We start from the raw sequence: 111,434 nt of genomic DNA on the forward strand, positions 1-111,434 counted from the left end.
AGGTCTACGCCGCCTACAAAGCAGCCACCGAATTCAAGGGCAAACCCACCGTCATCCTCGCCCACACCGTCAAGGGCTACGGCCTCGGCCCCCACTTCGAAGGCCGCAACGCCACCCACCAGATGAAAAAGCTGACCACCGGGGATCTCAAGGAGTTCAGGGACTACCTGCGCATTCCCATTTCGGATGAACAGCTCGATGCCGATCCCTACCGGCCTCCCTACTACCACCCGGGATTCGATGCGCCCGAGATTGCCTATCTCCTTGAACGGCGGAAGGCACTGGGCGGATCGGTTCCCGAGCGCCGCGGCGGACATCAGGCCGTGGATCTTCCGGATGCGAAGTCCTATGAGGTCGCCAAGCGCGGCTCGGGTAAGCAGATGGCCGCCACCACGATGTCATTTGTGCGCCTGCTCAAGGATTTGCTCCGGGATAAAAAGTTCGGGAACCGGATTGTGCCCATCGTGCCGGATGAGTCCCGCACCTTCGGTATGGACGCGTTTTTCCCGACTGCCAAGATCTATAGCCCGGCCGGCCAGAACTACTTGTCGGTGGACCGTGACCTGGTCCTGGCGTACAAGGAATCCCCCGCGGGCCAGCTGATCCACCCCGGGATCAACGAAGCCGGCGCCGTGGCAGCGTTCACCGCCGCCGGGACCTCCTACGCCACCCACGGCATCCCCCTGGTCCCGGTCTACGTGTTCTACTCCATGTTCGGCTTCCAGCGCACCGGCGACGCCTTCTGGGCCGCCGCGGACCAAATGACCCGCGGCTTCATCATCGGCGCCACCGCAGGACGGACCACCCTCACCGGCGAAGGCCTCCAGCACGCCGACGGCCACTCCCCCCTGCTGGCCTCCACCAACCCCGCCGTCCTCACCTACGACCCCGCCTACGGCTACGAAATCGGACACATCGTCCGCGCCGGCCTGGAACGGATGTACGGGGAGAACTCGACGGACAAGAACGTCATGTACTACCTCACCGTGTACAACGAACCCATCATCCAGCCCGCAGAACCGGAAAACCTCGACGTCGAAGGCGTCATCAAGGGCATCTACCTGCTCGCCCCGGCAAAGATCGACGGTCCCCGCACCCAGATCCTCGCCTCCGGCGTCTCCGTACCCTGGGCCCTCGAAGCCCAGCGCGTGCTGGCCGATGACTGGAACGTCTCCGCCGACGTCTGGTCCGTGACCTCCTGGAACGAGCTGCGCCGCGACGGCCTCGCCGCCGAAGAGGAAGCCTTCCTCAACCCCGGCCAACCCACCCGCGTCCCCTTCGTCACCCAGCAACTCGAAGGAGCCACCGGCCCCATCGTCGCCGTGTCCGACTACATGAAGGCCGTCCCGGACCAGATCCGGCAATTCGTCCCCAACGAATACGCCACCCTCGGCGCCGACGGCTTCGGCTTCTCCGACACCCGCGCAGCAGCCCGCCGCTACTTCAAAAACGACACCCACTCCATCGTCGTGAAAGTACTGCAGATGCTCGCGGCGAGGGGCGAAGTTGAGGAGGGTGCGCCGTCGTACGCCATGGACCGCTACAAGATCCTAGACGTCAACGCCGGCACCACCGGCGGGGCGGGCGGCGACGCCTGACAACCACAGCCGGCAGCAGTCGGGGCAGTTTCCGGGGGGAGGCTGCCCCGACTGCTTTGGCATTGGCTAGGGTGCAGCTATGAAGAACACGGACGCGCCCGGGCCCGCAGGCCCGACTGGCCACGGGGTGATTGGCGTCGTCCTTGCGGCCGGAGCGGGCACCCGCCTGGGACTGGGACCGAAGGCGCTGCTGCCCTACCGGGGCCGGCCGCTGGTGGAGTCGGTCGCCAACACACTGCTCGACGGCGGCTGCCGGGAAGTGGTGGTGGTCCTGGGGGCAGGAGCATCTGAAGTTCAGTCGGTTGCCGGCCTCGACCGCTTCCGGGTAGTGAAGAACCCGGAGTGGCAGACGGGCATGGGCAGCTCGTTCCTCCTTGGAAACCGAGCCGCGGATCCCGGAAGCCACGTTTTGATCGCCCTCGTGGACCAACCCGGCCTGACCCGTGAAACCGTGGCACGGTTGCTGGCCCGGCATCGTACGGGCCGGATCACCGCCGCCGCGTACCGCCGCGCATTCGCTGAGGGCGCGCTGACGGACCATAGCGGCCGCAAAGACAACAGCGCCGGCCACGGAGACAACCGGCAAGCGGGACAACTCCGCCGCGGGCACCCCCTGCTCATCGACGCCTCCCTGCGGGAGGCCGTGTGCGCAACGGTGACGGGCGACGCCGGGGCGCGCGGCTTTCTGCGCTCCCACCCGGACTTGGTGGATGAGGTGGACTGCAGCGACCAGTCCACCGGTGAAGACGTCGATACGCCGGACCAGCTGGGTCTTCTACGCTAGCGCCCTCCCACCCTCAGCACCCGGGGCTCCAGTAGCAGGCGACCTCCACAAGCACTCGAGCACGGTCAGGGCAACATGACCCGGGCCGCGTCAGGCGGTTGGGGCGTGCAGGATCCGCTCCAGCCAATGTTCTGCAGGGGATATGCCGAGGCGCACGAGATCCGAAAGCACGCCAGGCGCTCCCTCCCCCGGTACCTTGTTCCGGTTGCGAAGGGCTGGCCATTTCGTTGGTTCCCAGTCCTGGTGTTCGCTCGGGTACTGCCTGCCGGTGGGTGAGGTCCAGCCGGGTGGTTCGTTTTTGGTGGCCGGGGTGGGTTTCCACCCGGTGGTGTGGCGGAGTTTGTGGTGTTTCGGGCAGGGCTGTCCCAGGTTGCTGATCCCGGTGGTGCCGCCGTTGGCCCAGGCGAGGATGTGGTCGGCGTCATTATCCAGGGAATTATTGCTGCAGCCCGGGAACGGGCACTTACCGTCCCGCATCCGCAACCAAGCCCGCATCGCGTGGGTCACCCGGTAACTCGTCCGCCCGATCTCCAGCGGCGCCCCGTCCCGGGGATCCACCAACACCCGGTAAAACGATGTTGCCCCATTCGCCACCAGGTCCCGCGCCATCGACGGCGGGATCGTCCCGTACCCGTCCAGCACGGCCGGCTCATCCGTCAACCCCATCAACGAGTACACCGGGACCGTGACCAGGACCTGCGCATGGATCGGCGAAGACCAGGGCTGCTGCCCGGCACCGTAACGTCCACCGGCATCTGGACCGTCGACGGCACCAGCGCCGCCCCGGTGGACGGCCTCGACGTCACTGCCTGCGTCGGATAAGGGCGTGGCACAGGGACCACCGGCGTGGACGATACTGCCGCTGCCAAGGACCGCACTGGCGAACTTGTCGGCCCGCAGCTGCGGCATGCTGCGGGACTCATCCGGCCCCTGCATGCCACGCGAGATCGCGGTGAGCCGGTTCCACCGGCCAACGCCTCAGCCGCCGGCAGGCACGCGGACAGCCACGCCATCCCATCCTGGTCCGGCCGGAACTCCACCCGCCGATCCGCCAGCCCCTTGGCATGGCGTTTCTCGATGCTCTCCGCGTGGTGACGTTCCCGCCACGTCCTGGCCTTGACCCGAAACCGGTGCGCCGGCATCTCCCCCACCGGGCACCCCCGAGCAGGGTCCTGGGCGTCAGGGTCAAGGAAATGGGCTTCCAACGCCGTCGCCCCCGCAGCATCAAGGCCGGCCGTCTCATCCGCCATCACCACCGCGTGCTGCCACGACAGAGTCCCGGTCTGCAGCCCCGCCAACGTCCGCGGCAACGAGGAAACAACGGCGTGCGAAGTCGCCAGGAACGATGACGCAGCCCGCGGCCCCAAAGCCAGCACACACCCGACCTCCGCCGCGAACGCCATCTCCTGCGCCTGCACCGGCACATCAGGCCCGGCAACAACAGAGGCGCTCCCCGCGTACGTCACCGCAGCCTTCGCCTTCAAACCAGCGAACCCGGCCTCCACCTCACGGGCACCGGCCAAAACGTCCAGGCACCCATCAGCCAGCCCCGCCAACGGATCAGCCACCGAGAACGGCTCAGAACCGCACCCATCCACCTCCGCATGCAACACAGCAAGGGCAGCCCGGATGTCCGCATAAGCCCTGGTTACCGCTGCCTTCCCCATAAACCAATCATGACAAGGGGGTACGACATTCTGGCCGTGAAGACGTCAGCTCAGGCCTGCATCCCACTTTCCAATAGCTGTTCCAGCCCCTGTTTGAAGCCGGACCGCCCGCCATGGGCCGGGTGCCGGATTTTTGGCGCGGACAGACCACTGCGCTGCAGGCTGTGCTGGGCCACGTTTCCCACCGCCACGATGGAGGTGACTCCGAACAGCTCCGCCAGTTCCTGCCAGAAAGACGTGCCGAGGTTGGTTTCGGACGGCCTGGGCGTGCGGTTGGACAACGGCTGCCCCGGCTTGTGGGTGTGCCAGGGAAAAGCACTCCACAGCAGCGGCAGGAACCCCACTTCTTCCAGGACTTGCCAGAGCACGGTGGCGGTGGGCTCGGCAGCTACCCCTGCAGCTTCGGGAGGCAGAACGTAGCCCTTGCCGGGGCCGAAGAGCCCGAAGCTGTTGGCGGGCCCTCCGAGAATGACCCTGTTGGTGAAGGGCACCCCGGTAATCCGCATGCCCCTGAAGCCCGGCGCCTCCCCCACCAGCAGCACCTTGGGCCGCCGGTCCAGCATCTCCTGCAGGTAGAGCTCAAGGTTGTGCCGGCGCAGCGCGTTCGCCGGAACTTCATGATTGAAGAAGTTGGTGCACCCAGGCCCCAGCTCCACGGCCGCGAGCCGCTCTACAACGTCATGGACTGGGTCAGTCACCGGCGAGCTTCCAGGCGGCGACCGGGTTACCAGCGCGGGTGGATGGACTCGCGGAAGTAGTGGTCATAGATCCAGCGGACGCCGTCGTCGAACTCCTTGCCCACGCTGACAGTGGCCGCGCCAGCATTGGCGCGGGCCTGCTCCACATTGCGGGCGCCCGGGATAACGGTGGTGACGCCGTCCTGCGCGGCGATCCACGCGATGGCTGCCTGGGCGGTGGTGGCACCGGAAGGCACCAACTGCTCGAATTCCTTCACTGCCTTGAGGCCCTGCTCGTAGTCCACGCCGGAGAAGGTCTCCCCGACGTCGAAGGCCTCGCCCTGGCGGTTGTAGTTGCGGTGGTCGTTCTCCGCGAACGTGGTGTCCTTGGTGTACTTGCCGGACAGCAGGCCGGATGCCAGCGGCACGCGGGCGATGATGCCAACCCCTGCGGCCTTGGCGGCGGGCAGTACCTCGTCCAGCGGCTTGAGGCGGAAGGCGTTGAGGATGATCTGGACCGAGGCCGTTCCCTCGTGCCGGATGGCTTCGAGTGCCTCGTCCGTGCGTTCCACACTCACGCCGTAGTTGCGGATGGCACCTTCGGCCACGAGTGTATCCAGGGCGTCATAAACTTCGTTGTTGCTGTACACCGGGGTGGGCGGGCAGTGCAGCTGGACCAGGTCCAGGGTGTCCATGCCCAGGTTCTTCCGTGAGCGGTCAACCCACTGGCGGAAGTTGGCCAGGGTGTAGTTTTCCGGCCGCTGTTCCATCCGCCGGCCCATCTTGGTGGCCACCGTGATGCCGAGGCCCGGGTTGTCCGCCAGGAACTTCCCGATTGCCTGCTCGCTCTTGCCGTCGCCGTATACGTCGGCGGTGTCGAAGAGGGTGACGCCGGCCTCCACCGAGGCTGCGAGGATGGCCTGCGCCTGCGCCGGATCCACGTTGCCCCAGTCCGCGCCGAGCTGCCAGGTGCCGAGCCCCACGATGGAGACGTTCCGTCCGGTCTTGCCTAAAATCCGCTGTTCCATCCCCCGACTATATGCAACGATGCAACCCGGGGTCAGTTCCGACCCCGGGTTGCGCCCGCGCAAGCGGAACTATGACCACCTGCCAGCCTAGGAAGTCACGCGCTCCAGCTTGGGCACCAGGCCCGCTTCCTTGAGCCCCATGTAGATCCGGTCCCGGGCGATGGGCAAAGACGCGAACCGCACTCCGGTGGCGTTCCGGATGGCATTGGCAAGCGCCGGCGCCACGGGATTGAACGGGCTTTCGCTCATCGATTTCGCCCCCAGCGGCCCCAGTTTGTCGTTGGTGTCCGCAAAGTACACCTCGCTGCGCGGCACGTCCGCGAAAGTAGGAATGTGGTACTGCCGCAGGATGTCCGTGGTGACCTTGCCGGCGTCGTCCACTACCACCTCCTCGTACAGCGTGGCACCCAGGGCCTGCGCGATCCCGCCCTCGATCTGGCCGCGGCACTGGCGCGGGTTGACCACCACGCCGGCGTCCGCCGCCTGCACGCTTTGCAGGATCTTCAGCTCACCGGTGCCGCGGTTCACCGCCACCCGGAAGCCGTGCACGTTGAAGGCTACGGAGCGTGGGGTGCCACCCCAGCGCCCCTCGGCAGCAAGTTCGACGCCGGCATCCGCAGCAGCCTGCGCCAGGTCAGCCAGTGCCACGGGAGTTCCATCGATCACAACGCTGCCTCCGTCAAGAACGCACGCGGAAGCCTGCGTCTGCCGGATGCCTGCCGCGAAGGCCCGGATCCGGACGGCCAACTCTTCCGCCGCGGCCAGCGTGGCCTTGCCGGCCACCACCGTACCGGCAGAGCCGAACGCACCGGTATCGTGCTCCACCAGGTCCGTGTCTGACTGCCGCACCACCACCCTGGCCGCCTCCGTGGACAAGGCTGTGGCCGCCAACTGTGCGTGCACCGTGGTGGTGCCGTTGCCGAACTCGGCGGTACCGACGTCGGCCTGGTACGTTCCGTCCGGCAGGAGCCGGACGTGGGAGTGGGCGAAGTGCCCGCGCGGCGGCACGGTGTCGATCATCGACAGTGCAGCGCCCTCGCCCACCATCCAGTCGGGCCCCAGGTCATCCAGACCCGCATCCTGGTAGCGGGCCTTGCCGCGGTCCAAGGCATCGCGGACCAGGTCCAGGCACTGGTCCAGGCCGTAGCTGCCGTAGTGGACGTCCTCCTCCGGATCCGGCTGGGTGGACAGCATGTGGTCCCCCTCCCGGACCATGTTCCGGCGGCGGAACTCCAGCGGATCCATGCCGATCCCGGCCGCCAGTTCGTCCATGGCAGACTCGATGGCGAAGATCATCTGGCTGAGTCCGTAGCCGCGGAAAGCACCGGCCGGAACAGTGTTCGTGTACACCGAGTGCGCGTCCACCTTCTTGTTTGCGCAGTTGTACACGGCCAGCGATTCACCGCAGCCGTGGAACATCACGCCCGGCCCGTGGTTGCCGTAGGCGCCGGTGTTGGTCACGACGTCCAGCTCCAGGGCCGTCAGCCTGCCGGCCCTGCTGGCGCCCGCCTTCAGCTTGATGGTGAACGGGTGCCGGGTGGTGGTGGCGGTGAACTGCTCCGTGCGGGTGAGTTCCAGCTGGACCGGCCGCTGCAGCTTCAGGGCCGCGAGCGCCACGAGGTCCTCGGTGAGGACTTCCTGCTTGCCGCCGAAGCCACCGCCCACACGCCCGGCCACCACGTGCACCTTGTCTTCTTCCAGGCCGAACACCCGGCACAGCGTCCGCCGGACCAGGAACGGGACCTGGCTGGAGGTGCGGACCTGCAGCCGGCCTTCGGCGTCCACCGAGGCGATGGCCGCGTGCGTTTCCAGCGCAACGTGCTGCACCCTCTGGGTCTGGTAGGTCTGTTCGTGGATGAAGTCGGCGGCGGCGAAACCATCGGCCACGTTTCCCAGCTCCGAGTGCAGTTCCGCCACCACGTTGCGGTCCGGACCGGCGATGCGGGAGGCAAAGGCGTCCTTGTCCCCGTGGACCAAAGGAGCGCCGGGCAGCAGGGCATCCTGGGGCGAGAAGACGGCGGGAAGCTCGTCATACTCCACGTGCAGCGCACGGACCCCGGCTTCCGCGGCGCCCACGGATTCCGCGACGACGGCGGCCACCCGCTGCCCGCGGAACCGCACCAATTCATCGAGCACGCGCGTATCGTCGGGGTCGTCGGTGAAGAGCTCGTGCTGGGCCGTGGAGAACAACTGCTCCGGCGCGTCCTCATGGGTAAAGACGGCCACGACGCCAGGGACCTGCAGCGCCCCCTCCTTGTCGATGGACACCACCCGTGCGTGGGCGTGCGGCGAGCGCAGGATCTTCAGGTGCAGCAGTGCCTGCTGCTGGTCCATCGGGAGGTCCAGGGTGTAGCGGGCGGCGCCGGTGACGACGGCCCGGCTTGCGGGCGCGGGAACGTCGTCGCCCAGGCGGCCCGGCTCCGGATCCGGCTGGCCCTCCCCGGCGATGCCGGACCCCTGCCCGGCCGGATTCGGATGGCCGGCATCCCCGCAGACCGCATCGGCAATGGCGCGGTACCCGGTGCACCGGCAAAGGTTGCCCTTGAGGTTCCTGGGCAGGTTCTCTTTCTGCTTCTCATCGAACGTTGCCGCCGTCATCACCATGCCCGCGGTGCAGAAGCCGCACTGGAAACCCTGCCGCTCCATGAACTGCTGCTGCACGGGGTGCAATTCCCCGTCACCGCCAGGGCCAGCAGCAGCCAACCCCTCAATAGTGGTGATCGCATGCCCCTCCGCCCGGACGGCCGGGTAGATGCAGCTGTGGACCGGTGTTCCGTCCACGTGCACGGTGCAGGCGCCGCAATCGCCCCCATCGCACCCCTTCTTCACGCCGGTGTTGCCCTGCTCCCGCAGGAAAGTGCGCAGGCACTGGCCGGGGCGGGGTGCGGTGCCTGCGGGGGTGCCATTGATCTCGATGGCCATGCTCAGGCCCCTTTCGAAAGTGCTGTTGATCCGGGCGGGGTGGCGCTCCGGGGCGGCCAGAAGTCCCCGGAGACCGCCAGTCCCGGCGTTCCCTCGGGGACTGCCAACTCCGCGCGGATTTCCTCGGCCAGCCGGTAGGTCATATCGCGGCGCCAGGCAGGCAGGCCATGGATGTCATCGTGATAGAGCTCTGCCGGAATGGCATCATCCAATGCAGCGGCCAGCCGGTCTGCATCCGGCACTCCGTCGAAGCGCAGCTGAACGGGCCGCTTGGTGGCGGCGGTGACGGTCAGCACCAGGGAGGCGCCGCCGTCGAGCCTTCCAATGAGCAGCGCCCCGGACCGGCCCAGGTTGCTTAGCGACAGCCGGCGGTACGCCACCCGCGAGGCAAGGGCCGACGCCGGCAGGTGGACGCTGCGGAGCAGCTCGCCAGGTGCCAGGCAGTTTGTCGCATCCCCGGTGATGAAGTCCGCCACCGGAACCCGCCGGCTGGTGCCGCCCGGCCCGAGGATGGTGGCCGTGCCGTCCAGCCCGGCGCACAGCGAGATGATGGGCCCTGCGGGCAGGGAGGTGCAGAGGTTGCCGCCCACGGTGGACATGTTCCAGATCTTGAAAGACGCCACGAACGAATCGCAGCACGCGCGGACCAGGTCCAGCCCGGGCCAGGAGCGGCCTGCCGCGGCCGGGGATGCCGGAAGGTTGTACAGCTCGGCGATCGTGCAGGTCGCGGCCAGCTCGATACCGTCGTCGGTGACGGTGACGGGCGTCCAACCGGCCTCGCCAAGATCCAGCAGGCGGGTGAGCGGCCGGGGGCCAAAGGCGTAGCTGCCGTACGAGAACAGGACGGTGCCACCGGCAAGCCAGGCATCGCCGTCGCGCCACTGTGCGGGGTCGGTGGTGCGGACCACCGCCTCGATAGTGTTCATGTCCATGCGATCTCCTGAGTATCAAGGTCTGCGGCTGCAGGAGCAGCCGGGTGGTGGATGGCGCCGGAGGTGTCCCGCAGCGGCCCGCAGGTGGCGGCGCTGTTCCGTGCGGCAATCAGTTCCGCGGTCACGGACACCGCCACTTCGGCAGGAGTCACGGCGCCGAGGTCAAGGCCGATGGGTGAATGCAGCTGGGCAATCCGTTCCGGCGGGACGCCTGCGTTGAGGAGCTCGTCCACCCGCTGGAGGTGGCTGCGGCGGGATCCCATGGCGCCCACGTAGGCGAGGTCCAGTGCCAGTGCGGTTTCCAGCAGGGGGATATCGAACTTGGGGTCATGGGTGAGGACGGCGGCCACGGTGCGGCTGTCCGTCCGGCCTGCCGCCGCTTCCGCAGCCAGGTAGCGGTGCGGCCAGTCCGTGACCACCTGGTCTGCGGCGGCGAACCGTGGCTGCGACGCGAAGGCTGGGCGGGCATCCACGAGGGTCACGTGGTAGCCCAGCAGTTTGGCGGCGGGTACCAGTGCCGCGCCGAAGTCGTTGGCGCCGAACACCAGCATCCGTGGCGGGGCCAGCCGGGACTCCACCAGGACAGCCGGCCCCGCCGGCTGGCTGTCGCTCCGGTCCGCAGCGCACTCCCCCGGTTGTGGGAGGTGGACCAGGCCGGCTCCGCCGCCGCGCACAAGCGCCTCAACCTGAAGCGCAGGCTCCCCGTCGAGCAGCACTGCCAGCTGGGGAGACGCGGCCAGACGGAAAGCGGCCGGATCGGGAAGGACGACGGCGGCACCTCCCGCGTTCCCCAGCAGCCGTACCAGCGCGACGGGTTGGTCCGGGCCGAGGCCGGCGAGTCGCGCAAGGGCGGCGCGGAGCGGGTGCGCAGCGCCCGTCCCCGCGGGCACAGGCTCAATGTGGATGGCCAGTTCTCCCCCGCAGGTTAGCCCGGCTGCGAAGGCGTCGGCGGAACTGAAACCGAAGGTCTCGTGGCGGGGAACGCCGTCGTCCATTGCCTCCTGCGCGAGCGCCACCACGGCGCCTTCCACGCAGCCACCGGAGAGGCTGCCCAGGACGTCACCGGATGCGGCGACCAGCATGGAGGTCCCCACCGGCCGTGGCACCGAGCCGGACGCGCCCACGATGGTGGCCACGGCGAACTCCTCGCCCGCAAGCCGCGGCACCCACGGGCCAAGTGAAGGGATCAGGTCAATCATGGCGGCGCTCCTTCTTCCGCAGCGGTGGTGTCCATTGTCGGTCCCGCCGGGGGCCGGGCCAAGGGTTGGCCCGGCCCCCGGAAGGAAAGGGCACTACTTAGCCGCCCAGCAGGGCGTTGATGGGCCCGCGGGCGAAGTACACCAGGAACCCGGCGCTGACCACCCACATGAGCGGATGGATCTTCTTCGCCTTGCCGGAAGCGGCCCCGATGACGGCCCAGCTCACGAAGCCCACCCCGATGCCGTTGGCAATCGAGTAGCTCAGCGGCATCGTCACGATGGTGAGGAACGCCGGCAGGGCCACCGTGAACTTGGTGAACTTGATCTCGCGGATCTGCGCCATCATCATGGCGCCCACCACCACCAGGGCGGCTGCGGCGACCTCGAGCGGCACCACGCTGGTGAGCGGAGTGAGGAACATCGAGCCAAGGAACAGCAGGCCGGTGACCACCGAGGCCAAGCCGGTGCGGGCGCCTTCGCCGATGCCGGCCGCCGAGTCGATGTAGACCGTGTTGGAGGAACCGGAGGTGGCCCCGCCCGCCACGGCGCCGAAGCCTTCCACGATGAAGGCTGACTTCAGCCGCGGGAACGTGCCGTCCTTGTGCGCGACGCCGGCGCTCTTGGCCAGGCCGGTCATGGTGCCCATGGCGTCGAAGAAGTTGGTGAACACGAGGGTGAAGACCAGCATGGTGGCTGCGAGTCCGCCGATCCTGGCGAATGAGCCGAACAGGTCGAACTGGCCCACCAGGCCCAGGTCCGGGGCCGACACCAGCTGGCCGGACAGAACGGGAGTGTTCAGGTGCCAGCCGCCGGGGTTGGTGGAGCTGGCGGGGCCGATTTTCATGATGGCTTCCACGACCGCGGCCAGCACGGTGGTGCCGACGATACCGATGAGCAGGCCGCCCTGGACCTTGCGTGCCACCAGGATGCCCATGGCCAGGAGTCCGACGACGAACACGAGCGTGGGCACGGAGGTGATGGAGCCGCCGTCGCCCAGCTGGACGGGCGGACCGCCCGCGGTGGGCCGGACGAAGCCGGAGTCCACGAAGCCGATGAAAGCGATGAAGAGGCCGATGCCGACCGTGATGGCGGCCTTCAGCTCTTTGGGAACGGCCCGGAAGATGGCGGTCCGCGCGCCGGTGACGCCGAAGAGCACGATCAGGATGCCGTTGATCACCACCAGGCCCATGGCCTCCGGCCAGGTAACTTCGTGGATCACCGAAACGGCCAGGAAGGAGTTGATGCCCAGTCCCGCGGCGAGCCCGAACGGCAGGTTGGCGATGAGGCCGAAGAGGATGGTCATGACGCCGGCGGTCAGGCCGGTGACGGCGCCCACCTGGGCTGCGGAGAGCCAGCCGCCGGCGACGTCGGTGGGGGCGTTGTCGGCGCTGAAACCGCCCAGGATGAGGGGGTTCAGGATGACGATGTACGCCATGGTGAAGAAGGTGACCAGGCCGCCCCGGAATTCGCGGGCAAGGGTTGAGCCGCGCCGGGTGATCTGGAAGAAACGGTCCAGGAAGGATTCCGGCGCCGGCGGCCGCGGTGTTCCGGTTGCCTGCGTGGAAGTGCGCGGCGCCCGCCGGGTGGTGCTGGTGGTTGGAGCCGAATGCTCCTCGTGGGAATGGTCCAGGATGGTCATCGGAGCCGCCGGGCCTAGTAGTCGATCCTGGATTCGAGCGTGTTCCAGGTGTTGAAGGGCTCCAGCGGGGCCGGGGCCTGGGGATCGCCCAGTTCCAGCTTGGAGACCGGCATCAGGGAATCCCTGTCCTGGTTTTCAAAGTACTCGTAGAACACGGCGTCGTCGAAGCCGACGGAGGCGGCGTCGTGGCGGTCTGCGGCGTAGACAACGCGGCTTACCCGTGCCCAGAGTGCGGAGGCCAGGCACATGGGGCACGGCTCGCAGCTGGTGTAGAGGGTGGCGCCGCTGAGGTCGAAGGTGCCCAGTTCGCGGCAGGCGGTGCGGATGGCGGTAACTTCGGCGTGGGCGGTGGGATCATTGTCCGCGGTGACGCGGTTGACGCCGTCGAACGTCTGCCCGCCCGCCGTGACGATCATGGCGCCGAACGGGCCTCCGCTGTTGAGGACATTGGCTGTTGCCAGCCGGATGGAGCGGGCCAAAAACTGTTCGGCCGTGACGGTGGTACTCATGATGCGACTTCCTTTTGCCGGGAAGCCTGTCGCCGCGCAGGACCAGTAAAACCAGGTGCGAACGGTTACCAGGCTTCAGCATGTGCTGTGAAGGTTAAGTTGCGCCTGGTAGATAGCTTCCCGGGTTCGGGTGCCCGCCTTTGGCAGAATCGAGATTAGCACCGGTTTGTGGGCTACGCCATAGTTTTCTGGAAATTTAATTTCGCTATGTGAAATGCATGTTTCGGGCTCTTCACCTCCCTTCCGCCGCCACAGTCATAAATGCCGGCGTTGACGCAGGCGGGATCGTTTCCCTACGCTGGCAGCACCCGTCCTGCCCGCAGGAACGGCTACCTGGATCAGCAGACAGGGCATCACTGAGCTGGACGCACCGCACCGCCTTCCGCTCAGACAAGGACCGCCATGACGCTCCCCACCCCTGCATCCGCCTCCCGTTTATGGATCCGCAATCCGCTGGCCGCCTTCACCGCCAATACCCTTGACGCCTCGGGCGGGGTGGTGGTTGCTGACGGCGTTATCACCGAGGTCCTGGCCGCGGGGCAGCAGCCGTCTGCGCCCTGCACGGAGACCTTCGACGCCGGCAGCCATGCGCTGCTGCCGGGCCTGATCAACACGCACCACCACTTTTACCAAACCCTCACGCGCGCCTGGGGTCCGGTGGCCAACGCCCCGCTGTTCCCCTGGCTGCAGAACCTGTATCCGGTATGGGCCCGGCTCACGCCGAAGGACCTGGAACTGGCTGCCACGGTGGCACTGGCCGAGCTGCTGCTCTCCGGCTGCACCACCGCCGCCGACCACCACTACCTTTTCCCTGCGGGGCTTGAGGATGCCGTGGACATCGAGGTTGAGGCGGTCCGGCGGCTGGGCATGCGGGCCACACTCACCCGGGGGTCCATGACGCTGGGAACGGACGACGGCGGCCTGCCGCCACAGTCCACCGTGCAGGACCCGGAGGTGGTGCTGGCGGACAGCGAGCGCCTGGTGGGCCGGTACCACGAGCGCGGGGACGATGCGGTGGTCCAGATCGCCCTGGCACCCTGTTCGCCGTTTTCGGTAACGAAGGAGATCATGGCCGAAAGCGCTGCCCTGGCCGAGCGGCTGGACGTCCGCCTGCATACGCACCTGGCCGAAACCCTCGACGAGGAGGACTTCTGCCGGGAGATTTTCGGCCTGCGGACAGTTGACTACCTGGACAGCGTGGGCTGGCTGACGGACCGCACCTGGCTGGGGCACGGAATCCACTTCAGCGACGCCGAGATCACCCGCCTCGGTGCGGCGGGGACCGGCGTCGCGCATTGCCCCACCTCCAACATGCGGCTTGCCTCCGGAACTGCCCGCGTCCTGGAACTGGAGGCCGCCGGAGTCCCGGTGGGGCTGGGAGTGGACGGCTCGGCATCGAACGATGCCTCCAACATGATCCTGGAAGCCCGGCAGGCCCTCTACCTCCAAAGGCTGCGGTACGGCGCCGATGTGCCGGTGGAGCGGGCTTTGGGCTGGGCAACCCGCGGATCCGCCGCCGTACTGGGACGGACCGGCCTGGGCCAATTGGCACCCGGCATGCAGGCCGACCTGGCGCTGTTCCGGCTCGACGACCTCCGCTTCTCCGGCAGCCACGACCCCATCGCCGCCCTCCTCCTGTGCGCCGCCGACCGGGCGGACCGGGTGATGGTGGGCGGGCAGTGGCGGGTGGTGGACGGGCAGGTCCCGGGGCTGGACGTGGCCGGCCTCATTGCGGACCACTCGGCGGCGGCAAAGAGGCTGGTCAACGGCTGACATGCGCCCGGCCCGCTGCTAGCGTGGCGCCATGACACCGTCAAAGACGCCACCCGAGGTTCTGGAGATCGATGGGATCGAAGTGCGGATCTCCAGCCCGGACAAGGTGGTGTTCCCCGGGCCGCGGCTGACCAAGCTGGACCTGGTCAAGTACTACCTGGCGGTGGCAGACGGCGCGCTGAGGGGCGCGGGCGGCAGGCCCATGGTGCTCAAGCGGTTCCCCAAGGGCATCGACGCGGAGCCCTTCTTCCAGAAGCGCGTGCCGGAAAACCACCCTCCCTTCATCGACACCACCACGCTGCATTACGCGTCCGGGACCTCGGCGGAGGAAGCCGTGATCCGGGATGCTGCCGGACTGGCTTGGGTTATCAACCTCGGCTGCCTGGACCTGAATCCGCATCCGGTGCGCGCGGAGGACCTTGAGCGCCCGGACGAGCTGCGGGTGGACCTTGACCCCATGCCGGGAGTGGGCTGGTCGCAGATTGTGGACGTGGCGTACGTGGCGCAGGAGGTGCTGGAGGACGCAGGCCTGGTGGGATGGCCGAAGACGAGCGGTTCGCGCGGGCTGCACATCCTGGTCCGCATTGCCCCCGAGTGGTCCTACAAGGACGTCCGTCTCGCTGCCGAAACCCTGGCGCGGGAGGTGGAGAACCGGGCTCCCGGCCTGGCTACCGCACGGTGGTGGAAGGAGGAGCGCGGCGAGAGCGTCTTCGTGGACTTCAACCAGAACGCCAAGGACCGCACCGTGGCCTCCGCCTACTCCGTCCGGCCGCTGCCCGATGCCCGCGTTTCCACACCGGTCACGTGGGAGGAGATGCGCACTGCCCGGCCTGAAGAGTTCACGGTGCGCACGGTTTTGGAGCGGTACGCCCGGATCGGTGATCCGCACACCGGCATCGATGATTCAGTGGGCAGGCTGGACGGGCTCCTGGCCCTCGCAAAAGAGCTGGGCCCCGCCGAGAAGGCCCCCCGGTCAGGCAACGGGTCCGGCCGCCGGCAGTCCTCCATGCCGTTGATCGAGGTGGCCCGCACCAAGACCAAGCCGGAAGCCCTCGCAGCGCTCGATGAATGGAAAAGCCGGCACGCCGCCGTCGTCAAATCCCTGCAGCCCGCTGATGTCCTGGTTGACGGGATGCGCGGGTCCAGCTCGCTTTGGTACCGCGTGCGGGTGAACCTGCAGCACGTTCCCGACACCGATCGCCCGGTTCAGGAGGAACTCGTTGCGGACTACGACCCCTGGGCCGGCAAGCAGTGGCCGGGGCGGCCCGGCTCCTGACGCCGGGCGCCGGTCACTTCCAGGCCCGCACCCAGTCCACCTTGAATGCTCCGGCCGGTCCCAAGGTCTTCTTGTCCGCCCAAATGCCGACGTTCAGGATCAGGTAGTGCGGAGCGTTCCCGTCGTTCGTGGCGTAGGAGAACTCAAGCTTGCCGTCGAAGTAGATGTCATTTACGCCAACCTTCCGGTGCACGCCATAGGTGTGGTAACCGCCGGCGTAGCAGCCTACGAACCATTTGGCGGGGTCGCTGTCAGTGGAGTGATAGACCGTGGTCATGGTGCCCTCAAGCGGCTCGGCGATATCGATCTCGCCGGTCGAGGGAAACTTTTGGCCGGTGGTCCACCACGCAGGCCAGTTGTGGATGCCGCCCGAGCAGGTTCCCGGGAAGTAGATCCGGGCCTCGACGTATCCGGTGGTGTACTGAAAGCCCACATGGCCCGGAACGCCGTCTTTGGGATTAGTGGAGAGCAACGCTCCGGATTGGGAGTCGGACAACTGGAGGACCGCGTTTCCGTTTTCCACTTTGACGTTGCCCGAACAGGTCTTGACGCCGTTCTTCGTCGATCCGGGGTGGCAGTCACGGAACCAGTAGGGAGTCCAAAGGCTGGTATTAAGAGTGTCGAACTCCTCGTCCAACACCAGCTGCCACGGCCCTGGAGGGCCGAGTGGTCCCGCTTCCTTACTGGCCACTACAGGCGTGCCTTTGGCGGAGGCGTCATCGCCGGCCGCCCCGACAGGGGAATCGTCGGCTTTGCCAGTCCCTTCAGCTTCAGGTGGCTGCGCAGCGGACGCAGCAGTCCCGCCCGGCTCCGCCGCCTGCTGCGGTGCGCCGTCTTTGGGATCCGAAGGCGCCTTCCCCGCCAGCGGGTCAGCAGCCGGCACGGACGGGTCCTGGCCGGGCGAAGACGCATCAACCGGGTCCTGCAGCCGGATGGCACTTCCCGACAGCCCCGCCAGGACCAACAGGCAGCACAGGACCTGCACCAAGCGGGCTGTGGCCTGTGGCATCGCTGTCCTTCCGTGCACATAACGGAGGCTGGCCAAGTCCTGGGCTGAACACCAGGGCCATGGACTGCCGTCTATTGTGCAAGGCTAGGTGAAGCGCCGCCGGCAGTCGCGAGTAGCAACTACTCGCCTTTCATATCACCGACACGCGGTATGACTGCGGGGTACTCGCAGGCGACGAAATTGCGCGTGCACTGTGCCGGCTTCTACCGGCGTGCGGCCCCGCCACCAAAAACAGGCAAAGACTGGATCCACCGGGAGAAGCGGCCGGTGGGGTGAAGGCGGTCCTCCGGCACGTACAGATCCGGATCAATTCCACCTCCGAGCGGGAGGTAGAACTCCTCTGCGCCGGCTCCTGTGGACGGCGTTGCCGACACGGAATGGTTGTCCTGCTGGTACATCTGAACCTCCTAATTTTCATATTACGGAAAGCTATTTTTGCTATGTGAAAAGAGTAGGGCCCGATTACTGGCGCGGTCAATAGCCGCTCCGGCGTCCCACCCGGGCCCCGCCCGCCCGGACCGGTCACAAAGTGATTTTTGAATCTGTGATGTACACCACCGGATTGTGGGGGTACGCTGGTATGCAACTCGTGGCGCACGTCACGTAACCTGGGAGCAGCAGGCAGGGTCGTAATGAGCTGGCATCAACGGATGCCGGCTCTTTTTTGTTGGGTCGGCTCCATCGGAAACGCGCATGAAACGCGCGCTTAATTTCAGTGATGGAACCTAGGTTCCACTTACCGGAAGTTGGGAAAAGACCATGAGCAGCAAGATCATCCTCGGCGAGAACCAGTACGGCAAGGCAGAAGTGCGCGTCGTCAAGATCACCCGCGACAGCAACCGCCACGAGATTGAGGACCTGAACGTCACCTCGCAGCTGCGGGGCGACTTCGCCGCGGCCCACCTTGAGGGCGACAACGCCCACGTGGTGGCCACGGATACCCAGAAGAACACCATCTACGCCTTTGCCCGCGACGGCATCGGCTCCCCGGAAGAGTTCCTGCTGCGCCTCGGCGAGCACTTCACTTCCAGCTTCGACTGGGTCAACGGCGGTCGCTGGGAAGCTGAGTCCTACGCCTGGAACCGGATCCAGGCCCACGGCAGCGAACACGACCACTCGTTCGTCCGCAACGGCCAGGAAGTCCGGACCGCCGTCCTGGTCCGGGACGGGGCCACCAGCCACCTGATCTCCGGACTCAAGGATCTGACCGTCCTGAAGTCCACGCAGTCCGGCTTTGTCGGCTACCCCCGGGACCGCTACACCACATTGCCCGAAACCACCGACCGCATCCTGGCCACGGACGTTTCCGCCCGCTGGCGCTTCAAGACCGGCACGGACTTCAGCACCCTGGACTTCAACAAGAGCTACGACGACGTCAAGGGCCTCCTGCTCGAAGGCTTCACCGAGAAGTACTCCCATGCGCTGCAGCAGACCCTGTTTGACATGGGCACCAAGGTCCTTGAAGCGCACAGCGAAATCGACGAGATCAAGTTCTCCATGCCCAACAAGCACCACTTCCTGGTGGACCTCTCGCCGTTCGGCCTCGACAACCCCAACGAGGTCTTCTTCGCCGCCGACCGCCCGTACGGCCTGATCGAGGCCACCGTGCAGCGCGACGACGCAGCGGCAGCCCCTGCTGCCTGGTCGGGCATCGCCGGCTTCTGCTAAAGCGCTGCTACAAAGCGGCGGGCCCGGACTTCGATGGCCGGGCCCGCCATCAGCATCCCCAAACCCATAGCTTCACCTGTTAGCCAGACACCAGTTAGCCAGACGATGACGTCTGCCATGAACCAAGAAAGTCTGCCATGAACACCAAGAAGAAACTGGCCCCCGCAGCCGCCGGCAAAGGCGCACGGCCGGCCCGCCCGGAGGACCAGCGGCTCCCCATCGGAAGCATGTTTGCCTACGGCTTCCAGCACGTCCTCACCATGTACGGCGGAATCATCGCCCCGCCCCTGATCATCGGCGCGGCCGCCGGGATGAACTCGCAGGACATCGGCCTGCTCATCGCCGCCTGCCTGTTCGTCGGCGGCCTGGCCACCATCCTGCAAACCGTCGGCATTCCCTTCTTCGGCTCCCAGTTGCCGCTGGTCCAGGGCGTCTCCTTCGCCGGCGTCTCCACCATGGTGGCCATCGTCCACGGCGGCGGCGGCATCCAGGCAGTCTTCGGTTCCGTCATCGCGGCCTCGCTGATCGGTCTGCTAATCACTCCACTGTTCTCGAAGATCATCCGCTTCTTCCCGCCTGTCGTCACCGGCACGGTGATCACCACCATCGGCCTGACACTTATGCCGGTGGCCGCCAACTGGGCCATGGGGGGCAACAACAAGGCGCCCAACTACGGCAGCGTGGCGAACATCGGACTGGCAGCAGCCACCATGGGCATCGTCCTGCTCCTGAGCAAGGTGGGCAGCGCCGCCATCTCCCGCCTGTCCATCCTGCTGGCCATGGTCCTGGGCACGCTGATCGCCGTCGTTTTCGGTATGGCCGATTTCTCCAAGGTGGGCCAGGGCGAGATCGTCGCCTTCCCCACCCCGTTCGCCTTCGGACCGCCCACCTTTGAGGTCGCCGCCATCATCTCCATGCTGATCGTCATCCTGGTGACCCTCACCGAAACCTCCGCGGACATCATCGCGGTGGGCGAGATCGTGGGCACCAAGGTTGACTCCAAGCGGATCGGCAACGGCCTGCGCGCGGACATGCTGTCCAGCGCCGTGTCCCCGCTCTTCAACTCCTTCACCCAGAGCGCGTTCGCGCAGAACGTGGGCCTGGTGGCCATCACGGGTGTCAAGAGCAGGTTCGTGGTCAGCGCCGGCGGCGTGATCCTGGTGGTCCTGGGCCTGCTGCCCGTCCTGGGCCGCGTGGTGGCCGCAGTACCCACCCCCGTCCTGGGCGGCGCCGGCATCGTACTCTTCGGCACCGTCGCGGCCAGCGGCATCCGGACGCTGTCCAAGGTGGACTACAAGAACAACATGAACCTGATCGTGGTGGCCGCCTCCATCGGCTTCGGGATGATCCCGATCGCAGCCCCCACCTTCTACGACCAGTTCCCGTCCTGGTTCGGCACCATCTTCCACTCGGGCATCAGCTCGGCCGCGGTCATGGCCATCCTGCTGAACCTGCTGTTCAACCACCTCCGGGCCGGCAACTCGGACAACCAGTCCGTGTTCGTCGCCGGTACCGAGCGCCTGGTACGCGCCGAGGACCTCCGCTGCCTGGCCGAGGGCGACCGGTTCGAGAACGGCAAGCTCATCGACTGCGACGGCAAGGAAGTTCCCGTCCAGTCAGCCGAGAAGGCGTCAGAGCACTGACTGTTCGGGAAACGCAAAACGGCGGCCCGCACCTTTCGCGAAAGGTGCGGGCCGCCGTCGTACCCCACCCGCACCCTAACCTCGCAAGCTCGGCCAGGGAACCCTGCGGGCGTGGGCCCCTCAAAAGGTCAGGTGCGGTTGAGCTCGCGGGAGATCGCCGCGGCGGCTTCGCGGAGGATGGGCACGGCCTTATCCGCGAAGTCCTCATCCACGCGGGATACCGGCCCGGACACCGAGATTGCAGCGGGCGTGGGGGCGTTGGGCACTGCCATGGCGAAGCAGCGGACGCCGAGCTCCTGCTCCTCCTCGTCAATGGAGTAGCCACGCTCGCGGATGAGCTTAAGATCGGCCAGGAGTTCCTCCACATCGCCGATGCTCTTGGGCGTGGGGGTGGGCATCCCGGCGCGGGCCACGATGCCGCGGACAGTGTCGTCGTCCAGCTGGGCCAGGATGGCCTTGCCCACGCCGGTGGCATGGGTGTGGGCCCGGCGGCCCACCTCGGTGAACATGCGCATGGAGTGCAGCGACGGCACCTGCGACACGTAAATGACCATGTCCGAATCCAGCACGGCCATGTTGGCGGTCTCCCCCAGCCGGTCCACCAGGATCTTCAGCTGGGGCTGGGCCAAGGCGCCCAGCTGCTTGTTGGCACCTTCGCCCAGTCGGATGAGGCGGGGGCCCAGTGCGTAGCGCCGGTTGGGGAGCTGCCGGATGTAGCCCAGCGACACCAGGGTGCGGAGCAGGCGGTGGATGGTGGGCAGCGGGAGGTCCGTGGAAGACGACAGCTCGCTGAGGGTGACGTCTCCGCCGGCATCGGTGATGAGCTCCAGCAGTTCGAAGACGCGCTCCACCGACTGCACCCCGCCAGAGGCTTTTTCTGCCATTCCGTTGTCTCCTATGGCTCGGAATCCGACAACTCTTATCCGCATCGTGAAAAGAGTTGCTTAGAACACCCAACATACAGCACACAGTTGCCCACCGCGATGCGATGGGACAGTCGCATTCGGAGGGGTTGTGTTTCCATAAAGTAGATAATAATATCCATAATACGAAAACATTCGGATTAGAGCAGAAGCCGGACCAGGCCCAAACAGGAGGACATTCAATGGCGAACCCCAGCCCCGGAAATTCGATCACCCTGCGCGTGGAAGCGCCTTCAAGCTTCAGCGCCACCAGCGAACTTGCCGCAGCCGTCGGAGCAGCCGGCGCGGCCATCACCGCCCTCGACGTCACCGAGTCCCACCACGAGACCCTCGTTGTCGACGTCACCTGCAACACCACCGACGACGACCACGCCGCACGCGTCAAGGACGCCCTCAACGCCCTCGACGGCGTCACAGTCCAGCACGTCTCGGACCGCACCTTCCTGATGCACCTCGGCGGCAAGCTCGAAGTCGTCCCCAAGGTCCCGCTGCGCAACCGCGACGATCTTTCCCGCGCCTACACGCCCGGCGTCGCCCGCGTTTGCCTTGCCATCGCCGAGGATCCTGCCGCAGCCCGCAACCTGACGGTCAAGCGCAACACCGTCGCCGTGGTTACCGACGGTTCCGCCGTGCTGGGCCTGGGCAACATCGGCCCCGCCGCGGCCCTGCCGGTCATGGAGGGCAAGGCCGCCCTCTTCAAGCAGTTCGCCAACGTGGACGCCTGGCCCGTCTGCCTGGACACCCAGGACACCGAGGAAATCATCCGGACGGTCAAGCTCCTGGCACCCGTCTTCGGCGGCGTGAACCTGGAGGACATCGCTGCTCCCCGCTGCTTCGAGATCGAGGCGCGCCTGCGTGAGGAACTGGACATCCCGGTCTTCCACGACGACCAGCATGGCACCGCCATCGTTACCCTGGCCGCCCTGGTCAACGCCCTGCGCGTGGTGGACAAGAAGATCGCGGACGTCAGGATCGTGGTATCCGGCGTCGGTGCCGCCGGCTCCGCCATCATCCAGCTGCTCAAAGCCCAGGGCGCACGGCACATCGTGGCCGCAGGCCGCTCCGGTGCCATCCACAAGGGCGAGACCTACAACGATTCCCACCGCACCTGGATCGCAGACAACACCAATGAGGAGGGCTTCGCGGGCAGCCTGCACGAGGCCCTGGTGGGCGCCGATGTCTTCATCGGCGTCTCCGCCCCGAACATTTTGGGCGAAGAGCACATTGCCTCCATGGCGAAGGACGCCATCGTGTTCGCCATGGCCAACCCCACCCCCGAGGTGGACCCGGCCGTAGCGTCCCGGCACGCCGCCGTGGTGGCCACCGGCCGCAGCGACTTCCCCAACCAGATCAACAACGTCCTGGCCTTCCCCGGCCTCTTCCGCGGGCTCCTGGATGTCGGCGCGAGCGACATCACCCCGGAAATGCTGGTGGCTGCCGCCGAGGCAATCGCAAACCGCGTGAATGATAATGAGCTCAATGCGAGCTACATCATCCCGAGCATTTTCGACCCCCACGTGACCGCCGACGTCGCGGTCGCCGTCGCGGCCGCAGCCCACGCCTCAAACGTTGCAACGGATGCCGAACCGGCCGACCCTGCCAAGGAACCAGCGCCGGCACTCGCCTCCGCCTGACCCGCACGACTTCCCAGCCATAGGAAAGGACCAGAAATGGCCATCACCGTCACAGATCCCCGGCCGATCGACCGCGCTGAGGAGATCCTCACGCCCAAGGCACTGGCCTTCGTGGAGGAGCTCCACAACCGGTTCGCCGGCACCCGCAACGAGCTCCTGGCGGCCCGCGCCGTCAAGCGGCGGCGGGTAGCCGAGACCGGCAAGCTGGACTTCCTGCCGGAGACCAAGGAGGTGCGCGACGGCGACTGGAAGGTGGCGCCGGCACCGGCGGCTTTGCAGGACCGCCGTGTGGAGATGACCGGGCCCGCGTCGCCGGCGAAGATGGCCATCAACGCCCTGAACTCCGGCGCCAAGGTGTGGCTGGCGGACCTCGAGGACGCCAGCACGCCCACCTGGGCCAATGTCATCGACGCCATCCTGAATCTCCGCGACGCGGCCCAGGGCACGTTGAGCTTCACCTCCGAGGAAGGCAAGGAGTACCGCCTGCGCACCGACGCGCCGCTCGCCGTCGTGGTGGCCCGCCCCCGCGGGTGGCACATGCAGGAAAAGCACCTGCTGGTCAACGGCGAACCGGCCGTCGGCGCGCTGGTGGATTTCGGGCTGCACTTCTTCCACATCGCCAAGCAGCTGGTGCTCAACGGACAGGGCCCGTACTACTACCTGCCCAAGATGGAGAGCCACCTCGAGGCACGCCTGTGGAACGACGTGTTCGTGTTCGCTCAGGACTACCTTGGCCTGAACCAGGGCACCATCCGCGCCACCGTGCTGATCGAAACCATCCCGGCCGCCTTCGAGATGGACGAGATCCTGTACGAACTGCGGGACCACGCTTCCGGCCTGAACGCCGGCCGCTGGGACTACCTGTTCAGCATCATCAAGTACTTCCGCGACGCCGGCGAGGAGTTCGTCCTGCCGGACCGCGCCTCCGTGGTGATGACCGCCCCGTTCATGCGTGCCTACACCGAACTCCTGGTGAAGACCTGCCACAAGCGCGGGGCATTCGCCATGGGCGGCATGGCAGCGGTCATCCCCAACCGGCGCCACCCGGAAGTCACCGCGGCCGCCTTCGAAAAGGTCCGCGCTGACAAGACCCGCGAGGCAAACGACGGCTTCGACGGTTCCTGGGTAGCCCACCCGGACCTGGTCCCTACTTGCCGCGAGGTCTTCGACTCCGTCCTCGGCGACAAGCCCAACCAGGTGGACAAGCAGCGTCCGGAGGTTTCCGTGACGGCGGACCAGCTCTTGGACGTCCAGTCCGCGGACGGCCAGGTCACGGAGGCCGGCCTGCGCCTGAACCTCTACGTGGCCGTCGCCTACACCGCGGTGTGGCTGTCCGGAAGCGGCGCCGTTGCCATCCACAACCTCATGGAGGATGCCGCCACCGCGGAGATCTCCCGTTCCCAGGTGTGGCAGCAGATCCGCAACAAGTCCATCCTGGCGGACACCGGCAACACGGTGACCAAGGAACTGGTGGAGCGGGTCCTGGGCGAGGAGACCGAGCGGCTCCGCACCGAGTTTGGCGATGAGGCGTTCCGCCGTTACTACCAGCCGGCCAGCGAGCTGATCGCGGACATCTGCCTCTCCGACGATTACACGGACTTCCTGACCACGCCCGCGTACGAACTGGTGGGCTGAGATGGCAACACCCAAACCCTCACTCTCTGCAGGGGACCTGGCCGCTATTGACGGGCAGCTTGCCGCCACGGACCGGCTGCTCGAACAGAACTACCCGGGTGACGACGGCTCCCGGCAGCCCGTGCACACGGTGTACGTGCCCGCGGACCGGTTCACGCCGTCGTTCGCGGCTGACTGGGGCGCCCAGGCGGCGGCGACGGCGGAAGCCCACGGCGGGTTCGAAAAGCTGGGCCGGCTCCTGGGCCAGGAAGCGGCCCTCGCCGAGGCAGTGGCCGGCCGGGTGGCGGCAAAGCTGGCAGACGAGCCGATCGAGGACCTGCGCCTGGACTTTGAGGACGGCTTCGGGGACAGGGGCGACGACGCCGAGGACGCCGCAGCCGTTGCGGCAGCATCCGCGGTGGCCACGGCAGTCGCTTCCGGGTCCGCTCCCCCGTTCATCGGCATCCGCTTCAAGTGCTTCGAGGCTCCCACCCGGGCCCGCGGGCTGCGGACGATGGACCTGTTCGTCTCCGGCCTCGCCCAGGCGGGCGAGCTGCCGGAAGGCCTGGTGCTGACCCTGCCCAAGGTCACCACGGTGGCGCAGGTAAAGGCCATGGACTATGCGGTGTCCCGGCTCGAGGAAGTCCACGGCCTGCCCGCTGGCCGCCTCCGGTTCGAGGTGCAGGTGGAAACCCCGCAGCTGATCCTGGGCCCGGAAGGAACCTCGCCGGTGGCGCAGCTGCCGCATGCCGTGCCCGGGCGGATCAGCGGGCTGCACTACGGCACCTACGACTACTCGGCCTCCCTCCAGATCTCCGCGGAGTACCAGTCCATGGAGCACCCGGTGGCTGACTTCGCCAAGGAAGTCATGCAGCTGGCCGTGGCAGGCACCGGCATCCGGCTCTCCGACGGCTCCACCAATATCATCCCCGTGGGTGACAACGTGGAGAACGCCTGGCAGCTACACGGCCGCCTGGTGCGGCGGTCACTGGAACGCGGCTACTACCAGGGCTGGGACCTGCATCCGGCCCAGCTGCCCAGCCGGTTCGCCGCCACGTACGCCTTCTACCGCGAAGGCCTGCCGGCCGCCGCGGCCCGCCTGCGCAACTACGTGGAACGGACCGAAGGCGGCGTCATGGACGAGCCCGCCACGGCCCGCGCCCTGGCCGCGTTCGTGCTCCGCGGCGTCCAGTGCGGCGCTGTGGGTGCCGAGGAGGTCCAGGCGCTCGCCGGCGTCGGAATTCCGCAGCTCACCGCACTGGCACACCCGCGGCTGGCCACCACTTCCAACTCGTAAGCAAAAGGAATCCATTCATGGGCAAGTACTACTCCCCCAGCGGCGGACTGCCGCCGCAGACCCACCTGACCACCGAGCGCGCCATCGTCACCGAGGCTTACACGGTGATCCCCAAGGGCGTGATGACGGACATCGTCACGTCCAACCTGCCGGGCTTCTCCAACACCCGCTCCTGGATCATCGCCCGGCCCATTTCGGGTTTCGCCACCACGTTCTCCCAGCTGATCGTCGAGATCGCTCCGGGCGGCGGCGCACCGAAGGCCGAATTCGAGGCAGGCGTGGAAGGCGTCGTCTTCGTGACCAAGGGCAAGCTCAACCTGACCCTCGACGGCGAGCTGCACCAGATGGAGGAAGGCGGCTACGCCTACCTGGCCGCCGGTTCGGAGTGGGGCGTGGAGAACGTTTCGGACGACGTCGTGTCCTACCACTGGATCCGCAAGGCCTACGAGCGCCTGGAAGGGTACGAGGCCAAGTCCTTCGTCACCAACGAGAAGGACGTTCAGCCCACGTCCATGCCGGACACCAACGACGTCTGGAAGACCACCCGCTTCACGGATTCCAGCGACCTGGCCCACGACATGCAGGTCAACATCGTCACGTTCCAGCCGGGCGGCGTGATCCCGTTCCCGGAAACCCACGTGATGGAACACGGCCTGTACGTCCTGGAGGGCAAGGCCATGTACCTGCTGAACAACGACTGGGTGGAGGTGGAGGCCGGCGACTTCATGTGGCTGCGCGCCTTCTGCCCGCAGGCCTGCTACGCCGGCGGCCCCGGCGAGTTCCGCTACCTGCTCTACAAGGACATGAACCGCCAGGTGAAGCTGACCTAGCCGTTTCCGCCTTCGGGCAGCAGCAGGGGCCGTTATGGATTTCCATAACGGCCCCTGCTGTTTATGTGTTACTGGTAAGGCTTAGGCGCCCGGGTTGAGGACCACCTTGATGCAGCCGTCTTCCTTCTTCTGGAACTTCTCGTACAGGGCGGGAGCACCATCCAGCCCCGAACGGTGGGTAACCAGGTCCATCACGCCCAGCGGATCGGCGTCGTCCTCCACGAGGGGAAGGATGGCGTCCGTCCAGTTCCGCACATTGCACTGGCCCATGCGCACCTGCAGCTGCTTGTCGAACATGGTGAGCAGCGGCATGGGGCTGGCGGTGCCGCCGTACACGCCACTGAGGGACAGGGTGCCGCCGCGGCGGACGGCGTCGACGGAGGCGTGCAGCGCCGCCAGCCGGTCCACGCCGCCGGTCTCCATGGCCTTCTGCGCGAGCTTGTCCGGCAGGAGCCCCAGCGCCTGGTGGGCGAATCCCGCAACCGGGGAGCCGTGAGCTTCCATTCCGACGGCGTCAACCACCGCATCCGGGCCGCGGCCGCCGGTCATTTCCCGGAGTTCGTCGCCGATGGTCTTGCTCAGGTCCAGCGTTTCCACGCCGTGCCGCGCTGCCATCTCCCTCCGTTCGGAGACGGGATCGATACCGATGACGCGGAACCCGCGATGGACGCCGATGCGGCTGGCGAACTGGCCCACCGGCCCGAGGCCGAACACGGCCAGGGTGCCGCCCGCCGGGACGTCCGCGTATTCCACGGCCTGCCAGGCGGTGGGCAGGATGTCGGAGAGGAACAGGTACCGGTCATCCGGAAGCTCATTGCCCACCTTGACCGGCCCGTAATCGGCATGCGGCACGCGCAGGTACTCGGCCTGGCCGCCGGGAACGGACCCGTACAGCTCGGAGTAGCCGAAGAGGGCTGCGCCGGATCCCTTTTCCTTGACCTGCGTGACTTCGCATTGGGATTGCAGCCCCATCTTGCACATGTAACAGGAGCCGCAGGAGATGTTGAACGGGATCACCACGCGGTCTCCCTTGCGGAGATTAGTGACGCCGCTGCCCACTTCTTCCACGATGCCCATTGGCTCGTGGCCAATGACGTCGCCCTTGTGCATGTACGGGCCCAGGACCTCGTAGAGGTGCAGGTCAGATCCGCAGATCGCGGTGGAGGTGATGCGTACGATCGCATCCGTCGGTTCCTGGATGACGGGATCGGGTACTTCTTCTACGCTTACCGACCGTTTTCCTTGCCACGTCAGTGCTTTCACAGTCTCCCTTTCGCTCTGCTTTGCCCGTAGGGGGTCTCCCGGGGCGGGGCAGGGCACCCGCGGGCACCCTTTCTTCGACCGTATCGGTTTTGAGGGAAAAAAGTAAGCATGCTGACTAAAAGCTTGTGGCAGGCGTCCACTCCTTCTAGCGTAGGAAGAGTCCCGGAACACCAAGAAAGAGCACCCGAAAGAGGAACGCCATGTCGCTGTACCAGCCGGAACCGGTCGAAATCTCCACCCGCATGCGTCCGGGCGAATGGACGGAGGACAGCCTGGTGGAACTGGTTGACACGTACCGGAAGCGGGTGGAGGAGATGGGCGCGCCCGCAGCGGAGGTGGCCACCGACATTGAGCGGAACGGCGACGGCTCCGTCAAGGTGGTCGTGTCGTGGACAAAACCCGCTGTTGCCGGCAACGAGGACTCAGTACCCGGCGGCCAGCCGCTGTGAGTTGGGCAGCCGCGGCGAACTAAGGGTTCGGCTGCAGTGCAAGCAGACGGCCGATGGCGCTTGAGCCAAGATTTTCCAACAGGTCGCGCGGACCTTCGTAAACCTCGACGGCGCCCGCCTCGCGCAGTTGCGCAGCCTGGATGCCCCCGCAGGTGAGCCCAATGGCCGGGATGCCCAAGGCTCCGGCTGCCTTCATGTCCCACACAGCATCCCCGACATAGACCGCATGCGCCGCGTCCACGCCCGCCGACTCGAGTGCCGCCTCGAGGATGTCCGGCGCCGGCTTGCTTTCCTTCGCATCGTTGGCGCTGGTTGCCACGTCAATGAAGGCGTCCGCGTCCAGCACTGACCGCATGACCTGCAGGTCCCGCTGCCGGGCCGAGGAGGCCAGCGCAACGGCCAGCCCGCCGGCGTGGCACTGGCCCAGCAGTTCCTTGGCCCCGTCCAGGGGGCGGAGCGAGGGCCAATGCGAGGCGTACAGCGCCCCATGGCTGGCCATGATGTCCTCGTCCTCGTCACGGTCGCGGTCGGATGGCAGCAGGTTGTCCACCAACCGGGCGCCACCCATGCCGACGAGCTGGTGGATGGCCGCCATTGGCACGTCGTGCCCGTATTGGCGGAAAGCGCCCCACCAGGAGATGGTGTGGATGTAGGACGAGTCGATCAGGGTGCCGTCAACGTCAAAGAGGACCCCCAGTCGGTCGCCGCCAGGGGGTGTCATGGACTCGGTCATCAGCCCACCGCTGCCCGTCGCACCTCAGGCGCTTTTTTCCGCCTGGCCGCTTCCTCCTTGGGGGAATTGACGGGCCGCACGCGCTCACGAATGACGGACCCGGCGCCGTCCAGGCTCTTGTCCCGAATAAGGCCCGTGCCTGCGATTTCCCGGGCCATGGCGACGCCTGCCACCGCTGCCCTTTTCGTGGGGAAGGTGACCGAGATGGCCATCAGGTTCCCGCTTCCGTCCATCATCCTGATCCGGTAACCACCGTCAGGGGCATCAACGAGCTCAAAAAATCCGGCCATAGCTTTCACTCCTCCATCAATCACGGCGCTGTGCTTGGGAGCACTCCATGAGGTGTTAGTAAGTATACTTATCTATCCCGCGAAGGAGAAGTTCGAGCCCCGGTCCGCGCCGCCTCAGCGCGAATCCGCCCTTGCGGACGGAAGGGGGGTGTCACTGCGCCGAACCGTATCCTGATGGAGCTCAAGAGCGCTAGTCACAAGGGCAAAGTGGCTGAACGCCTGCGGGGTGTTACCCAGCTGGCGGCCGGCTTTGACCGCCCATTCCTCACTCAACAGCCCCACATCGTTGCGCAGCTCCAGCAGCCGTTCGAAGAGCTCGCGCGATTCCTCATGGCGCCCGGCGCCCAGGAGCGCCTCCACCATCCAGAACGAGCAGGCCAGGAAAACGCCCTCATCGCCCGGCAGGCCGTCGTCGCTCTCTTCCGGCTTGTACCGCAGCACGAACCCGTCCTGGGTCAGTTCCCGTTGGATGGCCTCGATGGTGCCGATGACCTTGGGATCGTCGTTGGGCAGGAAGCCCACCCTGGGAATCAGCAGCAGGCTGGCATCCAGTTCGGGCCGGCCATAGGACTGGACGAACGTATTGCGCTCTGCGTCAAATCCGTTGGCCATGATGTCCGCGCGGATCTGGTCCCGCAGCGCCTCCCAGCGCTCCACGGGACCGGGGAGGCCGGACTCGCGCACGCCCTTGACCATCCGGTCTGCCGCGACCCAGGCCATGACCTTGGAGTGGGTAAAGTGCCGGCGCGGCCCCCGCATCTCCCAGAGCCCGTTGTCCGGCTGGTCCCAGATGGTTTCCAGGTGTTCCATCAGCGCGATCTGCACATCCCAGGCCTCGTCAGTGTGCTTCAGCAGCGAGTTCCGGGTCAGCGCCAGGCAGTCCAGTACCTCTCCCCATACATCCAGCTGAAACTGCTCGGCCGCCGCATTTCCAATCCGCACAGGGGCCGAGTTCTCGTAGCCCTTCAGCCAGGGCAGCTCCATCTCCGGCAGCCGCCGCTCACCGTGGATCCCGTACATGATCTGCAGGTCGGCGGGGTCGCCGGCAACCGCACGGAGCAGCCAGTCCCGCCAGGCAGAGGCCTCGGCTGTGTACCCCGCGGCCTGCAGGGTCATGGCCGCGTCCCGCAGCCAGCAGTAGCGGTAGTCCCAGTTGCGCTGGCCGCCGGGCTGCTCGGGAAGGGAGGTGGTGACGGCAGCAACGATGCCACCGGTTGGGGCGTAGGTCAGCGCCTTGAGCGTTATCAGGGAGCGAACCACGGCTTCCTGGTACTTCCCCTCCACCGTGCATTGCGAGGACCATCCCCGCCAGAATTCATAGGTGCTGTCGAGGACGTCCTCGGCATCCACGCTGACCGGCCTCCCCACATGGCTGGGTGCCCAGGTCAGCACGAACGGGACTTTGTCGCCGGCGTTCACGGTGAAGTCGCTGACGGTGTGCATGTTTTCACCGTGGAGGGGTGCGGGGGTGACCAGGTAGACGGCGTCCGGTCCCGCGATGGCATGCAGCCCGCGCTTGTCCTTGCGGACCCATGGAATGATGTGCCCGTAGTCAAACCGCATGATGAGCTCGCCATGCATCCTGACGCTGCCGCTGACGCCTTCCACGATCCTGACGATGTCGGCAACGGAGTCGCGGGGCGGCATGAAGTCGGTGACGCGGACGGTTCCTTCCGGGGTGTCCCACTCGGTGTCCAGGACCAGGCTGCCGTCCCGGTAGCTCCGGCGGGTGCACGTTCCTCCGCCCGCGGGTGCCAGCAGCCAGCGGCCGGCGTCCGGGGTGTCCAGCAGGGCGTTGAAGCACGCGGGCGAATCGAACCGTGGCAGGCAAAGCCAGTCGATTGAGCCCTCCTTGCTGACCAGGGCCCCGGTGTGAAGGTCGCCAACCACCGCATAATCCTCAATTCGCACCATGACATTACCCTGCCATACAGAGCCCCCAACGGAAGGGGAAATGTCCGGGTGTAGCCTGAGGCAAATGGCAATCCACATTGGCACCTCCGGCTGGAGTTACGACCACTGGGAGAACGTGCTGTACCCGCCCGGGCTGCCCGTCCGGGACCGGCTCCAGTGCTACGTCTCCATGTTCAGCACGGTTGAACTGAATGCCAGCTTCTACCGGTGGCCGCGGGACACCACTTTCGCGGGCTGGAACAGGCGCCTGCCGCCCGGTTTCAGCATGTCCGTCAAGGCCCCCCGCGGACTGACCCACGCCCGCAAGCTGTACTCGCCTGAAGTCTGGGTGGAGCGCATCACCAGGTGCTGGCATGAACTCGGGGACAAACGTGCCGTACTCCTGGTCCAGCTCCCGCCCCAGCTGGAGCGGGACGACGCGAGGCTGGACTATTTCCTGAGCGTCCTGCCGTCCTGGATCAGGGTTGCCCTTGAATTCCGGCACCCCAGCTGGAACTGCCCGGAGGTATTTGAGCTGCTTGAACGCCACCAGGCGGCGTACTGCATCATGAGCGGCGCCAACCTGCCCTGCATCCTGCGGACCACCGCGCCGTTCACCTATGTCCGGTTGCATGGCCCGGACCAGGAGCACCTGTACGGCGGCTCCTACTCGGACGCGGACATGCAGTGGTGGGCGGACCGGATCCGGGAGTGGGACGGTGCGGGCATCACGTTTACGCCTACTTCAACAACGACGGCGGCGGGAACGCAGTGCGGAACGCCCAGACCCTGCGCGGGATCCTGGGCAACGGCTGATGGCGGTTGCCGCGCTGTGGCAGAGTGGTGCCATGGACACGGCTCCGCAGAACCCCGCCCATGACACGGCACGCCCGCCCGAGGACAACACCAAGGGCCGCGTTGCGCTTTCCGGAAGCCAGTTCTTCCGGCTGGCACACCGGGTGTCCGACGCTGTCAATGACGTCAGGATCCAGCTCGCCAAACGGTGGAAGTTCGTGCCGCAGACCATCGCCTACCAGGGTTACGGTTCTACCACCCGGGTGCGGGTGCTGGGGCGGGTGCTGCTGACGCAGAAGCCGCTGCCGGGAAGCAAGGCGGAGCACGAAGCGAAAAACGGCAACCAGAACATCCGCGGCTGGCGCGCCTTCACCGGGGTGCCGCTGCAGTACAGCGACGTCGAAATCACCATCGGGGACGTGGTCACCCACGTCACGGCGGACCGGGGCGGGCTGATCGACACCGAGGTGGATGTCCAGCTCTCCCCTGGCTGGCACACTGCGGTACTCCGCGCGGAGGGAACCGAGCCGGCAGAGGCACTGATCCAGGTGATCGCTCCCGGTGTGGAATTCGGCATCGTCTCCGACATCGACGACACCGTGATGGTCACCGCCTTGCCCCGGCCCTTCCTGGCACTGTGGAATACCTTTGTGCTCAGCGAGCGCGCCCGCATGGCCACCCCGGGCATGGCCGTGCTGCTGGACCGGCTGACCATCGAGCACCCCGAAGCACCGGTCATCTACCTGTCCACCGGGCCCTGGAACGCCGCCCCCACGCTGGCACGGTTCCTGACCCGCAACATGTATCCCAAGGGCGCGCTGCTGCTGACGGACTGGGGGCTCACCCAGGACCGCTGGTTTCGCAGCGGCCAGGACCACAAGCACCGGAATCTGGAGCGGCTGGCGCAGGAGTTTCCGGACATGCGGTGGCTCCTGATCGGCGACAACGGCCAGCACGACGAAACCATCTATTCCGCCTTCGCGGCTGAGAACCCGGATAAGGTTGCGGCGATCGCCATCCGGCAACTGTCTGTCAGCGAGTCGGTATTCGCCGGCGGGCACTCGGAAGACGGGGACCACACCGCCTCGAGGGTGCCGTGGATCTATTCCCCCGACGGCGCCGGCATCGCAAGGCAGCTCGCCATGCTGGACCTGCTCCGGGGCTGATCCGGCACTGTAGCGGTCCGGCACTGTGCCGCCACGGCCGGCGCCTGCACCTGCGGTCTAGGCGTTGGCACCCAAGGCCGCGCCGTCGTCGGGCGCTTCAGAGCCTTCCACACCGTCATCCACCAGAACATCCGGGACCACAGCCTGGGCGATGGCCAGTTCCGCCGCCGCAGCGAGGTCGCGTTCCTCGATGAGCTCCTGGAACCAGAAGTAGGACGCCTTGGGCGTGCGCTCCAGCGTTTCGAAGTCCACGTGCAGGAGGCCGAACGGCTGCTTGTAGCCGGCGGACCATTCGAAGTTGTCCAGGAAGGACCATACGTAATAGCCGCGCAGGTCCATGGACTCCGCCACACCGCCGGGCGCCGTGGCCCGCAGCGCGGTTTCCAGGTGATCGGAAAGGTACTTGAGCCGGCGTTCATCCGGAATGAACCGGGTGTTGGTGGACTTGTCCCGGACGATGATGTCCTCGAAGCTCGCGCCGCCCTCGGTGATGATCACGGGCGGCAAACTGGGGTACCGCTCCGCCATTTCCTTCAGCGCCACCGCCATGTACTCCGGCTTGACCGGCCAGCCGTAGGCGGTGATGTCCGCTTCCGGCCAGGTCTCGACGTGGAACGGCGTTGTCCCGCTGCCCGTAGCGCTGAGGTCGCTGCCCATGGCCTCAGCCATGCTTGACGGCACGGTACCGCCGCCGGGCCCCGCCGCCACCTTGGTGGGCATGTAGTAGTTGAGCCCGTAGAAGTCCAGGGGCTGGGAGATGATCTCCATGTCTTCCTCGGGATGCTCGAACGAGCTGAAGAACTTTGCGGCACGGATCAGGTCCGGGTACTTACCCGTGAGGACCGGGTCCGCGTAGAGCCGGTTCTGGCCCAGGTCCATGATTCCAGCGCTGATTTTGTCCAGCGGGTTGATCGAGTTCGGCACCATGGGCGAGTACACGTTGGTCATCCCGATCTCACCCGGTACCCTCGCGGCGCGCAGGGCCTGGACGGCCAGCCCATGGCCCAGCAGTTGGTGGTGGACGGTGGGGAAGGCGCCCAAGGCCAGCTCCTTGCCCGGCGAATGCAGCCCGAATGCGTAGCCGTTGGCGCTCACCGTTGCAGGTTCGTTGATGGTGACCCAGCGGGCCACCCTGTCCCCGAATGCTTCGGCCACGATGGCGGCGTACTCCCCCAGGCGGTAGGCAGTGTCCCGGTTCATCCACCCGCCGGCCTCCTCCAGTTCAAGGGGTGTGTCCCAGTGGTAGATGGTGGCCATGGGCGAGATGCCGCTGGCCAGGAGCTCGTCCAGGAGCCGGTCGTAGAAGGCCAGCCCGGCACTGTTGGCAGGGCCGGTGCCGCCGGGCTGGATGCGCGGCCAGGAGAAAGAGAACCGGTATGAGTCCACGCCCAACTGCTTCAGGAGCGCCACGTCCTGGGGCATCCGGTGGTAGTGGTCCGTCGCCACCACCGGGCTGTGGTTCTCAACGATCGCACCCGGTTTGGCTGCGAACCTGTCCCAGGCCGCCGGACCGCGCCCGCCCTCATCCAGTGCCCCTTCGATCTGGAATGCTGCGGTTGCGACGCCAAGGGTGAACCCCGGAGGGATGAGTGCTGCAAGGTCCTTGGCGGTGATGTGCATTGGGTCCAGCCTTTTTGGGTCGCAGTGGTCAGAGTATGTCCCAGAATCTCACAGGGAAGGGCGGCTGACGAGCAGCAACCCTCCACGCAGCACAGCGGCTACTGCGAACCGAAAAGGAACTCCTTGGCGTGCGCCACTGCCTTGCGGAAGGCGTCATTGCGCAAGGTCACCAGGTGCTCCGAGTCGCCATCGGACGGTTCCAAATAGCCGGTGTAGCCGGGCCGCAGGACCCAGATGTCCCCTCCTGGCGGCAGGTAGAACACACCGAACGAACGCTGCTGCCGCTCGTCGGCGGTCCAGACCGGAACTACCGCCAGGGCGGCACCGGTGGCCGGGTTGATCCACTGTGCCCGGGGCAGCGGCTGTTCATGCGCCTCGGGGTCCAGGAAGGGCGCGGTGCCTGCGCCCCACCGTTGCTCAAAACGTTCGTGGAACGCGGGGATCAGGTGTGAATCGTAGCGCCGCCACTCGCTCATGCAGTGTTCCGCCTCCTTGAAAAGGGTATGTATTCAAATGGTGGGCCTGTTTAGTGTGGGCTGCTGTCCGGGCCCGGTTCAGGCCCAGGGTCCGCTTTCCCACCGCACCGGAGTGATGCGGATCGCAGGCCCGGCTGGTGCCCCGGCGCTGTGGACCTTCCGGACGGGGATGATGATGGGCGCCGTTGCCGCCAGCTTCCTGTCATACGCCGCGCGCCGCTCCGGGTCGCGCAGCACGTTGAACGCCTGCATGATCCGGAGGAGTTCATCCCCCTGCTTTGAGTCTCCACTGTGCGCGCCCCCAGCGGCAGGGCCGCCGTCAATGTCCCCGTGGCCAGCGTCCACGTCCGGGTGGCCGCCGTCCATGTCCGGGTGGTGGCTGCGCATCAGGGCGCGGTAAGCGTGCGAGATATCCTGCCGGGTGGCATCCCTGGCCACCCCCAGGACGGTGTAGTAATCGCGGATGTCAGTCATCCCGGCCTCCTGCTCCGCCAGTGCCCCTGCCGGGAAGGCGGGGGCACTGGCGGGAAAGCATGGATCTAGGTGCCGATTTGGTGCATGTCGCCCTGCTGGGTCTGGATCTCGATCTTGCGCGGCTTGGCCTGCTCAGCCATCGGAATCCGCAGGGTCAGGACGCCCTGGTCGTAGCTGGCCTTGATCTTCTCCGTGTCCAAGGTGTCGCCCAGGATCAGTTGGCGGCTGAACACACCACGGGGACGCTCCGAGGCCACCAGCTCAACGTTGGGCTGCGTGGGGTCCTGGCGCTCCGCCCGGACGGTCAGGACATTCCGTTCAACGTTCAGGTCCAGGCTGTCCAGCTTCACGCCGGGAAGATCGAACGCCACCACGAACTCGCCATCCTCCTGCCAGGCGTCCATGGGCATGGCAGCCGGGCGGGCGGTGGTTCCAAAGACCTGCTGCGTGAGCCGGTCCAGCTCACGGAACGGGTCAGTACGCATCAACATCATTTCCCACTCCTTCAGCTTCCAGGTGTTGGATCTGTGGTTACCCACCGACGATTAATCTATGGCGGTGGATATAGATTTTTTATAGCACCAGTGGCAAACTGAAGCAAGACACCGGACGGGCCGATTTTGGGAGAAACAATGGCAGGACCTGATGCAGGACGCGGACCAAGGGCCCCCGGCTCAAAGGCCTTGTACGCCATCTCAGTGGCGGCCGAGCTGACGGGGACGGGACAGCAGAACATCAGGCTCTACGAAACGAGGGGTCTGCTGACACCGTCGCGGACTGCCGGGGGAACCCGGCAGTACAGCGACGACGATATCGCGGTGCTGCTGCGGATTGGCGAGCTCCTCGAAGAAGGGCTGAACCTGGCGGGCGTTGCCAAGGTCCTGGAGCTGGAGGCAGCGAACGTCAAACTCCACCGTGCCCTGAAGCGCGCACGGTCGCGGCCGCAGTAAAAAGGTCCTGGAATGGAAGGTCCACCCGCGGGGATTACTCGGCCTTTGACAGCTCTCCGGTGACAGGTTCCCCGGGGATCCGGGCCGTCCGCCAGGTGTCCAGGGCGATGACGCCGCCAAGGATGAGCAGCGACAGTGAGAAGGACGCAAGTGTGTCCGTTGGCCAGTGGTAGCCCAGGTACAGGCGGCTGGCGATGGCCAGGACGATCCCGATCCCGGCACTGATGAATCCGAAGACCGCCGCCCGCGGGTTCCGGCGGCGGGAGAAGATCAGGTAGGCACCCACCAGCAGGAAGTCGCAGGCGCCCAGCACGTGCCCGGACGGGAACGAGAAGGTCTGGTCCGCACCGAAGAGCATTTGGTCCACGGGCGGCCGCGAGCGCTGGACGATATGCAGGATGATTTGGGAGATGATCACCCCGGTCAGCATGGCCGCGGCCAGCAGGATGGGGCGCCAGGCGTGTTTGGCCGCAAACCCCCAGATGAGGATCACCACCAGGATGATGATTGGGAGCGCGATGGGGCCGAAGAATATTGCCAGGAAGATCATGATGGCCGTCACCGCTGCCGAACGTGTCGTCAGGAGCCAGTCGTGCACCGGGTGGTCGGCGAAGGAAAGTCCGTCGGCCTGGACAACGCTGACCAGTGTGGCGATGAAGAGGGCCAGCCCCACCACGGCCAGGATCACCGACGTCCGGTAGAGGCGGCGCCGGTCGGCAGGGTCGATATACCGCTCCTCCACCACGAACTTCTCATGGAAGGTACGCCACCTGCCGTTGCCATCTTTCTTGACTGCGGAACCTGCTGAATTTTGTGCCAATGTGCTGCCCGTCCCTGCGCCCTGTTATAGCCATGCCGAATAACGGCCATGGTAAATGCCTAGGCTGAAGATTATCCCGGCGAAGGGTCATTCGCTCCATCATGGGGCCGTACGCCGCGGCGCCCGCCTTGGACGTGGTCCAGGGCGGGCGCCGCGGCGTACGGCAGCTTGGCGGCTAGAACGAGCCGGTGGTGAACTGCCAACTGCGGGAAACGAGCGGGTTCCCCGCCAGGTCCCGGATGCCGGTGGCACCGCCGGTCAGCGTTACGGTGTACCGGGTCTTGGCGGCCAGCGCTGCCTGGGGATCGAGGATCCACTGGTTGGTGGTGCCGTTGCGGTAGACCGTTGCCGCCACCACTGCCCCGGTGGAAGCGTTCTTCAGGGTGAAGGTGGCCGTGCCAACGCCCTGGACCGCCTCGCTGAACGTGGCACTGACGTTGCTGCTCCTGCGGACCAGGGAGGCATTGCTGCCCGGGCTGTAGCTGGTGACAGTGGGCGCCGGACCGGTGGTGAACGTCCAGCTGATGGTGGTCAACGGCGTGCCCGCAGCATCGCGGATGGCAGAGGCTCCGCCCACCAGGGTTGCCGTGTAGGTGGTGTCTGCGGCCAGGTTTGCAGCCGGGTCAAGGGTGGCCGTCCTGGTGGTGTCGTTGTAACTGACGGCCGCGGCGATGCTGGCGCCGGCTGCAGTCCGCAGCACGAAGGTCCCCGCTGACACGCCCTGCACCGAGGTGCTGAAGGTGGCCGTCACGTTGGTGCCCACTGCCACCGCCGTTGCCTTCCCCGCGGGCGACACGGACGCGACAGTTGGTGCAGGGGCGGGAGCATGCGCAGGAGCAGCTGCGTCCGTACCGGTGAACAGCAGGCGGTTCGGGGTCCCGGTGGTGGCCCCGCCGATTACTCCGGGCGTGGCGTTGGAAACCAGCGCCGCGGCCACGTCGGCCGGCGTCAGGGCAGGATTCTGAGACAGCAGCACGGCCGCGGCGCCGGCGGTGTGCGGTGCCGCCATGGAGGTTCCGGACATGGATGCCGTGGCAGTGGTGGAGGTGTAGTAGTCGGAGGTGATGCCGACGCCGGGAGCATACAGGTCCACGCAGGATCCGAAGTTGGAGAACGATGCCTGCTTGTCGGCGGAGTCGCTGGCGGCCACCGTGACGGCCGCGGGAACGCGGGCCGGAGAGGTGGTGCAGGCGTCCACGGCCGAGTTTCCGGCGGCAACCACGGTGGTGACGCCGTCGTCAATGACTGCCTGGATGGCATTGTCCACGGTGCTGCTGGCGGCTCCGCCCAGGCTAAGGTTGGCTACGGCGGGGGTGCCGGCTGCGTGGTTCGCGGCGATCCAGTCCAGGCCGGCCACGACGTCGGAGTTGTAGCCGGATCCGCTGCAGTCAAGCACCCTGACCGGCACCAGGGTGGCGCTTTTGGCCACTCCATACGTGGAGCCGGCAACGGTTCCGGCCACGTGGGTGCCGTGACCGTTGCAGTCGATGGTGCCGTTGCCATCCGCCACGGCGGTCCAGCCGGCGGCCACCCTGCCGCCGAAGTCGGTGTGCGAAGCCAGGATGCCGGTGTCCACCACGTAGGTGGTCACGCCGGCGCCGGCCGCCGTCCAGGAGTAGGAACCGGAGAGCGGCAGCGCCCGCTGGTCGGCGCGGTCCAGGCCCCAAGGGGCCGGCTGCTCCGTCCCGGAGACCTTGACGGGGGCATCGGGTTCGACGGACAGCACCTTCCCGGACTTGGCAAGGGCGGCCGCCTGGGCCGGGTTGGCGGTGACAACGGCGCCGCGGATGGCATGTTCAAAGGTGCGGCCGACGGCGAGTCCCTGGCCGTGCAGTCCGGACACCTCTGCGGCGACATTGGTTCCGGGCGCGTACTGGACGATGTAGCGGCCGGTTGCGTTGCCGGCTCCGCCGGAACCGGCCGGGGAGGCAGGGGCGGCGACGGCCGGAAGGGACGGGGTGGAAAGGGCGACGGCGGAGAGCAGCGCCGTGAGGGCAGGCAGCAGGAAGGATCGATTACGAATTTTGGGGTCCTCGTGGTGGCTGGGCGCCGGTATCAGCCGGGGGAATCCTTCCCGGGAGCCGGACAGACGGTGGCTGTACCAAAAGGATAGGAGCCGGAAGCGTGTGGCTTCCGGCTCCTTGGATGATCCTGTGCCAACCCTTGGGGATTCCTGCGGGCCGGCGTTTTTGCTGGTTTTAGCCGGCGCGGGTGGCTGCCGGAACGTGGTTCCGCCAGCTGTGCTCGGGTTCGAAACCCAGCAGGCGCCGCGCCTTGTCGATGGACAGCATCGTTTCGTGCTCGCCCAGGTCCTTGGTGACCTTGACGTCCGGGAAGACCTCAGCGGCCAGGCTGGCGCTTGACCGGCTCATGACGGTATCTGCATTGGCAATGATGAAGGCTTCGAACCCTGGCTTGGCGTTCTCCAGTGCCCGTGCCACGGCCTGGGCACCGTCCCTGCCGTCGATGTAGCCCCAGAGGTTCCACTTCCGCAGGGTTGCGTCCTCGTCGAAGGAGGGGAACCGCGCATAGTCGGCTTCGTCCATGACGTTGGAGAACCGCAGGCCCGTGATGCTCAGTTCCGGGTCCCACCGCGTCATTTCCACGGCCATCCGCTCCTCCAGGGTCTTCACCAGGGAGTAGGTGCTCTCCGGCCGGGGCGGGTATTCCTCGTCCACCGGGATGTAGGGCGGGTCGATGTCGAACGGCAGCCCCAGCACTGTCTCGCTGGAGGCGTACACCACCTTCTTAATGCCCGCGCGGCGTGCCGCCTGGAAGACGTTGTAGGTGGAGAGCATGTTGTTTTCAAACGTTGCTGCGTCCGGAAGGATGCCGGGGGCAGGAATGGCACCTAGGTGCACCACGGCGTCGAACCCGTCATGCCGGTCATCAACGCCCAGCAGCGCGTCCACCACCTGGCCATAATTGCGCAGGTCCACCATCAGCAGGTCCGGGCTGCGGTCACCTGCGCGGTCCAGGGTGAGGACCTGGTGGCCGTCGTCGGTGAGCCTGCGCACCACGTGCCGCCCCAGTTTTCCGTTTCCGCCTGTAACGGCAATTCTCATCAGTGTTTCCTTCTGTTCGAGTGCTTCTCCGTGTGGTGTTTCGGTCAGGACGGGGGACGCGGGGCTGCCAGGAACTGTTCGACGGCGGCGATCGCCAGACCGGTAATCGCTCCCGGATCACCGCTGCCGTTGACGGACACCAGGATGCCCCGGCCCGCGTACACCGAGACTACTTCATGCGTCTCCCGGCGGTAGAGGTCCAGCCGGCGCCGGAAGACGTCGATGGTGTCATCCGTTCGTCCCTGTTCCAGCGCACGGCGGCGCATCCGCTCCTCCAGTTCCGCGTCCGGCGCCTGCAGTTCGATAACTGCGTCCAGCGCATGTCCCTGCGCCGCGAGCATGTTGTCGAGTTCGGTTGCCTGCGGCGCTGTCCGCGGATACCCGTCCAGCAGGAAGCCGTGCCGGACATCGTGTTCAAGGAGGCGGTCCTGCACCAGCGCGTTGGTGAGATGGTCCGGCACGAAGTGGCCGCCGTCCAGGTAGTCCGCGGCCTGGTTTCCGAGCTCTGTCTGCCGGCTGACGTTGCTCCGGAAGATGTCACCGGTGGAAACGGCGGGCACTCCGAAGTGCCGCGCCAAGTGTTCTGCCTGTGTCCCTTTGCCGGAGCCTGGTGGGCCGATGATGAGGAGCCTGGTCATGTTCCTGCCCTTCCCCGGGGCGTTACCCGCTTCATTGTGACCGGTACCCTTTTCCAGCGCCGGCAAACGGCGTCACCGCCCCAAGTGGTTGTGGGCTTCGTGCCGCCCCGAATGTATATACTCTGGTTATCGGTTTAGCAGCAGGCCGTTGGAAAGTTCGTCGATCCAGCGACCATCACCGGCTCCCCGCCCAGTTGCGGGGCGTTTGTGTGTTGCAGGCTCGTTTTGACCTGAACGAATGGCACCAGGAACCGTGGCCAGCGAGTCAACAGCAAAAACCGATACATCCATTACCGAACACCTGCATGAACTGGTCCTCAACAGCTCCGACGTTGAGGACTTCCTTACGGAGCTGGCGCAGGTGTCCGCCCGCAACCTCTCCGAGCCCGGCGATGAAATGCTGTGTGCCATCACCCTGCTCCGGCAGCGGAAAACAGCCACAATCGCCAGCAGCAGCCAAGAAGCCAAGGCCCTCGGCCGGCTTGAGCACAGGTTTGCAGAAACGCCCAGCCTCACCGCAATCACCGCCCAGGAGACTGTGCACGCGCCGAACCTTGCCGGGGATGACCGCTGGCCGGAATACTCCTCTGCCGTCGTTGCCCAGGGCGTCCAATCGGTCGCGGCGCTTCCTTTCCGGCTTGAAGGGGAAACCAAGGCTGCGCTGCTGCTGTACTCCCGTCGGGCCAACCGCTTTGAAGGCCGGGTGCTGGCGTTCGCCGAGGATTTCGTCAGCCAGACCTCGCTGGCGCTCCGCCTCGCAGTCCGCTTTGCGCATTACAGCGAAACGGCGGCGAACCTCCGCGCCACGCTGGAATCCCGCACGGTCATCGATATGGCGGTGGGGATCATCATGGCCCAGAACCGGTGCAGCCAGCAGGACGCGTTCGGCATCCTGAAGACGGCATCGAGTACCCGAAACACCAAGCTGCACGATGTGGCCGCTGCCGTTGTGAATGCCCTGGGCCAGGGGCCTGCGCGTACACATTACGACGGCTAGGACGGCGGTCTGCGGCAAGGTGTTCCGCCACCAGTAGACTGGTGCCAACTTTTCGCCGGGGGGCCTTGAATGGAACAGCAGCGTGTTTGCCTTGTCGTGGAGGATGACGACGATATCCGGGGACTGATCACAGTGGTCCTGTCCCGTGCGGGCTTCGAAGTGACAGCCGTGGGCACGGGGGCAGAGGGCATCGCCGCCGCTGCTGATCCCGCCATCGCCCTGGTCACCCTGGACCTTGGGCTGCCGGATATGGACGGGCACGTGGTGGCCCGCGCCATCCGTGCCCTCACCACCGCACCCCTGTTGTTCCTGACGGCACGTTCCGAGAACGACGACGTGCTGGCCGGCATGGCGTCAGGGGCTGCCGGCTATCTCACCAAGCCGTTCCGTCCAGGGGAACTGAAAGAGCTGGCACGGCAACTTGTGGCATCAACACCGCCGTTAGAACAGCCTGCGTCCCGGAAACAGACAACGGCAGGCGAACCCCACGCCTAGGCACAACGCCCTGGCCGGGAACGGCCGTTGGGAAGAAGGGCGACGGCGGCGGGCAGCCGCCGTCGCCCTTCTTCCGTCAGCGCCTACTTGGAAAGGAAGCCGAGCAGCGCCTGGTTGACCTCTGCGGCATGCGTCCACAGCAGGCCGTGCGGTGCGCCTTCGATCTCCACGTACTCAGCGCTGGGCAGTGCCTTGGCGAACAGCCGCCCGGTGGAATCGATGGGGAGGATGTTGTCGGCGGTGCCGTGCACGATCAGGGCCGGAACATCGATCTTGGGGATGTCCTGGCGGAAGTCGGTGAGCCAGGTGGGCTGGGCGGCGACCGATGCGGTGGCACCGGCGCTTGCAGCAAGGTTCCAGCTGGCGTTCACCGCTTCCTGGCTGAGGCGCGGGGTGCCCAGGAAGGTGTCCGCGTTGTAGAAGTTCTTGAAGAACTCGGAGAAGAAGGCGTACCGGTCAGCAGTAACAGCTTCCTTGAGGCCGTCGAACACGTCCTGCGGGACGCCGTCGGGGTTGTCGTCGGTCTTAAGCAGGTACGGCTCCAGTGAGCCCAGGAACGCGGCACGGGCGACGCGGACGGAGCCGTAGGTGCCCAGGTAGCGGCCCACCTCGCCGGTTCCCATGGAGAAGCCCACCAGTACAACGTCGTTCAGGTCCAGGGTGGTGAGCAGGGTGTTGAGGTCCGCAGCGAAGGTGTCGTAGTCATAGCCCTCCGTGGGCTTGCTGGATTTGCCGAAACCGCGGCGGTCGTACGTGATAACCCGGTAGCCCGCACCCAGGAGAGCCGCGGTCTGCTTCTCCCAGGAGGAGCCATCCAGCGGGTAGCCATGGATCAGCACCGCGGGCTGGCCCGAGCCGTGGTCCTCGTAGTAGAGCTCGATATCAGTGCTGTTCTCGGTACCTACGGTGATGAAAGCCATCGGGGCGAATTCCTTTCGAGACTGATCAGGGCGGCAGGCGGAGCGCCGTGGCCGTGCACCTCCTACTTTAGGGTGCGCCGCCGCCCGGGAGCAGGCCTGAATTCGACCGCAGCGGGACTGCCCAAATTGTGCTCCAGGGCTGAAGTTATGACACTATATGCGCATGAATGCAGATACTAATACTTGCTCGTTGGGCACAGACAGCCAGTATGTGGAGCTGGCGGTGGAGGTCTTCGCCATGCTGGCCGACGCCACCAGGGTGCGGATCATCCTGGCGCTGCGTGACGGCGAGATGGCGGTGGGAGCCCTGGCCGATGTGGTGGGCAAATCCCCCGCCGCCGTCTCCCAGCACCTGGCCAAGATGCGCCTCGCCAGGATGGTGTCCACGCGGCAGGAGGGCACGCGGGTGCTGTACCGGCTGGAGAATGAGCACGCCCGCCAGTTGGTGGCCGACGCCATCTTCCAAGCCGAGCACGCACTCGGCGGGGAGCCCGCGCACCACCGCGTTCCCGCCCACACTGCAGACAGGAGCGCTTCATGACCGGGCCGCATCAGGAGTCGACGCATACGCACAGCCACCCCCACGAGGACGGCCACGCCGGGCACGGGCATGATCACGGCCACGACCACAGCCATGGGCACAGCCACGACCACGACCACGACCACGACCACGACCACGACCACGGGCATCATCACCACTCCGGCTTCAAGGGTTGGCTGATCGAGCTGTTCGTCCCGCATACGCACGATGCCGCCGATTCGATCGACGATGCGATGGAGGCCAGCACCGAGGGCATCCGGGCGCTGAAAATCAGCATGTTCCTTCTGCTGGCCACCACCGTTCTGCAGTTCGTGGTGGTCCTGTTCAGCAGTTCGGTGGCCCTGCTGGCGGACACCATCCACAACTTTTCCGACGCCCTGACCGCGGTGCCCCTGTGGATTGCGTTCATCCTGGGGCGCAGGGCCGCCACCCGCCGGTACACCTACGGCTACGGCAGGGCCGAGGACTTAGCCGGCCTGTTCATCGTGGCCGTGGTGGCCCTCTCGGCCGTCGTGGCCGGCTGGCAGTCGGTGGACCGGCTGATCAATCCGCAGCCGCTGCAGAACCTGGGCTGGGTCATGGCGGCAGGCCTGATCGGCTTTGCAGGAAACGAAGCGGTGGCGATTTACCGGATCCGGGTCGGCCACAGGATCGGTTCCGCCGCACTTGTTGCGGACGGCGTGCACGCCCGGACGGACGGCTTCACCTCGCTGGCCGTGGTGGTCGGCGCCGTGGGCGTCATGCTCGGCTTTCCGCTGGCGGACCCGATCGTCGGGCTCGTCATCTCCGCTGCCATCATGGTGCTGCTGTGGGGCACGGTCCGCAGCATCGGGCGCCGGCTGATGGACGGCATCGAGCCGGAACTGGTGTCACGTGCGGAGGCCGCGCTGGCGCAGACGCCGGGCGTGCTTTCAGTCCAGCACCTGCAGCTGCGCTGGTCCGGCCACCGGCTGCAGGGGTCGGCCCGCGTCGAACTGGCGGACACCGCGTTGTCGGAGGCGGAAGAAACCCTTCACCGCGCAGAGCACCAGCTCCGGCATGCGCTGCCCAAACTGGACCATATGCTCCTGGCCCCAGCCAGCCGGCGGTAACAGCGGCACTAACACAGAAGTGACCCGGCTGGCAGGGCCAGCCGGGTCACTTCTGTATTAATGGATTCCGCTAGGCGCGGGCGGTCTTTCCGGGCAGCGCCAGTTTGAAGACCTTGGCCCAGGACGAACCCACCTGCTTCACCAGCGGACCGGTGGTGTACTTCAGGCCGTAGCGCTGGCAGATCTCGCGGACCCTGGGCGCCACCTCCGCATACCGGTTGGAAGGCAGGTCCGGGAAGAGGTGGTGCTCGATCTGGTGCGAGAGGTTTCCGGTCATGAGGTGCATGAACTTCGACCCCGAGATGTTCGCCGAACCGATCATCTGGCGCACGTACCAGTCTCCGCGGGTCTCCCCGTCAACCATTTCCTCGGTAAAGGTGTCGGTGCCTTCCGGGAAGTGGCCGCAGAAGATCACCGCATGGGCCCAGACGTTGCGGATGGCGTTGGCGGCAATGGTGCCAAACAGGGCCTGCTTGGCGGAGCCGGTCAGCATGGCCAGGGCGGGGGTTGCGGCGTAGTCCTTGGTGAACTGGGTGATGACCTTCTTGCCCAGCGCCTGAAGGTCCTTGAGCAGGGCCTCCTTGGACTTGGTGCCTTCCCTGTACTCGGTCAGCTCGAGGTCATAGATGGCAATGCCCCACTCAAAGACCGGTGCCAGGATGGCGTTGAACAGCGGGTTGGCCAGGTTGATGGGCTTCCACGGCTGCTGCTCGTCCATGCGCAGGAGGTTGTATCCGACGTCGTTGTCCTTGCCCACCACGTTGGTCCAGCGGTGGTGCAGGTCATTGTGGGTGTGCTGCCACGACCGGGACGGAGTGACGAAGTCCCATTCCCAGGTGGTGGAGTGGATGTCCGGGTCCCGCATCCAGTCCCACTGGCCGTGCAGGATGTTGTGCCCCAGTTCCATGTTTTCCAGGATCTTGGCCAGGCTCAGCAGCGTTGTGCCTGTGACCCAGGCGGCCTTGTTCTTGCCCACCAGCAGTGCGGCGCGGCCGGAGAGCTCCAGGCCGCGCTGGATCTTGATCATGCGGCGGATGTAGGCGGCGTCCTCCGCGCCCCGCTTGGCCAGGATCTCGTCCCGGATGGCGTCGAGCTCGCGGCCCAGTTCCGCCACCTGTTCATCCGAAAGGTGCGCGGCTGCCGGCGGCCTGACGGTGGGGCTGCCCGATTCGGCCAGCTTTCCGGGGCGAGTGCGTGAGGAGCCCGCGTTGGCACCTGCGGCGGTGGTTTTGGTGGGTGAGATGACAGACATACGGTACTGCTCCTCAGAGTTCGAGGTTGACGGGTCCGGCGGCTGCCGAGACACACGTTTGGATCAGTTGGCCGGGTTCGCCGTGGATTTCTCCGGTACGGAGGTCGCGGACCTGCCCTGCCAGCAATGGCGTGAGGCAACTGTGGCAGATGCCCATACGGCAACCGCTGGGCATCAGCACCCCGGCGTCCTCGCCGATGTCCAGGATGGGGGTGTCGCCGTCGGCCTCCACCTCCCGGTCGCTGGCTTCGAAGGTGACCAGGCCGCCGTCGTGCCCCACAGCGGCGTTAAAGGTGGTGTTGAAGCGTTCGATCATCAGATTGCCGGCGTCTCCCGCCACGGCGACGTCAGTGCCGGGCGCCCGTGTGGTCAGGGCAGCCCGCTTCCACAACGCCTCGGCGTCATCAAGGAAGCTGTCCGGGCCGCAGGCGTAGGCTGCCCGTTCCTTCCAGTCCGGGCAGATCTCGTCCAGCTCCTTGGTGCTGGAGAAGTCCATGCGGCCCTGCTCCCCGGTGTACCAGTGCGCCAGCCGGAAATTCGGGAACTGGTCGGCAAGCTCAGCCAGTTCCTCACGGAACAGGCTGTCATCCCGCGTGCGGGCTGAATGGACCAGCACGACGTCGGCATCCGGGCGCCGTGGGACCAGGGTACGGATCATGGACATCACCGGGGTGATGCCGCTGCCGGCCGTGACCATCAGGAGCGGACGGGGATGCTCCGGCAGGACGAAATCACCCTGCGGCGGGGCCAGGAACAGGACATCGCCGGGCTTGGTGGTGCGCACCAGGGTGCCGGATACCGCACCGACATCGGTCACGGTGATGGCCGGGTCCTTGCCGGCGGGGGCGCTGAGCGAGTAGGACCGCCAGTGGCGGACACCGTCGAGTTCGACGCCGATGCGCGCCCACTGCCCTGCAAGATGCGCTTTCCAGCCGCGGCCGGGGCGGAAGAAGATGGTGGCGGACTGGGCGGTCTCCTGGACCACCCGGGTGACCACGCCCCGCAGCTGCCGGGCAGAGTAGACCGGGTTGAAAAGCGAGAGGATGTCCTCGGGCGCCAAGGGGGTGGTGAGTACTGAAGCCGCCTGGGCCAGCTGTCGTAGCCGGATCATGCGTCAAAGCCTAGGGCGGCGCGAGCCATATTTCTCTCTCTCCGTCATATGACCGTTCAGCAGTCACAGTGTAGTTGGGGCGCGAAGCCCCCACACCGCACTTCAAGAGTAACGGTTAGGTCTCGCAAATAGTTCCCAGCGTCCTATCGGCTCCATCCCAGGGCCGGGGCAACGTGCTCCACGATGGTGCCCAGCAGCTTGGCGTTGAAATCCACGCCCAGCTGGTTGGGGACGGTCAGCAGCAGGGTGTCCGCCGCCTGTACTGCAGTGTCGGCAGCGAGCTGCTCCGCCAGGTGGTCCGGCGGCCCCACATAGCTCTTGCCAAACCGGGCGGTGGTGCCGTCAATGACGCCAACCTGGTCCCGGCCGTCGCGGAGGGCGCTGCCTGCGAAGTAGTAGTTGTCCTCTTCATCAACAATTGGCAGGACGCTCCGGCTGACCGAAACACGTGGGGCATGGGGGTGTCCTGCCGCGGCCCACGCATCTCTGAACAGCTGGATTTGTTCGGCCTGAAGCTCATGGAAGGGAACGCCGGTGTCCTCGGTGAGCAGGGTGGAGCTCATGAGGTTCATGCCCAGTTTCGCGGCCCACACCGCTGTTTTCCTGGTGCCGGCACCCCACCAGATCCGTTCCGCCAGTCCCGGGGACTGCGGCTGGATAGGCAGGAGTCCCGTGGCGCCGCCGGCGTAGCGGGGATCGGCCTGTGCCATGCCGGCACCGGTGATGGCCTTGCGGAAGACTTCGGTGTGGCGCCGGGCCATGTCAGCGTCGGCCTCCCCCGGCTCCGGGCGGTAGCCAAAAGCTGAGGCGCCTTCCAGCGCGGGCTCGGGTGAACCACGGCTGATGCCCAACTGCAGCCTGCCGCCGCTGATCAGGTCCGCCGCTGCGGCCTCCTCCGCCATATACAGCGGATTTTCGTAGCGCATATCGATGACGCCGGTACCGATCTCGATCCGGCTGGTGCGGGCGGCGATGGCGGACAGGAGCGGAAACGGCGATGCCTGCTGGCGCGCGAAGTGGTGGACGCGGAAGAACGCGCCGTCCACTCCCAGTTCCTCAGCGGCAACCGACAGGTCAATTCCCTGGAGCAGGGCGTCCGCCGCTGTCCTGGTGCGGGAACCCTGGCCGGGGCCCCAGTGGCCAAATGAAAGGAATCCAATACGCTCCATACCTCCCCCAACTGCCCGGGCGGCGGCCGCATTCCCGGCTGGCATGATGGCTGCGTGGGCATTCCGGAAGAAACCATCAACATTTTCAAAACGATTGTGCTGTTCGTGCTTGCCGCCGGCGCGGAAATCGGCGGGGCGTGGCTGGTGTGGCAGGCCGTCCGTGAAGGTAAGGACTGGTGGTGGGCGGGGCTCGGGGTCATTGCGCTTGGCGTTTATGGCTTCGTGGCCACCCTCCAGCCGGATGCGCACTTCGGGAGGATCCTCGCTGCCTATGGCGGAGTGTTTGTGGCGGGTTCCCTGGCATGGGGCATGGCCTTTGACGGCTTCCGCCCGGACCGGTGGGACATCGCCGGATCCCTGGTGTGCCTGCTGGGCGTAGCGGTGATTATGTTTGCTCCGCGGAGCGGCGGATAAGCAGTGGGACGGCTGATAAAACAGCGGGGGCAAAACGGCAGGCTGGTGGTTAGGATCTAGCCACAACGAAAGGCGGGGCTGTGGAGCGGACAGACTACTGCGTTATCGGCGGCGGGATTGTGGGCCTGGCAACCGCCTACCAGCTGCTGCGGAAGCAGCCGGGAGCCTCGCTGGTCCTGCTCGAGGCCGCGGAAACGCTGGCATCCCACCAGACCGGCCACAACAGCGGCGTGATCCATTCGGGCATCTACTACGCCCCGGGCAGCCTGAAGGCGCGGTTCAGCAAGGCCGGGGCGCAGCAGACCAAGGACTTCTGCCGGGAGCACGGCATCAGGTACGCCGAGCCGGGCAAGCTGTTGGTGGCTGCCTCAGAGGTGGAGCTGGCCCGGCTGGACGGCCTGGAGGAACGGGCTGCCGTCCACGAACTTGACTGCGAACGCATCGACCAGGCAGAACTCAGCCGGCGCGAGCCCAACATTTCAGGGCTGGGCGCCCTGTTCATTCCCAGCACCGGCATCGTGGACTACCGGGAGGTGGCGCGCAGGCTGGCGGAACTCGTCACGGAGGCCGGCGGACGCGTTGTCACGGGAGCCAAGGTGAGCTCCATCGTGGAACATCCGGACCGCGTGGAGGTGGGCACCGGCCAGGAACGTTATTCCTGCCGCCGGCTGGTGGCCTGCGCCGGCCTGCAGTCGGACCGGCTGGCGGAACTGGCCGGAATGGCCATCGACGTCCAGATCATCCCCTTCCGCGGCGAGTACTTTGAGCTGCCCGCAGCCAAATCGGACTACGTCCGCCACCTCATCTACCCCGTACCGGACCCGGAGCTGCCCTTCCTGGGCGTGCACCTCACCCCAACCATCGACGGCAGCATCACGGTGGGACCCAACGCGGTGCTGGGCCTGGCCCGCGAGGGGTATCCCAAGTTTTCCGTGGACATGAAGGACGTGGCCCGCTATGTGCGCTTCCCAGGACTCTGGCACGTGGCCTGGTCCAACGCCGCCACCGCGGTGCGCGAAGCCAGGAACTCGCTGTTCAAGGGAAGCTACCTGCAGGAGTGCCGTAAATACGCACCCGGCCTGGCCAAGGCGGACCTGCTGCCCTACGAGGCCGGCATCAGGGCCCAGGCCGTGCGCCGTGACGGTACGCTCCTCCATGACTTCCTGCTGGCTGAGACGGAACGGATGATCCACGTGCTGAACGCACCGTCGCCCGCCGCCACAGCCGCCCTGCCGATTGGCGAGCATTTGGCAGGCAAAGCTGCGCTCCGGCACGCCGCCTGAAAGTGGAAGCCTCTCCGCTTGATTGGGGGGCCAAACGGAGAGGCTGAAACCAAACTAATAGCAAGCATGCTTAGTTTCCAAATCGGGTGTCCGTACGCACTATTCACGCACGGCTAAACTGACCCGGTGATCAACAGCGAGCAGCCGCGCAGGCGGGAAACTACGCCGTCGCGCGGAAAAATCGCCGAACGGCTGCTGCCGGGTGGCGAGGAACCGGACCCGCGCTTCACCCTTGCGAACGAGCGCACCTTCCTGGCCTGGATCCGCACATCCTTGGCACTGCTGGCGGGCGGCATCGCCCTCGAGGCATTCACTTCGGGTCTTTTCATCGAGCCGGTCCGGAAGGGCCTGGCGGTACTGTTGCTGCTGCTGGGCATGATGCTCAGCGGCGGCGCCGCGGTCCGGTGGCTTCGCGTGGAGCGCAGCATGCGCAGCAAGGCCCCCCTCCCCCTGCCCCTTTTCGTGCCGTTGCTGGCCGGGGCAGGCGCGCTGGCGGCCGCCGTCGTACTGGTCTTTATTCTCTGGCGCTGATCCTGTGGCCTCCCGCGCACCCAGCCCCCACGGTGATCCCGGCCTGCAGCCCGAGCGGACCGCCCTCGCGTGGGGCCGGACCATGTTGGCGCTGGTGACGGCGAGCGCATTCTTCCTGCGCTGGCTTCCCACCTACGGGGCGCCCATCCTGATGCTGCCGGTGGTGTCCGGCGGCGCTGCCCTTGCCATCTACCTCACCCAGCGCCGCCGCTACCTGAAGAGGTCCCACGGTTTGGCAGGCGAGAGCATCGAGGCGGACCTGCCCGCCGTACTGTGGACCTCTCTGGCCGGGGTACTCCTGGGCGTCCTCGGCATCCTGGTGGTCTTCGTCAGCTAGCGGCGCGGGTCAGCCAACAGCCTTAGAACATCGGCAGGACGAAGCCGGCCAGCAACGCCACCGAGCCAATGGCGGTCAGGCAGCGGCCCAGGACCGAAGCCGTCCTGCCAGCTTCCTCAGGCCTGGCGGTCTGCCACTGCGTCGGGCGCTTGGGGTGGTAGTAGATGGGCAGGGTGTCCCCCACTGCCATGTCCCTGATGTCGTACGGGGACATGGGGGCGTTGTGCACCTGGTGCTTCCGGTCGAACCAGCGGAACCCCACCCCGGTGGAATCGGAGTACACCACAGCCTCGGCCACATCCCAGGGGTGCACGAAACGGCGAAGGAACCCGGTGTAGAAGAGCAGTCCCAGCCCGGCGGGCAGGCACAACCAGGTGAGGACCTCCAGGATGGGACCTGCCATATCAAGCGCAGTGGGCATGAAATTGATGGTACAGCGCGGGGACTGGTGGCTTCAGCAGCTGATACGTACGCTGAAGGGGACCGGACCGGAGTAAGGGGAAACCATGAATGATCAGGATATTTTGACGCACATCCAGGCCCTGGTGGAGGAGGAGCACTCGCTGCGGGAGGGTTCAGAAGGTGGCCAGCCGGACCCCGCGCGGCTGAAGTACGTGGAAGAGAGCCTGGACCAGTGCTGGGACCTGCTGCGCCAGCGCCGCGCCAAGAAGGACTCAGGAGAGAACCCGGACGACGCCGAAGCCCGCCCCATCAGCGAGGTTGAGGGCTACCGGCAGTAATGCGCATCGCAGTTGCCCAAATCATCAGCGGCGCCGACACCGCCGCCAACCTTGAACTGGTGTGGGACTACGCTGCCCAGGCAAAGAACGCCGGCGCGCAGTTGGTGGTCTTCCCGGAGGCAACCATGCGCGCCTTCGGCCACTCCCTGAAGGACATCGCCGAACCCGTCGACGGCCCGTGGGCCAGCGAGGTCCGCAGGATGGCGCGGGAGCTGGAGATTACGGTCGTGGCAGGCATGTTCACTCCGGGCCGGGACGGCCGGGTCCGCAATACGCTGCTGGTCACCGGCCCCCGGGTGGAGGCCTCCTATGACAAGGTCCACCTTTTCGACGCCTTCGGCTTCACGGAGTCAAAGACAGTGGATGCGGGGGAAGCGCCTGTGACCTTCGAGTTGGACGGGACAGTCTTCGGTCTGGCCACGTGCTATGACGTCCGCTTTCCGGGCTTGTTCACGGCCAACGCCAATGCGGGAGCGCAGGTGAACATCGTGTGCGCGTCCTGGGGCGCGGGTCCCGGCAAGGCGGAACAGTGGGACCTCCTGGTGCGCGCCCGCGCGCTGGACAGCACCACCTTCGTGGTTGCCTGTGGCCAGGGCGACCCCGAAGCCATCGGCGCGGGCCCGGCAGGAACGGCACCCACCGGAATCGGACACAGCGCCGTCGTCACCCCCTTGGGTAAGCCGGTGGTGGCTCTGGGCGGCAAGCCGGAACTCGCCGTCGTCGATATCGATCCCTCAACAGTGGACGACGTCCGCGCCGCGCTGCCGGTCCTGGCCAACGCCCGTACCTTCTGACATTGGTGAGGCGCTGTTCATGGCCCCGAAACAGAGGCCACAAAAGCGGACGACGGCGGTTCTCACCGGTCGGCGGGCCGTTTGGCCCGCCGTTACGGGGAACTGGAGGGGTACCCGCCTTTTGCGCCCACCCGCGGTGGAGGGGCCGTTTACATTCCGGAAACATGGCCGACACGTGAACTTCACGCCCGCGCGATTTGTGTAACGTGGGCGCAACTTTAGAGGGCATTGGCTGAAACACGCTGCGCCAAAAATGGATCCCGGGGGAAATGCTCCGGGGCCAACCAGGTCCCGCACCAAGATCACGTTGCGAAGGGACCCACCGGTGGAAATCACTGCCCAACACGTCTGGCTGATGATTTCGGCCGCAATGGTACTGCTGATGACCCCCGGGCTTGGCCTCTTCTACGGCGGCATGACCCGCGCCAAGGCGGCCCTCAACATGATCATGATGAGCTTCATCTCGGCAGGGATTGTCGGCGTGGTGTGGGTCCTCTGGGGTTACTCGATGACCACCGGCAACGGCTTCCTTGGGCTGTTCGGCAATCCCTTCACCAGCTTCGGACTACAGAACCTGATGGGTTCCCCTGACCTGCTCAAGGCCGGCTACAGCGCCACCTTCGCCATCATCACCGTGGCCCTGATCAGCGGTGCCATTGCCGACCGCGCCAAGTTCAGCGCCTGGGCGTTGTTTGTGCCGGTATGGATCACGGTGATCTACTGCCCGCTTGCCTACATGATCTGGGGCGGCGGACTGATGAGTGCCGGCGGGGCCGTCACCCGGATCTTCGGCCAGGTTATCGACTTCGCCGGCGGCGCCGTCGTCGAAATCAGCTCAGGCACGGCAGCCCTGGTGCTCGCCGTCATTGTGGGCCAGCGCCACGGCTTCGCCAAGGACCCCAACCACCGCCCCCACAACATCCCCTTCATCATGCTGGGCGCGGCAATTCTCTGGTTTGGCTGGTTCGGTTTCAACGGCGGTGCGGCAACCAGCGTCGAACAGGCCGGCCTCATCTGGATCAACACCCTGGTAGCCCCTTCTGCAGCCATGCTGAGCTGGCTGGTCACCGAAAAGATCCGCCACGGGCACCCGACGTCGCTGGGCGCCGCCTCCGGCGTTGTGGCCGGCCTGGTGGCCATCACCCCGTCCTGCGCCAACATCAGCCCGGTGGCAGCAATCGGCCTGGGCCTGGTGGCGGGAGCCGCGTGCTGCGTGTTCGTGGACCTCAAATACCGCTTCGGCCTTGACGACTCCCTTGACGTGGTGGGCGTCCACCTCGGCGCCGGCCTCATCGGTACCCTGTCGCTCGGCTTCATCGCCCTGCCCGTAGACGGCAAGGGCGGGGGACTCTTCTACGGCGGCGGTGCCCAGCAGCTCATCGCCCAAACAGCCGCCGTCGTCATCACCCTGCTCCTGTCCGGCATCGGGACGGCGGTTATTGCCGGAATCATCAACAAGAGCGTGGGCTTCCGCGTCAGCCAAGAGGCCGAAACCGCCGGCGTGGACCTGTCCGAGCACGCCGAGACCGCATACGCCTTCGGGGAGATGGGCTCCGGCTTCAGCAGCCTGGGCCACATGCTGGGCCACCACGCAGCCGCTCCTGCTGTTGTCCCCGCGGATCGGCGCGCAAAGGAAGATTCCTTCGCGTAGCAGCTAGTCGGCAAGGATCTTGTAGAGCGCGCGCCGCGTTTCATCCATCTTCTCGATGGCGGCAGCCCGCTGTTCTTCCGACACTCCGCTGCGGAACTGGTGGATGGCACCCATGAGCTTGCCAATGCTCTGGTGGAAGTCCCGGTCCGCACTGTCCGGCTCGGCGTTCCACGCGTTCTCCATTTCCTCCGCATGCTCCGCCACGTAGGCCTTGCCCGCGTCGGTCAGGGCAAACTCGGTCCCGCGGCCTTCACTGAGGGCCTCGATCAGGCCTTCGTCCACCAGCTGCTGCAGGGTGGGATAGATGGATCCGGGGCTGGGGCGCCACATCCCGCCGGTCTTTGCGGCGATGGTCTTGATCAGTCCGTAACCATTCGAAGGGGCCTCGGCCAGCAGCGAGAGGATGGCTGCGCGGACATCGCCGCGGTTGGCCCGCCGGCCGCCCCGCCCGAAGCCGGGACCAAAACCCGGGCCAAAGCCTGGCCCGAAACCGGGACCGAATCCCGGGCCAAAGCCGGGACCCCTGTGCCCGTGCGGACCTTTGTGACCCCTCCCCCGCTCGAAGCGTCCCCGGCCGAACTCCGGGCCGGGTTTTTTGTCATCAAACATGCCGTTCATGGTGGCATCGTCCTTCCATTGATAGAGAGTCGCTTTATCTTCAGCGATATTTAAAAGATATATCGGTAACTATCGCCCGTCAATGGATGGATGTGACCAAATCCTGACCCTTTCGCCCCTGTTTCCGTCCTTGGCGTGAGCGTATTCTGGTCCCACCTCCGAGCACGAGGGCTGAGGAAATGGCGAAGAAGCGGAAGCGCAGGCACGGTTTCAACGCGGCCTTGGGATGGATCCTGGGGTTTCTGGCAGCCAGCATCATGTGCGGCGTCCTCGTGGCGAGCCTGGTGGTTCCCGCCGTCGCCGCGGCGGGGATGGGGGTCAGTTCCTCCATTGATTTCTTCGAAAAGCTGCCGTCGGAACTCACGGTGCAGCCGCCGTCGCAGGCCACGAAAGTCCTGACCGCGGATGGGCAGCCAATCGCCACGTTCTATGCGGAAAACCGGGTGCAGGTGCCGCTGGACCAGATGTCGCCTTTCATCAAGGACGGCATCATCGCCATCGAGGACAGCCGCTTCTATGAGCACGCCGGCGTGGATCCGCAGGGGATACTGCGGGCGCTGGTGTCCAACCTGACCAAGGGCGGCGAGCAGGGCGCGTCCACCATTACCCAGCAGTACGTGACAAACGTCCTGAACGAGGCGCAACTCGCCCAGGACCGGCCGGACGCGGTGGTGTTGAACGGGCAAAAGAACCTCGGCGACAAGCTGCGGGAAATGAAGCTCGCCATCACCCTGGAAAAGAAATACAGCAAGGACCAGATCCTTGAGGGCTACCTCAACATCGTGTTTTTCAGCAACAACGCGTACGGCATCGAAGCCGCAGCACGCCACCTCTTCAGCACCACCGCGAAGGACCTCACGCTCCCCCAGGCGGCCCTGCTGGCCGGCGTGGTCAACAGCCCCACCCTGTACAACCCGGTCACCAACCCGGACAAGTCCATCGTGCGGCGGAACCAGGTCCTGGGCGAGATGCTGCGGCTGGGCAAGATCACCCAGGCACAGCATGACGAAGCTGTAGCCACGCCCGTTCAACTGAAGATCAGCCCTCAACAGCAGGGCTGCGCCAATGCGACCATGGCCCCGTACTTCTGCGACTACATCTCCCACCTGATCCTGAACAATCCCGCCTACGGCCCCACTGAGGCTGAACGCGAACGGCTGCTCTACCGCGGCGGCCTGACCATCGTCACCACCCTGGACAGCCGGCTCCAGGCCGCTGCCCAGGCACAGGTGGACGGAACGGCAGGGGCAAACCCGGACCATTGGGCGGCATCGCTGCTCAGCATCCAACCCGGCAGCGGCAAGATCCTGGCGATGGCCCAAAACACGGTTTTCCTTCCGCAGCCCGGAAAGTTCGATACCAACCTGAACTTCAACGTGGATGCCAGGGACGCGCAGGGGAACGACCTTAACGGTGCCGGAGGGTTCCAGCCGGGATCAACCATGAAGCCCTTCACGTTTGCCGAGTGGCTGAACGAGGGCAAGACGCTCACCGCCGAAGTGGACGCTTCACGCCGGGTCTATCCGCTGGGGTTCCCTTGGAGGGACAGCTGCGGAAAGGTGCTTGGGGCCTACAGCACGGCCCAGGCGAATCCTGCCCTTGGCGCTGCCGATGACCTGCAGAATGCCGAAGACGGTTTCTACCGGCCCATGCCCGTCAACTACGGCCTCTACAACTCCATCAACACCGCCACCTTCGCCTCCGCATCCCAGCTGGATTTCTGCGGCATCCAAAAGATGGTGGATGCCGTGGGCCTGCACAGCGGCCTGGACAGCTCGCCCGTCAACATGCACCTGCTGGGCAACCTGCTGGGCAGCACGGGCGTCGCTCCCCTCACGCTTGCAAACGCCTTTGCCACCTTCGCCACCGACGGCCGGTTCTGCGCTCCCATCGCGCTGGTTGAGATCAAGGATGCATCCGGGGCGAAGCTTCCCGCCCAGGCCCCGGACTGCCACGACGCCGTCAAGCCGGATGTGGCCCGCGGGGTCAACTCGGTACTGCAGGATGTCCTGAAAAAGGGTTCAGGCGTCTGGATCAATCCGAAAGTGCAGGACAAGGTTCCCACGTCTGCCAAGACCGGTACGTCCAACAACAATGGCTCCACCTGGGTGGTGGGGTACACCACGGGCCTGGTGACCGCGTCCTTCTTCGGTGACGCGCTGGAAGGCCAAAAACGGGCAGGCCAGAACGTGACCATCAACGGCACCTTCTACCCCCGCCTGGACGGGTACATGATTGCCGGCCCGCAGTGGGCCAACTACATGCTCAAGGTGGCGCCGCTCTACCCGGCAGGCCCATTCGCACCGCCTCCCGCTTCGATGATCGGGCCCAACCCCAATTACAAACCATAGGCTGGGACGCGCCACTCATTGCCGCCGTTTCTCACTGCCGACGAGGCACACGTCGCCGCTTTGGAACCGCGGCACAGTCAGCTGCAACTGATCTGGAAGGCACGACGGCGGTCGTGCCCGGAGGGGCACCTAATTCCCTGGTCGGTGTCCCGGGGAGTGGTGGTGCAGTGGAGTGGTAGGTGTGTCCGGCTGGGGTGGTGGTGGCCGCGGTGTGGCGTGGGCCGGAGACGGGTTTGGCCCTCCAGCCGGGTGTTTCTTTGGTGTGGTTGCAGGCTTCGCAGAGGCCCTGGCCGTTTCCGGCAGTGGTAGGTCCGCCGCTGTGCCAGGCCGTAATGTGGTCGTGGTGCCTGATCGGAGCGTCGCAGTACGGGGTCCGGCACGTGTCGTCCCGGACCTGAAGGAAGCGCTTCAAACCCGTCGGGAACAAGCGTGCTTTCGCGTCCATCGCCACCAACTCCCCGCTGCCGGGGGCGGTGTAAAGCCGTCGGACCCAAAGATCCAGGCCGCCGCGGCCGGAAGCGACCGGGGCGGCGTCACCAGCCTCATCAGCGGTGGCCCTGGCATCCGTGGCAGTGTCGGCAGCGGCAGCAGAACCACGGCTGCTGGTGCCAGTGCCTGTTACCGGCATTCGCGTAGATGGACCAGCGAGGGCGAGTTCCCTTGCCCAAGCTGCCGGGATGATGCCGTACCCCGACAGCCGTGCGGGTTCGGAGTCGGCCTGGAGGAGGGTGCGGTCGGTCATGACGAGCTGGACCTCCACGCCGGTGATCCCACCGGGGGTGCCGGTAATCCTCTCGACGAGAGTGTCGGCCATGGCCTGGCCCCGTGACCGGTCATCGCCGGTGGAAGGTAGCGTGTCGGCTTCCTTGCTCAGTGCCGCGTAGGCGGCAACCCCCTTAGCGACCGGGAGCAGCGCGGTCAGGTACGTCATGGTGTCCGGGGCCGGGCGCAAGCTCACGCTGCGTTCCGTGACCGCGTGTGCAGCGCGCTTCGCGACCGAGGCCGGATCCCGCCGGTACGCGGCGGCCCGGACGGCAGCGAGTTCCTCATCCACCCCGGCCCGGTCCTCCGGGGAGAGGCAAATAGTTTCCTTTACCACCAGCGTTGCCCGCCACTCATTTAAAAACCCGCTCCGGAACGCAGAATAGGTGCGCGGCATCCCTGTGAGGGTCTTGGCCATACCCAGCAGCCGGGAGCCCTTCGCCGGTGACTCCCGCCTGGCCAGCGCGATCTGCGCCGCCACCCCGGCACCCTGCTGATCGACCGGGACCCCGGCGGCGGCCTGCTCATGGCGCTGCTGAAGATCAAACGCCACAGCGGTGCTGGCCTGCCTGGCACCGGCGAATGCTTTCAGGTCCTCTAAGCCGCGCAGCTGATCAATCATCCCTGCCGGATCGGCAGCCAGCGGAACACGGGCCAACAGGCTCAGGACATCACCAACGGAAGGGGCGGCCGGCGAAACGGAAGGGACGGCAGGTGGGACATGCCGCGCATCAACAGCAGAAGATACTGCAGACAACGGGGGCGATGAGTCCGGCAAATCAGCAACAAAGGGCGCTGGACGCTCTACCTCCAGCACTCCCGCCGCCCCCACAACTGCTTCCATAACCAAAGTCTTCCACCAGGGTGTGACATCGACACCCACCCAAAAAACCTATGTGGAAAACGCAGGCTCCGCCGATATTCCGAGTCCTCTGGCACGATGTGTGTCGTGACGATCTTCGAGACTGAGCGGCTTATTTTGCGTCCCTGGCAGCCGGATGACGCCGAGTTCGTATTTGACCTCTACTCGCGCTGGGAGGTGCAGCGCTACATCGGCAACCACCCCCGCGTCATGGCCGGCATTGCCGAGGCCGGGGAACTCATAACCAAGTGGCAAACAATTGACCACCCCATCCACGGGATCTGGGCTGTCCAACTCAAGGCCCAGCCCGAGTCCGCCCAACCGGAGCCAGCCCAACAAAGAACAGCCAGGCCCCGACTCGCCGGAACGCTGCTCCTGAAGTCCATCCCGGCGTCGGGAAGTGAATTGCCGCTGCAGCCCTCAGGCGACACGGAGATCGGATGGCATTTCCACCCGGACCACTGGGGAAACGGCTACGCCACGGAGGCCGCCCAGGTGGTCCTCCACCACGCCTTCGCACGCGGCCTGCCACGGGTTGTTGCGGTCACGAACCCGGCGAATGCAGCGTCGCAGCGGGTGTGCACCAGGATCGGGCTGAGCCACCGTGGGCAGACAGACAAGTACTACAACGCCTTGTGCGAGCTTTATGAGGGCGTGAACCCGAATTCCTAGCCGGTTCCCTTCCAGAGCCGCTTCCACCAGGAGCGCTCGGGCTCCGGCTCGGCAGAAGCCTCCTGGACGCGCGCGGCACGCCGCCCCCGCCAGCGCTGCACTTCCTCCTCAACGTCGCGGGTCTTGGTAATCACCGGCGGCCCACCCTGCAGCTGGCGGCGGGCATCGATCACCCGCCGGTTGAAATCCTCCAGGACGTCCCGCACCTGCTGCTCCGTGTACTGGACGTCCAGCTTTGCGTCGAGCTCGGCGTCCTCGGTGCGGAGCAGGATGGCGGCCGGGCCCAGGCCACTGATGTTCTCGCGCTGGATGAGCCCCTTGACCCACCAGTCTGGGTCATAGCTTTCAACCAGGCCGGGAATCGGCTTGCCCGCGTACTTGAGGTTGTCGAACTTGCCCTGCGCCATGGCGTCCCGGACCAGGTACTCCGCGCGGGCCGCGTCGCTGACCTTCCTGCGCTTCTCCCGCTCCTGGGCGTCAAGGGCATCCAGCGCGGCTTCCTCCTCGGCACTGATACCGGCGCCGCGGTATGAACGCACCTCGGCCGCCCGCTCCAGCCGCTTCCGGAAATCCCCTGCACCGCCGCTCATCGCCCCCACCGCCTTCCCTCGCTCAATCCCCTTCCAGTATTCAGCGGGCAGCTTGCACGTTCAACGCCCGGGGTGAGCGGACGACGGCGGGACGTGCCCGCCGTCGTCCGCTCACCGGGCGCCACGGCACCGGTTGGCAGCGCGGTGAAATCAGGCGTTGGCGTGCTCGGCGAGGATGCCATCGATCTGGCCGACGGCTTCCTTGAGGCCCTCCTCCATGCCCATCTGCATCATCTGATCCAGCTGTTCCTCGGACTCGAACCTGGACAGGATGGTCATGCGCGTCCGCTCAGCCAGAGGTTCCAGGGTCACCGTGGCGTGGCTGACGCCGAACTCCCCTGTCGGGTTACCGTCGCTGTCCGCGAAGCCGTCGTTGAATTCCAGCTGCCGCGGCGCCTCGATGGCAGTGAATTCCCACCAACCGTGGAACTTTTCCCCTTCGGGACTTGTCATGTAGTACTTGGCCTTGCCGCCAGGCACGAAGTCGTGGTGATGGAACGTGGCGGGATAGGTGGGCGGTCCCCACCACCGCTCAAGCTGGCGCGGGTCTTCCCAGAGCTGCCAGACGCGTTCGACTCCGGCGTCGAACTCGGCAACAACGGTGAGGCTCAGGGCCTCCGGATTCTTTTCCGTACTGATGACTGTCATGGCAATGCCGTCCTAACCTTCAGCGAGAATGTCTGCCATCGTGGCGGCGCGCTGCCGCCAGACCTGTTCATATTCGTCGAGCAGCCGCCGGGCCTTTTGCAGTCCTTCATGATTGCCGTGCACGATCTGCTCCCTTCCGCGCTTTTCCTTGGTTACCAAAGATGCGCGCTCCAACACCGCCACATGCTTTTGTACGGCGGCAAAACTCATGGCGTAGAGGGCCGCCAAGCCGGAGACGGAGTACTCGCCCACGGTGACCCGGCGGACAATGTCCCGCCGGGTGGAATCCGCGAACGCCTGGAAGAGGCGGTCCACTTCGGTCTCACTGAGCTGATCTACAACCATTTGGTTGTACGATAGTCCCGCGCGGGCGTGGCGTCAACGGGATTCGTGCACAAATCGCGGCGGTGCCCGAAGGACGGAGAGCCGTGCCGGTATCTTGGGGCACATGAGCATCTTCCTTGCCGGTGCCGGCCCGGATCCGGAGGCCTTTCCGGGCGTCTTTGACGCGTTCGCGGATGAAGTCCGGCAGCGCGCCGGGCAGGACCAGGCTTCCCGCATTGCCATGGCCGTGTTTGGCGCAGGGGTCAACCTGCAGGATGTGGCGGCCGCCTACACAGAACCCCTGCAGTCGCGGATGGAGTGCGGGATAGTGATTGTTCCGCTGGTGCCGGGCAAGCCTGCGGATCCCGCCGCTTTTGACGGAGTCGACGGCGTGGTGGTGGGCGGCGGGCTGACGCCCGGTTACTGGGAAGGCCTCCACCCCGCGGCCACCGCCATTTCCAAACTCGTCACTGGGGGCGTTCCCTACCTGGGATTCTCCGCCGGGGCCATGGTGGCGCCTGCCCTGGCCCTGATCGGCGGCTACCAGATCAACGGGGTGGAGGTCTGCGGGGAAGAATGCTCCGAAGGCCTGGATTCCGTGGCTCTCCGTAAGGGCCTGGGGCTGGTCCCGTTCACAGTGGATGTGCACGCCGCCCAGGCCGGCACGCTGAGCCGGGCCGTTGGTGCCGTGGCTGCCGGGCTGGCGGAGTGGGCAGTGGCCATCGACGAGGACACGGCAGTGGTGGTGGAATCAGCGGGCGACGAGGGCTACAAGGTCATGGGCACCGGGAACTGCTGGGACATCCGCGGCACCGGGGGCGCCACGGAGGTCTCCGTCAGGACAGGCGACTGAGTTAGCCGCGGGATGGTTTCCCGGACCATCCGGGCTATCCGTCGAAGTGGGTCCTGGCACTGCTGCCCGACAACTGCTCAATCAGCTCGCCGGCCACATCCCGGAGCTTCCGGTTGCGGTTGCTGGAGACCTTGGTGAGGATTTCCATCGCTTCTTCCTGGGAACACCGGTTCTGCGCCATGATCACCCCGCAGGCCAAGTTGATGGCGGTGCGGCTTTGCATTGCCGCTTCGAGGTCGTCGGCCCTGCTCTGCGCGTTGTTGATGCGAACGGAAAGATTCAGGGTGTTGTGGGCGGCAGCGGCGAAACCCACGGCCTTGTCATAAACGTCAGCGGTGAACACGCCGGGCTTCGTGGCAAAGAAGTTCAGGGCAGCACTGGCGTCGCCCGTGATCTCCAGCGGCACACCCAACGTACTGCGCACGTTATGCTCAGCGAGCCGGCGGTTCAGTGCCTGCCACCGCGGGTCCCTGTCGACGTCGTCGATGATTACGGGGGCCATCTCCCTGAGCGCCCGGATGCAGGGGCCGTCACCCAACTCCTGCTCGATATGGTCCAGCTCAATCGCCCGTGCACTGCTGCCGGCAGCCGTTGCAGGCCTGCGTTTTACTTTTAGCGTGACTGCGCACTCAATCGTGTCCCCGGCAGCTTCAGACACCGCGGCGGCGGCAAGGCTGGACAGGCCGGAAAGGAACTCAACCCCATTCTCCGAGCCCACCAGGATGCTCTGAAGTTCCTGCACAGATCCATGGTCAGATGAACTCGACATTCGCCAAGCTTACGTGAGTTCACGCGGCTGGGGGCTGCTCCTGCCCGGCGAACCTGAAGCAAATAAGTTCCTGTATCAGAAACCCGCCAAGGGGCGTAGTGTCCAAGGTAGGAGATTTCGGGATGGGGGACACGGTCCGGGGGTTGAATATACGGGCCGTCCCGCGCCAAGAGCGGCGGCCGCTAGCCGGGACCTAAACTTTCAGGCGTAACCAGGATCGAGGCCTTATGGCCACCTACCATCCACCAGCAGCCCGCAAAGGGCACCCGAGCCTTCCGCCTGAAGATGCCTTCATCCGCGCCGGCGCACCGCTGCCCGGGTCCTCGCCGGGGGCAGCGGCAGTTGCCGCGCCCGCAACCGGAGCGCACTCGTGAACGCCGACTGGACAGGGGGCCCGGACCACCTGCTGGAAGCCGACGAGCAGCGGCGGGCAGTAGCCCAGCGTTTCCATCAGGGCGGGGTCCCGCTGATCAAACTGTGGACCTACTACTTCGGCCTCGGCGGCGATGCCGACGAAATGTCGCTGGACGCCTACCTCAACGAGGCCCTGCACCTGCCGGCCGCCCAGGTGGGGCTGATTTCCACTGCCATGACGGAGTTGACCCCGGATGAAGACGAATGACCGGCAACGAAGGCTCTCCCCGGAAGCTTGACGGCACGGCCCCGGCCACCACCGATCCGTCACTCCAGGAGTTGGTGCTGGAAAGCCGGGACATCCAGGCCTTCCTTGCGGACCTGGCCATCCTGGCGGCTTCGCGGCTCTCCGTCCCAGGCAACACGATTCACAGCGGTGTCACGGTCCTCCGGCACCGGAAGCCCGAGGCGGTGGCAGCGAGCGACGCCGCCGCCAAAGCACTTGACGAGCTGCAGAACGGATTTGGCCAGGGTCCGTGCCTCACTGCGCTCCGCCGCAAGACCACCCTCCTTGTGCCTGACCTCGCCGCCGAGACCCGCTGGCGGCCCTACGTGCGGACGGCCATGGAGCATGGTGTGTCATCAATCCTTGCGGTCCCGCTGGACCTTGCGGGGGACGCCGAAGCAGTGCTGAATCTCTACTCGGGCTGCAGCAACGGGTTCAGCAGCGAGGACATAGCCGCTGCGGAGCTGTTCGCCGGACAAGCGGCAAGCTCCCTGCGGCTGATCCTGCGGATTTCCCAGCTCAGCGACGCCCGGAATGACCTGTCCGCTGCCATGCAGTCGCGGACTGTGATCGACATGGCCATCGGGGCAATCATGGCCCAGAACCGCTGCGACCGGGACACCGCCTTCACCATCCTGACGCGGACCTCGAGCGCCAGGAACGCCAAGCTCCGGGAGGTGGCCGCAGCGGTCATCATGTCCATCTCAGGGGAAGCAGGGATCTCCACCCATTTCGAGGAATAGCAGCCGTGTCGCCGCTCACACGTGATGAGATTCACTTGCAATAAACGCCGCATTTGGTTGTGGCCTCTCAATCGGCATGGGCACTATGGATGCGCAGGGCCGGAAACCATCCGCCCTTGACATCCTGGTGACGCAACGAGGCCCACCGGTGAGCGCAGGCCACCGACCCTCCGAGCGCGGACAGGCCACCGCCGGCAGACAACCGGCTAGATACAGGAAAGTACTGAACAATGACGTTTAACACTGCCGAATCCGTGACGCTGAAGATCTGGGACCGCGCGTCGCTCCACGAGACCCTCGATTCCGCGGTCTCCGACCTCTCCTCCCGCCACAACACCACCACCTGCCGCATTGCAGTCCACTGCAGCGGGCCGAACACCTTCACGCTGAGCGTGCGCGGGGACGAGCCGGCACTGGCGCTTTAAGCAGCCCCAAGCAAAGGGCGCGGACGACGGCGGGACCCACCCGACGTCGTCCGCGCCCTTTCTGCTGCCCCGAAACAAAAGTGACAACGATCACATAACTTTCTGCGTGACGTTTCCCTTCCTGCCTGCGTCCTTACCTGTGAGGGCGCACGAGGCGCCCTGGAACGCTGTTCCAGAACGAAAAGGAGCGACGGAAATGACCACGCAGACCCAAACCCCCGCAACGGACCAGCAGAAGACGGCGGTTGCCGCCCCCACCCACGAACTTTCCTCCGGCAACGGCCAAGACGGCCGTGGACGTACCACCGTGGCGGACGGCGTGGTGGCCAAGATCGCCGGCATCGCCATCCAGGAGATCGAAGGGGTGCACGCCCTGGGCGGCGGCGCAGCCCGGGCCCTGGGAACCCTTCGCGAAAAGGTGGGCCAGAAAGACCTCACCCAGGGCGTCAGCGTCGAGGTGGGCCAGACCCAGGTTGCCGTGGACGTGACCCTCGTCGTGGAGTACCCGCACCCCCTGCAGCAGGTGGCGGACAACGCCCGGGACGCCGTCTACTCGGCAGTGGAGGACCTGGTGGGAATGGAGGTCACCGAGGTCAACATCACCATCACGGACATCCACGTCCCGTCCGACGAAGACGACTCGGATGACGCCGCCCGCGAACCGAGGGTTGCATGAGCCCCCTGGCAGCCGGCACCGCAGCCGGAGCCGTCCTGGCTCTGGCCGCCCTGGCCTTCGGCTTCTGGGGGTTCCTGCTCACGGCGCTCTTCATGGGAATCGGAGCCGTCCTGGGCAGGGCCGCGGAAGGCAGGCTGGACCTCGGCGCCGTGCTGGACGCCCTGCGCGGCCGCCGCTCGTCATCGTGACCGGGCCACGGCCGGCCAGGCAGGGCCACACCCGCATCGCACCGGCAGCACTGCGGCACACCATCGAAGCGGTGGCCGCGGGCGCCTTCGGCGTCAGGCGCGGCGACGTGTCCGCCACCCTGGCGGACGACGCCGCAAAGCTGGGAGTGGACCTCTCGGTCAGGCTGCCGCCGCCACCGCTGCTCGGGACCGCGGGGCGGGGGCGGCAGTCAGCGATCGAACGGGCAAGCATCGCCCGGCTGAAGATTTCGTCCCTGGGTCAGCAGATCACCGGCCTGGACTGTGGCCGCATCAGCATCCGCATTGCCGGAGCAGGACGGTCCACCCCTGAACCCCGTGTGGACGCCAAACAGGACAGGAGGAAGCCGTGAACCAGGCCAGGACCAACAGGCGGATCATCCGCCGGGAAACGCATTCATCGCGCGCCGGACTGTCCGCCCTCACAGCGGTGCTGGTGTTGGCCGCATGCCTGTGGCTCGGGACTGAAAGCATCCTCTCCCTGCTGGGGCAGCCCGCACTGCTGGCATCCCCCGGGATGACCGCATCGCTCATCGCCCGAGTGCCGGAAGCGGTCACGCCTGCAGGCATGGTGGCAGGCGGGGCAGCTGTTGCCCTCGTGGGTGCCGTGCTGCTGCTCGCCGCGGTCACGGGCGGGAGACGCGGCCGGCGTGCCATGCACAGCGACGGCAGTGCCCTGGTGGTGGACGACGAAGCAATCGCCGCCGCCATCTCACGCAGGGTGCGCCTGGCCGCCAACCTGGCCCCGGAGCAGGTGGCCACCGCCGTGACCCGGAACCGTGCGCTGGTAAGCGTCCGTCCGACGTCGGGCATCACGGTCGACCCGGAGGCCCTCACCGCAGCGGCAACGGACGAAGTCGCTGCCCTCCGCCTGCGCAAGGCCCTGGCGCCGCACGTGCGGATTGCCACGAAAGGAGCGGTGGGACGGTGAACAACACCAACAGGGCATTGAACAGGATCATCCTGGCTATCACTGGGCTGGCGCTGCTGCCGGCGGGAGTACTGGCGGCGGGTGCGGCCCTGGTCCCGGCCCTTGCGGAGCAGTGGACCACCGTCACCTCAGGCCTGCTGGAAAGGTGGCGGCACCTGTTGGCCACGGCCCCTGCGCCGGACCCTCTGGGCAGCTGGTGGGCACTCGCCGTGCCGGCGCTGCCGCTCCTCGGCGCGGTGGCCAGCGTCGTGTGGCTGACCCGGCAGGGCGGCGGGCGGACCGGCACAGCAGCCCTGGCACAGGATCCGGAACTCGGGGACACGGCAGTGGACGTCTCCTACCTCGCAGCGGCAGTCGAGGAAGCGCTGGAAGGCAACCGGGCCGTCGTCGGGAGCTCCCTGACGGCGTGGCGAGGACGGGGAAACCGCCGCAACAAACGGAACACATCCCCCAAACTCCGGCTCACGCTGCAGGCACGGAAGGGCGCCTCCCCGCGGGAGGTGGCAGACCTGGCCGAAGGACTGGTCTGCGGGATTGACGCGCTGCTGGGTCATCGCAGCACCGTCCTGGTCCGAATAGGAAGTGGACCCAGGACAAAACTGGCCCGCGCACACCGCCCGGGCTAGGAAACACGAACCGATTGAAAGGAATTGACCATGGGACTCGACGACAAGCTCAACAACGCGGCCACCAACCACCTTGGCGCGGCCAAGGAGGGCGCCGGGAAGTTGACCGGCAACGGGGAACTGGAACGCGAAGGCCAACGCGACCAGGCCCAGGCCAAGCTGCAGGAGGCGGGCGAAAAGGTCAAGGATGCCGCCAAGGGCATCGGCAGCAACCTCAAGGATGCTGCGGCCAAGGTCAAAGAGGGCTTCAGCAAAGAGTAGCCGCTTCCTCTCCCAGCGGCAGGCCTGCGCTGCCTTCCCGGCGCGCAGGCCCGCCTGCCGCCCCTCAGGCGCTAGCGCCGATAGTGAAAGCAGAAACCGGTGACAGGAGCACCCTTGATGCGGGACCAGCTGGACGTGGTCCCCGATGCCATCCTGGCAGGCAGGGCGGCCGACGGCGATACGGCGGCGTTCGAAACACTTGCCCGCCGCTACGGCCCACACCTGCGCGCCTCAGCCCGCCGGCTGACCGGCTCCTACGCCGACGCGGACGACGTTGTGCAGGAGGTGCTGGTCCAGGCGTGGCAGCAGCTGGACACCCTCCGGGAACCTGCCGCCGTGAAGGCCTGGCTCCTGCGGTTGACCGGCAGCCGGAGCATTGACCTCCTGCGCAGGCGCCGGAACCACGCCACCCTTACCGGACCGGAGGATGACCGGCCGGCGGACACTGTTTCCCCGGGAGCCGGGCCGGAAACAGCGGTAATGGCCGGCGCAGGCATCCGATCCTTGAAGGCTGCCTTGTCGACCTTGCCGGAAGAGCAGCGTCGCTGCTGGATCCTGAAGGAAATCAACGGCCAAAGCTATGAAGAGATTGCCCGGACCCTGAACATCAGCCCAGCCAGTGTCCGGGGGCGGCTTGCCCGGGCCCGGATTACACTGGTCCGCGAAATGGAAGATTGGCGATGAGCATGCCCCACGAGACGTTCGAGTGCGGCCACACGCTCGAGGAACTGAGCCTCTACTTGGACACCGGTGAGTTCCCCGATCCGCCCCACCTCGAGTCCTGCCCGGAATGCCGCAGCGGCCTCGATTCGCTTCGCCGGCTCTCCGCTGCCGGCGAAGAATTGTTTGCCAGTGACCTTGCGGCTGCCGGCAGCGGTAACGATGACTGGATGAAGGAGATCCTGGCCCATCTGGCGCTGGAGCTGCGCCCGGGCCGAAGCATCCCGCTGCGCGCGGACGATCCAGCGGATACGCTGTCGCAAACCGAGGGGTCGGTCCTTGCCCTGGTGCGCTCCGTGACGGACAACCTGCCCGGAGCCGTGGCCGGAAAGGTGCGGCTGGATGGGGACGTCACCGTACCCGGAGAGCCGGTGAGCGTGCGGCTGGACCTCGCTGTCCTGTTCGGCCACCCGCTCATGCCTAGCGCCGCGTCCCTCCGCGAGGACCTGGCGGAAGCGCTGGCGCGCCACACTGAGTTGAATGTGGCCGCCATCGACATCACCATCACCGACGTCATCGAAGCTCCCCGGGAGGAAATGTGACCAGCCTCTTGCAAGCAGCCATCCTGGCGGTCGACGGCGTCACCGAGGTCTTTCCTGCCCGGAACCTTTGGCAGCGGCTTCCGGGCCGGGTGGCGTCCCTGGTGCAGCCCTGCGAGGACGCCGCCGGCGACGGGCAGCTGGTCGAAGTCCGGGACGTAGGCGGCCGCCCGGAGGTCAATGTCCGCATCGGCGTCAGCCCCGACGCCCGGACGCCCGACGTGGTGCGGGCCGTGGCCGCGGCGGTGCACAGCAGCCTCTCCCCCGCCGAAGCCGCGGTCAAAGTGACGGTGGTGCGGATCGCACCCGCCCGGGGCGGCGCAGGCGTTTAGCCGCCATACCTGTCAGGCCCTTTGCCCCTGTTTGGCCCGGCACGGTGCCGATAGCGTCTGGTCATCACCAACTTTCCGGCCGCGAGTACGAGGAGTTTCCCATGGGCCATATAAAGGTGAGCACAGCGATCAACGCTCCGGTGGACCGCGTCGTGGAGGTAGCGTCAGACCCCAGGCACTGGGCGTCGTGGTGGGTCAACCTGGGCGAGCCAGAGAAGATCGAGGGCGACGGCGGTGTGGGAACCGTCGTCGAGCACAAGTACCTCATGGCGGGTGTCCCCTTCCACGTGACCACCCGTGTGACCGGCAGGGAGCAGACCCCCAACGGCGGCCAGCGGCTGCGGCTGGAGCTCGACGGCCCCCTCAAGGGATGGCAGACGTGGGACTACAGCCCGGATGGAGACAACACCACGGTGGTGACCGCGGAGTTTGACTACAACGTCCCGGGAAGCGCCGTGGGGAAGTTCGCCGATGAACTCATCATCGAGCGCATGCAGGAGCGGGCACGCGAGCAGACGCTTGAGAACCTCAAGCTCCTGGTCGAAGCCGGCCCGCGCTGACCCTGGCAACTGCCCCCTGCCGGGTCGGACGGCGGCGCGTACCGGCGTAGCATTCGTCAGGTACGCGCAGACGACCGGGAGGGCAGATGGACACGCAGCACCACGGCAAAAGATTCAGTCTTAAGTCACTGGCGCTGCCCGTGGTCCAGGCTCCGATGGCCGGCGGACCCTCCACAGCGCAGTTGGCGGCTGCGGTGAGTTCCGCGGGCGGGCTCGGCTTCCTTGGGGCGGGCTACAAGAGCGCCGCAGCCATGCGCGCAGAGATCGAAACCGCCAGGTCGCTCACAACGAACCCTTTCGGCGTCAACCTCTTTGTCCCCCAGCCCTCAATCATCAGCCCCGAAGCACTGCAGCAGTACGCCGATTCACTGGCCGCTGACGCTGAACGGTTTGGTGTCAGCCTGGGAGAGCCGAAGCACGACGATGACGACTGGGACCAAAAACTCGAAGCACTGCTGGAGCTCGCACCGGCCGTTGTCTCGTTCACCTTCGATTTCCCTGAATCCAGCGTGGTGGAGGAACTCCGGCAGCGCGGGATGTACGTCATCGCCACGGTCACGGGCCGTGAAGAGGCGCTCCGGGCGCTGGCGGCAGGCGCCGACGCCCTGTGCGTGCAGGGCCCGGAAGCCGGCGGCCACCGCAGCACCTTCAAGGCCGATGCACCCCCTCCGCTGGTACCCCTGCACGGGATCCTGGGCGACCTGTCCGACCTTGAGGTGCCGCTCATCGCCGCGGGCGGCATCGCCACTGCGGAGCACACCCGCGCCGCGCTCGCCGTGGGTGCCGCGGCGGTCCAGGCCGGCACCGCGTTCCTCTGCGCGGACGAAGCCGGAACCAAGGCCACGCACCGGGCCGCGTTGTCGTCGTCGCACCGTTTCACCACCACGGCCGTCACCCGGGTCTTCTCGGGCCGCAACGCCAGGGGCCTGCACAACGAATTCATGCGCCGCCACGACGGCGACGCCCCCTACGGCTATCCCGAAATCCACCACCTCACCACTCCCCTGCGCGCCGCGGCCGCGGCGGCAGGGGAACCGGACTGGCTGAACCTATGGGCCGGCATGAATTACCGATACGCGGTAGAGGGCCCGGCAGCGTCAATCCTGAAAAGCCTCGCACCGTGACGTTGCGGGGCCCGGCCCCTCCCCACAGGTGGGAAAGGCTGGTCAGGGCCGCATCGAACGAGCGGTTCTCCCACGGCCACTGGAGGTGACGCTGGGTCTCCGCGGGCCGGGCCCATGAACCCCGGCGATGCTGCAGGGGCGGAGGGTGCGGGGTCACGCTGGGTGCGCCGGGCGCGGAGCGAAGCTGCGTTGACGCCTTAACTAACGACGGCGGGCCGGCCCCTTTTGGGAGCCGGCCCGCCGAACGCGGTGGTGCTTTAGAGGGTGGCGGTATCGATCACGAACCGGTACCGGACGTCCGAGGCAAGGACGCGCTCGTAGGCTTCGTTGATCTTCTCTGCCGGGATGACCTCGATCTCGGCGCCCAGGTGGTGCTCGGCGCAGAAGTTGAGCATCTCCTGGGTCTCGCGGATGCCGCCGATCATGGAGCCGGCGAAGGAGCGGCGGCCGCCGATCAGCGCGAAGGCGTTGACAGGGAGCGGTTCGGCGGGGGCACCGACGTTGACCAGGGCGCCGTCGAGCTTAAGCAGGCCCAGGTAGGCGCTGATGTCGATCGAGGCGCTGACCGTGTTGATGATCAGGTCGAAGGAGCCGGCGAGATCGGAGAAGGTGTTCTCGTCGCTGGTCGCGTAGTAGTGGTCGGCGCCCAGCTTCAGGCCGTCCTCCTGCTTCTTCAGCGACTGTGACAGGACAGTCACCTCGGCGCCCATGGCGTGCGCCTGCTTGACGGCCATGTGGCCCAGGCCGCCGAGGCCGACGACGGCGACGTTCTTGCCGGGGCCGGCACCCCAGTGCCGCAGCGGGGAGTAGGTGGTGATGCCGGCGCACAGCAGCGGTGCGGCGACGTCGAGCTCGATGCCCTCGGGGATGTTCACCACGAAGTCCTCGGTGACCACCACGTGCGTGGAGTAACCGCCCTGGGTGATAGTGCCATCACGGTCAACAGCGCCGTAGGTTCCGACGTTGCCCTTGAGACAGTACTGCTCCTCGCCCTTCTGGCAGTTGACGCACTCCTTGCAGGAGTTGACCATGCAGCCAACACCAACGCGGTCGCCTACTTTGTGCTTGGTCACCTCGGAGCCAACCTCGGTGACGATGCCGGCGATTTCGTGGCCGGGAACCAGGGGGTACTGCTGGGGGCCCCAGTCGCCGCGGACCGTGTGGATGTCCGAGTGGCAGATGCCGGCGAACTTGATGTCGATCAGGACATCGTGGGGGCCCACTTCGCGGCGTTCGATGGTGGTAGCCACCAGGTCCTCCGTGGCGGACGGGGATGCATAAGCCTTGACGGTAGTCATGGTTCTCCTGTGATCTGTTGGGGGACTTCTAAATGCTACCGGGGTTGTTCGGAGCAAACCCCGGAAATGGGTGGGCCAGGGTGGCCCTGTTGTGCCTGGTCTTCTGAGTCCTACCTTTGGCGATGTTCCTGGGCGGAACCTGGTTATGGGCGGAGGAGCACCTTGATGGCCCGCCGTTCGTCCATGGCCTTGTAGGCGTCGGGGGCCTGGTCGAGCGGGAGTTCGAGGTCGAACACCTTTCCGGGATTGATGTCGCCGGCCAGGATGAGGTTGATCAGCTCGGGCAGGTACTCCCGGACCGGAGCGGGACCGCCGTGCAGGTGCACGAGCGAGGAGAACAGCTCGCGGCCGGGCAGCGCCACGTCATGCGATACGCCCACGAAACCGACGTGGCCGCCGGCGCGGGTGGCCTGGATGGCCTGCATCATTGATTCCTGCGTGCCCACAGCTTCGATTACGGAGTGCGCCCCGAGCCCTTCGGTGAGCTCCTTGATCTTCTGCACCCCCGCATCGCCGCGCTCTTCCACCACGTCAGTGGCCCCGAACTCCCGGGCAAGCGCCTGCCGGTCAGCGTGCCGGGACATGGCAATGATCCGCTCGGCGCCCATCTGCTTTGCCGCCAGGATTCCCAAAAGCCCTACGGCGCCGTCGCCCACTACCGCCACTGTCTTGCCGGGCCCCACCTCGGCCGCCTTGGCAGCGAACCATCCTGTACCCAGGACATCGGAGGCGGCCAGCAGCGACGGAACCTTGCCGGCGTCGGGCATCTCCGGGGTGGCGACCAGGGTGCCGTCTGCCAGCGGGACGCGCAGGTACTCGGCCTGGGCGCCGCCCACGCCCTCCCGGTGCACGCAGCCGGTCTGGTAGCCGGAGCGGCAGATCCCGCAGGTGTTGTCCGAGGCAAAGAAGGACCCCACAACGAATTGGCCCGGCTGCATGTTCTTCACGTCCGCGCCCACATCATCGACGATTCCCACGTACTCGTGGCCCATGGCCCTGGGCTCGTGGAGGACGTCGGCGCCGCGGTAGGGCCACAGGTCCGACCCGCAGACGCAGGCCGCAACAACCTTGATGACGGCATCAGTGGGCTGCTGGATGGCGGGCTTGTCCCGGTCCTCGACCCGGACGTCGCCGGGGGCGTGCATGATGGTTGCGCGCATGCTGGGTCCTCCAAAGAGTGAAAGGCTGAAAGCGGACAATCCCATCAAACCCGGCCCGTGAACCGTTAGCGAGGGTCCTGCTGAAACTGGTTCTGGCAGTACCTCCTTAGCGTTGCGCCGGTCGTCGTAACGTTTTCCTTATGGATAACCGAGCCGAGGTCCGGCAGTTTCTGTCCTCCCGCCGTGGGCGCATCACCCCGGAGCAGGCAGGCATCGAACCGTACGGTGGCCGGCGGCGGGTGCCGGGGCTGCGGCGCGAGGAGGTGGCGCGGCTGGCCGGTGTCAGCGTGGACTACTACACGCGCCTGGAACGGGGAAACCTCAGCGGTGTTTCGGACAGCGTCCTGGATGCCATTGCCGGCGCCCTGGAACTGGACCGCGCCGAGCACGACCACCTCTACGACCTGGCCCGCGCGGCCAACACATCGGGCCGCAAGCGGGCGGCGAGCGGGGGTGCTGCGTCCCCGTCAAAGGTTCGGCCGGAGCTGCAGTACCTCCTGGACGCCATCACGGACGCGCCGGCCTTCATCGGCAACAACCGGCTGGACATCGTGGCCGCCAACACCCTGGGCTACGCCCTCTACTCGGACATGTACCGCAATCCGTCCCGGCCGGCCAACCACTCCCGGTTCATCTTCCTGGATCCGCGCGCCCACAATTTCTACACGGACTGGGACCGGGCGGCTAACACCAACGTGGCCATCCTCCGCCGCGAGGCCGGCCGCAACCCGCATGACAAGGGCATCGCCGAACTGATTGGGGAGCTGTCCATGCGCAGCGACGAGTTCCGCACCCTGTGGGCCGCCCACAACGTCCGCCGCCACTACGCCGGGACCAAGTTCTTCCAGCACCCTGTGGTGGGCCTTCTTGAGCTGAACTACCAGGTCCTGGGGCTGGAAGAGGACCCCGGACATACCCTTACCGTCTATCCCGCGACCCCGGGCAGCCCGTCCGCTGAGGCCCTGAAGCTCCTGGCGTCGTGGGCGGTCACTGAAAATATCGTCGAAACGGCGCAGGCGCAGGTGGGCAGCTAGGAGCTCGGCGGCCCCGCAGCCCTTGGGCTGGCACTACGCGTCGGCGCCGGGCTCATAGCCAATGAGCCAGTGGAGCCCGTAGCGGTCGATGACCTGGCCATCAGAGGCGCCCCAAGGCTTGGCCGCAAGAGGGTCAACCACCCGGCCGCCAAGGCTGAGTTTGTTGAACCAGTCGTGGAGAATTGCAGGCTCGGCAGTACCGAGCAAGGAGAGCATTAGGCCTTCAAACCGGACGCTCGTCCCGCCCGGAGGCGTGTCCGACCCCGCCAAGGCAACAACGCCGCTGAGTTCGCCGTGCGCTATCGCATCCGGGGCACCATCCGCCCGGCCGAACTCCGCATTTGTGTGGAGGGTAAGCTCACCACCGAAAACGGACGCATAGAATCCGAGTGCCTCACGCGCCGTTCCTGGAAAGCTGACGTAGATCTGGGGTGCGGTCATTCCGCCAGCCTACAGACATGAGGCTTCGGCGTGACCCACTGCTGCACAGGCGCGAAGGCTAGGAAAGGTTCGACGGCGGATCGAGCGGCTTAGCGTCCGCCGGCCGCCATCCTGCCAGCTCGCCGAAGCGGTCAACAGCCTGCTGGGCAGCGCGATACAGCGCGGGATCCGACCACGACGCCACCGCCCAAGTTGCCACCGCAGCCAGGGCCTCCGCCAGCAGCCTTGCAGAGTCTCCTGGTGATGCCTGCGCCAGGATCGCCGCCCGGTCCGCCTCCAAGGTGTCCGCCATGGATTTGCTGCTGACCCGCTGCCAGACGTCTGGGATGGCGTCCACGTCCAGTAGCCGCTCCCGCAGGGGCCACTTGTCGATGAATCGGGCCACCCAGGTTTGGTGGCGCTTCCCGTAATCCTTCCTGCGCTGCCGGCTCTTCCAGTGGGGATAGAAGCTGAGCACCAGCGTGCACGGAACGAGGATTGCCAGCACCGTCATTGCCCAGGCCGCTTGCCCGGTGTCGCCGTCCCCGACTGCATCCCCGTACACCCCAAACAGGGCTCCGCCCATGATGCACAGCAGGATCCAGGTGACGCCCAATATGTCGCTTCGTCGCTTCTCCGCCTTTGTGCCGAACATGGCAGGGGCCGGTTCCGCGGCAACAAATGCCTCTTCTTCGGTGAGCCCGACATTCAGGAGCTTTTGGGTGCCAGGGCCCGGCATGCCGGATTTGTCCGGAACGTCGACGTAGACCGGCGGCAGGCCCGTCAGGTCCTGCCCAGCTTGGTTGGCCACCTTACCCATGTTCCCCCCATAACCATCGTGCTTTCCCGTCCGTCCCGTCGGGACCCGCTTTCAGAGTCTACGATTAGGCGGGCTCCACGCGGGTAGTCCCTAGACTGACAGATGGACGTTTAGCAGGACGATACGAAGGAGCGAGTGAATGGCCAATGTAGTTGTTGTAGGTGTGGATGCCAGCCCGTCAGCACGGAAGGCTGCGGAAGTAGCCCTTGGCCTGGCCGAATCGCTGGGAGCGTCACTGCACGTGGTGACAGGTTTTGAAATTGAAAACGCGGAGACCTTTGGCGTGGGATCGGACAAGGTCCGGATCTCCAACGCCGACAGCTCGGAGATGGTGGCCAAGTCCCTGGCCGCATCGCATCCGGGGGTGGAAATCACGCACTTCGCCTCCCGCGGCAAGCCGGCCGATTCCCTCATCAAGGAGGCCATCCGCCTGGACGCGCGCCTGATCGTAGTGGGCAACCGGAGGATGCGCGGCATTGGCCGGCTCCTGGGCAGCGTGGCCAACAGCGTGGCGCACAACGCCCCGTGCGATGTTTACATCGCGAACACCTACGAGGACTGACCTACCGCGCAGCAAAGGTGGGCGGACGACGGCGGGACCTCCCGCCGTCGTCCGCCCACTTTCATCTGCAGAGGGGTCAGGCGCCGTATTCCTCGTCGGTAACGTGGTGGAGCCACGTGACCACCTGCCCATCCGCATCGGCCTCCTGCATGGCGACGTGTGCCATGAACCGCTCCGGGGTGGCCCCGTGCCAGTGCTCCTCGCCCGGCTCGATGTAGACCACATCGCCGGGACGGATCTCCTGGACTTCGCCGCCGCGCCGGGCCACGAGCCCAACCCCGTCGGTCACGTAGAGGGTCTGGCCCTTGGGATGGTGGTGCCAGGCGGTGCGGGCACCGGGGGCGAACCGCACATGCGCACAGCCGATGGCCGACTGCTCGTCAGGGTTCCGGATGCCGTCGATCTGAACGGTTCCGGTGAACCATTCCGCCGGTCCGGCGCCGGTCTGGCCGCCGCTTTTGGTGTACTTCATGTTCTCCTCCTGTTAGTCGGGGTTGCTGGACAGTGTGTTGGATGTTCCGGCAGTTCGGTCTGTAACGCGGGACGTCAGGAACGCCAGGACGGACGCCGCCGCAAGGATCCCTGCGCTGGCGAGGAAGGTGCCGCGGTAGCCGGCGGAATCGAACAGGACTCCGCCCAGAGTTGAACCGAGGGCGATCGAGGTCTGGATGACGGCCACCATCAATCCGCCACCGGCCTCGGCGTTGTGCGGCATGGCCTTGGCGATCCAGCTCCACCACCCCACCGGCGCGGAGGTGGACATCAGGCCCCAAAGTCCCAGGAGAACCACGACGGCGGCGAGCCAGTCACCGGTAGGAACGAGGGCGGCGGCGATGATCGCCATGAGCACCGGGATGGCAACCAGCGTCCGGTACAGCCGCTTCCCCAAAAAACGGCCGATTAGCAGGGTGCCCGCAAATCCCGCGGCACCAATCACCAGGAGAACCAGGGATACCGTGGCCGCATCCACGCGGGTCACCGTCTCCAGAAACGGGCGGACGTAGGTGAACAGGACGAACTGCCCCATGAAGAAGGACCCGCAGGCGGCCATCCCCCAGGCGACGGGTTTGCACTTGAGCTCCCGGAAAACCGCGAAGATGCCCCCGGTTCCCGCAGGACGTGTCCTGCCCGGCATGGATGGAAGGCTGATCCACTGCCAGGCGAGTGCCAGCAGCGCCACGGGGACCAGGCAAAAGAACGCTCCACGCCAGCCGATGACCGACCCAAGGTAGCTGCCCAGGGGCGCGGCCAGGACGGTGGCCAAGGCGTTGCCGCCATTGAAGATCGCGAGGGCACGCGGCACCTCGTGGGGCGGGACCAACCGCATGGCGGTCGCTGCGGACATGGACCAGAATCCGCCAATCACTACCCCGATGAGGGCCCGGCCGATCATGAACAGCAGGTACCCCGGAGCCAACGCAACCATTGCACCGGAGACCGCCATGACCCCGGTCAGCCCCAGCAGCAGGGTCTTGCGGTCCAGGCTGCCAGCCAGTGTGGACACCGACAGGCTGGTCAGCACGGCAATCAGGCCGGAGATGGCGATGCCCTGGCCCACCATCCCTTCCGAGACCTGCAGCTCAGCGGCCATCGGCGTCAGCAGGCTGACGGGCATGAACTCGGAGGCGATCAGGGCGAACACGCACAGCGACATCGCATAAACGCCGCCCCAGTGGGCCGGGTGCTGCCCGGCCGGATCTTGGGGCGCACGCGTCCTGGTGACAGTTGTTTCGGGGGCCATGCCTCCATGAAACAGGGAGTACGGAACCCTAGCGAGGGCCCTGCTGAAACCGGTTTTGGCAGAACCCCTTTATGGCACCGCGGCCGGCGAAACCTCCGGGCGTGATGTGGTGCCTGTTTCCGGCGGCTGCGGCTTGTAGACCCACGCCACCAGCACCACGGAGATGATCATCAGCAGGAACCAGGCCACCAGTTTCTCCAGGCCCACGGGATGCCAGCCGTCCAGCTGGCTGGGGTACTGCCAGGCTCCGGACCACGTGGCGATGTTCTCCGCGAGCCAGATGAACAGCGCCACCAGCAGGAACGAGACCACCAGCGGCATGCGGAATTCCCGGCGGAATACACGGAAGTGCATCACGCACCGGCCAAAGACCACCACGACGGCGGCAAGCAGCACCCAGCGCAGGTCCCAAATGTAGTGGTGGGTGAAGAAGTTGGCGTAAATCGCTGCGGCGAGGATTGCGGTGATCCAGCGGCGGGGGTAGGCCGCGAATTTCAGGTCGAAGAGCCGGTAGACGCGCACCATGTAGGAGCCAACAGCGGCGTACATGAACCCGCTGAAGAGCGGCACGGCACCAATGCGCAGGACGCCTTCGGCCTCGTAGGACCAGGAACCCATGTCCGTTTTGAACAGCTCCATGACGGTCCCCACCAGGTGGAACAGGACGATGACCCGCAGTTCGCGAAGGGTTTCCAGCCTGAAAACCACCATCAGGACCTGGATTACGACGGCGGCGACGGTCAGGAAGTCGTTGCGCGCCAGCCCAGCATCATCCTGGTACCAGAGCCTGGCGGTCATCAGCACGGCCAGGAGGGTGGCGCCGAAAATGCAGGCCCACCCTTGCTTGAGGCCAAAGACCACGAACTCGGTGAGCTTCGCCTTGGCACCGCCCGCGGGGGCGGTAGCCAGGAAGCGGCGGGCGCGTTCGTCGATCCGCTGCTCCACTGGAGTTGAATTACGCACTAATCCCCTGACGTTGGCTTGCCGGGCGGTTTCCCCGCAGGTCCCGGTCGAGCTTATTGAGGCAGTAATCCCGGTAGGAGTGCCGGAGCCGTGCCGGCAGTTTGGGATAGGCAAAGGCCAGGACACGCATGGTCCGGTGAAAGCGCCGCTCATGCCGGCCGCTCCACTGGAGGCCGAAGTCCTGCCGCAAGGGGGCCGGAAGGAAGCCGGCCGTCAGGAACCTGGCCGTGGGCATGATGGCGTGGTACCACCACGGGACGTTGGCCGGGTGCAGCAGGTCCTTGGCAACACTCAATGCGCCGTCCCCTGCGGACAGGCACGTGAGCTGTTCCTGCCAGTAGCGGGCGAACGCCGCGCGGTCTTTTGGCCACATGTCCGGCGGCAGCTGCAAGGCGGTGCCGAGCCTGGCGTAGTGCTGGTACACGGCGTCGGCGGTGTCGCCGTCGAGCGGTCCATAAATCTTTTCGATGACGGTCCTGGCGGTGTCGTACAGCGTGGCCGCCACCCATAACTGCAGTTTGGGGTCGAAGGCGCTGTAACCGGCGGAAGATCCATCCCCAGCCCGGCGGACCGGCGCATGGGCCCGGTTGACCCGGCGGCGGACCTCATTGGCCTGCTCTTCATTGCCGTACACAGTCCCGTAGACGTAGGTCAGCGTGCTGTTGAGCCTGTCCAGCGGGCGTTGGGCGAAGGTGCTGTTCTCCGCGACCCCCCGCCCTACCGACGGGTTGGCAAGCTGCAGCAGGATGGCGCGGCCGGCCCCGGCGAGCAGGATGACTTCCGCTCCATAGTCAACCGCTCCGCCCGCCATGTGAAAAGGGTACCGGAGCGGTATGACACCGGATGGGCCCTTCGGCCCGTTGTCGTGGCTGGCCAGTGCGGGTATCCGGTTCACTTGGCAACAGGCCGCAGCGAGGTGATCATCCTCCTGATGTCTGCGTACTCAGCGGTTTCCCTGTACTTTTTCGCCAGTTCGGGATAGGGCAACGACGGGTCGCCGGGGGTTGCGTTGTTGGCCGGATCGTAAAACGCGCCGAACATGGCACTGTTCGGCGGCCAGTGGAAGAAATGCAGGATGGGGCAGGCGTCAGGGCCGCTGGGCATGGGGCCGGAGGTGATGCCGTATCCTGCCGCCTGGACGCCCGGAGGCACCGGCGTGCCGGCATTCCCGCGGGTCTCGAAGGCGAACTGCGGCACCACACCGTCCTGTGCCAGGGCAGGCAGGTCCGCCGTGTCCAGGACTTCGTAGGGGTACTTCTGCGTGCAGGACGATCCGATGGCCATGTTGGTGCGCAGCGTCGCCATCACCTTGCCGGCCTGGTTGCGAACCTCCGCGTAAGCCCCGCCGCCTTCGGCCAATTCCCCCGCCGGATCCTTGACGCTCCAGGCGGCCGGCAGGTCGAACGCCATGGCGCCATCCGCCGTCGTAAACGTTGTCCATTTTTCCTCGGCGTTGCCGGGCACCGTCGGAGCTTGCGTGGAGGGAACGTTCGACGGCGTTGGCGCGGCAGGTGCGCCCGTCGCCGCCGTGGAGGTACTGGCAGGGCCGGAAGCTGAAGGGGCCGGCTGCGGGGTTCCCTGCTGCGGCGCACACCCGGCGAGGGCAAAGGTGACCAGGACAAGGGCTGCCGGAAACCTGCGCACCACACCCTCCTTGGGCCTGACGTTGACCCCTTAAGTGTGGCGCTGTATGCCCGGGCGGGGGGAGGGCCAGAGGACCTGCCCCTCCCCCCGCCCGGCGCGTGCGCTAGCGCTCCAGCAGGGACACGTCCCGGACGGCGCCCTTGTCCGCGGAGGTGGCCATCGCGGCGTACGCGCGCAGCGCGGCGGACACCTGCCGGTCCCGGTCCTTGGGCTTGTAGCCGCCGTTGATCAGCAACTTTTCGCGGCGCTCCGCCAGGAGTTCATCCGAGACCTCCAGCTGCAGCGAGCGTTCGCTGATGTTGATGCTGATGATGTCGCCGTCCTCCACCAGTGCGATGGCGCCGCCGGAGGCAGCCTCGGGAGAGATGTGTCCGATGGACAGGCCGGAGGTGCCGCCGGAGAAGCGGCCGTCCGTGATGAGGGCGCACTTCTTGCCCAGGCCGCGGCCCTTGAGGAACGACGTCGGGTACAGCATTTCCTGCATGCCCGGACCACCCTTGGGGCCTTCGTAGCGGATCACCACCACGTCGCCTTCCTTGATGGACTTGTTCAGGATCTTCTCCACGGCCTCGTCCTGGGACTCGCACACCACTGCCGGTCCGGAGAACGTCCAGATGGACTCGTCCACGCCGGCGGTCTTCACCACGGCGCCGTCGACAGCCACGTTGCCGCGGAGCACGGCCAGGCCGCCGTCCTTGGAGTACGCGTGCTCCACGGAGCGGATGCAGCCACCCTCGGCGTCGGTGTCCAGGGAGGTCCATTCGTTCGACTGCGAGAACGCGGTGGAGGAGCGGACGCCGCCGGGGGCAGCGTGCCACAGGGCCTGTGCTTCCTCGGTGGCCTTGCCGCCGCGGATGTCCCAGTCGTCCAGCCAGCCGTCCAGGTCGTTGGAGTGCACGGAGTGGACGTCCTTGTGCAGGAGGCCGCCGCGGTTCAGCTCGCCCAGCAGGGCGGGGATGCCGCCGGCACGGTGCACATCCTCCATGTAGTAGGTCTTGTCCTTGGCCACGTTGGGTGCCACCTTGGCCAGGCAGGGCACTTGGCGGGACTTGGCGTCCATCTCGGCCAGGCCGTAGTCCACACCGGCCTCCTGGGCCGCGGCCAGCAGGTGCAGGATGGTGTTGGTGGACCCGCCCATGGAGATGTCCAGCGCCATGGCGTTATCGAACGCCTTGGCGGTGGCGATGGAGCGGGGCAGCACCGAGTCGTCGCCGCCCTCGTAATAGCGCTTGACGAGCTCGACGACGGTGGCGCCGGCTTTCTCGTACAGCGCCTTGCGGGCGGTGTGGGTGGCCAGCACGGAGCCGTTGCCCGGCAGGGACAGGCCGATGGCCTCGGTCAGGCAGTTCATCGAGTTGGCGGTGAACATGCCGGAGCAGGAACCGCAGGTGGGGCAGGCGTTCTCTTCGATGAGGTTGATGTCGGCGTCGGAGATGGACTCGTCCACGGCGTCGGCGATCGCGTTCACCAGGTCCAGGGAGCGGACGGAACCGTCGGTGAGGGTGACGCGGCCGGCTTCCATGGGGCCGCCGGAGACGAAGACCACGGGGATGTTCAGGCGCAGCGCGGCCATCAGCATGCCGGGGGTGATCTTGTCGCAGTTCGAAATGCACACCAGGGCGTCGGCGCAGTGGGCGTTGACCATGTACTCCACGGAGTCGGCGATCAGGTCGCGGGACGGCAGCGAGTAGAGCATGCCGGAGTGGCCCATGGCGATGCCGTCGTCCACGGCGATGGTGTTGAACTCGCGCGGCACGGCGCCGGCGGCGAGGATCGCGTCCGAGACGATCCGGCCCACCGGAGCGAGGTGGGTGTGGCCGGGAACGAATTCGGTGAAGCTGTTGGCCACGGCGATGATCGGCTTGCCGATATCCGAGTTGGCGACGCCGGAGGCGCGTAAAAGTGCGCGGGCTCCGGCCATGTTGCGGCCGTGGGTGACTGTTTTTGAGCGAAGTGCGGGCATGCTTACCATCCTCTTGCTTGGGCGACGCGGACGGAAGACAGCGCTGCTACTAGTAGTGGGAGTACCAGAGTAATAGTATTTACCGGTGAGTGATCCCGGGCGGCGCAAAGAACTTGGCCTCTTCCTGAGGGCCCGCCGGGACCAGGCGCTGCGGGCGGACTACGGCCTGCCGCCAATTGGCCGCAGCCGCGAGCGGGGGTTGCGCCGCGAAGAGGTGGCCTTCCTGTCCGGCGTCAGTGTCACCTGGTACACCTGGCTGGAGCAGGGCAGGGATATCAGCCCGTCCCGCCAGGTGCTGGAAGCAGTCAGCCGTGCCCTGCACCTTTCAAGTACCGGCCTCGGCTACGTCCTGTCCCTTGGCGGCTACGCTTCCGCCGCCCCAGCCAGCCCCGCCGCCGATACCGCCCCGCCCCACATCCAACGGCTGATGGATGCTCTGGATCCCAATCCGTCCTTTGCCTTGTTCCCGGATTGGCGCGTGGCGGGCTGGAACAGGGCGTATGCGGCCCTCTACCCCAACATCGATACTGTGGCGCCAGCGGACCGGAACCTGCTGTGGCTGGTGTTCACCGACCCCTACGTCCGGAACCTGCTGCCGGACTGGGAGACCACCAGCAAGCGGTTCCTGGCCGAGTTCCGGGCCGAAACAGGGCAGCGGCTGGGCGACCCTGACATCCAGTACCAGGTGGACCGGCTCAAGGAAGCAAGCCCGGATTTCCGGCAGGGCTGGGACCTCTACGACATCCTGGGCTTCGAGTCCCGCGAGCGCCTCTTCCACCACCCCGCCGTCGGAGTGCTGCAGCTTGAGCACCACCAGGTGTCCCCGTCCGACCGGCCGGACCTGCACATCGTGGTCTACACGCCGGCGCCCGGAAGCGACGCCGCGGCGCAGATGCAGTCGCTGCTGGCGGCAACCAGTCAGCCGGCGTCGGCGCCCAAGTAAGCCAGCGCCGCTGTGGCCTGCGCCTGGGTGGCGATGCGAAGGGTGGGATCCACCGCCGGCAGGAAGAACGGCGAGTGGTTGGCCGGAATGTCCGTGTCCACCCTGCCCGCTTCCACAGCCCGGCGGTAGATGTCCGGCGGCACGGACCCCACGATCCAGTACACGTAGGGGATACCGAAGGCGTCGGGGATCCGGCTGAAATCCTCGGAGGCCGTCTGCGGTGCGGTGCGGTAGACGGCATCCGCGCCGAAGGTCCTGGTGAACGCCTCCGTGACCCGGGCGTTGGCTTCCGGATTGTTGCTGGTCAGCGGGTACTGGTCGTAGTACTCGAACTCCGGTTCCTGTGGCGAGCCGGCCGCCGCACACTCGCCGCGGACAATCCGCTCGATGGCGGCAATCATGCCGGCCCGCACCTCCAGGCTGTAGGTGCGGAGGTTGAGCAGCAGTTCGGCGCGGTCCGGGATGATGTTGGCCGTGGCCCCGGCATTCACCGAGCCGACGGTCAGGACGGCGAACTCCCCCGGTGTGGTTTCCCGGGACACCACTGTCTGCAGGCGCAGGACGATAGAGGCTGCCAGCACCACGGGGTCAACCGACTTATGCGGCATGGACCCGTGGGCACCGCGGCCGTGGACGGTGATCCGGATGGAATCACCCGCCGACAGCACCGGCCCCGGCGTGGTGCCGATGGTTCCCGCCTGGGTGGGCATGACGTGCTGGGCCAGCGCAATGTCCGGCCGCGGGATTCCGGCGGCCAAGCCGTCGTCGAGCATTGCCTGCGAGCCCGCCGCCGTCTCCTCCGCCGGCTGGAGCAGGGCAATGTAGGTGCCCTGCCAGGCTTCCCGGTGCTCGGCCAGGTACTTTGCCGCACCAAGCAGGGCCACCACATGCATGTCGTGGCCGCAGGCGTGCATCACCCCCGGGTTGGCGGAGGCATAGGTTGCGCCGGTGGCCTCGGTGACGGGGAGGGCGTCCATGTCCGCCCGGGCCAGGACGCAGGAACCGGCGCCGTTGGCAAGAACGCCAACGACGCCGGTGCGGCCAAAGTGCCGGACGTCAAAGCCCCAGCGGGCAAGCAAGTCCGCTGCCGCGGCGGATGTTGCGTGCTCGGCGAGGCCAAGTTCCGGGTTCCGGTGGATCTGCTCGTAGAGCGGGACCTGCCAGGCAAGTTCCTGCTCCATATCGCTGTCCTTGACGTCCATGCGAGAACTCCTCCCGGCCGGCGGCGCCAGCCCCTTCGGCCACTCTAGGCCAGCACCCCCTGCCGCACCACGGCCGGCTCAAACTGTGCACCTGCGCCCGGGAATACCGGCACCTCAATCCGCGCGTGGGTGTGGACCTCGTTCACCGTGGCCTTGGTGTGCAGGGCGATCTGTTCCATTGTGGTGACCCACATGCCGTCCATGGCCTTCACCCGCTCAATCAGCTGCTCCAGCGCCACCGCTTTGGACGGCCGGCCGGAAATGAACGGATGGTTGGTGAGGACGAAGCAGCTGCCCTGGGAGTGGTGTGCCTCGGCCTCAAGCGTCCACATCTCCAAAACCTTGGCCGGGCTCTCGATCACGCCGCTGCCGGTGACTCCCGGGTAGAAGGCGTACTGCTCCCAGTCGTCCAGGGTCCAGTCCACGGGAATCTCCACGATGTCGCGGGGATCGTCGGCGGCGACTGCGAACCGGTAGGGCGCATCGCCGTCGAGCAGGCTGGAATCGTAGAGGAAGCCACGGTCCGCCAGCAGGCCCGGAGAGTGCCAGTTCAACTCCCACCACGGGGCGCGGTAGCCCACTGGCCGGATGCCGGCCACCTTGGCCAGCGCCTCCAGGCCGCGGTCGATGTAGCTGGCCTCGGTGGCGGCGTCGATGCCCTGCATGGGTTCGTGCAGGTAGCCGTGGTGCGCCACTTCGTGGCCGCCGTCCACGATCCGCCGCACCACGTCCGGGTAGGACTCGGCGGTGAAGCCGGGGATGAAGAAAGTGGCTTTGATGTCCTGTCGCTCGAGGATTTTCAGCAGCCGCGGCACCGCGATCTTGGGGCCGTAGGACTGGTGCGTCATCAGCGACATGCGCCGGGTGCTGGTGGGGTCGTGGGCGATGGTGCAGGACTCCGCGTCCACATCGAACGTGAAGGACGCGGCGGCCTTGGCGCCGTTGGGCCAGATGATGGGGTGCAGGGGATCCGCGATGGCGGGCTGTTTCACGGGAAAATCCTTTCTGGCGGGCGCAGGGCGCCCGCCAGGGTGTGCGAAGAGAAGGAATTAGAGGGCGGGAAGGGCGGGCGTGCTGTCCGCCGTCGGGCTCTTTACTTCAGCTGTGGTGCGCGGTTCCAGGGCGAGGTAGCGGATGTGCTGCCGCGGGCCCAGGATGGCGTACACCCCGGCGCTCGTCAGGCCGCCGGCCAGCCAGGACAGGTCCCAGCCGCCCAACGCGACAGCGATGGGGCCCTGCATGACGGGGATCAGGCCGTACATGAACAGCCACGTCGCGAAGATCCCGGCCACGAGGGAGATGACCCCCGCCCAGTTGACGACGGGCAGCCGCTTGGTGCCAACGCCGTCGAACAGCCGCTCCGTGCCGCCGGGCCAGCGCTTCTCCAGCCAGAAGTAGTGCACCAGCATGATCCCGCCCCAGGCTGCCACCCAGGCGACCAGGCCGATCAGCCAGGCGTCGAGCACCGCGGCGAAGTCCTCCTGGAAGATGAAGAACACGACGGCGGCGAGCGAGAAGACGCCGACGAACAGGTTGAGCTTGCGGCGGCTGATGGAGATGTCCAGAGCCTGCGTGGCCACCGAGAAGGTGTAGATGTTCAGGATGTTGGTGGCGATGGGCCCATGGAGCACCATCAGCAGCACCGGCAGCGCCATGGCGCCGAAGTTCAGGACAATCAGCTTGCCGGGATCGATCTCGCCGCTGTTGGTGGCCAGGCTGGCGCCCAGGACGCCGAGCCACACCACGGGGATGAACTGGCCCAGGACTGAGGCCAGGTAGACCTTCTTCTTGGGGACGCTGGTGCTGACGAACCGGGAGTAGTCCGCGGCGTAGGTGAACCAGGTGATGCCCCAGCCGATTCCGATGGCGGTCATGACGGCGCTCATGGCGGCGATGCGCTCGGAGCCTTCCAGGATGGCGCCGGCCGGTCCGGCGTAGCCCCAGTTGATGTCCATTCCGAACCAGGCCACGGCGGACATGACGGCGAGGATAAGGATGGTGGGCGGCACGGTCCACTTTTCAAAGGCGGCGATGGCCTTGTAGCCGAACCAGGCGATGGCCACCTGGAGGGCCATGATGAAGGTGGCGACGCCGATCTTCCAGCCGTAGTTGGGCGCTTCCGGGTCAACCCAGCCCAGGGTTCCGAAGAGTGCCATGACCAGGTCCAGGATGATCCAGGTGTTCACCGCGCACCAGCCGATGACCAGCAGGGCCTGGATTGCGGCCGGCAGGTAGTTGCCGCGCCGTCCGAATGCTGCCCGGGCCAGGACCATGCCGGTGGCTCCGGTCCGCTGGCCCAAAAGGACGAAGCAGCCAAAGAGCAGCATGCCGATCAGGTTGCCCAGCACCAGGACGGTGATGGTGTCCGCGAGCCCGAGCTCCAGCTGGATACCGAGTGCCCCCAGCACCCAGTTGATGGGAGCCAGGTTGGCGCCCGCCCAGATCCAGAACTGGCCGGATACCTTGCGTGTGCGTGCGGATTCGGGAATGGGCTGCAGCCAGGCTTCGTGGTCCACGGCGTTGTGGTCCTCGGTTGCCTGGGCAGGTTGGCCGTGCGTGGCTGTTGAAAGCTTTTCTTGCATGGGGGCCTCCGTGAGGTGGATAAGTACCAAAAGGCTATGTGGCCCCCATCACAAGGAACAAGATACGATCTGTCTAGCAGAATCTCCTACTACGTTACGGAACGTCGTGTCAGTGTTTCTTGGCGAAATACTCGCCCATCCCGCCCTCGCCGCCGCCGACCCCGTGGTCCACCCCTTGGGCGTGGTGGCCGACGCGCAGCCCGTCCGCTGGGTGCACTCGAGCGAAGTACTGGACATCGCTCCCCTGCTCCGCGGCGGCGAGCTGCTGCTCTGCGGCGGCATCACGCTGGCCACGGCCACGCCCGCCAGGCGTGAAGATTACGTGCGCGAGCTGGCACAGCGCGGCATTGCGGCCCTGGCCATCGAGACCGGCGGGGCGCTGCCGGAGATTCCGGCCGACATGCTTCACAAGGCAGAGGAGTTCGGCCTGCCCGTGGTGGAGCTGCGCAAGGTGGTGCCCTTCGTCGGCGTCATGCAGGCCATCAACTCCATGCTGGTCAGCGAGTCCGTGGGTCACCTGCAGCAGGCCGATGCCGCCACCCGCGCCATGGCCGCGGAGCTGGCCCACGGCGCCTCGCTGGACAAGATCCTGGCTGTGCTGGCGGGAATCACCGGTTCCGCCGTGAAGCTCACATCCCCGTGGGGCGTCACCATGGGAAGCGCAGTGCCGGAGGGGTGGAACGGCGAGGTCACTGCCGGAGGCGGGGCCCGGGCGGTGGAGGAAGGAGCAGCGGACGACGCCGGCTCCGGGCCGGGCGGGCATGGCGACTTCAGCGGGGCTGCTGCTGGAAGAGTGATCAGCGTGGACATCCCCGTACGCGGCGTCCTGATGGGCCGGCTGGAGGTATTGGTCCCGCCAACGGCTGATACGGCGCTGGCGCAGGTGGCCGGGGAACGCGCCGTCGACATCCTGGGCCTGGCGCTGCTGCAGCATACGCCTCCCGGGCTGCATGCCCTCGCAGGTGCGGAACTGATGCGGGCAGTGCTTAATTCAGCTCCGGAGTGGCGCCTCGAGCAGCTGGCTCCCGGGGCCGGGTTTCCCACGGATTCCCCGGCTGTGGTGGCGGCCATCCATGCCGCGGCACCGCAGGAGCTGCGGGGCGCCGTCGAAAACTTCCTGAGCTCACGGCGGATCCCCTGCGCCGCGTACCTGGACGACGCCGAGCTGGTGGTGATGATCGGCCTGCCCTGCACCGAGCCCCCGGGTGAGCGGCGGCAGCTTCTGGAATCCCTGCGGGGACTGGAGGGCGACCATGATGCCGTGATCGCGGTGGCCCCCCCGTAGCCCGTGTTGCGGAAGCGGCCTGGTCACTGGCGGAGGCGCGCCGGGCCTTGGACGTGCGGCAGATCCGGCGCCGCAATGCCTCGCCGCGCCGGCGGTCTACGGCCCGCGCCCTGGTGGTGGTTGACGCCCAGGATACCGCCGTGGAAAGCCTCGCCCTCACGTGCCTCGATACCTCCGCGCGTGAGGCGTTCGTCAACCGGCAGCTGCGGGCCGTGCTGGAGCATGATGCCCAGCGGCAATCCCAGCTTCTGGAGACTCTGCAGGTGTGGCTGGACTCCGGGTGCAATACGGCCCAGTCCGCCCGCGAACTGCACCTGGAACGGCAGTCGATGCACCACAGGCTGCAGCGGATTTTCGAGCTGTGCGGCGGTGATCCGCGCGGCACGGGCCGGCTGGCGGCACTGCACCTGGCGGCCAGGATGGCCGGGCTGCCGTGATGATCGAGTCCGCGACGGGCCGTCATCCCCTGTTTCACCAAAAGGGAGACGGGAGCGTGTTACCCGTCAGCACCAACGATGGCGCCGCCCAGCCACTTCTTGACCTGGTCGGGCGCAGCCGTTGTGACCGTCCAGTTCCTGCCGACGTTCACAGCCGTCTGATCCTGGGGCGTCCTCATCGCCAACTGGGCGTCCTGGGAGGCATCGTTCGGATACAGGGCCATTCCGATCTCCCCGCAGTACCCTGATGTGGATGCGTACTTCGCATGGTTGGCCAATTGGAGTTCCGGGCACTGAAAGCCTGCTCCTTCCAAGGCCACCCTCAAGTCCTCAAGGGTTTCAAACGTTCCGCCGTCAGTAGGTGGCGCTGACTCCGGCGGGCTTCCCCATGGTCCGCTGCAACCAGCCAAGGCCACGGACACGGCCATCCCGGTCGCGACGACTGCGCTGCGCATACTTTTCACAAGTCCCCCTGCTGTGATCGGCGTCTTTCAAACTACCAGCCGTTTTGGGGAAGCTGCGGCGGGTGCGCTGCAATGCCTGCCTGCGCTTAGGCTTCTGCGGGTGAACGGCGGGTCAGGTGGGCCCCTGTAGAGTTGCCTGATGCTTGAGATCCGCCCGAACTGCGAGTGTTGCGACCGCGACATTTCTCCATCCGACGAGGCGTACATCTGCACGTTCGAGTGCACGTGGTGTCCGGACTGCGTCGGACGCTTTCCGAATGGTTCTTGTCCCAACTGCGGAGGAGACCTTCAGCGACGTCCCACCCGGCCGGCCGCCGCCTTGGTCAACAACCCGGCCAGCACCAACAGGGTTGTAGCCCCGGATTGCCTCAAGAAGTTCGCCGGGAACTAAGCGACTTCCGGGGTCAGGCGAGAAAGCGGGCACTGCGGTGGAGCTGATGCGGTGTCAGGCACCCGGCTCAGCGCCTGGTCTCATACCTGGTGAGGACCACACCGTCGGGAAACGTCCGGGTTTCCAGCAAGCTCAGGTTCACCCACTTGTCCAAGGCTGTGAAGAACGGTGTGCCGCCGCCCACCAGGACCGGATGGGTGACCATCGCGTACTCGTCAATCAGCCCGGCCCGCATGGCCGCCGCGGCGAGTGTGGCACCGGTGATATCCATTGGCCCGCCGTCGTCGGCCTTGAGCCGGCTGATCTCGGTGACCGCGTCGCCGGTGACCAAACGGGTATTCCAGTCCACCGTGCTGATCGTCGAGGAGAAGACCACCTTCGGCATGTCGCGCCAGCGATGGGCAAACTCGACCTCCGCCGGTGTGGCGCCCGGCTGCTGGTCGGCGGTGGGCCAGTGGGAGCTCATCGTCTCCCAGAGTCTTCGCCCATACAGCGCCAGGCCCGTCGCCCCCACCCGGTCGGACCACCACTGGAACAGCTCGTCACTCGGCGTACTCCAGCTGAGGTCGTCGCCGGGTGCAGCGATGTAGCCATCAAGGCTCACGTTCATGCCAAAGGCCAGTTTACGCATGGCGTCAGTCTCCCGTGGGCGGCTATGAGTTGTACAGGCCTGCCGGCGTCAGTTTGCCGGCCTGCCGCCCAGGCGCGTGGTCACCTTGGCGGCCGCCGCAACGCAGGCCTCGCCCAGGCTCTCGAACTGCTCCTTGGACACCCTGAACCGGGGCGCGGGAATGAGGACGGCGGCCACCACGTCACCGCGGTGGTCGCGGACGGGCGCGGCCACGCCCACCTCGTCCATGGACGATTCGCCGTAGTTTCCCGCCCATCCCCGCTGCTCCACGTCCCGGAGCCTTGTTTCGTAAGCCGCCAGGCCGTCGTCGTCCATTCCCGGGAAGGTGATGGTGCCGCTCCTCAGCAGCTCCCGCACCCGCTCGGCCGGAAGGGTGGACAGGAAGACCTGGACGGAGGCGCTCATGGCGTCCCGGTAGCGGGCGCCCAGCGGCGTGGTGTGCTTGATCTGGTGGTGGCTTGCGATCTGCTCCACGCAGATGGCCTCATCCCCGTTCCACAGCATGAGGGCGCTGGTCTCGCCGGTCTGCTCGGTCAATTGCCGCAGGACCGGGTAGGCAACGCGGCGTTCCTCCATTTCCGCCAGCAGCGGTCCGGCGACGGCGATGAGCCCCAGGCCCAGCCGGAAGCGCTTGGTCTCCGGGTCCCGCTCCACCAGGTTTTCCTGCTCGAACGTGGCCAGGATCCGGGACACGCTGCTTTTGTGCATGCCCACCCGGTTGGCAATCTCCGTGACACCCAGCAGCGGCTCATCCGCGGTGAAGGTGCGCAGGACGGCGATGGCATTGACGACGACGGAGGCGCCCTTCGCGTCCGGCCCGCCGTTGGTGCCGCTTCCGTTGCCGTTGCTGTCGGGGGTCTTTGCAGGAGTCATGGTGGATACCATCTTTCCCTATCGTTGGCGGCAGACGCCGAAAGCGGCGCCGTGGCCTGAACTGCTCAGTCCACGGCGCCGCTCTCACTCTTCAATGGGTTATCCCTCGATGATGTTGTGCTCGGGACCAAACGGGAACTTGGTGATGTTCTCGACAGAGTTGTCCTCGCCGATGACCAGGATGTCGTGCTCGCGGTAGCCGCCGGCGCCGGGCAGGCCGTCCGCCACTGTGATCATGGGCTCCATGGAGACCACCATGCCGGGTTCCAGGACGGTGTCGATGTCCTCGCGCAGCTCCAGGCCGGCTTCGCGGCCGTAGTAGTGGCTGAGGACGCCGAAGGAGTGGCCGTAGCCGAAGGTGCGGTTGGCCAGCAGGCCGTGGCTGATGTAGATCTCATTGAGTTCGGCAGCGATGTCCTTGCAGACGGCGCCGGGCTTGATGAGTTCCAGGCCGCGCTTGTGGACCTCCACGTTGATGTTCCACAGCTCCAGCGACCGCTCGTCCGGCTGGCCCAGGAAGAGGGTGCGCTCCAGTGCGGTGTAGTAGCCGGAGGTCATGGGGAAGCAGTTGAGCGAGAGGATGTCGCCCTGCTGCAGCTTGCGGGTGGTGGCCCAGTTGTGGGCGCCGTCGGTGTTGATGCCGGACTGGAACCACACCCAAGTGTCGCGGACCTCGCGGTGCGGGAACGTGCGGGCGATCTCGTGCACCATGGCTTCGGTGCCGATCAGGGCAACCTCGTACTCGCTGATGCCTTCGCGGATGGCGTTGCGGATGGCTTCGCCGCCGAGGTCGCCGATGCGGGCGCCGTGCTTGATGACCTCGATTTCCTCGGCGGACTTGATCATGCGCTGGCGCATGGCGTCCTGGGAAACATCCAGCAGCTGGGCGCCCGGGAAGGCGGCGGCGATCTTCTCGCGGGTCAGGCCGGGGAGGAAGTCATCCTCGACGCCGATCCGGTTGGCTTTGACGCCGCGCTGGCGCAGGGCCTCCTGCAGGCCGAAGTAGAAGTTGTCGCGGCGCCAGTCGGTGTAGACGATGTTCTCGCCGTAGGACGTGCGCCACGGCATGCCGGCGTCGATGTTGGCGGTGACGGTGACCGAGTCGTCTGCGGTGACGACGAGGGCGTAGTTGCGGCCAAACGTGGTGTACAGGAAGTCGGAGTAGTACTTGATGCCGTGGTAGCTGGTGAGGATGACGGCGTCCAGGTCCTTGGCGGCCATGATCTTGCGCAGGCCGCCCAGGCGGCGCTCGAACTCCGCGTCGGAGAACGTGAGCTTGCCCTTGGAACCTATGTGCAGGACCTTGAGGCGCTCGAGTTCGGCGATGGAGGACGCGTTGTCAGCGGTGATAGTCACGAAGGTGTGCCTTTCTAATGGGTGCCGGCCACGGTTGTGCAGCCGGTGTTGGTTTGCGTAATGAGGATGGTTTGTGGAGACCTCTTGGTCAGAGGTGCTTGAGGGGCTTCCGTGAGGTTTCGGCCGCGAACAGCACGGCCATCAGGGACACGGCGGAGGCGGCCACGAGGTACCAGCCGGGGGCCAGCTTGCTCTGGGTCATGCCGATCAGCAGGGTGGCCATGAACGGTGCGGTGCCACCGAAGAGCGCGTTGGAGAGGTTGAAGCTGACGGCGAAGCCGCTGTAGCGGACCTTGGTGGGGAACAGTTCGGCCAGGAAGCTGGGCAGGGTTCCGTCGTTCAGGGTGAGCATGCCGCCCAGCAGGATCTGGACCAGGACGATCACCAGGAAGTTGCCGGTGTCCAGCAGCATGAAGGCGGGAACGGTCAGCAGCATGAACAGCACGGAGGCAGTGATCAGCATGCGCTTGCGGCCGAAGCGGTCCGACGCGATGCCGGTCAGGAAGATGAAGCCGATGTAGCTGGCCAGGGCGATGGTGGTGGCCAGAAAGGATTCGGTGGGGCCGAAGCCCAGTTCTTCGGAGAGGTAGGTGGGCATGTAGCTGAGGATGACGTAAAAGCCGACGGCGTTGAGCAGCACCGCGCCGCAGGCAATGATGAGCTGCTTGCGATAGGTCCGGAACATGGCCAGCGCGGGCGCCTTGGGAGCGGACTCTTCCTGGTCAGCCAGGGCGCGGAAGGCCGGGGTGTCCTCCAGCTTGGTGCGGATGTAGCGGCCGATCAGGCCCATGGGAGCCGCCAGCAGGAATGGCAGCCGCCAGCCCCATTCGTGCAGCTGGTCCGTGCTCAGCACCGAGCTGAGGAGTGCCGCGATCAGTGAGCCCAGGAGCAGGCCTGCCGCGGTGCTGGCGGGGACGACGGCGGCGTAGAGGCCGCGGCGGTGGGCCGGTGCGTATTCCACCAGGAAGGCGGATGCCCCTGCGTACTCACCTGCGGCCGAGAAGCCCTGGACTACGCGGACCAGCAGCAGCAGCACCGGGGCCAGCAGCCCGATGGTTCCGTAGCCCGGGATGAGGGCGATGCAGAAGGTGGAGACGGACATGATGACGATGGACAGGGACAGGGCCTTGCGCCGGCCGAGCTTGTCACCGATGTGGCCCCAGAAGAATCCGCCCAGGGGACGGACGAAGAACGAGATGGCAAAGACGGCGAAGGTAGCCAGCAGCGCGGTCTGCCGGTCGGCTTCGGGGAAGAACACTGAGGAAATGACTGCGGCCAGGTAGCCGTACACCGCGTAATCGAACCATTCGACAAAGTTGCCGATGAAGCTCGCGGTGACCACCCGGCGTCGGACATCCTTGCTGGCCACAGCGTTGTCCGCGCCCTGGCCAGCCCGGGCCGAAGGGTTGGCGTCAGCGGCAACCACTCCTGCCCAGGGTGAGTTTTGTTCGGTACTCATGAAACCACCAATAAAAGTTGGAGTTGCATTGCTTGCAACGTGGTTGTTTCAAGATAGGCCGTGACGCGCAACACAGTCAATAGGTTGCTGAATGATTAATGGCCGAAATGGCGGGCGTCCTGACTGGAGTCGCGACGCCTCGGTGCCTAGCTAGCCCAAACGGAGTACGTTGCACTAAAAGCAACCGCGTTGTAATAAGTGCGAAACATGGGGCCCAACGCAGCAATGGCCGCCAAGCGGGAGGGCTTGGCGGCCATTGCGGCGGGTGAAGTGAGGGGTAGCTACCGGGCAGGAACGGGTTCCCCTGCTATCACCGGATGGTCCCGGTGCAGGTTCCCCAGGGCTGACGCCCCCTGCGGTGACCCCAGCTCGGAGAAGAACTCCACGTTGGCCCATACGTAGTCGGCCCACTCATCCGGCACGTCGTCCGAGTAGTAGATGGCTTCCACCGGGCACACGGGATCACACGCACCGCAGTCCACGCATTCGGACGGGTGGATGTAGAGGGAGCGTTCGCCCTCGTAGATGCAGTCCACCGGGCATTCCTGGATGCAGGCCTTGTCCTTCACATCCACGCAGGGCTGGGCGATCACGTACGTCATGGAGGCTACACACCCGTGTAGACGGTTTTGCCCCAGGTAAAGAACTCCAGGGCGGACCTGCCCTGTTCGCGGAACGTGTTGGTGGAGGAGTCCTTGACGCCGCCGAAAGGGACGTTCAGGTCCAGCCCGGCGGTGGGCCGGTTGACCTTGATGACGCCCGCCTGGGCCCGGGCGGAGAAGTCGGTGGCCAGGGCCAGCGAGTCGGTGCAGATGCCGGCGGTCAGGCCGTAGCGGGAGTCGTTGATGGCGGCCAGGCCCGCCTCATAGTCTGGCACTTCCAGGACGGCCACCACAGGCCCGAAGATCTCCTCAGTCACGGCTTGATCGTCGAAGGCCAGGTCGGTGAGCACGGCGGCGGGGAAGAACAGCGCTTCGGAGGAGTCGCCGTCGTACTTTCCGTGCAGGAGTGTTGCGCCGCGGTCGACGGCGCCACGCACCGCTGCCTGGTCCTGCTCGAATTGCTGCTGGCTCACCACAGCACCCATCGCGGACTCCAGGCCGTCACCCGGCGCGTACTTGGCGGCTTCCGCCAACAGCGCCTCGAGGAATGCGGGCCGGATGTCGGGGGTGACGTACACACGGGACGTGGCGGTGCAGGCCTGGCCGGTAAGGCCGAAGGCACCGGCCGCCACCACTTGGGCTGCCTTGCAGGGATCGGCGTCGTCAAGCACCAGGACGCCGTTCTTGCCGCCCATCTCCAGTTGCACCCGGGCGCGCCGCCCGTTGAGGATTTCCTGCAGGCCGAGGCCCACCTTGGTGGATCCGGTGAAGGACATCCCGGCAACGCGGGGGTCGCGGGCCAGGGCGTCGCCCACCACGCGGCCCTTGCCGTGGACCACGTTGAACACGCCGGCCGGCAGCCCCGCGTCCTGCAGGGCGCGCGCCAGATGCGTGGCGGACAGTGGGGTGAGCTCGGCGGGCTTGATCACCACGGCGTTGCCGCTGATCAGCGCGGGCGCCGTCTTCCAGGCCGGGATGGCGATGGGGAAGTTCCAGGGGGTGATCAGGCCGACGATGCCCAGTGGTTCGCGGCGGGTGGTGATGGTGGTGTCCGGCAGGCCGCTGGGCAGTACTTCGCCGGTGGCGGCCCAGCCGAGTGAACCAAAGAAGCGCAGCACGTCGGAGGCACGCTTTACTTCGCCCTTGGCTTCGGCCAGGGTTTTGCCTTCCTCGCGGACCAGGTCTTCGGCGATGGCGGCCTGGCGTTCGATCAGCAGGTTTCCGGCGGCGAGGAGGATGGCGCCGCGGGAGGGCGCGGGCAGTGCCGCCCAACCTGGTTGCGCCGCTGCAGCGGCGGCGATGGCGGCGTCAACGTCTGCGGCGGTCCCGCTGGGTGACAGCGCCACCAGCTCATCCGGCCGGGCGGGGTTCATCCGCCGGGTTTCTGCCTCGCCCAGCCACTGGCCGTTGATGAGGTGCTGGGCCGTCAGGTGGGCGTGGGTAGTGGTGTGTGGGTCGAGTGCTGTGGAGGTCATGGCGTTCCTTTGGAAGATGGTGGGTGGGGCTAGAGGCTGCGGATGAGGCCGCCGTCGCACCGGAGTGCCACGCCGGTGATGTACGACGCCGGGGCGCTGCACAGGAAGGCGGCAGCGGCACCGAATTCGGCGGGTTCCCCATACCGCCGCGCGGGGATGGTCTTGCGGGATTCGAGCCGGATCTCCTCAAGGGTGGTGCCGCGGCGTTTGGCGGCGGCCTGGTCCAGTTCGGTGACCCGGTCGGTGGCGATCCTGCCCGGCAGGAGCAGGTTGACGGTGACCCCGTCCAGCGCCACTTCGGCAGCCAGCGTCTTGAGGTACGCGGCCAGCGCGGCGCGGCCGGTGTTGGAGATGGCCAGGTTGGGCAGGGGTGCCGCCACGCCGCTGGAGCCGACGGCCAGGATCCTCCCCCACCGCCGCTCCCGCATGCCGGGAAGGGTCAGGGACACCAGCGCCTGGTGCGGCCTGACCAAGGTTTCGAACGCCGCGGCAATGTCCTCGGACCCGAGCGTGGCGGCCGCGCCGGGCTTGGGTCCTGGCCCGTTGAGGACCAGGATGTCAATGGGCCCCAGGCCGGTTTCGGTCTGCGCTACGGCCGCCTCCACTCCCCCGGGCGCGGTGAGGTCGGCTTCGACGGCGATGGCCCTGAAGCCTTGCAGATCCCCGGAATCGGCCTGCAGCTCCGCCACGATCTCCTGTGCTCGTTCCCGGCGCCTGCCCACGATGGCAACTTTGGCTCCCTCGGCGGCGAGAGCCCGCGCCACTGCGAGCCCCAGTCCCCCGGTGGAGGCCGCCACCAGGGCTGTCCGTCCTGCGATACCCAAATCCATCAGAGGCTCCCGGCCGAAACGGGGGTACGGGTCAGTTTCAATGCCGTGGCAGCTTCGCGGAGGTGTGCGGACATGGCGTGCCGCAGGTTTTCCGGGAATGCGGCCGCAGGGGCACGGACGCCGGAGTCCTTGATCCAGCCCCGTTCCCGCAGGCATTCCTTGCGGATGGCCAGTGCCACCTTGGCCTGCTGTTCGAAGTTGATGAGCGGCAGGTAGGGCACCAGCTGGGCTGCGGCGGCTGCATAACCCTCCCGCTGCCAGGCCCGGACGCAGGCAATGAGCGCTTCCGGGTAGGAGAAGCCGGTCATGGCTCCTGCCGCGCCGGCCAGGAGTTCATCCAGCAGGCCTTGACCGCCAAGTCCGCCGAACACCGAGATGCCCGTGGCGGCGCTGAGGGTTGCGATGGCCACGCTGGTGGGCGGCGCCTCGGCCTTGATGGCGATGACGGCGGGGCTTGCCTTGACCACAGCGACCAGCACGTCGGTGGAAATGCTGACGCCGCTGGCCAGGGGGTAGTCCTGCAGCACCACCTTGGCACCGGTGGCACGGTGGATGGCGTCCAGGTGCGCGGCCACCACGTCCGGTTTCGGCGAGTTGGCCTGCACCATGACGGCCGCGAGCCGCTGGCCGGCCGCTTCCTGGGCGGCGCGGATTTCCTCGATGGCTGGCCGCGTGGCCAGGGCCGTCACGCCCACCACCAAAGGCAGGTTGGTGCATTCGACGGCGATTTCCAGGACCTGCCGCCGCTCCTCTGCCGTGAGTGCGGCTGCTTCGCCGAACACGCCCAGGACGGTCAGGCCGGTGGCGCCGATGGTTTCGTAGCGCTCCACGAGGTCCGAGAGGCTATCCAGGTCCACGTCCAGGGTGCTTCCCTGGAACGGGGTGGCAACGACGCCCCACACGCCCGGGGGCAGGGATTCACGCTTTTCAGGCGCGGCGGATTGCGGCATGAGTGGTCCTTCTTCTGTTGGAACTCTTAGTGGGAAACGTGTGTTCAGCGGCCCGGCCACACCGGCGGCCGCTTTTCCTGGAACGCACGGACGCCTTCGGCGGAGTCTTCGCTGTCCAGGGCCGCCATGAGGGCCGGCAGCCGGAGGCCGCGCGCTTCGGCGGCCGTGAGGTGCGAAGTCCGGGCAGCCATCTGCTTGACCGCCCGGACGGAGGTGGGGGCGCAGGCGAGGATCTGGTCCACCCAGCGCTGCACGGCGGCGTCGAGCTCCTCGGCCGGCACCACTTCGTTGACCAAGCCCATGGCCTGCATCTCGGCCGCGTCGGCTTTCCGGCCGGTGAGGAGCATGCCCATGGCCTGGGTGTAGGGGACGCGGCGCAGCAGCTGGTGGATGCCGCCGTCGAGCGCCAACCGCCCAACCCTGGGCTCCGTCAATCCGAACTTGGCGCTGTCCGCCGCCACCACGATGTCCGCGCCCAGGACGATTTCCATCCCGCCGCCCAGGGCGTAGCCGTTGACCTTGGCGATCACGGGGATGTCCAGGGTGGTGCGCAGGCTCAGGCCGCCGAACCCGTTGGGGTCCAGGCCGGCCCAGTACTCCAGGCCGGTCTTGTCCACGGCGGAGGCAGACATGTCCGCGCCCACGCAGAACGCGCGGGGCCCTGCCCCGGTGACGACCACAGCCCGCACGGACGCATCCTGCTCCAGCTGTTCCCAGATGTCGTTGAGCCGGGCCTGCGCGGTGCCGTCGACCGCGTTCAGGACGTGCTGCCGGTCGATAACCACCGTGGCAACGTGGTTATCGATGGTCAGGGTGACCTGGTCCACCTTTTCTTCCACGGAAGCGCTCACCGCAGCACCCCCAGTTCCTGCAGCCGCGCGATGGTGTCCGCGTCGAAGCCGTTTTCCAGCAGGACCTCCACGTTGTGCTCGCCGAGGCGGGGTGCGACGCGGCGGACAACGGGCGGGGTGGCGGAGAGCCGGATGGGGGCGTTCAGCATCTTCACGGTCCCCACCCCCGGATGTTCGGCCTCCACGATCATCCCGTTCGCCTCGGTCTGCGCATCGGCGAGCGCCTGTTCCAGGGTGTGGACAGGAGCATTGAGCAGCCCCTGTTCCTCCAGCTTTCCGGTCCAGTATTCGGTGGTGTTGGTGGCGAAATGCTCCCGGAAGATGGCCTGCAGGGCGGGCTTGTTCTTGAACTGCTGCTCAAGGGTGGCGAATCCGGGCCGTTCCGTGAGGTCCTCGTCCAGGCCCAGGGCGTCGGAGATCCGTGCCAGCGGGTCGGGGGTGAAGCCGCCCACCATGCACACGGCACCGTCGGTGGTTTCGAAGACGCCGCTCAGCGGCATGGCGCCCCAGTTGACCTCGTAGCCGCGGTTGAGCTGCATGCAGGCCTCCTGCATCTGCAGGTGCAGCATGGAGTCGTACATGGTCACCTCCACCTTTTGCCCCACACCAGACGCCTGCCGGGTGCGAAGCGCCAGCAGGATGCCCTGCATTAGGTGCATGCCCGTGATGTAGTCGCAGAGCGTGGTGGGGTAGATGGCCGGCTTCTGGTCATCCGATTCGCGCCGCCACATCACGCCGGAGTAGGCCTGCGCGATCGCGTCCTGCCCGCCCTTGTGCGAGTACGGTCCCACGGGGCCGAAGCCGGTGCCGGAGGCCCAGATAATTCCCGGGTTCTTAACCTTGAGCTCCTCGTAGCCGAAGCCCATCCGCTCCATCACGCCGGAGCGGAAGTTGCTGACCACCACGTCGGCGTCGGCCAACAGCCGGTGCAGCACCTCGCGGCCTTCATCGGTGCGGGTATCCACGGAGACGCTGCGCTTGTTGCGGTTGATGGACAGGAAGATCGGGTTGTCCTGGCCGTCCTGGTCGGGGAATGAGTTGCGGGAAATGTCGCCCGCGCCGGGCCGCTCCACCTTGATGATGTCGGCACCGTAGTCGCCCAACAGCTGGGTGCAGGACGGGCCCATGAACACCTGGGTGAAGTCCACAATCCGGATGCCCTCCAGCGGAAGGGGCACCGGCGAGCCGGCCGCACTGCCGCCTGGCGCCGTCGTGCGTTCGTCCACCCGCTCTACCGTTGCCGCGCTCACGCCAGGACCGCCGCTTCGGTGTCCAGGGTGGCGTTCGACGACGGGACGTCGCCGGGGTCCGCACCGTGCCGGCGCATACCCAGTTGGATGTCGGCTGCCGCCACGTCGCGGACCAGCACGCCGGACTCGACGGCGAGCGCTGCGGCGACGCCGACGGCCTGGCCCATGGCCATGCAGGGCGGGATTTCGCGGGACATCTTCTGCGCGTCGGGGGTGGCGGAGTAGTGGCGGCCGGCCACCAGGAGCTGATCCACTTCCTTGGGCAGGAGCGAGCGGTAGGGGTAGTAGTAGTCCCGGCCGCGGGCCACGCTGTCCTGGAAGTGGCGGCGGGAGGTGACGTCTTCCTTGGTCATGACGTACTCACCCTGCAGCAGGCGGGTCTGGCGGACGCCCATCTGGGAGGCGACGTCCAGCATGTAGCACTTTTCGAAGCCGGGCAGGTTGGCCCGGACGTAGTCCACGGCCTCGGAGATCTTGTCACGGGCGGCAAACTCTGCGGCGGTCATGTCTGCCGGGTCCACGCCGTCGAAGCCGGTCATGTGCGGGGCGTTGCACCACACCACGCCGTCGATGGGGGTCTTGAGCCACCACAGCTCCCAGGCACCGCCCAGGAGCCGCTTGATCTTGCGGTTGATGGCGCGGGCTTCCTTGGGGTTGGCCTGTTCGAAGGCCTCAGCGGCCGCGGTGTCCACGTTGCCCAGCCGGAACACCAGGGTGGTGAGGTAGTTGTCCTTGGCGTAGCTGGCGCCGGCGCGGGAGGCAACGTCGATGTCGCCGGTGGTGTCGATGACCACGTCCGCCATGAAGGCCTGGGGGCCCAGCTTGGTTTCGCAGATGACGCCCTTGATGACGCCGTTGTCCACGATGGGGCGGGAGAACCAGGAGTGCAGCCGCAGGTCCACGCCGGCCTCGCGGACCAGGTCGTTGGAGATTCGCTTCCACCCGTCCGGGTCGAAAGCGGCGGCGTAGCAGATGGGCTTGGGGTTGGTGTGGGAGTGGAAGTCGAAGGTGCCGTAGCGGCCCCACTTGTTCCAGAGTTCCTCGGAAGTACGGCGGTCCTCCGCCGGCGGGACGACGGCCAGGCCCAGTTTCTGCAGGCGTTCCACGTATTCGGACACGATGCCGGTGACGGTGATGTCCTGGCCGTTGATCATGTCATCGAGGACAAGCACCATGCCGCCGGAGGCCAGGCCGCCCAGGGAGGAGTAGCGCTCCAGGAGCGTGACCTTTGCACCGGAGCGGGCAGCGGTGACGGCGGCGGCCACGCCTGCGGGGCCACCACCAACCACCAGGACATTGGACCGTGAGATCACCGGCGCGGTGAGGTCTGCCGTGGTGGTGGAGAGCTCCAGGGACCCGGTTTTGGGCGCGGCGAAGCTGGGTGTGTTGTTCATGGGGGAAGTCCTTACTTTCCGACGAAGATGCCGTTGGTGCAGCGTGCGGCGAGGTAGAAAACGATGCTGAGGATGGAGAGGACGGCTACGTAGACCGGGAAGACCCAGGTGAGGTCGAGGGACTGCAGCCAGACCAGGAGGTAGGAGGCCGTGCCGCCGAAGACGGCCACGCCGATGCCGTAGCCCAGGGCCACACCGGTGCCACGGATGTTCTTGGGCATCAGGGAGGAACTGACCACGTTGTAGAGGGTCATGTTCAGGACCAGGACGATCGAGCCGCCCAGCAGGACTGCTGCGAACCCGCCGATGCCGGGCTGGACGTAGAGGAGCATGAGGAACACGGAGGGGATGGCCAGGACGCGGGTCACCAGGAACCAGCGGGACATGGACCGGCCGTCGGCCAGCTTGCCGATGATCCAGCTGCCCACCACCAGGACGACGCCCAGGATGGTGGTGAGGGCGAAGACGGCGGTGGGGTCTTCCTTGAAGCCACTGCGGGCGGCGCTGGGCAGGCCCACGTTCCAGGCGTAGTTGTAGGCCTGTGCGGCGCCCACCACGAAGATGATGGCCAGGACGGAGAGCCAGTGCTTGCCCACACCGGACCACACGGTCTTGGCGGTGTTGGCGGCGCGCTCTTCTTCCTTGAGTGTTTCGGGCAGCGAGCGCCTGAGGTAGAGCACCACGAAGCCGAAGAGTGCGCCAATGATGAACGGGATGCGCCAGCCCCACTCCCCCATGGCCGAGCCGCCGATCACCAGGCTGCAGACGAAGCTGACCAGGGAGGCGAGCAGGATGCCGATGTTGACGTAGAAGGACATGATGCCGGCCACGTAGCCTTCGCGGCCTTCCGGAGCCAGTTCAACGGCGTGGGAGGTGGACAGCGGGGCTTCGATGCCGGTGGAGATGCCCTGCAGGACGCGGCAGGCCACCAGGATGATGCCGGACCAGGCGCCGATGGTGGCGTAGCTGGGCGTGACGGCGATGACCAGCGTGGTGCCGGCCATCAGCATGATGGACAGCAGCATCACGCGGCGGCGGCCGATCCGGTCGGCCAGAGTGCCGAGCAGGATGCCGCCGAGGGGACGGAAGGCGAATCCGACGGCGAACACGGCCAGCGCGTTCAGGGTGGCGGAGAGGGGTTCGGTATTGGGGAAGAAATTCGGGCCGATGAAGGCGGACAGGAGGCCAAAGACCATCCAGTCGTACCATTCCAGGGCGTTTCCCAGGCCGAGGCCCAGGAGTCCCTTACGCACTTCGGGGGTGAATTTGTCGCGGTTGCGGGGGGATGGAGTGGCGGAACGGGGTGACGGTACGGCGTTGTCCGTCGCTTGGATATCGAGCATGGAAGTGTCCTTACGCTGGCGCCGGGGAGGGCGCAGGAGGGTATGACGCAGCGACGCCTGTTGGAGGAGGCGCAGGATGCGAAGGTGGCAAGGATTGCCCGGGGCCACAGATTGGGTCCGGACAGTTAGGGGGAAACGCAGGCGCCGGCGGGGACCGGCAGGCCTACCACTTGTGTGGTGCGTTTACCCAGATGGCTACGCATACCTCTTCGTAGCTGTTCTTGTACCAGTGCGGGGTTTCTGCCGGGTAGGTGATCGAGTCGCCTTCTTCCAGGCTGTAGCAGACGCCGTCCAAGTAGACGTCCTTCCGGCCCGAGATGATGTAGCAGAACTCTTCCCCGCTGTGGGTAAAGGGTGTTGCGCTGGTGTCATGCCCTGGGGGCGTCATGATCCATTGCGCTTCGATGGTGCCGTCACGGTCCGGGGTGAGCAGTTCGTGAACTGCCTCCCCCACGGATTCGCGGGTGACGTTTTTCAGGTTCCGCCGTGCGGATCTGCGGACGACGGGTGACTTGGTTTGGTCCTGGCCAATGAAGAACCTTCCCACGGGAATGTCCAGTCCATGGGCCAGCTGGGCGAGGGTTGTGAAGGACGGGTTGGCCATGCCGCGTTCGATCTGGCTGACGATCGCCTGGCTGAGCCCGGTGACGTCCGAGAGCTTGGCCAGGGTCATGCCCTTTTCCTTGCGCATGGCCCGCACTTTGTTGCCAACCGTCGCCAGCAGTTCGCTGGTGGCCGGCGGTGCGGTGGTGCTACTCTCGGTGGTCATCGGTTGTCTTTCACTGGGTGAGCTTACTCACACAACTATAGTGAAGATTTTTACTCAAACAACCCTTTTTCCTAATTATCTTGAAGATTCCGCCGCGGCGCGGCAAAAACGGGCCTAAAGACACGAGCGGAACAGCTCCCGCTGCCCCATACTGTCGCCATGGACGAGACTGCCGCCAGTGAGCGCACTGCGCGAAGACCGGACAGGGTCCTGCTCGCATTGGTGGGCGTGGTGGTGGTGCTGGTGGTGGTGGCGCTGGCCGTGGTCTTCACCCGCGGCGAGCCTGCCGCGCTTGATGAGGCAAGCCCGGCCGGTGTGGTCCAGAGATACAGCAAAGCACTGATCGACGGCGACGCCGCCACGGCTGCCTCGTACCTCACCGAGAATGCAAAGAGCCGGTGCCGGGGTACCTACGTCAGCGAGCCGGCACCGGCCCGCGTCGTCCTGGTTTCGACGACGGAACGCACCGATTCAGCCACAGTGCGGGTTTCGATTGTCAGGTCGTCCCAGGGCGGACCCTTTGGCCCCTCTGAGTATGAAGTGGAGGACGCGTTCTCACTCCTCAGGGTGAACGGGAAATGGCTGATCGACCAGCCGCCGTACCCACTGGTGGACTGCACCGTTGCGCCGGTGAAGCAATGACGGCGCCGGCAGCACCGACGGTCCCCGCCCCGGCGGGCGGTCTGGCAACCCTCCGCCGGCTGATCCTCTACGTCCTGCTGTTCGCCCTGGTGGTCATCACGGCGTCAGGTGTAAGCGGGCTGCTGGAGCGCCTTTTCCGTACAGCGACCACCTTGGTTTCCGGGGACGTGACCGGACTGGCCCTGTCCCTGGCCTTCACCCTGATCGGCGGCCCGCTGGCACTGCTGCTGTGGTGGTTTGTGTGGCGGCGGCTCGACGACGAAGCCGAGCGGCGGGCGCCCGGCTGGGGCCTCTACCTGACCGGCATGTACGCCGTCTCGCTCATCATCGCCAGCACGTCGCTGCTGGATCTTGCCACGTCCTTCATTGGCACCCAGGAGAGCCAATGGCCGTCCCCACTGGCCAACGGACTTGTCTGGAGCGCCATCTGGTGGTGGCACCGGTGGATGTGGAAGCACCCAGTCAAGGCATCGCGCCACCTCGAGGACGTGCGCGCCGTCGTCGGCTCGGTCTTTGGGCTGCTGCTGGGCACCGGTGCCGCGATCGCTGCGCTCAGCGCACTGCTGGACGTCGCGATCCGCGGCTTCACGGCAACCGCCGCCTTTGAGCCCTGGTGGTTTGACGTACTCCGGTCCCTGGTCTGGGCAGCTGGCGGCGCGCTGGTGTGGTGGTGGCATTGGTTCCGGGAGGGCGGACGGCGCTTCCAGACCGGCCTGGTGGACGTCGCCATCATTGGCGTGGGCATCTTCCTGGCCGGTATCACCGCCCTTGGCGGGCTGGGCGTCATCCTGTTCGTCCTCCTGCGGCTGGCGTTCGACCGCAGCGATCCCATGGACAACCTGCTTGAACCACTCGCCCCGGCCATCGCCGCTGCCGCCATCGGGGCGCTGGTGTGGCGCTACCACCGCAGCACGTCCGTGCACCGCTCCACCAGGACCCGGCGGGCCAGCCTCCTGGTGACGTCCGCGGTGGCGCTTGCCGCTGCGGCGTCGGGCATTGGCGTGGTGGTCAACGCGCTGCTGGCTGCAGCCGTATCGCCCTTGGCGGGCGGGGCAACCCGGACCCTGCTCCTGGGCGGCATCAGCTCCCTCGCGGTGGGTGCACCGGTGTGGTGGCTGGCGTGGAAGCCCCGGCATCAGCCGCGGAGCGCGGACGAGATTCCGCCCGGCCGGCGCGTGTACCTGGTGGCGTTCTTTGGCGTCAGCGCCGTGGTCGCTCTCATTACGCTGCTGGTGATTGGCTACCGGCTCTTCGAATACCTGCTGGGCGAGGTCACCGGCGGCAGCGTCCTGGACCGCATCCGGGCGCCCCTGGGCCTCCTGGTGGCTGCCGGGCTCGTGGCGGGCTACCACTTCGCGCTGTGGCGCCGTGACCGCACCCTTCTTGCCGCGGCGGCCCCTGCACACAAGCGGGTGATCGAGCGGGTCACCCTGGTCAGCGGCTACCGCCCTGATGCGTTGGACCCGGAGGCCCTGGCGCGCGGCATCGCTGACGCTACCGGGGCGAAGGTGACCACGTGGCTGAGGGCGGACGACGGCGGCGCCGGGCTTCCGCCGTCGTCCGAGCTTTCGCCAGCGGCTGGGGACGTCCTCCGGCAGGTCGTGGCGGCACTGCAGGCCACTGCCGGGCAGCAGGTCCTGGTGATCGCGGGGCCTGGAACCCGGTTGGAGGTTGTCCCGCTGATGGCTCCCGGCGCTGCGGTTCCTGCCGGCCCTGCGCCCGGCCGGGTCCTACGGCCCTAGCTACCTTGGGGAGCCGGAGCCTAGCGTTGGTGCAGGCAAAGGAGGCCGGCGATGGCTGCTCGTGGAGCCGCGAAGCGTGGCGGTGCTGCCGCAGGAGGAAGCAGCAGGCGCCGGCTCGGCTGCATGGCGGCCGTCCTGCTGGTTTTGGCCGGATGCTCCTCCGGCGGCGGCGCGCCAACCGGCAGTCCTTCCGGCAGCCTGGCTCCTGCACCTGAGACGTCCTCGCCGCCGTCAGGAACAGCGCCGGCGGGGCCGTCCAAGGCATTTTCCGACGCGGAACTCACAGCCATCATCAACGGAGTGGGCAAGAGCCGGAACCTGCCCTTTCCCGCAGCCCAGGATTCCACCCGCCTGCGCAGCGGCGCGGTGAGCGGATCGTTTCCCTCAACGACGATGGAGTCGACGCCCAGCGAGTGCATTGCCTTCGTTCCGCAGGACCCCTTTAAACGATGGGCAGACAAGGACATCAACTTCGCTGAGGGCGGCATGCCGCCGGCCGGCGGTCAGTCGGGGCCAACCACCACCATCACGGTGGTCCTGAGGAGCGCGGAAAAGGATGCCATCAGCAAGGCCGACTTCGGCTATACGGACGACCTGGTGTCCCGCTGCGGCCGGTTCGACCTGACATACACAGAGTCCGGGCGCGCCTCCACGTCGGCAATCCGGCTGCTGGCCGCTCCCCCAATAGGGGAAAAGCAGCACGCTTTCACGCAGGTTTCCAAGCCGAAAGGCCAGGGGGACTTCGGCTCCGTGGGACTGCGCGTCCTTCGGGGCACCTTGTCCATTACGCTCAACCTCGCAGTCGCAAACCTCAACTCGGAGGCCGACGCCAAGCCCGCGCTGGACGCCATGGCCGGCCTTGCCAGGGAGCTCATTGACCAGGCCGCAATAGGCCCCCCGTCGGCACCTCCGCCGGCACCAAACTCAATGACGCCTGACCAGATGGTGGCGCTGCTCAAAGGCATGACGGGCCCCGGCGGGGAACCGGTGAGCCTGCCGCAGGCGACGATAATCGGCCCACCTCCCGGCTTTACCCCAGGCGCATCAGTTCCCTCGTCCGATTCCCCCTGCACCTTTGATGACGAGTCCTACACCGCCGCCCTGGCCGGCTCCGTCTATGGCCAGGGCCAGATCCAGGGCGCCAGCAAGATGGACTACACCGACTTCACCGTAATCAACATGCCATCATCTTTGGCTCCGCCTTATCCGTTCGACTCCCGGGCAGAGCATATTCGAGGCTGCACCAGCATCCAGGAGAAAACATTCGGTGGCGGCAGCCGGGACTGGTCCTCTGTTGCCGCACTCACCAGCACCATCACCGCCGACTCAACCTATGCCGTCGCATTTCAGCTGGCCGACGGAACGGGTGCATGGTCTGTCCGCAGTGGAGCACGCAGGGGGACGTTGTCCATTGAGGCAAGCAGCCAGACAACTTCGCAGTCCGAGGCACAGGCCAAGGCCGATGCCTTCGCATCCTTCTTCGACGCCGTTTTCTCACGTGCGGGAAAGTGAGCGGGCTGGGGCTCCTTGCCCGGGGAGATTGCATCCTTCCTCAAGATTTGCGCAGTTTATCCCGCTGGTGGATTAACCCTCTTCCCATGGCATTCAGCGCTGCCTAGGGTTGGCACACATGCTTTGCCAAGGGGGACAAATGAAAAGCACAGTTGAAAGTCCTACGGACGCCGCAAACCGCGACGCGCAGCAGGTTGCCGCGCCGGAATCACTGGATGTACAGCACAAAGTGGCGGACTGGACGTCCGACTGCCTGCTCACCATGCGCAGCCCGATCCGCTTCACCCGGGCCGACTGGCCCTAAGCAGCAGTTGACTGGCTCCGGGTCCGCGACAGCGTCGTCACTCAGCAGGCTCGATCAGTTCCGGCCCGTCATTCCGCACGCTGTTCACCTTGGTGCTCACTACGCGCGGCACCAGGACAGGTTCAGGAAGCGAGTCCAGCAGGTGCTGGATATCGTTCTTGTCCGTCAGGTCCGGGTCCAGCCACTCAGCGAAACGGTCGCGGGGGATGATCACCGGGGACCTGTCGTGGACATGGCCCAAGGCGTCCTGGGCGGTGGTGGTCAGGACAGTGCAGCTCAGGAGCCACCGGCCCGGGTCATCCTCCGGCACTGAAGGATCGGCCCACCATTCGTACAGGCCGGCAAAGCCGAGCATCGGCTCCTTCTCGGAGTAAAGGTAGTTGGGGATCTTCTTGCCGTCTTCCGTCTTCTGCCACTCGTAGTAGCCGTCGGCAGGAAGAATGGCGCGTCTTTTCACAGCTGCCTTGCGGAATGCCGGCTTCTCCAGGATGCTCTCGCTGCGGGCATTGATCAGCTTGTTGCCGATCTTGATGTCCTTGGCCCAGGACGGGACCAGGCCCCAGTGGGCCACCAGCAGGTGCCGTTCCATGCTGCCTTCGTCCAGCCGCTCAGCCACGATCGGCACCGGCTCCGTTGGGGCCACGTTCCAGCTTGGCGGGGGCGGAGTGCCTTCCACTTCTTGGGCGTCAAAGTAACTCAGAAGGTCACCAGTGGCCTTGGACATCACGTATCTGCCGCACATGCAGTAATTCTCCCCAATTCAGGTTGGCCTGCAGTTGACCGGGCATGTGACGGGACGGGCCACCTGGACCACCGGTATGACTCCTCAGAGCCATGCGCCCAACACGGCCAGCGCACTGGTCCAGGTCGTTACCCGCCGTTTCAGGCCCGCCCGCTTGAGCCGGCTTTAGGCGCCGTGGTTCAACTCGATGCGTCCCGCTCGATTTCCTCAGCCAGGTCGTCCACTTCTTCGGGACGGGCATCGATGCCTGCTTCCTCGAAGCGTTCTTCCAGGACGTGACTTACGTCGTCCTGGACCTGGCCCAGCTGGATGTCGTGGCGGACATCCTCGGCAATGGTTTCAGGCGTTGCTTCGGGATCCGCTCCGGCCACGAGCTCGTCATTGCCGTCAAAGGGGTCGTTGGCGCCGCCGTCTCCGGTATCAGTCATACCCCATCGTTACCCTTCCCGGTCGGGCAGTAAACGCCCCGCACTCATTGATGCGCCGGTCCCGCCCCGCCTCAGTTCAGGAAGGTGCGGTGTATTTCGCTGCCGTAGCGGCCGATGATTGCGCGTTTGGCGTTCCTGAAAGCTTCGAGGTCCCCGGCATGGCCATGCTGCTCAACGCTGCGCCTTGCCAGCTCGTCCGAAATCACGTCAAGAAAGAGTTCTGCGAGCAACAAACGGGCGGAGTCGCGGAAGCGGCCCCGCCCGTCGACATAAAGCTGGACGGTGGGGGCTGCGGTATTGATGATGACTTTTCGCTCCACTTCGCTGTACACGGCACGGTCCGTGCTGTTGTGCAGGCTGCGGAAGTCGTAGCCCGTAAAAAGGTCCACGCCGTGGTCTCTGCTCGGATGGCGGACCTGGCGGTGCGGTCCCGGCGGCCTTCCGGGGGCGGCGACGGCTTGGTGCGGAGGTTGGTTTGCGCTGCGGTGTGAGGCGTGCTCGGCGATGACCACTTCGCACAGCGCCCAGTAGTCTCCGGCACGGGCGGTGATTTCCCCGTGGTCTCCAGCCTTGTCCCCCGTTGCCGTCCATTCGAGCCGAAGGGTTTCCGCCAAGGTGCCGACTGGAACCGGTGCAGGCAGCGGGTCAAGGTGGATCGAGGGCGGAAGGTCCAGTTCGAAAGCCAAAGTTTCGCCAACGGGCAGCTGGTGTGGATCCAGCAGCAGGGCAACGTGGAACGGATGCACCGGCGGCCGGTAATAGAAGGGCGTTGTGAACCGCAGTGCCGCCGGTAATGGTGACTCTGGCGGCTGCGCGCCGTCCCCGTTCCGGACACCAGGTGCCGTCTCCAGGCCCAGGTCCAGGATGGCGGCCTCGCTCATGTGCTGAAGCAGGTGCTCGATCATCTCGGCGGTTCGCCCGGATGTAGTGGCCCGTTCCAGGTGAGTGAGTTTTTCCTTCTCTGCCTGGACAGGGGCCGCGATCATCCGGCTCACAGCCCGCGAGAACGCCGCGACAAACGGGTCCTTGGGGTTCAGGCCTTCACGCTCGTCACTGATGATGGCCCTACCTTTGCCAAGCATTTCGGTCAGCGCGGGGCAACGCACCGTCCCGAAAAGATACTCGGTGCCCACCTGGTTCTCGTATTCGAACATCTGGCAGTCGAGCACAGCCATGCCGGACTCCACCACCAGGCCAGCGGTCCGTTCATCGCCCTTCAGTGTCAGTTCGACGTCCTGCGCCCGCTTAAGCGTGACGGTGAACGCGTACTCCGCACCGTCAACGCTGAAGCTGCCCGGCTCATCCGGGCCCACTAACGTGACAGCCGGCGGTTCCATGAAGCGGACGCTGTGGCTGGCGTAATCCCCGTCACCAGGGTGCCCGTGCACGAACTCCACCGTGCGCCGGTCCAGTACGTCCCGCAGGTAGATGTTGTCCGCGAGGAGCTGCAGCAGTGTTGCCTGCTGGGTGATGGTGGCGTGCGGGTTGTCGACAACGATGGTGACCCGGGTGCCGTTGGCGCCGTCTGGAAGATCCAGCCGGGCGTAGTCCGCAGCGAACGCTTGGCGGTCCGTACCGTCGTCGTCATAAAGGTAGCCGCCATTCCGGCCCCGGAAGATGTCGATCCGGGTGAACCGGCCACTTCGAATGGTCTCGATCCAGCCGTGGCCCAGTCCGAAGATGGCCTGTTTGAGCCCGCGCCCGAAGTAGCCGCGGCCTGATCCCTCCCCGCGGGCCAGCGGGCTGTGGGCGCCGCCGTAGCTGAGGATCCGGCCGGCCTGCTCGAAGGACATGCCCTCCGCCTGGTCGGTCACCATCAGCACCGCCCCTGAGTGGTGCCGCTGGTAGCCGACTACGATCGTGCCGGTGACGGTGTCGCCGGCTCTCTCCAGCCGCGCGTAGCTGTCATCGCTGTTGGTGATGAGCTCCACCAGCGCCTTCTCAACCGATGCGAAGCGCCGGGAATCGATCCCGATCACGCGCTGGTCCACTTGGATCTGGGCAACCGTCATGGTGGTTCCTTCGCTCACAACCGAAGCTGATGGTCAACCCAAAGGCGCAACGACGGGCCAACTACGTGGAGCGTAGCAGCAGGCAGAGAGGTCAGGACACCCCCGCAAGAACCCCGTCAATGCGGGCCAGGAGGCCGGGCCAGCCATGACCCATGCCCTCGATGGCGTGGCGGCCCATAGGGGTGTCCAACTGGAAGCCGGCGTGCTCGAAGTGGATTATGGTGCCGCCGTCCACGGGCTCAAGGCGCCAGGTGATGGTGGTGTCCAGCTGGCCTTCGGAGAAGTGGAAGCTGATGGACGTGCCGGGGTCAACAGCGAGCACTTCGCACTGCTGCTGGCCCCAGGCGTCCATGTCCATGCTGAAGCGGTGGCCCACCACGGGCGCGATGTTGCCCGGAGCCCACCAGCGGGCCAGGAGTTCCGGCGTCGTCAGCGCGGCCCAGACAGCGGCAACGGGGTGTGGGTAGCGGCGTTCCAGCCTGATGGCGTTCTCAGTCATTTAGGTTTCTCCTCGTCCAAAAGGTCCCCCAGGGCGTCCAGCCGCTGGT

114 protein-coding genes and 3 pseudogenes (1 of these 117 running past the window's edge) are annotated in these 111,434 nt (G+C 66.4%); 51 read left to right on the forward strand and 66 right to left on the reverse strand.

All coding sequences use genetic code 11. The features are described from left to right. Together ACFO0G_RS10495 and nboR are read left to right on the forward strand one after the other, a co-directional pair. Positions 1-1,598: transketolase-like TK C-terminal-containing protein (locus ACFO0G_RS10495; RefSeq protein WP_417281460.1), on the forward strand; the 1,598-nt coding region annotated here is incomplete at its 5' end. A 79-nt stretch (positions 1,599-1,677) separates the two neighbouring features. Next, positions 1,678-2,382, forward strand: a complete 705-nt coding sequence (gene nboR / locus ACFO0G_RS10500) for a nicotine blue oxidoreductase (RefSeq protein ID WP_286399164.1) — start codon at positions 1,678-1,680, stop codon at positions 2,380-2,382. 90 nt (positions 2,383-2,472) lie between these two features. On the opposite strand, the pseudogene ACFO0G_RS10505 reads toward nboR, so the two are convergent. The 8 genes and pseudogenes from ACFO0G_RS10505 to ACFO0G_RS10540 form a co-directional block, all read right to left on the reverse strand. After that, positions 2,473-4,049, reverse strand: a pseudogene (locus tag ACFO0G_RS10505) (HNH endonuclease signature motif containing protein). Between the two features lie 50 nt (positions 4,050-4,099). Next, on the reverse strand, positions 4,100-4,747 hold the full coding sequence (locus tag ACFO0G_RS10510) for a uracil-DNA glycosylase (protein WP_286399167.1): 648 nt from the start codon (positions 4,745-4,747) through the stop codon (positions 4,100-4,102). A gap of 26 nt (positions 4,748-4,773) precedes the next feature. Next, positions 4,774-5,754 (reverse strand): aldo/keto reductase, encoded by a 981-nt coding sequence (locus ACFO0G_RS10515; protein ID WP_286399169.1) that lies wholly within the window; start codon positions 5,752-5,754, stop codon positions 4,774-4,776. An 87-nt stretch (positions 5,755-5,841) separates the two neighbouring features. Next, positions 5,842-8,676 (reverse strand): molybdopterin-dependent oxidoreductase, encoded by a 2,835-nt coding sequence (locus ACFO0G_RS10520; RefSeq protein ID WP_376977489.1) that lies wholly within the window; start codon positions 8,674-8,676, stop codon positions 5,842-5,844. Between the two features lie 2 nt (positions 8,677-8,678). Further along, on the reverse strand, positions 8,679-9,608 hold the full coding sequence (locus ACFO0G_RS10525; protein WP_376977491.1) for an FAD binding domain-containing protein: 930 nt from the start codon (positions 9,606-9,608) through the stop codon (positions 8,679-8,681). Beyond that, complete coding sequence (locus ACFO0G_RS10530; RefSeq protein ID WP_376977493.1) at positions 9,599-10,807, reverse strand: XdhC family protein; 1,209 nt, start codon at positions 10,805-10,807, stop codon at positions 9,599-9,601. Before ACFO0G_RS10530 ends, ACFO0G_RS10525 begins: the two co-directional genes overlap by 10 nt. Before the next feature lie 97 nt (positions 10,808-10,904). After that, positions 10,905-12,446, reverse strand: a complete 1,542-nt coding sequence (locus ACFO0G_RS10535; protein ID WP_376977495.1) for an NCS2 family permease — start codon at positions 12,444-12,446, stop codon at positions 10,905-10,907. Between the two features lie 14 nt (positions 12,447-12,460). After that, complete coding sequence (locus ACFO0G_RS10540; RefSeq protein WP_376977497.1) at positions 12,461-12,955, reverse strand: nucleoside deaminase; 495 nt, start codon at positions 12,953-12,955, stop codon at positions 12,461-12,463. Between the two features lie 402 nt (positions 12,956-13,357). Here ACFO0G_RS10540 and ACFO0G_RS10545 point away from each other — a divergent pair, with 402 nt between their 5' ends. After that, a complete protein-coding gene (locus ACFO0G_RS10545) occupies positions 13,358-14,728 on the forward strand; it encodes an 8-oxoguanine deaminase (RefSeq protein ID WP_376977499.1) in 1,371 nt (456 codons plus the stop codon). A 31-nt stretch (positions 14,729-14,759) separates the two neighbouring features. Next, on the forward strand, positions 14,760-16,004 hold the full coding sequence (ligD, locus tag ACFO0G_RS10550; RefSeq protein ID WP_286399183.1) for a non-homologous end-joining DNA ligase: 1,245 nt from the start codon (positions 14,760-14,762) through the stop codon (positions 16,002-16,004). Between the two features lie 13 nt (positions 16,005-16,017). Here the strand turns inward: ligD and ACFO0G_RS10555 are convergent, their stop codons facing one another. Further along, the gene (locus tag ACFO0G_RS10555; RefSeq protein WP_286399184.1) at positions 16,018-17,013 is read right to left on the reverse strand and encodes a glycoside hydrolase family 16 protein; all 996 of its coding nucleotides are present in this window, start codon (positions 17,011-17,013) and stop codon (positions 16,018-16,020) included. Between the two features lie 203 nt (positions 17,014-17,216). Continuing rightward, positions 17,217-17,411: a hypothetical protein gene (locus ACFO0G_RS10560; RefSeq protein ID WP_286399185.1), complete on the reverse strand. Its 195-nt coding sequence runs from the start codon at positions 17,409-17,411 to the stop codon at positions 17,217-17,219. A 361-nt stretch (positions 17,412-17,772) separates the two neighbouring features. Between ACFO0G_RS10560 and pucL the strand changes: the two genes are divergently transcribed. Further along, positions 17,773-18,681, forward strand: a complete 909-nt coding sequence (gene pucL / locus ACFO0G_RS10565) for a factor-independent urate hydroxylase (protein ID WP_286399186.1) — start codon at positions 17,773-17,775, stop codon at positions 18,679-18,681. Positions 18,682-18,818: 137 nt separating this feature from the next. Further along, complete coding sequence (locus ACFO0G_RS10570; RefSeq protein ID WP_286399187.1) at positions 18,819-20,324, forward strand: nucleobase:cation symporter-2 family protein; 1,506 nt, start codon at positions 18,819-18,821, stop codon at positions 20,322-20,324. Between the two features lie 128 nt (positions 20,325-20,452). On the opposite strand, the gene ACFO0G_RS10575 is transcribed toward ACFO0G_RS10570, so the two are convergent. Then, positions 20,453-21,208 (reverse strand): IclR family transcriptional regulator, encoded by a 756-nt coding sequence (locus ACFO0G_RS10575; protein WP_286399188.1) that lies wholly within the window; start codon positions 21,206-21,208, stop codon positions 20,453-20,455. Positions 21,209-21,429: 221 nt separating this feature from the next. On the opposite strand from ACFO0G_RS10575, the gene ACFO0G_RS10580 reads away from it, so the two are divergent. From ACFO0G_RS10580 to ACFO0G_RS10595, 4 genes are read left to right on the forward strand one after another with little or no spacing between them, the layout of a single operon-like run. Then, positions 21,430-22,881, forward strand: a complete 1,452-nt coding sequence (locus ACFO0G_RS10580; protein WP_376977503.1) for an NAD-dependent malic enzyme — start codon at positions 21,430-21,432, stop codon at positions 22,879-22,881. A gap of 36 nt (positions 22,882-22,917) precedes the next feature. Continuing rightward, complete coding sequence (gene aceB / locus ACFO0G_RS10585) at positions 22,918-24,516, forward strand: malate synthase A (RefSeq protein ID WP_376977505.1); 1,599 nt, start codon at positions 22,918-22,920, stop codon at positions 24,514-24,516. 1 nt (position 24,517) lies between these two features. Then, complete coding sequence (locus ACFO0G_RS10590) at positions 24,518-25,792, forward strand: DUF6986 family protein (protein WP_376977507.1); 1,275 nt, start codon at positions 24,518-24,520, stop codon at positions 25,790-25,792. A 17-nt stretch (positions 25,793-25,809) separates the two neighbouring features. Next, complete coding sequence (locus tag ACFO0G_RS10595; protein ID WP_376977509.1) at positions 25,810-26,622, forward strand: bifunctional allantoicase/(S)-ureidoglycine aminohydrolase; 813 nt, start codon at positions 25,810-25,812, stop codon at positions 26,620-26,622. An 81-nt stretch (positions 26,623-26,703) separates the two neighbouring features. Here ACFO0G_RS10595 and ACFO0G_RS10600 read toward each other — a convergent pair whose 3' ends face one another. Beyond that, the gene (locus ACFO0G_RS10600; RefSeq protein WP_376977511.1) at positions 26,704-27,885 is read right to left on the reverse strand and encodes a zinc-dependent alcohol dehydrogenase; all 1,182 of its coding nucleotides are present in this window, start codon (positions 27,883-27,885) and stop codon (positions 26,704-26,706) included. A 200-nt stretch (positions 27,886-28,085) separates the two neighbouring features. Here ACFO0G_RS10600 and ACFO0G_RS10605 point away from each other — a divergent pair, with 200 nt between their 5' ends. Beyond that, the gene (locus ACFO0G_RS10605; RefSeq protein WP_376977513.1) at positions 28,086-28,334 is read left to right on the forward strand and encodes a hypothetical protein; all 249 of its coding nucleotides are present in this window, start codon (positions 28,086-28,088) and stop codon (positions 28,332-28,334) included. A 19-nt stretch (positions 28,335-28,353) separates the two neighbouring features. Here the strand turns inward: ACFO0G_RS10605 and ACFO0G_RS10610 are convergent, their stop codons facing one another. The 3 genes from ACFO0G_RS10610 to ACFO0G_RS10620 all read right to left on the reverse strand — a co-directional run bounded on the left by ACFO0G_RS10610 (position 28,354) and on the right by ACFO0G_RS10620 (position 31,271). After that, on the reverse strand, positions 28,354-29,055 hold the full coding sequence (locus ACFO0G_RS10610; RefSeq protein ID WP_376977515.1) for an HAD family hydrolase: 702 nt from the start codon (positions 29,053-29,055) through the stop codon (positions 28,354-28,356). A gap of 11 nt (positions 29,056-29,066) precedes the next feature. Then, complete coding sequence (locus ACFO0G_RS10615; protein ID WP_286399205.1) at positions 29,067-29,357, reverse strand: hypothetical protein; 291 nt, start codon at positions 29,355-29,357, stop codon at positions 29,067-29,069. A 114-nt stretch (positions 29,358-29,471) separates the two neighbouring features. Then, a complete protein-coding gene (locus ACFO0G_RS10620; RefSeq protein ID WP_376977517.1) occupies positions 29,472-31,271 on the reverse strand; it encodes a glycoside hydrolase family 15 protein in 1,800 nt (599 codons plus the stop codon). 64 nt (positions 31,272-31,335) lie between these two features. Here ACFO0G_RS10620 and ACFO0G_RS10625 point away from each other — a divergent pair. Together ACFO0G_RS10625 and ACFO0G_RS10630 are read left to right on the forward strand one after the other, a co-directional pair. Then, positions 31,336-32,066: pseudogene (locus ACFO0G_RS10625) on the forward strand (DUF72 domain-containing protein). Between the two features lie 32 nt (positions 32,067-32,098). Continuing rightward, complete coding sequence (locus ACFO0G_RS10630) at positions 32,099-33,211, forward strand: App1 family protein (RefSeq protein ID WP_376977519.1); 1,113 nt, start codon at positions 32,099-32,101, stop codon at positions 33,209-33,211. A gap of 57 nt (positions 33,212-33,268) precedes the next feature. On the opposite strand, the gene ACFO0G_RS10635 is transcribed toward ACFO0G_RS10630, so the two are convergent. From ACFO0G_RS10635 to ACFO0G_RS10650, 4 genes are all read right to left on the reverse strand, one after another. After that, on the reverse strand, positions 33,269-34,831 hold the full coding sequence (locus ACFO0G_RS10635) for a glycoside hydrolase family 1 protein (RefSeq protein WP_376977521.1): 1,563 nt from the start codon (positions 34,829-34,831) through the stop codon (positions 33,269-33,271). Positions 34,832-34,929: 98 nt separating this feature from the next. Then, positions 34,930-35,307 carry a hypothetical protein gene (locus tag ACFO0G_RS10640; protein WP_142132599.1) on the reverse strand — a complete coding sequence of 126 codons (378 nt, stop codon included), beginning with the start codon at positions 35,305-35,307 and terminating at the stop codon, positions 34,930-34,932. 78 nt (positions 35,308-35,385) lie between these two features. Beyond that, positions 35,386-35,781 carry a J domain-containing protein gene (locus tag ACFO0G_RS10645; protein ID WP_376977524.1) on the reverse strand — a complete coding sequence of 132 codons (396 nt, stop codon included), beginning with the start codon at positions 35,779-35,781 and terminating at the stop codon, positions 35,386-35,388. Positions 35,782-35,846: 65 nt separating this feature from the next. Next, a complete protein-coding gene (locus ACFO0G_RS10650; protein WP_286404604.1) occupies positions 35,847-36,272 on the reverse strand; it encodes an Hsp20/alpha crystallin family protein in 426 nt (141 codons plus the stop codon). A 141-nt stretch (positions 36,273-36,413) separates the two neighbouring features. On the opposite strand from ACFO0G_RS10650, the gene ACFO0G_RS10655 reads away from it, so the two are divergent. Then, positions 36,414-36,731, forward strand: coding sequence for a MerR family transcriptional regulator (locus tag ACFO0G_RS10655; RefSeq protein WP_376977526.1), 318 nt, complete (start codon positions 36,414-36,416; stop codon positions 36,729-36,731). A 34-nt stretch (positions 36,732-36,765) separates the two neighbouring features. Here the strand turns inward: ACFO0G_RS10655 and ACFO0G_RS10660 are convergent, their stop codons facing one another. From ACFO0G_RS10660 to ACFO0G_RS10675, 4 genes are all read right to left on the reverse strand, one after another. Continuing rightward, positions 36,766-37,551, reverse strand: coding sequence for a phosphatase PAP2 family protein (locus ACFO0G_RS10660; RefSeq protein WP_376977528.1), 786 nt, complete (start codon positions 37,549-37,551; stop codon positions 36,766-36,768). Between the two features lie 175 nt (positions 37,552-37,726). Continuing rightward, a complete protein-coding gene (locus tag ACFO0G_RS10665) occupies positions 37,727-39,394 on the reverse strand; it encodes a S8 family serine peptidase (RefSeq protein WP_376977530.1) in 1,668 nt (555 codons plus the stop codon). Positions 39,395-39,749: 355 nt separating this feature from the next. Then, complete coding sequence (locus ACFO0G_RS10670; protein ID WP_286399234.1) at positions 39,750-40,616, reverse strand: NAD-dependent epimerase/dehydratase family protein; 867 nt, start codon at positions 40,614-40,616, stop codon at positions 39,750-39,752. Positions 40,617-40,660: 44 nt separating this feature from the next. Continuing rightward, on the reverse strand, positions 40,661-41,254 hold the full coding sequence (locus ACFO0G_RS10675) for an adenylate kinase (RefSeq protein ID WP_286399237.1): 594 nt from the start codon (positions 41,252-41,254) through the stop codon (positions 40,661-40,663). 253 nt (positions 41,255-41,507) lie between these two features. Between ACFO0G_RS10675 and ACFO0G_RS10680 the strand changes: the two genes are divergently transcribed. Then, positions 41,508-42,251, forward strand: coding sequence for a GAF and ANTAR domain-containing protein (locus tag ACFO0G_RS10680; protein WP_286404607.1), 744 nt, complete (start codon positions 41,508-41,510; stop codon positions 42,249-42,251). A 69-nt stretch (positions 42,252-42,320) separates the two neighbouring features. Next, entirely contained in the window at positions 42,321-42,746 is a 426-nt protein-coding gene (locus tag ACFO0G_RS10685) for a response regulator transcription factor (protein WP_286399240.1), read from the forward strand. Between the two features lie 83 nt (positions 42,747-42,829). Here the strand turns inward: ACFO0G_RS10685 and ACFO0G_RS10690 are convergent, their stop codons facing one another. Further along, positions 42,830-43,666 carry an alpha/beta fold hydrolase gene (locus ACFO0G_RS10690; protein ID WP_376977533.1) on the reverse strand — a complete coding sequence of 279 codons (837 nt, stop codon included), beginning with the start codon at positions 43,664-43,666 and terminating at the stop codon, positions 42,830-42,832. 163 nt (positions 43,667-43,829) lie between these two features. On the opposite strand from ACFO0G_RS10690, the gene ACFO0G_RS10695 reads away from it, so the two are divergent. Then, positions 43,830-44,207 carry an ArsR/SmtB family transcription factor gene (locus ACFO0G_RS10695; RefSeq protein WP_376977535.1) on the forward strand — a complete coding sequence of 126 codons (378 nt, stop codon included), beginning with the start codon at positions 43,830-43,832 and terminating at the stop codon, positions 44,205-44,207. Beyond that, positions 44,204-45,298 (forward strand): cation diffusion facilitator family transporter, encoded by a 1,095-nt coding sequence (locus ACFO0G_RS10700; protein WP_376977537.1) that lies wholly within the window; start codon positions 44,204-44,206, stop codon positions 45,296-45,298. Before ACFO0G_RS10695 ends, ACFO0G_RS10700 begins: the two co-directional genes overlap by 4 nt. A gap of 70 nt (positions 45,299-45,368) precedes the next feature. On the opposite strand, the gene ACFO0G_RS10705 is transcribed toward ACFO0G_RS10700, so the two are convergent. From ACFO0G_RS10705 to ACFO0G_RS10715, 3 genes are all read right to left on the reverse strand, one after another. Then, the gene (locus ACFO0G_RS10705) at positions 45,369-46,550 is read right to left on the reverse strand and encodes a fatty acid desaturase family protein (protein WP_286399249.1); all 1,182 of its coding nucleotides are present in this window, start codon (positions 46,548-46,550) and stop codon (positions 45,369-45,371) included. A gap of 13 nt (positions 46,551-46,563) precedes the next feature. Next, entirely contained in the window at positions 46,564-47,661 is a 1,098-nt protein-coding gene (locus tag ACFO0G_RS10710) for a ferredoxin reductase (protein ID WP_376977540.1), read from the reverse strand. A gap of 143 nt (positions 47,662-47,804) precedes the next feature. Continuing rightward, on the reverse strand, positions 47,805-48,830 hold the full coding sequence (locus tag ACFO0G_RS10715; protein ID WP_286399253.1) for an LLM class flavin-dependent oxidoreductase: 1,026 nt from the start codon (positions 48,828-48,830) through the stop codon (positions 47,805-47,807). Positions 48,831-48,884: 54 nt separating this feature from the next. On the opposite strand from ACFO0G_RS10715, the gene ACFO0G_RS10720 reads away from it, so the two are divergent. From ACFO0G_RS10720 to ACFO0G_RS10735, 4 genes are all read left to right on the forward strand, one after another. Next, entirely contained in the window at positions 48,885-49,244 is a 360-nt protein-coding gene (locus ACFO0G_RS10720; RefSeq protein WP_376977542.1) for a YnfA family protein, read from the forward strand. Between the two features lie 80 nt (positions 49,245-49,324). Further along, positions 49,325-50,527, forward strand: coding sequence for an L-2-hydroxyglutarate oxidase (gene lhgO, locus ACFO0G_RS10725; RefSeq protein WP_376977544.1), 1,203 nt, complete (start codon positions 49,325-49,327; stop codon positions 50,525-50,527). 126 nt (positions 50,528-50,653) lie between these two features. Continuing rightward, entirely contained in the window at positions 50,654-51,058 is a 405-nt protein-coding gene (locus tag ACFO0G_RS10730) for a YidH family protein (protein WP_376977546.1), read from the forward strand. Positions 51,059-51,062: 4 nt separating this feature from the next. Next, positions 51,063-51,395 (forward strand): DUF202 domain-containing protein, encoded by a 333-nt coding sequence (locus ACFO0G_RS10735; protein WP_286399261.1) that lies wholly within the window; start codon positions 51,063-51,065, stop codon positions 51,393-51,395. A 22-nt stretch (positions 51,396-51,417) separates the two neighbouring features. On the opposite strand, the gene ACFO0G_RS10740 is transcribed toward ACFO0G_RS10735, so the two are convergent. Beyond that, entirely contained in the window at positions 51,418-51,816 is a 399-nt protein-coding gene (locus ACFO0G_RS10740) for a hypothetical protein (RefSeq protein WP_286399264.1), read from the reverse strand. An 85-nt stretch (positions 51,817-51,901) separates the two neighbouring features. Here ACFO0G_RS10740 and ACFO0G_RS10745 point away from each other — a divergent pair, with 85 nt between their 5' ends. From ACFO0G_RS10745 to ACFO0G_RS10755, 3 genes are all read left to right on the forward strand, one after another. Beyond that, positions 51,902-52,135, forward strand: a complete 234-nt coding sequence (locus ACFO0G_RS10745; protein ID WP_142132584.1) for a DUF2630 family protein — start codon at positions 51,902-51,904, stop codon at positions 52,133-52,135. Beyond that, entirely contained in the window at positions 52,135-52,929 is a 795-nt protein-coding gene (locus tag ACFO0G_RS10750; protein ID WP_286399267.1) for a carbon-nitrogen hydrolase family protein, read from the forward strand. The genes ACFO0G_RS10745 and ACFO0G_RS10750 overlap by 1 nt, the downstream gene beginning before the upstream one ends. A gap of 325 nt (positions 52,930-53,254) precedes the next feature. Then, positions 53,255-54,580, forward strand: a complete 1,326-nt coding sequence (locus tag ACFO0G_RS10755; RefSeq protein ID WP_286399270.1) for an ammonium transporter — start codon at positions 53,255-53,257, stop codon at positions 54,578-54,580. A 3-nt stretch (positions 54,581-54,583) separates the two neighbouring features. On the opposite strand, the gene ACFO0G_RS10760 is transcribed toward ACFO0G_RS10755, so the two are convergent. Then, the gene (locus ACFO0G_RS10760) at positions 54,584-55,198 is read right to left on the reverse strand and encodes a PadR family transcriptional regulator (RefSeq protein WP_286399273.1); all 615 of its coding nucleotides are present in this window, start codon (positions 55,196-55,198) and stop codon (positions 54,584-54,586) included. Between the two features lie 179 nt (positions 55,199-55,377). On the opposite strand from ACFO0G_RS10760, the gene ACFO0G_RS10765 reads away from it, so the two are divergent. Continuing rightward, complete coding sequence (locus tag ACFO0G_RS10765) at positions 55,378-57,549, forward strand: transglycosylase domain-containing protein (RefSeq protein ID WP_376977550.1); 2,172 nt, start codon at positions 55,378-55,380, stop codon at positions 57,547-57,549. A gap of 31 nt (positions 57,550-57,580) precedes the next feature. Here the strand turns inward: ACFO0G_RS10765 and ACFO0G_RS10770 are convergent, their stop codons facing one another. After that, positions 57,581-59,155: an HNH endonuclease gene (locus tag ACFO0G_RS10770; RefSeq protein WP_376977552.1), complete on the reverse strand. Its 1,575-nt coding sequence runs from the start codon at positions 59,153-59,155 to the stop codon at positions 57,581-57,583. Between the two features lie 105 nt (positions 59,156-59,260). Here ACFO0G_RS10770 and ACFO0G_RS10775 point away from each other — a divergent pair, with 105 nt between their 5' ends. Beyond that, complete coding sequence (locus tag ACFO0G_RS10775) at positions 59,261-59,845, forward strand: GNAT family N-acetyltransferase (RefSeq protein WP_286399279.1); 585 nt, start codon at positions 59,261-59,263, stop codon at positions 59,843-59,845. Here the strand turns inward: ACFO0G_RS10775 and ACFO0G_RS10780 are convergent. The 3 genes from ACFO0G_RS10780 to ACFO0G_RS10790 form a co-directional block, all read right to left on the reverse strand. Next, positions 59,842-60,435: a DnaJ family domain-containing protein gene (locus ACFO0G_RS10780; protein ID WP_376977555.1), complete on the reverse strand. Its 594-nt coding sequence runs from the start codon at positions 60,433-60,435 to the stop codon at positions 59,842-59,844. The genes ACFO0G_RS10775 and ACFO0G_RS10780 overlap by 4 nt on opposite strands. 150 nt (positions 60,436-60,585) lie before the next feature. Next, a complete protein-coding gene (locus ACFO0G_RS10785; protein ID WP_286399284.1) occupies positions 60,586-61,083 on the reverse strand; it encodes an SRPBCC family protein in 498 nt (165 codons plus the stop codon). Between the two features lie 12 nt (positions 61,084-61,095). Further along, on the reverse strand, positions 61,096-61,428 hold the full coding sequence (locus ACFO0G_RS10790) for an ArsR/SmtB family transcription factor (protein ID WP_286399288.1): 333 nt from the start codon (positions 61,426-61,428) through the stop codon (positions 61,096-61,098). Between the two features lie 103 nt (positions 61,429-61,531). Between ACFO0G_RS10790 and ACFO0G_RS10795 the strand changes: the two genes are divergently transcribed. After that, complete coding sequence (locus tag ACFO0G_RS10795; protein ID WP_376977558.1) at positions 61,532-62,260, forward strand: Type 1 glutamine amidotransferase-like domain-containing protein; 729 nt, start codon at positions 61,532-61,534, stop codon at positions 62,258-62,260. A 34-nt stretch (positions 62,261-62,294) separates the two neighbouring features. On the opposite strand, the gene ACFO0G_RS10800 is transcribed toward ACFO0G_RS10795, so the two are convergent. Next, on the reverse strand, positions 62,295-63,029 hold the full coding sequence (locus ACFO0G_RS10800; RefSeq protein ID WP_286399293.1) for a GAF and ANTAR domain-containing protein: 735 nt from the start codon (positions 63,027-63,029) through the stop codon (positions 62,295-62,297). A 370-nt stretch (positions 63,030-63,399) separates the two neighbouring features. On the opposite strand from ACFO0G_RS10800, the gene ACFO0G_RS10805 reads away from it, so the two are divergent. The 14 genes from ACFO0G_RS10805 to ACFO0G_RS10870 all read left to right on the forward strand — a co-directional run bounded on the left by ACFO0G_RS10805 (position 63,400) and on the right by ACFO0G_RS10870 (position 70,812). Further along, complete coding sequence (locus tag ACFO0G_RS10805; protein WP_286399297.1) at positions 63,400-63,651, forward strand: hypothetical protein; 252 nt, start codon at positions 63,400-63,402, stop codon at positions 63,649-63,651. Then, the gene (locus tag ACFO0G_RS10810) at positions 63,648-64,412 is read left to right on the forward strand and encodes a GAF and ANTAR domain-containing protein (RefSeq protein ID WP_286399300.1); all 765 of its coding nucleotides are present in this window, start codon (positions 63,648-63,650) and stop codon (positions 64,410-64,412) included. The genes ACFO0G_RS10805 and ACFO0G_RS10810 overlap by 4 nt, the downstream gene beginning before the upstream one ends. Positions 64,413-64,642: 230 nt before the next feature. Further along, positions 64,643-64,837, forward strand: a complete 195-nt coding sequence (locus tag ACFO0G_RS10815; protein ID WP_142132572.1) for a hypothetical protein — start codon at positions 64,643-64,645, stop codon at positions 64,835-64,837. A 196-nt stretch (positions 64,838-65,033) separates the two neighbouring features. Continuing rightward, positions 65,034-65,513 (forward strand): Asp23/Gls24 family envelope stress response protein, encoded by a 480-nt coding sequence (locus ACFO0G_RS10820; protein ID WP_376977561.1) that lies wholly within the window; start codon positions 65,034-65,036, stop codon positions 65,511-65,513. Then, positions 65,510-65,701 carry a DUF2273 domain-containing protein gene (locus ACFO0G_RS10825; protein WP_376977563.1) on the forward strand — a complete coding sequence of 64 codons (192 nt, stop codon included), beginning with the start codon at positions 65,510-65,512 and terminating at the stop codon, positions 65,699-65,701. The genes ACFO0G_RS10820 and ACFO0G_RS10825 overlap by 4 nt, the downstream gene beginning before the upstream one ends. Next, complete coding sequence (locus ACFO0G_RS10830) at positions 65,698-66,072, forward strand: hypothetical protein (protein ID WP_376977564.1); 375 nt, start codon at positions 65,698-65,700, stop codon at positions 66,070-66,072. Before ACFO0G_RS10825 ends, ACFO0G_RS10830 begins: the two co-directional genes overlap by 4 nt. After that, positions 66,069-66,650 carry an Asp23/Gls24 family envelope stress response protein gene (locus ACFO0G_RS10835; RefSeq protein ID WP_376977566.1) on the forward strand — a complete coding sequence of 194 codons (582 nt, stop codon included), beginning with the start codon at positions 66,069-66,071 and terminating at the stop codon, positions 66,648-66,650. The genes ACFO0G_RS10830 and ACFO0G_RS10835 overlap by 4 nt, the downstream gene beginning before the upstream one ends. Continuing rightward, positions 66,647-67,276, forward strand: coding sequence for a hypothetical protein (locus ACFO0G_RS10840; RefSeq protein ID WP_376977568.1), 630 nt, complete (start codon positions 66,647-66,649; stop codon positions 67,274-67,276). The genes ACFO0G_RS10835 and ACFO0G_RS10840 overlap by 4 nt, the downstream gene beginning before the upstream one ends. A gap of 30 nt (positions 67,277-67,306) precedes the next feature. Continuing rightward, positions 67,307-67,537 (forward strand): CsbD family protein, encoded by a 231-nt coding sequence (locus ACFO0G_RS10845; RefSeq protein WP_376977570.1) that lies wholly within the window; start codon positions 67,307-67,309, stop codon positions 67,535-67,537. 117 nt (positions 67,538-67,654) lie between these two features. Then, a complete protein-coding gene (locus tag ACFO0G_RS10850) occupies positions 67,655-68,221 on the forward strand; it encodes an RNA polymerase sigma factor (RefSeq protein ID WP_376977980.1) in 567 nt (188 codons plus the stop codon). Continuing rightward, positions 68,218-68,799, forward strand: a complete 582-nt coding sequence (locus ACFO0G_RS10855; RefSeq protein ID WP_376977572.1) for an anti-sigma factor — start codon at positions 68,218-68,220, stop codon at positions 68,797-68,799. Before ACFO0G_RS10850 ends, ACFO0G_RS10855 begins: the two co-directional genes overlap by 4 nt. Then, a complete protein-coding gene (locus tag ACFO0G_RS10860) occupies positions 68,796-69,128 on the forward strand; it encodes a hypothetical protein (RefSeq protein ID WP_376977574.1) in 333 nt (110 codons plus the stop codon). The genes ACFO0G_RS10855 and ACFO0G_RS10860 overlap by 4 nt, the downstream gene beginning before the upstream one ends. Before the next feature lie 101 nt (positions 69,129-69,229). Continuing rightward, positions 69,230-69,688, forward strand: coding sequence for an SRPBCC family protein (locus tag ACFO0G_RS10865; protein WP_376977576.1), 459 nt, complete (start codon positions 69,230-69,232; stop codon positions 69,686-69,688). Positions 69,689-69,774: 86 nt separating this feature from the next. Continuing rightward, positions 69,775-70,812 carry a nitronate monooxygenase gene (locus tag ACFO0G_RS10870; RefSeq protein ID WP_376977578.1) on the forward strand — a complete coding sequence of 346 codons (1,038 nt, stop codon included), beginning with the start codon at positions 69,775-69,777 and terminating at the stop codon, positions 70,810-70,812. Positions 70,813-71,069: 257 nt separating this feature from the next. On the opposite strand, the gene ACFO0G_RS10875 is transcribed toward ACFO0G_RS10870, so the two are convergent. After that, positions 71,070-72,110 (reverse strand): NAD(P)-dependent alcohol dehydrogenase, encoded by a 1,041-nt coding sequence (locus ACFO0G_RS10875; RefSeq protein ID WP_286399332.1) that lies wholly within the window; start codon positions 72,108-72,110, stop codon positions 71,070-71,072. Between the two features lie 143 nt (positions 72,111-72,253). Beyond that, positions 72,254-73,270: a zinc-dependent alcohol dehydrogenase family protein gene (locus ACFO0G_RS10880; RefSeq protein WP_286399335.1), complete on the reverse strand. Its 1,017-nt coding sequence runs from the start codon at positions 73,268-73,270 to the stop codon at positions 72,254-72,256. A gap of 140 nt (positions 73,271-73,410) precedes the next feature. Here ACFO0G_RS10880 and ACFO0G_RS10885 point away from each other — a divergent pair, with 140 nt between their 5' ends. Then, positions 73,411-74,304, forward strand: coding sequence for a helix-turn-helix transcriptional regulator (locus tag ACFO0G_RS10885; protein ID WP_286399338.1), 894 nt, complete (start codon positions 73,411-73,413; stop codon positions 74,302-74,304). A gap of 33 nt (positions 74,305-74,337) precedes the next feature. On the opposite strand, the gene ACFO0G_RS10890 is transcribed toward ACFO0G_RS10885, so the two are convergent. Both ACFO0G_RS10890 and ACFO0G_RS10895 read right to left on the reverse strand, forming a co-directional pair. Continuing rightward, positions 74,338-74,745: a VOC family protein gene (locus ACFO0G_RS10890; protein WP_286399341.1), complete on the reverse strand. Its 408-nt coding sequence runs from the start codon at positions 74,743-74,745 to the stop codon at positions 74,338-74,340. A 58-nt stretch (positions 74,746-74,803) separates the two neighbouring features. After that, positions 74,804-75,535 carry a hypothetical protein gene (locus ACFO0G_RS10895; RefSeq protein WP_286399345.1) on the reverse strand — a complete coding sequence of 244 codons (732 nt, stop codon included), beginning with the start codon at positions 75,533-75,535 and terminating at the stop codon, positions 74,804-74,806. A gap of 148 nt (positions 75,536-75,683) precedes the next feature. Here ACFO0G_RS10895 and ACFO0G_RS10900 point away from each other — a divergent pair, with 148 nt between their 5' ends. Continuing rightward, complete coding sequence (locus tag ACFO0G_RS10900; RefSeq protein ID WP_286399351.1) at positions 75,684-76,106, forward strand: universal stress protein; 423 nt, start codon at positions 75,684-75,686, stop codon at positions 76,104-76,106. A gap of 76 nt (positions 76,107-76,182) precedes the next feature. Here the strand turns inward: ACFO0G_RS10900 and ACFO0G_RS10905 are convergent, their stop codons facing one another. The 6 genes from ACFO0G_RS10905 to ilvD all read right to left on the reverse strand — a co-directional run bounded on the left by ACFO0G_RS10905 (position 76,183) and on the right by ilvD (position 82,417). Continuing rightward, positions 76,183-76,578 carry a (R)-mandelonitrile lyase gene (locus tag ACFO0G_RS10905; RefSeq protein WP_286399353.1) on the reverse strand — a complete coding sequence of 132 codons (396 nt, stop codon included), beginning with the start codon at positions 76,576-76,578 and terminating at the stop codon, positions 76,183-76,185. 12 nt (positions 76,579-76,590) lie between these two features. Continuing rightward, a complete protein-coding gene (locus tag ACFO0G_RS10910; RefSeq protein WP_286399356.1) occupies positions 76,591-77,847 on the reverse strand; it encodes an MFS transporter in 1,257 nt (418 codons plus the stop codon). A gap of 69 nt (positions 77,848-77,916) precedes the next feature. Next, on the reverse strand, positions 77,917-78,810 hold the full coding sequence (locus tag ACFO0G_RS10915) for a DUF817 domain-containing protein (protein ID WP_376977582.1): 894 nt from the start codon (positions 78,808-78,810) through the stop codon (positions 77,917-77,919). Beyond that, positions 78,803-79,621, reverse strand: a complete 819-nt coding sequence (locus tag ACFO0G_RS10920; RefSeq protein ID WP_286399361.1) for an oxygenase MpaB family protein — start codon at positions 79,619-79,621, stop codon at positions 78,803-78,805. The genes ACFO0G_RS10915 and ACFO0G_RS10920 overlap by 8 nt, the downstream gene beginning before the upstream one ends. A gap of 80 nt (positions 79,622-79,701) precedes the next feature. Then, positions 79,702-80,454 carry a YdgH/BhsA/McbA family protein gene (locus tag ACFO0G_RS10925; RefSeq protein ID WP_350310797.1) on the reverse strand — a complete coding sequence of 251 codons (753 nt, stop codon included), beginning with the start codon at positions 80,452-80,454 and terminating at the stop codon, positions 79,702-79,704. Positions 80,455-80,557: 103 nt separating this feature from the next. Further along, positions 80,558-82,417, reverse strand: coding sequence for a dihydroxy-acid dehydratase (gene ilvD, locus ACFO0G_RS10930; RefSeq protein ID WP_286399366.1), 1,860 nt, complete (start codon positions 82,415-82,417; stop codon positions 80,558-80,560). An 85-nt stretch (positions 82,418-82,502) separates the two neighbouring features. On the opposite strand from ilvD, the gene ACFO0G_RS10935 reads away from it, so the two are divergent. Then, positions 82,503-83,360, forward strand: coding sequence for a helix-turn-helix transcriptional regulator (locus ACFO0G_RS10935; protein ID WP_286399368.1), 858 nt, complete (start codon positions 82,503-82,505; stop codon positions 83,358-83,360). On the opposite strand, the gene ACFO0G_RS10940 is transcribed toward ACFO0G_RS10935, so the two are convergent. From ACFO0G_RS10940 to ACFO0G_RS10950, 3 genes are read right to left on the reverse strand one after another with little or no spacing between them, the layout of a single operon-like run. Then, positions 83,336-84,562 carry an amidohydrolase gene (locus tag ACFO0G_RS10940; RefSeq protein WP_376977585.1) on the reverse strand — a complete coding sequence of 409 codons (1,227 nt, stop codon included), beginning with the start codon at positions 84,560-84,562 and terminating at the stop codon, positions 83,336-83,338. The two genes, ACFO0G_RS10935 and ACFO0G_RS10940, sit on opposite strands and share 25 nt — an antisense overlap. A gap of 44 nt (positions 84,563-84,606) precedes the next feature. After that, a complete protein-coding gene (locus tag ACFO0G_RS10945; protein WP_376977587.1) occupies positions 84,607-85,554 on the reverse strand; it encodes a polysaccharide deacetylase family protein in 948 nt (315 codons plus the stop codon). A 57-nt stretch (positions 85,555-85,611) separates the two neighbouring features. After that, positions 85,612-87,144, reverse strand: coding sequence for a purine-cytosine permease family protein (locus ACFO0G_RS10950; RefSeq protein ID WP_376977589.1), 1,533 nt, complete (start codon positions 87,142-87,144; stop codon positions 85,612-85,614). Between the two features lie 106 nt (positions 87,145-87,250). On the opposite strand from ACFO0G_RS10950, the pseudogene ACFO0G_RS10955 reads away from it, so the two are divergent. Then, positions 87,251-88,866, forward strand: a pseudogene (locus tag ACFO0G_RS10955) (PucR family transcriptional regulator). A 59-nt stretch (positions 88,867-88,925) separates the two neighbouring features. On the opposite strand, the gene ACFO0G_RS10960 reads toward ACFO0G_RS10955, so the two are convergent. Beyond that, positions 88,926-89,090, reverse strand: a complete 165-nt coding sequence (locus ACFO0G_RS10960) for a hypothetical protein (RefSeq protein ID WP_286399382.1) — start codon at positions 89,088-89,090, stop codon at positions 88,926-88,928. Between the two features lie 379 nt (positions 89,091-89,469). On the opposite strand from ACFO0G_RS10960, the gene ACFO0G_RS10965 reads away from it, so the two are divergent. Continuing rightward, a complete protein-coding gene (locus ACFO0G_RS10965) occupies positions 89,470-89,721 on the forward strand; it encodes a DUF1272 domain-containing protein (protein WP_286399384.1) in 252 nt (83 codons plus the stop codon). Positions 89,722-89,788: 67 nt separating this feature from the next. Here the strand turns inward: ACFO0G_RS10965 and ACFO0G_RS10970 are convergent, their stop codons facing one another. The 13 genes from ACFO0G_RS10970 to ACFO0G_RS11030 all read right to left on the reverse strand — a co-directional run bounded on the left by ACFO0G_RS10970 (position 89,789) and on the right by ACFO0G_RS11030 (position 103,504). Further along, positions 89,789-90,352 carry a dihydrofolate reductase family protein gene (locus ACFO0G_RS10970; RefSeq protein ID WP_286399386.1) on the reverse strand — a complete coding sequence of 188 codons (564 nt, stop codon included), beginning with the start codon at positions 90,350-90,352 and terminating at the stop codon, positions 89,789-89,791. 48 nt (positions 90,353-90,400) lie between these two features. After that, complete coding sequence (locus ACFO0G_RS10975) at positions 90,401-91,237, reverse strand: IclR family transcriptional regulator (protein ID WP_376977592.1); 837 nt, start codon at positions 91,235-91,237, stop codon at positions 90,401-90,403. An 87-nt stretch (positions 91,238-91,324) separates the two neighbouring features. Further along, complete coding sequence (locus tag ACFO0G_RS10980) at positions 91,325-92,581, reverse strand: aminopeptidase P family protein (protein ID WP_286399390.1); 1,257 nt, start codon at positions 92,579-92,581, stop codon at positions 91,325-91,327. A gap of 88 nt (positions 92,582-92,669) precedes the next feature. Continuing rightward, entirely contained in the window at positions 92,670-94,040 is a 1,371-nt protein-coding gene (locus ACFO0G_RS10985) for an MFS transporter (protein ID WP_286399393.1), read from the reverse strand. Positions 94,041-94,321: 281 nt separating this feature from the next. Further along, on the reverse strand, positions 94,322-94,642 hold the full coding sequence (fdxA, locus tag ACFO0G_RS10990; RefSeq protein WP_286399396.1) for a ferredoxin: 321 nt from the start codon (positions 94,640-94,642) through the stop codon (positions 94,322-94,324). A 5-nt stretch (positions 94,643-94,647) separates the two neighbouring features. Continuing rightward, entirely contained in the window at positions 94,648-96,117 is a 1,470-nt protein-coding gene (locus tag ACFO0G_RS10995; RefSeq protein ID WP_376977595.1) for an aldehyde dehydrogenase family protein, read from the reverse strand. A gap of 29 nt (positions 96,118-96,146) precedes the next feature. Beyond that, entirely contained in the window at positions 96,147-96,947 is an 801-nt protein-coding gene (locus ACFO0G_RS11000) for an SDR family oxidoreductase (RefSeq protein WP_286399400.1), read from the reverse strand. Then, positions 96,947-97,897: a dihydrodipicolinate synthase family protein gene (locus tag ACFO0G_RS11005; protein ID WP_286399403.1), complete on the reverse strand. Its 951-nt coding sequence runs from the start codon at positions 97,895-97,897 to the stop codon at positions 96,947-96,949. Before ACFO0G_RS11005 ends, ACFO0G_RS11000 begins: the two co-directional genes overlap by 1 nt. A gap of 44 nt (positions 97,898-97,941) precedes the next feature. Continuing rightward, positions 97,942-98,748 (reverse strand): enoyl-CoA hydratase-related protein, encoded by an 807-nt coding sequence (locus ACFO0G_RS11010; RefSeq protein WP_286399406.1) that lies wholly within the window; start codon positions 98,746-98,748, stop codon positions 97,942-97,944. Continuing rightward, positions 98,745-99,998 (reverse strand): CaiB/BaiF CoA transferase family protein, encoded by a 1,254-nt coding sequence (locus tag ACFO0G_RS11015; RefSeq protein WP_286399409.1) that lies wholly within the window; start codon positions 99,996-99,998, stop codon positions 98,745-98,747. Before ACFO0G_RS11015 ends, ACFO0G_RS11010 begins: the two co-directional genes overlap by 4 nt. Continuing rightward, entirely contained in the window at positions 99,995-101,392 is a 1,398-nt protein-coding gene (locus ACFO0G_RS11020) for an FAD-dependent oxidoreductase (protein ID WP_286399410.1), read from the reverse strand. The genes ACFO0G_RS11015 and ACFO0G_RS11020 overlap by 4 nt, the downstream gene beginning before the upstream one ends. Positions 101,393-101,403: 11 nt before the next feature. Further along, positions 101,404-102,735 carry an MFS transporter gene (locus tag ACFO0G_RS11025; RefSeq protein ID WP_286399412.1) on the reverse strand — a complete coding sequence of 444 codons (1,332 nt, stop codon included), beginning with the start codon at positions 102,733-102,735 and terminating at the stop codon, positions 101,404-101,406. 163 nt (positions 102,736-102,898) lie between these two features. Further along, a complete protein-coding gene (locus ACFO0G_RS11030) occupies positions 102,899-103,504 on the reverse strand; it encodes a helix-turn-helix domain-containing protein (protein WP_236799710.1) in 606 nt (201 codons plus the stop codon). A 159-nt stretch (positions 103,505-103,663) separates the two neighbouring features. Here ACFO0G_RS11030 and ACFO0G_RS11035 point away from each other — a divergent pair, with 159 nt between their 5' ends. The 4 genes from ACFO0G_RS11035 (at position 103,664) to ACFO0G_RS11050 (ending at position 107,704) form a co-directional block, all read left to right on the forward strand. Beyond that, entirely contained in the window at positions 103,664-104,146 is a 483-nt protein-coding gene (locus ACFO0G_RS11035) for a hypothetical protein (protein ID WP_286399414.1), read from the forward strand. Next, positions 104,143-105,888, forward strand: coding sequence for a DUF5671 domain-containing protein (locus ACFO0G_RS11040; RefSeq protein ID WP_286404618.1), 1,746 nt, complete (start codon positions 104,143-104,145; stop codon positions 105,886-105,888). The genes ACFO0G_RS11035 and ACFO0G_RS11040 overlap by 4 nt, the downstream gene beginning before the upstream one ends. Before the next feature lie 51 nt (positions 105,889-105,939). Further along, positions 105,940-107,400 carry a hypothetical protein gene (locus ACFO0G_RS11045; RefSeq protein WP_286399416.1) on the forward strand — a complete coding sequence of 487 codons (1,461 nt, stop codon included), beginning with the start codon at positions 105,940-105,942 and terminating at the stop codon, positions 107,398-107,400. Positions 107,401-107,539: 139 nt separating this feature from the next. Next, a complete protein-coding gene (locus ACFO0G_RS11050; protein WP_286399419.1) occupies positions 107,540-107,704 on the forward strand; it encodes a hypothetical protein in 165 nt (54 codons plus the stop codon). 37 nt (positions 107,705-107,741) lie between these two features. On the opposite strand, the gene ACFO0G_RS11055 is transcribed toward ACFO0G_RS11050, so the two are convergent. The 5 genes from ACFO0G_RS11055 to ACFO0G_RS11075 all read right to left on the reverse strand — a co-directional run. Then, complete coding sequence (locus ACFO0G_RS11055) at positions 107,742-108,446, reverse strand: SOS response-associated peptidase (RefSeq protein WP_286399421.1); 705 nt, start codon at positions 108,444-108,446, stop codon at positions 107,742-107,744. Between the two features lie 179 nt (positions 108,447-108,625). Next, a complete protein-coding gene (locus ACFO0G_RS11060) occupies positions 108,626-108,874 on the reverse strand; it encodes a hypothetical protein (protein ID WP_286399423.1) in 249 nt (82 codons plus the stop codon). Positions 108,875-108,945: 71 nt separating this feature from the next. Further along, positions 108,946-110,886, reverse strand: coding sequence for an ATP-binding protein (locus tag ACFO0G_RS11065; RefSeq protein WP_376977602.1), 1,941 nt, complete (start codon positions 110,884-110,886; stop codon positions 108,946-108,948). 91 nt (positions 110,887-110,977) lie between these two features. After that, positions 110,978-111,385, reverse strand: coding sequence for an SRPBCC family protein (locus tag ACFO0G_RS11070; protein WP_286399426.1), 408 nt, complete (start codon positions 111,383-111,385; stop codon positions 110,978-110,980). Next, positions 111,382-111,434, reverse strand: partial view of an ArsR/SmtB family transcription factor gene (locus tag ACFO0G_RS11075; protein WP_286399428.1) — the 3' portion only. Its footprint extends 262 nt past the window's final position; the window shows 53 of its 315 coding nt (coding positions 263-315); its start codon lies beyond the right edge, outside the window; its stop codon occupies positions 111,382-111,384. The genes ACFO0G_RS11070 and ACFO0G_RS11075 overlap by 4 nt, the downstream gene beginning before the upstream one ends.

It is taken from the genome of Arthrobacter sedimenti (genome assembly GCF_042652025.1).
Taxonomy (GTDB): Bacteria; Actinomycetota; Actinomycetes; order Actinomycetales; family Micrococcaceae; genus Arthrobacter; species Arthrobacter sedimenti.

Coding starts and splice junctions, on each gene's coding strand:
- ACFO0G_RS10970 (WP_286399386.1), bottom strand. CDS start 90,352: ATGCGTAAACTGGCCTTTGGCATGAACGTGAGCCTTGATGGCTACATC.
- ACFO0G_RS10605 (WP_376977513.1), top strand. CDS start 28,086: ATGTCGCTGTACCAGCCGGAACCGGTCGAAATCTCCACCCGCATGCGT.
- aceB (WP_376977505.1), top strand. CDS start 22,918: ATGGCCATCACCGTCACAGATCCCCGGCCGATCGACCGCGCTGAGGAG.
- ACFO0G_RS10710 (WP_376977540.1), bottom strand. CDS start 47,661: ATGATCCGGCTACGACAGCTGGCCCAGGCGGCTTCAGTACTCACCACC.
- ACFO0G_RS10620 (WP_376977517.1), bottom strand. CDS start 31,271: ATGGTGCGAATTGAGGATTATGCGGTGGTTGGCGACCTTCACACCGGG.
- ACFO0G_RS10610 (WP_376977515.1), bottom strand. CDS start 29,055: ATGACACCCCCTGGCGGCGACCGACTGGGGGTCCTCTTTGACGTTGAC.
- ACFO0G_RS10545 (WP_376977499.1), top strand. CDS start 13,358: ATGACGCTCCCCACCCCTGCATCCGCCTCCCGTTTATGGATCCGCAAT.
- ACFO0G_RS11025 (WP_286399412.1), bottom strand. CDS start 102,735: ATGCTCGATATCCAAGCGACGGACAACGCCGTACCGTCACCCCGTTCC.
- ACFO0G_RS10845 (WP_376977570.1), top strand. CDS start 67,307: ATGGGACTCGACGACAAGCTCAACAACGCGGCCACCAACCACCTTGGC.
- ACFO0G_RS10850 (WP_376977980.1), top strand. CDS start 67,655: ATGCGGGACCAGCTGGACGTGGTCCCCGATGCCATCCTGGCAGGCAGG.
- ACFO0G_RS10855 (WP_376977572.1), top strand. CDS start 68,218: ATGAGCATGCCCCACGAGACGTTCGAGTGCGGCCACACGCTCGAGGAA.
- ACFO0G_RS10815 (WP_142132572.1), top strand. CDS start 64,643: ATGACGTTTAACACTGCCGAATCCGTGACGCTGAAGATCTGGGACCGC.
- ACFO0G_RS10900 (WP_286399351.1), top strand. CDS start 75,684: ATGGCCAATGTAGTTGTTGTAGGTGTGGATGCCAGCCCGTCAGCACGG.
- ACFO0G_RS10525 (WP_376977491.1), bottom strand. CDS start 9,608: ATGGACATGAACACTATCGAGGCGGTGGTCCGCACCACCGACCCCGCA.
- ACFO0G_RS10785 (WP_286399284.1), bottom strand. CDS start 61,083: ATGACAGTCATCAGTACGGAAAAGAATCCGGAGGCCCTGAGCCTCACC.
- ACFO0G_RS10765 (WP_376977550.1), top strand. CDS start 55,378: ATGGCGAAGAAGCGGAAGCGCAGGCACGGTTTCAACGCGGCCTTGGGA.
- ACFO0G_RS10670 (WP_286399234.1), bottom strand. CDS start 40,616: ATGAGAATTGCCGTTACAGGCGGAAACGGAAAACTGGGGCGGCACGTG.
- ACFO0G_RS10555 (WP_286399184.1), bottom strand. CDS start 17,013: ATGCCACAGGCCACAGCCCGCTTGGTGCAGGTCCTGTGCTGCCTGTTG.
- ACFO0G_RS10950 (WP_376977589.1), bottom strand. CDS start 87,144: ATGCAAGAAAAGCTTTCAACAGCCACGCACGGCCAACCTGCCCAGGCA.
- ACFO0G_RS10890 (WP_286399341.1), bottom strand. CDS start 74,745: ATGACCGCACCCCAGATCTACGTCAGCTTTCCAGGAACGGCGCGTGAG.
- ACFO0G_RS10570 (WP_286399187.1), top strand. CDS start 18,819: ATGAACACCAAGAAGAAACTGGCCCCCGCAGCCGCCGGCAAAGGCGCA.
- ACFO0G_RS10695 (WP_376977535.1), top strand. CDS start 43,830: ATGAATGCAGATACTAATACTTGCTCGTTGGGCACAGACAGCCAGTAT.
- ACFO0G_RS10590 (WP_376977507.1), top strand. CDS start 24,518: ATGGCAACACCCAAACCCTCACTCTCTGCAGGGGACCTGGCCGCTATT.
- ACFO0G_RS10530 (WP_376977493.1), bottom strand. CDS start 10,807: ATGATTGACCTGATCCCTTCACTTGGCCCGTGGGTGCCGCGGCTTGCG.
- fdxA (WP_286399396.1), bottom strand. CDS start 94,642: ATGACGTACGTGATCGCCCAGCCCTGCGTGGATGTGAAGGACAAGGCC.
- ACFO0G_RS11005 (WP_286399403.1), bottom strand. CDS start 97,897: ATGCCGCAATCCGCCGCGCCTGAAAAGCGTGAATCCCTGCCCCCGGGC.
- ACFO0G_RS10655 (WP_376977526.1), top strand. CDS start 36,414: ATGGCAGGACCTGATGCAGGACGCGGACCAAGGGCCCCCGGCTCAAAG.
- ACFO0G_RS10615 (WP_286399205.1), bottom strand. CDS start 29,357: ATGGCCGGATTTTTTGAGCTCGTTGATGCCCCTGACGGTGGTTACCGG.
- ACFO0G_RS11070 (WP_286399426.1), bottom strand. CDS start 111,385: ATGACTGAGAACGCCATCAGGCTGGAACGCCGCTACCCACACCCCGTT.
- ACFO0G_RS10645 (WP_376977524.1), bottom strand. CDS start 35,781: ATGACTGACATCCGCGATTACTACACCGTCCTGGGGGTGGCCAGGGAT.
- ACFO0G_RS10760 (WP_286399273.1), bottom strand. CDS start 55,198: ATGAACGGCATGTTTGATGACAAAAAACCCGGCCCGGAGTTCGGCCGG.
- ACFO0G_RS10795 (WP_376977558.1), top strand. CDS start 61,532: ATGAGCATCTTCCTTGCCGGTGCCGGCCCGGATCCGGAGGCCTTTCCG.
- ACFO0G_RS10575 (WP_286399188.1), bottom strand. CDS start 21,208: ATGGCAGAAAAAGCCTCTGGCGGGGTGCAGTCGGTGGAGCGCGTCTTC.
- ACFO0G_RS11000 (WP_286399400.1), bottom strand. CDS start 96,947: ATGGATTTGGGTATCGCAGGACGGACAGCCCTGGTGGCGGCCTCCACC.
- ACFO0G_RS10640 (WP_142132599.1), bottom strand. CDS start 35,307: ATGAGCGAGTGGCGGCGCTACGATTCACACCTGATCCCCGCGTTCCAC.
- ACFO0G_RS10800 (WP_286399293.1), bottom strand. CDS start 63,029: ATGTCGAGTTCATCTGACCATGGATCTGTGCAGGAACTTCAGAGCATC.
- ACFO0G_RS10685 (WP_286399240.1), top strand. CDS start 42,321: ATGGAACAGCAGCGTGTTTGCCTTGTCGTGGAGGATGACGACGATATC.
- ACFO0G_RS10790 (WP_286399288.1), bottom strand. CDS start 61,428: ATGGTTGTAGATCAGCTCAGTGAGACCGAAGTGGACCGCCTCTTCCAG.
- ACFO0G_RS10965 (WP_286399384.1), top strand. CDS start 89,470: ATGCTTGAGATCCGCCCGAACTGCGAGTGTTGCGACCGCGACATTTCT.
- ilvD (WP_286399366.1), bottom strand. CDS start 82,417: ATGCCCGCACTTCGCTCAAAAACAGTCACCCACGGCCGCAACATGGCC.
- ACFO0G_RS10880 (WP_286399335.1), bottom strand. CDS start 73,270: ATGCGCGCAACCATCATGCACGCCCCCGGCGACGTCCGGGTCGAGGAC.
- ACFO0G_RS10540 (WP_376977497.1), bottom strand. CDS start 12,955: ATGAGTACCACCGTCACGGCCGAACAGTTTTTGGCCCGCTCCATCCGG.
- ACFO0G_RS10905 (WP_286399353.1), bottom strand. CDS start 76,578: ATGAAGTACACCAAAAGCGGCGGCCAGACCGGCGCCGGACCGGCGGAA.
- ACFO0G_RS10650 (WP_286404604.1), bottom strand. CDS start 36,272: ATGTTGATGCGTACTGACCCGTTCCGTGAGCTGGACCGGCTCACGCAG.
- ACFO0G_RS11035 (WP_286399414.1), top strand. CDS start 103,664: ATGGACGAGACTGCCGCCAGTGAGCGCACTGCGCGAAGACCGGACAGG.
- ACFO0G_RS10560 (WP_286399185.1), bottom strand. CDS start 17,411: ATGTACCAGCAGGACAACCATTCCGTGTCGGCAACGCCGTCCACAGGA.
- ACFO0G_RS10810 (WP_286399300.1), top strand. CDS start 63,648: ATGACCGGCAACGAAGGCTCTCCCCGGAAGCTTGACGGCACGGCCCCG.
- ACFO0G_RS10865 (WP_376977576.1), top strand. CDS start 69,230: ATGGGCCATATAAAGGTGAGCACAGCGATCAACGCTCCGGTGGACCGC.
- ACFO0G_RS10770 (WP_376977552.1), bottom strand. CDS start 59,155: ATGGAAGCAGTTGTGGGGGCGGCGGGAGTGCTGGAGGTAGAGCGTCCA.
- ACFO0G_RS10910 (WP_286399356.1), bottom strand. CDS start 77,847: ATGGCCCCCGAAACAACTGTCACCAGGACGCGTGCGCCCCAAGATCCG.
- ACFO0G_RS10885 (WP_286399338.1), top strand. CDS start 73,411: ATGGATAACCGAGCCGAGGTCCGGCAGTTTCTGTCCTCCCGCCGTGGG.
- ACFO0G_RS10635 (WP_376977521.1), bottom strand. CDS start 34,831: ATGCACATCACCGCCAAGGACCTTGCAGCACTCATCCCTCCGGGGTTC.
- ACFO0G_RS10690 (WP_376977533.1), bottom strand. CDS start 43,666: ATGGCTTTCATCACCGTAGGTACCGAGAACAGCACTGATATCGAGCTC.
- ACFO0G_RS10750 (WP_286399267.1), top strand. CDS start 52,135: ATGCGCATCGCAGTTGCCCAAATCATCAGCGGCGCCGACACCGCCGCC.
- nboR (WP_286399164.1), top strand. CDS start 1,678: ATGAAGAACACGGACGCGCCCGGGCCCGCAGGCCCGACTGGCCACGGG.
- ACFO0G_RS10515 (WP_286399169.1), bottom strand. CDS start 5,754: ATGGAACAGCGGATTTTAGGCAAGACCGGACGGAACGTCTCCATCGTG.
- ACFO0G_RS10535 (WP_376977495.1), bottom strand. CDS start 12,446: ATGACCATCCTGGACCATTCCCACGAGGAGCATTCGGCTCCAACCACC.
- ACFO0G_RS10630 (WP_376977519.1), top strand. CDS start 32,099: ATGGACACGGCTCCGCAGAACCCCGCCCATGACACGGCACGCCCGCCC.
- ACFO0G_RS10870 (WP_376977578.1), top strand. CDS start 69,775: ATGGACACGCAGCACCACGGCAAAAGATTCAGTCTTAAGTCACTGGCG.
- ACFO0G_RS10675 (WP_286399237.1), bottom strand. CDS start 41,254: ATGACCAGGCTCCTCATCATCGGCCCACCAGGCTCCGGCAAAGGGACA.
- ACFO0G_RS11060 (WP_286399423.1), bottom strand. CDS start 108,874: ATGACTGATACCGGAGACGGCGGCGCCAACGACCCCTTTGACGGCAAT.
- ACFO0G_RS11040 (WP_286404618.1), top strand. CDS start 104,143: ATGACGGCGCCGGCAGCACCGACGGTCCCCGCCCCGGCGGGCGGTCTG.
- ACFO0G_RS10745 (WP_142132584.1), top strand. CDS start 51,902: ATGAATGATCAGGATATTTTGACGCACATCCAGGCCCTGGTGGAGGAG.
- ACFO0G_RS10875 (WP_286399332.1), bottom strand. CDS start 72,110: ATGACTACCGTCAAGGCTTATGCATCCCCGTCCGCCACGGAGGACCTG.
- ACFO0G_RS11045 (WP_286399416.1), top strand. CDS start 105,940: ATGGCTGCTCGTGGAGCCGCGAAGCGTGGCGGTGCTGCCGCAGGAGGA.
- ACFO0G_RS10740 (WP_286399264.1), bottom strand. CDS start 51,816: ATGCCCACTGCGCTTGATATGGCAGGTCCCATCCTGGAGGTCCTCACC.
- ACFO0G_RS10595 (WP_376977509.1), top strand. CDS start 25,810: ATGGGCAAGTACTACTCCCCCAGCGGCGGACTGCCGCCGCAGACCCAC.
- ACFO0G_RS10940 (WP_376977585.1), bottom strand. CDS start 84,562: ATGGACGTCAAGGACAGCGATATGGAGCAGGAACTTGCCTGGCAGGTC.
- pucL (WP_286399186.1), top strand. CDS start 17,773: ATGAGCAGCAAGATCATCCTCGGCGAGAACCAGTACGGCAAGGCAGAA.
- ACFO0G_RS11030 (WP_236799710.1), bottom strand. CDS start 103,504: ATGACCACCGAGAGTAGCACCACCGCACCGCCGGCCACCAGCGAACTG.
- ACFO0G_RS10700 (WP_376977537.1), top strand. CDS start 44,204: ATGACCGGGCCGCATCAGGAGTCGACGCATACGCACAGCCACCCCCAC.
- ligD (WP_286399183.1), top strand. CDS start 14,760: ATGACACCGTCAAAGACGCCACCCGAGGTTCTGGAGATCGATGGGATC.
- ACFO0G_RS10995 (WP_376977595.1), bottom strand. CDS start 96,117: ATGACCTCCACAGCACTCGACCCACACACCACTACCCACGCCCACCTG.
- ACFO0G_RS10580 (WP_376977503.1), top strand. CDS start 21,430: ATGGCGAACCCCAGCCCCGGAAATTCGATCACCCTGCGCGTGGAAGCG.
- ACFO0G_RS10985 (WP_286399393.1), bottom strand. CDS start 94,040: ATGAGTACCGAACAAAACTCACCCTGGGCAGGAGTGGTTGCCGCTGAC.
- ACFO0G_RS11050 (WP_286399419.1), top strand. CDS start 107,540: ATGAAAAGCACAGTTGAAAGTCCTACGGACGCCGCAAACCGCGACGCG.
- ACFO0G_RS11055 (WP_286399421.1), bottom strand. CDS start 108,446: ATGTGCGGCAGATACGTGATGTCCAAGGCCACTGGTGACCTTCTGAGT.
- ACFO0G_RS10780 (WP_376977555.1), bottom strand. CDS start 60,435: ATGAGCGGCGGTGCAGGGGATTTCCGGAAGCGGCTGGAGCGGGCGGCC.
- ACFO0G_RS10825 (WP_376977563.1), top strand. CDS start 65,510: ATGAGCCCCCTGGCAGCCGGCACCGCAGCCGGAGCCGTCCTGGCTCTG.
- ACFO0G_RS10920 (WP_286399361.1), bottom strand. CDS start 79,621: ATGGCGGGCGGAGCGGTTGACTATGGAGCGGAAGTCATCCTGCTCGCC.
- ACFO0G_RS10820 (WP_376977561.1), top strand. CDS start 65,034: ATGACCACGCAGACCCAAACCCCCGCAACGGACCAGCAGAAGACGGCG.
- ACFO0G_RS10520 (WP_376977489.1), bottom strand. CDS start 8,676: ATGGCCATCGAGATCAATGGCACCCCCGCAGGCACCGCACCCCGCCCC.
- ACFO0G_RS10960 (WP_286399382.1), bottom strand. CDS start 89,090: ATGGCCCTGTATCCGAACGATGCCTCCCAGGACGCCCAGTTGGCGATG.
- ACFO0G_RS10975 (WP_376977592.1), bottom strand. CDS start 91,237: ATGGTATCCACCATGACTCCTGCAAAGACCCCCGACAGCAACGGCAAC.
- ACFO0G_RS10715 (WP_286399253.1), bottom strand. CDS start 48,830: ATGGAGCGTATTGGATTCCTTTCATTTGGCCACTGGGGCCCCGGCCAG.
- ACFO0G_RS11065 (WP_376977602.1), bottom strand. CDS start 110,886: ATGACGGTTGCCCAGATCCAAGTGGACCAGCGCGTGATCGGGATCGAT.
- ACFO0G_RS11020 (WP_286399410.1), bottom strand. CDS start 101,392: ATGAACAACACACCCAGCTTCGCCGCGCCCAAAACCGGGTCCCTGGAG.
- ACFO0G_RS10705 (WP_286399249.1), bottom strand. CDS start 46,550: ATGTCTGTCATCTCACCCACCAAAACCACCGCCGCAGGTGCCAACGCG.